Below are 112,012 nucleotides of genomic sequence, written 5' to 3' on the forward strand. Positions count from 1 at the left end.
TCAAGCTGGTCGCGTTCGCCGCCGTGACGCTGCTGCTCACCGGGGTGCTCGGGCACGCGCTCGGGTCGTTCTCGTTCGGCGGCACCAGCTATCGGGCCCGGTTCACCGACGTCACCGGCCTGCTGCCCGGCGACGACGTGCGGATCGCCGGGGTCCGGGTCGGCCAGGTCGACGAGATCCGGGTGGTGCAGGACACCGTCGCCGAGGTCACCCTGCGGCTGACCGAGGAGGTGCCGCTCCGCAGCACCGTGCGGGCGAAGATCCGGTACCGCAACCTGATCGGCCAGCGTTACGTCGCGCTCGCCGAGGGCCCCGGCAGCGGACCGCCGCTGCGCCCGGACGGGCTGATCCCGATCGGCCAGACCACCCCGGCCCTCGACCTGACCACCCTCTTCAACGGGTTCCGGCCACTCTTCACCGCGCTGAGCCCGCAGGACGTCAACAAGCTGGCGTACGAGATCATCCAGGTGCTCCAGGGCGAGGGCGGTACCGTCTCCAGCCTGCTGGCGCACACCGCCTCGCTGACCAACACCCTCGCCGACCGGGACGCGGTGATCGGCCGGGTGGTGACGAACCTCAACTCGGTACTGGCCACCCTGGACTCCCGGGACGCCGAACTCGACCAGACGATCCGCTCATTGCAGCAGTTCGTCTCCGGGCTGGCCGGCGACCGCGAGGCGATCGGCGCCGCCCTGGTCAACCTCGGCAAACTCACCGGCAGCACCGCCGCGCTGCTCGTCGACGCCCGGCCGGCGCTCGCCGCCGACGTGACCGAACTCGGCGAACTCGCCGGCACCCTCAACCGGAACGCGGCGGTCATCGACGGCACCCTCGGCCGGCTGCCCGACCGGTACGAGGCGCTGACCCGGGTCGCCTCGGACGGCTCCTGGCTCAACCTCTTCGTCTGCGACTTCGACGGCCGGCTGGCCCTCGGCGGGCAGGCCGTCAACCCGGCGACGTTCAGCTCCCAGGCCGCCCGCTGCGCCGGATCAGGAGGTGCCCGGTGAAACCGTTCCGGGAACGCAATCCCGTCGCCGTCGGCGTGATCGGGCTGGTGGTGCTGACCGGCCTGCTGCTGACCGCGTTCCGGCTCGACGACATCGCGGCGCTCGGCGACCGGGCGTACGCGGCGGCGTTCCGGGACGCCAGCGGGCTGGCCGAGGGGAACGAGGTCCGGGTCGCCGGGGTACGCGTCGGCGAGGTCACCGAGGTGGACCTGGCCCGAAACGGCACCGGCCCGTACGTCCGGGTGCGGTTCCGGATCGACGACGGCGAGCTGCGGCTCGGCACGGAGACCGGTGCGACCATCCGGATCAAGACGGTGCTCGGCCAGAAATATCTGGCACTCGCCCCGGCCGGGCCTGGTCGGCTGGCCGAGGAGGCGGAGATCCCGCTGCACCGCACCGCGTCGCCGTTCGACGTGATGCAGGCGGTCACCGGGCTGGCCGGCACGCTCGACGAGATCGACACCGGCCAGTTGGCGACCGCGTTCACCACCCTCGCCGAGACCTTCGCCGACACGCCCGGCAGCGTCCGCTCCTCGCTGGACGGGCTCTCCCGGCTCTCCCGCACGGTCGCCAGCCGGGACGCCGAGCTGCGCGAGCTGCTGGAGCGGGCCCGGGGCGTCACCGACGTACTGGCGAACCGGGACGAGGAGTTCCGTCGGCTGGTCGCGGACGGGACGCTGCTGCTCGACGAGGTGCACCGGCGACGCGACGCCATCCACGAGCTGCTGGTCGGCACCCGGGACCTGGCGACCCAGCTCTCCGGGCTGGTCGCCGACAACCGGACCACGCTGGAGCCGACGCTGCGGCAGTTGCGCGGGGTGGTGGTGACGCTGCAACGCAACCGCGACGACCTGGAGCGGACGTTGCAGACGATGGGGCCGTTCCTGGACGCCTTCACCAACGTGCTCGGCAACGGGCGGTGGTTCGACTCGTACCTGCGCGGGCTGCTCCAGCCGTACGTGCCGACGGGAGGTCGCTGATGCGCCGGCTCCTCGCCCCGCCGAACCGGCGCCGGGCACTGCTCGCCGCCGGGGTGACCGTGGTGGTGGCCGCCGCCGCCACGTTCGTGCTGCTGCACCAGGGCACCCCGCAGCGGACCCTGGTCGCGCACTTCACCCGGGCGGTCGGCATCCACCCCGGCTCCGACGTACGGGTGCTCGGGGTGCGGGTCGGCGAGGTCGTCTCGATCGAGCCGGTCGGGCGTACCGTCCGGATGGAGCTGCGCTACGACGCCGAGCACGACATCCCGGCCGACGCGTCGGCGGTGATCGTGCCGCCGAGCCTGGTCAGCGACCGGTACGTCCAGCTCACCCCGGCCTACTCCGGCGGCGCCCGACTGCCCGACGGCGCCGTGCTGCCGGTGGACCGGACGATGGCGCCGATGGAGATCGACGACATCTACCGGTCGCTCGACGAGTTCAACCGGGCGCTCGGCCCGGACGGCGCCAACGCCGACGGCGCGCTGGACGACCTGCTCGGCACCGCCCGGGCCAACCTGGCCGGCAACGGTGACAACCTGCACGACACCCTGGACGGGCTCTCCCAGGCGCTGGACACCCTCGCCGAGGGGCGGCAGGACCTCTTCGGCACGGTGGCGAACCTGCAACGGTTCACCACCGCGCTGGCCCGCAGCGACCAGCAGGTGCGCGCGTTCAACTCCCGGCTCGCCGACGTGGCCGGCCAGCTCGCCGCCGAACGGGACGACCTGGCCGCCGCGCTGCGCAACCTCGCGACCGCGCTCGGCGAGGTGACCCGGTTCGTCCGGGAGAACCGGGCGCTGCTGAAATCCAATGTGGAGGCGCTGGCGGACGTGACGAACGTGCTGGTCCGGCAGCAGAAGGCGCTGATCAAGATCCTGGACGTGGCGCCGCTGACCCTCTCCAACCTGAACCTGGCCTACAACGCCCGCTCCGGCACCCTGGACACCCGGGACAACCTGCTCGGGCCGTACGACCCGGCCGCGTACGTCTGCGCCACCCTGGCCGACGCGCTGCCGGTGCCGAAGGTGCCGAAGCGCTGCTTCGAGCTGGCCGAGACCCTCCAGCTCAAGCGGTTGCCGCTGCCGGAGGAGCTGCGCAAGCTGCTCAACCTGCCGCCGTCCGCCAAGCCCGCACCCGCGACACCGCGACCGCCGGCCGCCGATGCCGGCGGGCCCACACCCGCACCGGGAGCGCCTGGGCCGGAGGTGTCGCTCGACCGCACGCTGGGCGGCATCCTGCGAGGTCTCCGATGAACCGGCCCGACTCCCCCGGCACTCGTCCGACGGCCGGGTTCCGCTTCGCTCGTTCGGCGACCGGGCTCCGCTTCGCTCGTCCGGCGACCGGGTTCCGTGGTGCTCGTGCGGCGGCTGGGTTCCGGGGTGGACGGTCGGCGGGCCGGGCGGTCGCGACGCTGCTGGCGGCGACGCTCGGGGTGACCGGCTGCACCGTCCCGGAGCTGGCCGACCTGCCGCTGCCCGGCGGCGCGCCGAACGGGCCGGCGTACCAGGTCACGGCCGAGTTCGCCGACGTGCTCGACCTGGTGCCGCAGGCCGCCGTCAAGGTCAACGACGTCACCGTGGGCAGCGTGCAGGAGATCTCGCTGCGCGGCTGGACCGCCCTGGTGCGGCTCCGGATCGACCGCACCGTGCGGCTGCCCGGCAACGCCACCGCCGCCGTCCGGCAGACCAGCCTGCTCGGCGAGAAGTACGTCGCCCTGGCCGCCCCGGTCACCGAGCCGGCCGCCGGGCAACTCGGCGACGACGCCGTGATCCCGCTGGTCCGGACCAAACGGTCGGCCGAGGTCGAGGAGGTGCTCGCCGCGCTCGGGCTGCTGCTCAACGGCGGCGGGCTGGCCCAACTCAAGACGATCAACCAGGAACTCGCCGCCGCGTTGCAGGGCCGGGAGCCGGCCGCCCGGGACGCACTGCGCCAGTTGGACACCTTCGTGACCGGGCTCGACCGGCAGAAGGCGGACCTGGTCCGCGCGGTGGACGCGCTGGACCGGCTGACGGATCGGCTGGCCCGGCAACGCGCCGTGATCGGGGACGCGCTCTCCGCCCTCGATCCCGGCCTCACCGTACTCGCCGAGCAGCGGGAGCAGCTCAGCGCGGCGGTCACCGCCCTCGGCGAACTGGGCCGGGTGGGCTCCCGGGTGGTCACCGAGAGCCGGGAGGATCTGGTGGCGAGCGTACGGGCCCTGCAACCGACGCTCGAACAGCTCGTCCGGGCCGGTGACGCGCTGCCGAAGTCGCTCGACTTCATGCTGTCGTACCCGTTCCCGCCGAACGTCACCGGGGCAATCGTCGGCGACTACGTCAACCTGGCGGTCACCGCCGACCTGGACGCCGCGGCGATCCTGGCGAACCTCTTCTCGGCCAAGCCGGTGGCGAAACCGCCGCCGAAGAACGCGACCCGGCCCGGCGGCGGCGCCAAGGGCAACCGGCCCGGTGCGACCGGCGGCGGGCAACGCCCCGGCGGCGGTGACGACGACGAGCGGCCGGGCGGTGGGGTGGGACGGCTGCTGCCCGGGGTACTGCCACCGATCTGCCTGCCGGTCGGCGGACTGCTGCCGATCGACTGGCTGCCCCCGCTGCTGCCCGAGTGCGAGTTGCCGCCCGGCTGTGAACTGCTCCGGCCCGGGTCGCTGCTGCCGCCGGGCGGGCTGCTGCCACCCGGCGGGGTGGTGCCGCCGGGCACCGTCTTCCCGCCCGGCACCAAACTGCCGCTGGGCGCCATCCTCTCCCCCGGCTGCCTGCTGCCCCCGCCGGACGGGGCGACGAACGGGCGGACCGGCGGGCTGCTCGACGTACTCGGCGGGGGGTTGCTGCGATGATCGGACGTACCGCCCGGCTCCAGGTACTGGCGTTCCTGCTGGTCAGCGTGCTCGGGATCAGCTACGTCGCGGTACGTTACGTCGGGCTCGGCGACCGGCTGCTCGGGCACGGCTATCTGCTGCACGCCGACTTCGCCGACGCCGGGGGCATCTTCCCGAACGCGTCGGTCAGCTATCGGGGTGTCCCGGTCGGCCGGGTCGAGGCGGTCGACCTGCACGACGGGGCGGTCCGGGTCACCCTCCGGCTCGACGAGGGAGTACGGGTACCCGACGCGCTGCGCGCGGTGGTCTCGCAGCGTTCCGCCGTCGGTGAGCAGTACGTCGACCTGCGCCCCGAACGCGACGGCGGGCCATACCTGCCGGCGGGCGCGGTGATCCCCCGGGACCGTACCGGCACCCCGCTGGCCCCGGAGACCCTGTTGGCCAACCTGGACTCGCTGGTCCGTTCCATCGACCCGGACGACCTGGCGGTGGTGATCGACGAGCTGGGCGTCGCCTTCGAGGGGAACGAGGCGGCACTGCGCCGGATCCTCGACGCGAGCGGCGCACTGCTGGCCGAGGCGACCCTGCGGTTGCCGGAGACGGTGACGCTGATCCGGGACGGGCGCACGGTGCTGCGTACCCAGCAGGAGTCCGCCGAAGCGCTGCGCCGCTGGGCGGACGGGCTGGCCCGGCTCGCCGAGACGGTCCGGGCAGCCGATCCGGACCTGCGGCGGATCCTCGCCGACGGGCCGCCCGCCGCGACCGAACTCGTCGGCCTGCTCCGCGACCTGGACCCGTCGATCGGCACCCTGCTGGGCAACCTGGTCGCGGTGAACGGGGTGGCCGCCCGGCGGCTGCCCGGCATCGAGCAACTGCTGGTGGTCTATCCGCTGGTGGTCGACGGCGCGTTCACCGTCACCCCCGGCGACGGCACGGTGCACTTCGGACTCGTGGTGAACATCGCCGATCCGCCCGCCTGCGTCTACCACGGGTCGACCCGCTGCACGTCGGCGGAGGCGGCCCGAGGTTCCAGCGTCCGGGGCAACGCGGCGGCGCCCCGCCCCGGCGGCACGGACCCGGCGCCGCCCCGGCCCGGCGGCCCGGCGCTGCCGGAGCCGGTCGAACCGGCCGAGGACGCCCCGCCGGTCTCCCCGGCCACGGTCGCCGGCTACGACCCGGCGACCGGGGTCGCGCTGGGTCCGGCCGGCGGACCGCTCTCCTTCGGCTCGACCGGTGGGCAGTACCAGCTCGCCGGCGACCAGTCCTGGAAGCAACTCCTACTCGCCGGCCTCGCGCCGTGACCGATCCCGAGGAGCCGACCGATGCGCAGCGGTGAGGAACGCAGGTTGAAACTGGTGAAGGGCACGGCAGCGGCCGATCCGAGCACCCCGGACGTACCCCGGCAGCCGACCGGACGGGCTCCGGCCGGCGGGACACGGCGGTCGGGCGACGGGACGCGGCAGCCGGCCCGGGGCGGACGGGCGGCGACCCGGCGTACGGTGACCCGGCGGGTCCCGGCCGCCGCCAAGGACCCGGTGGAGGAGATCCTCGAACGGCTCGACCAGGAGCCGGCGGAGAAGCCGGAGACCGAGCGGAGCAGCGCGACGGACGAGCCGGGTTCGACCGAAACGGCGGCCGGCACCGGTAGGGCGGCTTCGACGGGCGACCCGGGCTCGACCGAGGACGCGGTGAACGGCGGGCGGAAGGGCTCCGGGCGGCGGCTCGGCACCACGGTCGCGCTCGTCGCCGCGCTCTGTGCGGCACTCGCCCTGGCCGGGGTCTTCGGCTATCGCTGGTGGGAGGAGAGGGCGGTCGAGCGGGCCCACGGGCAGGCCCTGGCCGCCGCACGGCAGACCACGGTCAACTTCGTCTCGGTCAGCGCCTCCAGTGTGGACACTGACCTCCAGCGGATCACCGCCGGCGCCACCGGGGAGTTCAAGGAGGAGTTCGTCCGGGGCCAGGCCAAGGTCCGGGAAGCGGTGCTCGAAAACAAGGTCGAGTCCAGGGGTACGGTGCTGCGCGCCGGCCTGCTCTCCGGCGACCGCCGCCACGCGGTGGTACTGGTGGCGATGGACGCGACCGTCAAGAACGTGAACGCCCCGGACGGGCGGCCCGCGCACTACCGGATCCAGGTCGACCTGACCAGGGATGGCGACTCCGACACCTGGCTGGTCTCCCGGCTCCAGTTCGTCGGCTGAGAGGAGTTCTCCGATGCGATCGTCCATCGCCACGCTGGCCCGACGGCTGCGCCCCGGACGCCGTACCGGCGAGGAGCCGGCGGCCGACGGCGCGGAACGGGGCGGCGAGGCTGCCCCGGCGCGGCGCCGCCGTTACGCCGGCAGCCGCCTGCACCTCGCCCTCGCGGTCGCCACCGTGCTCGCGGCCGCAGCCGCCGGCACCGCCTGGTACGCCCACCATCGGGCCGAGGAACGCGACTCGGCGGTACGCCAGGCGCTCGCCACCGCCGGTCCGGCCGCCAAGGCGATCTTCTCCTACGACTACCGCAGCTTCGACGCCAGCGTGGCGAACGGGCGGGCCTTCGTGACCGGCGCCTTCGCCGACGAGTACGCCGAGACGACCTCGGCGCTGAAGTCGACGGCCGTCGCCGAGCAGGCGGTGGTGCTCGCGGAGGTCTCCGCCAGCGGGGTGATCCGGGCGGAGTCGGCCGAGGTGGAGCTGCTGGTCTATCTGAACCAGTACCGGCGCAACGCCAACACCGACGGCGAGAAGGTCGACCAGAACCGGGTCGTCCTCGAACTGCACCGGGTCGGCGGCGAGTGGAAGGTGGCCCGGGCCACCGCCATCTGACCCGTACGGGAATGTCGGTGCCGTGCTGCATCATCCCGAGCGTGTACTTCGTCTACCGCTCCCACTACGAGGGGCCGCTGAGCAAGCACGTCCGCCACCTGCCGGGGGTGGGGGTGCTGGACTGGTTCCGTCGGGGCTGGACCGTCGAGGACCCGGAGGAGTGGGTCGAGGAGCAGCTCGGCGTCGACGTCTACGGGCTGGATTCGATCTTCGAGGAGGCGGTGCGGCGGCAGCTCGACCCGCCGCGCGACTGGCGGGAACTCCACGACCTGCTGCGCGAGCACCTCTACCTCGAAGGTGAGCCGGAGACCCACCTGCGGGTCACCGAGCACTCCGTGCGGGCGTACACCGACGACGACGAGGTCGAGTTGGCGTACTTCCTCCTCGACGACGAGGCGCCGGCCGCCGCGCCGGACCGGCTGGCCTACCTGTTCCAGTCGTGGCCGCTGCCCGCCGAGGTCACCGCGCCGGAGAGCCCCGACACCGCCTTCGTGCCAGCGGTTCCCACCCAGCCGGCGATGCCGCCCGCCGGAGGTGCCGGCGCCACCTACGCGGTGCTGCTGACCTTCTACGACGGCGCGTCGATCGCCACCACCCCGGCACAGGTGTTCCCCGGGGTACGCCTGCCGGGGTTCGCCGCGCGGCTGCGGGCCGGGCTCGTCGCGCCGGGGCGGCCGGACCCGGACTGGCCGCCGGAGTTGAAGGTGCTGGCGCTGCTGCTCGACCCGGCGGACGAGTCGATCGAGCCGGCGCTGCGCCGGGCCGTGGAGTGGCCGGGCTTCCACGGACCGATCTGGGAGCCCTGGCCCGAGCTGCCCGACGGCGCCGACGACACCGATCCGGTCGCCGCGCGCCGGGCGGCACTGCCGCCGATGCCCGCCGACGCGCACCCGGACCGGTCGCTGCTGCTCGTCTCGGCACACCTGGCCCAGCTGGCGATGTACACCGACGAGGTCTTCGGCTACCAGCAGTGGTTCTTCTTCGACGACCTGTGGGCGGGCAGCCACCCCGACCTCGCCCAGTCCCTGCTCCGCTACGCGAGCCACTGGGACCCGCTCGGCTGACCCCCGCCGCCGGGCCATGCACCCGCAGCCAGACAGATCGGGACGGCGGGGGCCGGACCGGACCCGCGCCGGACCGGCACCGGATGGTTGACTGTCCGCGATGACGGAAGATCACGTGCGATGACGCAGTACTCCGCGCCGCTGCTCTGCGAGCCGTACCTGCTCGATCCGGACCGGGACGGTGTCTGGGTCGCCTGGCACACCGAGGAGCCCGGCACCGGCGGGTTCGTGTTGGTCGGCCCGGCGGTGGCCGGGATGTCGCCCCGGCAGGCTTGGGACGCCGCCTCCGGCGACCAGCCGTCCGGCCCCGGGTGGCGGCGGTTCGTGGCACAGACCCACCCGCTCTCCCGTACCCGGGAGGACGCCGGGTCCCGGGTGCCGGGGCGGAGCTATCCGGCGCCGACCCGCCGACCGGTGTACCGGCACCTGGCCCGGGTCACCGGGCTGGCGCCCGGCCGCACGCCGTACCGGGTGGTCGCCCCGTACGGTCCGGACCGGGTCACCGTCACGGCGGTCTACTCGCTGGCTCCGGCGGCGCCGGCCGGGGCGGGGGTACGGCTGCTGCTGAGCAGCGACCACCAGCTCAAGGCGATGACGGCGGCCAACCTGGAGAAGGTGGCCGAGACCGTCGGCGTACGGCTGGACGGGGTGCTGATGGCCGGCGACATGGTCAACGTCGGCGACCGGGCCAGCGACTGGTTCGACGCGGCCACCGGTCCCGCCTTCTTCGCCGGCATGACGGGGCGGGCGGAGACACCGATCGCCGGCCGGACCTACCGGGGTGCCCCGCTGTTGCAGCACACCCCGATCTTCCCGGCGATCGGCAACCACGAGGTGATGGGCCGGTGGTCGGAGACGGCCAGCCTGGACAGCCAGTTCAACGACCCGCAGCCGAGGGACGTGGCCCGCGAGCGATGCCGGGCCGACGGCCCGAACGAGTTGGACGAGTCGAACGAGCTGGACGAGGCGGAACTGTGCCGGCGGTCCTGGGACGTCACGACGTACGAGGAACTCTTCCCGTACCCGCGCAGTGCGGCGGGCGGCCCCCGCTGGTGGTCCCGGACGATCGGCGACGTGCACCTGGTGACGCTCTTCGTCACGTCGATCTGGCGCCCGCACGTACCGGTCGGGCGGGGCAAGTTCCAGGAGGACGTGGCCGACCTGGCCCACCCGGAACGGTGGGGGCACGGCCAGTTCATCTTCGAGCCGGTGCACCGGGACTCCGCGCAGTACCGCTGGCTGGCGCAGGAGCTGACCTCGGCCGAGGCCCGCGCGGCGCGGTACCGGGTGGTGATGTTCCACCATCCCGGTCACGGGCTCGGCGACAACTCGACACCGCCGTTCACCGATCCGGTGCCGACGGTCGAGCGCGACCCGGCCACCGGTGCGGTCAGCGCGGTGCGGTACGCGTACCCGCTGGCCGAGGACCACATCCTGCGCGACCTCGAACCGCTCTTCTGCGCCACCGGCGTGCACCTGGTGCACAACGGTCACGCGCACCTGTGGAACCGGTTCCGGAATCCGGCCGGGGTCAACTGGCTGGAGACCTCGAACGTCGGCAACAGCTACGGCGCGTACGACGTGTCGTCCGGTGCCGCCCGGAACCTGCCGGCGGGGCCGGACCACGTCCGGCAGGGTGATCCGGGCGGGCTGGAGCCGGTCGTCCCGACGGTCGCGCCGTTGACCGGGCCGACCGGTGCCCCGCTGCCCTACGTGGCGAGCGACGACATCACGGTCTTCTCGGTCCTGGACTCGACGGCCGGGGTGGTCCGGTCCTATCGGTTCGACACCCGCGACCCGGACGCCCCGGTGCTGCTCTTCGACGAGTTCCCGCTGACCTGATCCCCCGGCACCCCGACCGGCCGTCAGTCCGGCGGCTCCGGGGTCGCCGCCTGCCCGGACGCGGCGGTCTGCTCCGGTGCCACGCTCCCGTCCGGGGTCACCGTGTCCTCCGAGGTACGCCGTTCCAGGAACGAGTCCGGGGCGGCCGCCGCCTCGGCGACGCGGCGTTCCGACTCCGTCGTCCTCGGATCGGACTCGGCCAGCACCGCCGCCCCCGCCTCGCGCCGGTCCGAGTCGGCCAGTACCGCCGCCGCCTGCGCCTCCGGGTCGTCGCTGCCCACGGAGCGTTCCTCCGGGAGCAGGTGGGCGGCCCGGTTCTCGACCCGGTCACTCGTCTCTTCACTCATGCCGCGATCCATACCCGAACCGTTGCTCCGCTACTCGTCGGAGCCGTCCGGGGCCGCCGGGCGAGGCCCCGGCGCAGCCGGTGGCCGTACCGGACCGGCGGATGTCCTGGTCTGCGGCATGGTGGGCCGAATACGGCATTTCCGGCCGGAGAGCAGCAGCCAGCCGCCACCAGCCCGGGGCGTCGAAAAAGCGGATGTCTGCTCCGGCCGCCGGGCACTAGCGTGACGGCGTGACGGCAGAGACCTCGGCGGAGGACCGGCTCGACGCCGGCTGGCGGGCCGAGAGCGACGCCTGGATCACGGATCGGCTGGCCGAGCGGGGCATCGCCGCCACCGCCCCGGTCCAGTCCGTCCGGGTGCGCGCCTGGTCGATCGTGCGGCGGGTGGAGACCAGCGCCGGTCGGATGTGGTTCAAGGCGAACGTGCCGACCAACGCCTTCGAGGCGGGGGTGGTCGAGGCGCTGGCGGAGTTGGTGCCGGAGCTGGTCGTGGCGCCGCTGGCGGTGGACCGGGGCCGGGGCTGGTTTCTCGGGCCGGACGGCGGGACGATCCTGCGGGAGCTGACCGGGCGGCCCGACCCGGCCCGCTGGGCGGAGCTGCTGCGGACGTACGCCGGTCTTCAGCGCGCGATGGCCCCGCACGCCGACCGGCTGGTCCGGCTCGGCGTGCCGGACCTCCGCCCGGCCCGGATGCCGGCCGCGCTGGCCGGGCTGCTGGCCGATCCGACGGTCCGGCTCGCGGAGCCACACCGGGCCGCGCTGGTCGCGCTCTTGCCCGAGTACGACAGTTGGTGCGCCGACCTTGACGCCGACGGGCTGCCGGCGTCGATCCAGCACGACGACCTGCACGACGGCAACGTCTTCGTCGGCGCCGCCGGAATGCGCTTCTTCGACTGGGGCGACGCCTGCCTGGCGCACCCGTTCGGCAGCCTGCTCGTGGCGCTGAACGTCGCCGCCGACCAGCTCGGCGTGGACCCGGCGGGTCCGGAGCTGTCCCGGCTCCGGGACGCCTACCTGGAACCCTGGACCGATCTCCGGGACCGTGCCGACCTGCGCCACTCGGTCCGGTTGGCGCTGCGGGTCGCGAAGGTCGGCCGGGCGGTCTCCTGGCAGCGGGCACTGCGCGGCGCGACCGCGCCCGACTGGCAGCGGGCACTCGGCGGTCCGGCGCTGATCGCCCCCGAGCACACGACGGCGCCGGCCGCCTGGCTGGAGGCGCTCATCCCGGAACCGGCCCCGGTCAGGGCGCGAGTCGACTGATCCGGGCCGGCCGGCCGGTCAGGGCGCGAGTCGAGTGATCTCGGGCCGGCCCCGGTCAGCCTGCGGATCGACTGATCCGGGTCACGGCGCACCGTTCAGTGGAACAGCCGGGCCGGGACGGCGTCGGCGAGCAGCCGGTAACCGGTCGGGTTGAGGTGCAGGTGGTCGCCGGTGTCGGCGGCCGGCAACAGTCGCCGGGGGTCCGCCGGATCCCGTACGGCCCGATCGAAGTCGATCACGGCGTCGAACCGGCCGCTGCCGCGGATCCACCGGTTGACCGCCTGTCGAGTCGCCTCCCGGAGCCCGGTCGGATCGTCGTAGTCCGGGTTGCCGCCGAACGGGGTCAGCGTGGCGCCGTACACGAGGATCTCCTGTGCGTGCGCCCGGGTGACGATCTGGTCGTACGCGGTGAGCAGGTCGTCGGCGACCGCCCGCTGGGCGGCCTCGGTGGCCTCGGCGGTGCCGATGTCGTTGACCCCCTCGAACACCACGAGCCAGGCGACGCCGCTCTGCGCCAGTACGTCCCGGTCCAGCCGGGCCAGCGCGTTAGGTCCGAGCCCGTCGGCGAGTACCCGGTTGCCGCCGGCCGCCTGGTTCAGCACCGCGACGTCCCGGGTTCGGTCGTGGCCGTGCAGCCGGTCCACGAGTTGGTCCGGCCAGCGGTCGTTGCCGTTGGTGGTGGAACCCCGCCCGTCGGTCAACGAGTCGCCGAGCAGCACCGCGACCCGGGTGCCGGGCCCGGCCGGCACCTCCAGCGCGCTGAGCAGGTACCAGTGGTCGACCGGGGTGGCACCGGGCAGCGTCGACGCCGCGACGTGGTTGCCGCGCAGCAGGTGGGAGGTGGTCCGGGAGCCGGGGTGCGCGGTGATCCGGTCCGATGCCTGTCCCGGCCCGAGATAGAGCGTCACGGTCAGGTTGGCGCGGGCCGGTACGGCGATGTCGACCGGGTCGGAGACAAGTTGCGCACCCACCGGTACGGTCACCGACGCCCGGCCGCTGAAGGTCACCGGCCGCGCGCTGCCGGGCTGGATCGCGCTGACCCCGGCCCGGCCGCCCTCCGGCAGCGCGACCGTGGCGGCGGTGACCGGCAGCGGCGCCCCGCCGAAGGCGTTGGAGAGGCGCAGCCGGATCCGCGACCCGGCCACCGACACCCGGACGGTCTGCCGGAGCGTGCTGTCGGCCAGCATCCGGTCGGGCTCGGTGAAGGGTGGCGGCGGCATGTTCTCCGGCTCGGCGAGCTGCGGCATCGACGCCCAGCTCGTCGCCCAGCGCTGCCCGACCCGGCCGCCGTCGGCGCGACCGGTCGGCTCTGCCGCGACGACCTCACCCGGTTCGCCCGGCCCCGCCCGGTCGGGAACTCCCCCGGGCGCGGGCACCGCCGCGGGTTCGGCCACGGTCGCGGGCTCGGCCACCGCCGCAGGTTCGGCCACGGTCACGGGTTCGGCGATCGCCTCGGGTTCGGTCGCGGTCGCCGGCTCGGCCACCGCCTCGGGTTCGGTCGCCGGCTCGGCCACCGCCTCGGGTTCGGTCGCGGTCGCGGGTTCGGCTACCGCCTCGGGTTCGGTCGCGGGGTCGGCCACCGCCGTAGGTTCGCTCACGGCGGCGGCACCGGACGAGCCGGCGACGAGCAGGGCGGTGCGGATTCCCACCGTCACCAGGCTGAGCAACGGCCACCTCCGGCTTCTGTCGCGGTCTCCCCCGCACGCCGCTGCTGCCGGGCATCGGGAGCGGCGGGGGTTTCGGCTGCGGACAAATATAGGGGCCGCCATCGCCCACCCCCGGGACGCGAGGGTTACCCGGGCGGCTTCTGGTCTGCGGCGCTCACCGGCGCCGGCCAGTTTCGCAGCACGGCGTCGACGGCATCCACCGTCCTGGCCCAGGAGTCGTCGACCGGGCGGGGGTGGTGCCGGAATCCGCCGGCCCGCTCAAGGCTCACGTAACCGTGGAAGGTGCTGTTCAGCATGCGTACCGCATCGGTCTGGTCCGGCTCGGCCAGCCGGTAGCCGCGCAGGATTGCCCGGGTCAGCTCGGCGTGCCGGCGGGCCGCGTCGGCGGCGACCGTGTCCGTCTGCGGGTCGAGTTCGAGCTGCGCCGCCGAGTATCTGCCGGGGTGTTGTTTCGCGTAGTTCCGGTACGTGTCGGCGAAGGCCGCCAGCGCGTCCCGGCCGGCGCGACCGGCGAGTGCGGCGGCGGCCCGGTCGGCGAGTTCCGTCAGGGCCAGTGCGGCCACCCTGACCCGCAGGTCGCGGGCGTTGCGGACATGGGAGTAGAGGCTGGCGTCCTTGACGCCGAAGTGGCGGGCGAGCGCCGAGATGGTCACGTTCTCGAAGCCGACCTCGTCGGCCAGCTCCGCCGCCGCCCGAGTCAGCCGCTCGGCGGTGAGCCCCGCACGCGTCATGTGCCACACCTCACGCCTAGGATCGTCGTATATTTGCCTAGAGGTATTAGGCTGGTCCCTATGGTACCCCTGACCGAGTCCGCCATCCGCGCCTCCTTCGTCAACTGCACCAAGGGCGAGGCGAAGCGTCTCACGGTGCCGAGGGACCTAGACGAGCGCGCCTGGGCCGACCTCGAGTTCTTCGGCTGGCGGGACCCCGCCGCCGACGAGCGGGCCTACCTGGTCGCCGAGTCCGGCGGCGGGCTCGTCGGCGTCGCGCTGCGGGTGGCGCCGCAGACTGGGCGGGTCCGGCGCAGCATGTGCTCGCTCTGCCTGACCACCCACACCGGGAACGGCGTCTCGCTGATGACCGCCCGCAAGGCCGGGCGGGAGGGCCGGCAGGGCAACTCGGTCGGCGCCTACCTCTGCACCGACCTGGCCTGCTCGCTCTATCTGCGCGGGAAGAAGGACGCCGGGCGGCGCCTCGACGAGACGATCACGCTGGCGGAGAAGATCGAACGCACCACGGCCAGCCTCGCCGCCTTCCTCGCCCGGGTCAACGGCTGACCCGACCGAAACCGAGCTGACCCCGGGCGAAACGGCCGGCCGGGCTGACGTCGAACCGACCCACGGCGACGCCGGTCGGCCGAGCCGGCGGGTCAGGAGCGACGGGGCGTCCGCTGCCGCTGGGAGATGCCCTTGAGGTGCCGCCCCAACTCCCGGGCGATCTCCCGGTTGGCGTCCCGTTCGGCCAGCGCCTGGCGCTTGTCGTAGGACCGCTTGCCTCGGGCGACGCCGAGTTCGACCTTGGCCCAGCCGTTCGAGAAATAGAGTGCCAGCGGCACCAGGGTCAGCCCGGGATCGCGGATCCGGTCCAGGATCTTGTTGATCTCCACTCGCCGCAGCAGCAGCTTCCGCATCCGCTTCGGCTGGTGGTTCGTCCAGGTCCCGTAGGCGTACTCCGCGATGTGCAGCCCGTAGAGCCAGAGTTCACCGTCGCGCTCCTGGGCGAACGCGTCGACCAGCGACGCCTGCCCGGCCCGCAGCGACTTGACCTCGGTGCCACGCAGCACGATCCCCGCCTCGTACGTCTTCAGGACGGCATATTCGTGCCGCGCCTTCTTGTTCGAGGCGATGAGCCTGCGCTCGGCTTCCCTGGACGCGACGACCTCCCAGCGTCTCTCCGCAGCGTCTCCCCGCAGAGGGTCTCCGCAGAGTGTCTCCGCAGCGTCTCGACCCGGCTGCCCGGGCCGCCCGGCCGCACCGGGCAGCCAGACTATACGCACCAGGTCAGCACCGGATCGACGGATTTTCCCGGCGTCGCCGAGGGTCGACATCGGGGCCGGATGGAATAATTCCCCGATGCCTGCCGCCGGCCCCAGCCATGTCCTCTTCGACTTCTTCGGCACCCTGGTCGCCTACTCGGCCAGTCGCACCGAGCAGGGCTATCCAGGCTCGCACGCACTGCTCCGGCGGCTCGGCGTCGACCTGGACTACGCCGAATTCCTGACCGCCTGGTCGGGCGCCTTCGCCGAGTTCGACCGGCGCAGCGAGGAGAACGACTCCGAGTTCTCCATGATCGAGGTCGGCACCGTCTTCCTGACCGACCTCCTCGGCCGGTCGCCGGCACCGGAGGACGCCGACGCGTTCGTCCGGGAGTACGTCCGCGAGTGGAACACCGGGGTGCGCTACCTCCCCGGCGTCCCCGAACTGGTACGCGACCTGCACCGCGACCACCGGCTCGCGGTCGTCACCAACACGCACCAGCCGGGACTGGTCCCCGACCATCTCGCGGCGATGGGGCTGGCGCAGTATTTCGACGCCGTCGTCGCCTCGGTGGAGTTGGGCTGGTGCAAGCCGCACCCCCGGATCTACGCCACCGCGCTGGAGATCCTCGGCATCGACGCCGGTTCGGCGGTCTTCGTCGGCGACAGCTACCGGCCCGATTTCGTCGGCCCCGAGCGGGCCGGCATCCGGGCGTACCTGATCGACCCGGAGCGCCGCAGCCCGGTGCCGGAGGCCCGCCGGCTCGACTCGATCCTCGACCTGCCCGCCCGGCTGCGCAGCCGGCAGGCCGACGACGACCGGCTCGCCGGCTCCGCCCACTGACCCGCGCCCGGCGGGCCGGGGTTCAGGACTCCTCCTCCGGTACGCAGACCGTCAGCGCGCCGGGGGCGACCCGGGCCTTCAGTCGGGTGACCCGGTCGCGGGCGCCGCCGTCCAGCTCGTAGGTCATCGGCTCGGCGAACCGGACGTTGATCTTCCGGCCCCGGGTGATCCGGACGAACGGCGAGGAGTCGGAGCGGCCGACCGCCATCTGCCCCAGGGTGCGGACCCAGTCCAGCACCCCGCTGGCGGTCGCCACGCCGACCTCCAGGCAGCCGTCGTCGGGACGGGCGTCGTCGAAGGCCGGGATGCCGCCGGTGATCGTGCCGACGTTGCCGAAGAGTACGCAGCTCGCCTCCCCCTCGAACCAGTCCGCGCCGTCCACCCGGATCCGCATCCGGGTCGTCTCGCTGCGGACGTGCCGCAGCCCGGTCCAGACGTACGCGAGCCGGCCCAGTCGATCCTTCAGGTCGCGGTCGGCGTCCCGGATCATCTCCCCGTCGAAGCCCGCGCCGGCCATCACCGCGAAGTGCTCGCCGCCGAGCCGTCCCAGGTCGAGCCGTCGGCGCGGCCCGGTCAGCCCGATCCGGACCGCCTCGGCCAGATCCTCCGGGATGCCGAGGTTGGTGGCGAGCAGGTTCGCCGTACCGGCGGGCAGGATCGCCAGGGCCGCGTCCGAGCCGGCCATCGCGTCCGAGCAGCGTTGCACCATGCCGTCCCCGCCCCAGACGAAGATCAGCTCGGCGCCCTTGTCGAGCGCCTTGCGTACCTTCTTCGGCGCCTTTCGGCTCTTCGGCACCTCGTACCAGAGCAGGTCCTCGATCCCGGCGCCACGCAGCCGGGAGCGGAGTTCGTCGAGCCCACCGCCGAGGGACTTCTTCCGGTGTGCGACGACCGCGACCCGGGCCACCTGGGCCGGGGTCACGGCCGGTCCGGGCGTCGGGGCGGCGGACTCGGCGGTCATCGTGCTGGTCATGGCCCGGGTCTTACCCAGCGACCCGGGCCACCAAGCGCGTACTCAGAGGGTACGGGCGAGCCGCTCGGCGAGCAGTCGGGTGAACCGGGCCGGGTCGCCGAGTTCGCCGCCCTCGGCGAGCAGCGCCATCCCGTAGAGCAGTTCGGCGGTCTCGGCCACGGTCGGGTCGTCCCTGCGCTGCCCGTACGCCTCGCGGAGTCCGGTCACCAGCGGGTGCGTCGGGTTGAGTTCCAGGATCCGCTTCACCACCGGCATCTCCTGCCCCATCGCCCGGTACATCTTCTCCAGGGTCGGGGTCATGTCCTGGGCGTCGCCGACGATGCAGGCCGGCGAGGTGGTCAGCCGGGACGAGAGCCGCACCTCCTTGACGTTCTCGGCGAGCTGGGTGGTCAGCCAGCCGAGCAGGTCGGCGAAGTCCTTCTCCTGCTGCTCCCGCTCCGCACCGGCGTTCTCCTTCTCCTCGTCGGAGTCGAGGTCGACCTGCCCCTTGGCGATCGACTGGAACTTCTTCCCGTCGAACTCCGGCACCGAGGAGACCCACATCTCGTCGATCGGGTCGGTCAGCAGCAGTACCTCGTAGCCCTTGGCCCGGAACGCCTCCATGTGCGGCGAGTTCTCGATCATGGTGCGGGACTCGCCGGTCGAGTAGTAGATGTCGGTCTGCCCCTCCTTCATCCGCTCGACGTACTGGGCGAGGGTGGTCAACTGCTCCGGGTCGTGGGTGGAGGCGAACGAGGCGATCTCCAGGATCGTCTTCTGGTTGTCGAAGTCGTCGAGCAGGCCCTCCTTGACCGCCCGGCCGAACTCCGACCAGAAGGTCCGGTAGCGCTCGGCGTCGTTCGCCTGCATCTCCTTGACCGTGGAGAGCACCTTCTTGACCAGGCGGCGGCGCATCAACTGGATGTGCCGGTCCTTCTGGAGGATCTCCCGGGAGATGTTCAGCGACAGGTCCTGCGCGTCCACCACACCCTTGACGAAGCGCAGGTACTCCGGCATCAGCTCCTGGCAGTCGTCCATGATGAAGACCCGCTTGACGTAGAGCTGCACGCCGCGCTTGGCGCCCCGCATGAAGAGGTCGAACGGTGCGCGGGACGGGATGAAGAGCAGCGACTCGTACTCGAAGGTCCCCTCGGCCCGCATGTGGATGGTCTCCAGCGGGTCGGTCCAGTCGTGGCTGAGGTGCCGGTAGAACTCCTTGTACTCGTCTTCCTTGACGTCGTCCTTCGACCGCGCCCAGAGCGCCTTCATCGAGTTGAGCGTCTCGGTCTCGGTGGTCGTCTTGCCGTCGTTGTCGGTCCGCTCGACCGACATCCGGATCGGCCAGGCGATGAAGTCCGAGTAGCGCTTGACGATCTCCCGGATCTTCCACTCGGCGGTGTAGTCGAAGAGCTGGTCCTCGGCGTCCTCCGGCCGCAGGTGCAGGGTCACCGAGGTGCCCTGCGGCGCCTCGTCGACGGTCTCGACGACGTAGGTGGCGCCGCCGTCGGATTCCCAGCGGGTCGCGGTGGACTCGCCGGCCCGCCGGGTCAGCAGGGTCACCTTGTCGGCGACCATGAAGCTGGAGTAGAAACCGACGCCGAACTGTCCGATCAGGTCCTGCGAGCCGGCCGCGTCCTTGGACTCCTTGATCTTTTCCAGGAGTTCCGCCGTGCCGGACTTCGCGATGGTGCCGATGAGGATGACGACCTCGTCCCGGGACATCCCGATGCCGTTGTCCCGGACGGTGAGGGTACGCGCCTCCCGGTCGACCTCGATGACGATGTGCAGGTCGGAGGTGTCGACCGCCAGTTCCTTGTCGGCGAATGCCGCCAGCCGCAGTTTGTCCAGCGCGTCCGAGGCGTTGGAGATGAGTTCCCGCAGGAAGATGTCCTTGTTCGAATAGATCGAATGGACCATCAGCTGGAGTAGCTGACGCGCCTCGGCCTGGAACTCGAAAGTCTCGGTCCCCGTGCTCATGTGATCCTCCACGAAATGCCCGCTGCGCCAACGACGGAGCGCCGCCGGTGAGTCTGGATCACACGGTTACGCTCCGGATAGCCGGCGCCATACTAATTGACCCCGGCATCGGGACCGCGCAGACCCGTACTCCCGGCCGCTGGGTGGTCACCGGCGGCCACGGCGGCGGCGTGCGCGGCGAGGCCGGCCGCGACCTGGCCGACGAACCGGCCCAGCGCGCGCCGGTAGAGCCAGCCGGTGCCCGGCACCCTGGCGGCGAAGGTGGAGTGCCAGCGGATCGAGGTGCCGCCGCCCTCCGGGGTGAGGTCGACGTCGGCCCGGTAGTCGCGCAGCGGCAGCCCGGAGAGGAGTTCGTAGCTGAACCGGCGGTCCGGCACCCGTTCGACCACCCGCTCGCGGCTGGTCACCCGGCCGGTCCGAAAGATCCGGATCGCGCCGACGCCCTCCGGCTCGTCCGCACCGGGGCGTTCCAGCTCGAAGGAGTCCAGCGGTGACCAGCCGGGCCAACCGGCGCCGTCGACCAGCAACGCGTAGACCACCGCCGGGCTGGCCGTGGTGTGCACCCGTACGTCGATCTCTTGTCGCGCCACCGTCCGCACCCTCCCCGATCCCTGTACCAACTGGTACGTGTACCGTATGGTACATGCCTGCCGGAGTACGCGAAGAGCTGCTCGCCCGCGTCGTCGACCGGATCGCCGACCAGGGCGTCGGCGCGCTGAGCCTGCGCCGGTTGGCGGCGGACCTCGGCACCAGCCACCGGATGCTGATCTATCACTTCGGCTCCAAGGAGGGACTGCTCGTCGAGGTGGTCCGGGAGATCGAGCGCCGGCAGCGGGCCGCACTGGCCAGTCTGGAGTTCGACCCGGCCACCGCACCGGCGGACGCGATCCGGAGCATGTGGCGACGACTGGCCGACCCGGCGCTCTGGCCGTACGAGCGGCTCTTCTTCGAGCTGTACGGGCAGGCGGTGCAGGGCTATCCGGGCACGACTGCGCTGCTGGAGGGGGTGGTGGACAGTTGGCTGGACCTCAACGTCGAACTCGCCGCCCGGCGGGGCGTACCGGCCGAGCTGGCCCGCACGCACGCCCGGCTCGGGCTGGCAGTGATCCGGGGGCTGCTGCTCGACCTGCTCGCCACCGGCGACCGGGCCGGCACCGACGCCGCGCTGGAAGCCTTCGCCGCCAACTACCAGGCGGGACTGCCGAGCGGGCCGCGAGACGGCGCGGGTGCCCGCCCGACCGGACGGACACCCCCGCCGTAGCTCAGGGCCGCACGAACGTCACGTCGGGATGCCGTGGCGACGGGTCCCGCAGCAGCGGCTGCGGCCGTCCCCGAAGGTGCTGGTCGAAGAAGGCGCCGAGGTACGCCCGCAGCGATCCGACGATCCGGTCCGGGTCGACGGTGCCGATCGAGCCGGCGACCAGATCCGGCGGCAACGGAAACACCTCCGCGAGCTGCGGCAGCAACGCCTGGTGGTCGGTGAAGGTGAAGTGCTCGCCGTCGGCCACGTAGAGGTCCAGCTTCCAGCCGGTGGAGTGCGCCCAGAAGCCCGCCCAGTCCCGGGCGTGCTGGTGCGTGTGCGGCGCCCCGGAACTCTGCCCCGCCCCCATCAGCAGGAACGGCCGGTCCAACCCCTGGTGTACGACGTCGCCGAAGTCCCCGGCCGAGAAGCTGTAGGCGAGACTCCCGTCCATGTCCACCCCGGCGTCCAGCCGGCGGTCCACCAGCATCGTCTCGGCCGCCGTGAAGCCTCCGGCAGAGTGGCCGAACATGCCGACCCGGGACAGGTCGAGCCCGGCGCCGAGACCGGGCGGCAGCCGCCGGCCCCCGGCGTCCGGGTTGCCACCCCGGGCGAGCAGCACGAGCTGGTCGAGGACGAAACGGGTATCCCGGATCCGGGTATCGAGCATCCGGTGGTTGAGTTCGGTGGGGTCGATGTCGGGAAGCCGCTGCGTCTCGACCCGGCCACCGGGAAACTCGACCTCCGGCGTCTCGTAGGTGTGGTCCACCGTCACCACCACGTACCCCCGGCTGGCCAGCTCGGTCACCAGCATGGTGCCGTGCGCCCTGGCTACGCCCCCGCCGGGTGAGAAGAGCACGACGGGGTGGCCGCCGCGCCGGGGGCGTACGGGCACCCCGGCGCGGGCGTGGGTGGCGATACCGGCCCAGTCGACCTGACCGGCGGCCAGCCCGAGCTGCGCGTCGGTACGTTCGGCGAACCGCTGCGCGGCCAGCGGCGGCAGGTACGGCGCCGGACGGCCGGCGTGGGCGGTGAGCGTCGGGTACCAGAGGCTCACCATCAGTTCCCTCGGCCGCCCCTCCACCCACGGGTCGGGGCGGGCGGCGTCGAGCAGGTGCAGTTCGCTGGTGCCGACCGGATACGGCCCGGTCGGCTCGGGCAGGCTCAGCCGCAGCGGTGTGGAGCCGGCGGGTCCGGTCGGACCGGCAGCCGGCGGCCCGGTCCGGGCGAACGCGGCCGGCGCGGCGGCCGGCACCGACACCGCCAGCAGCGCCACGAGCCCACCGAGCAGCCAGCGTCGAGAAGGTATTCGCATGCCCACAGACTGGTTCGCGCCGGCATCCCGGCACATCTGCCGAAGGTGCCCACCGCGACCCGGAGAAATCTCAGGGAAGTCTCGCCCGGAAACCAGGGTCGGTGTCCGGCGGGACACGGCAACGGCCTCGCGGCGAAGCCGCACGGGTGCGAGGGCGTCCGGGGCTCAGCGGGACGCGGGCTGGTTACGCGCGAGCGACACACCTGAGCCACCGCACCGGGTGCCCCTGATCCACCCACCACCGATCAGATCCACTTCTCGGCCACTTCCTGTATCAACTCGGCGGACTGCTGCCGTGGAAGCGCCTCGCTCCGAACGGCCTCCCATGCCCGCTGTAGTACCGCCAGGTCGTCCGCGTTCTCGATCACCTGCCAAGCCAACTGGTTGTCGAGATAGCCGGTTTCGCTCCGGTCCCGCGCCGTGGCGATCGCGAACGGTCCGTTCAGCCCGGGGTACGCGCCGACCGACATCGGGACGACATGCAACCGCACGTGCGGCAGGGTGCACGCGGCTACCAGTGCGTGCAACTGTTCACGCATCACAGCCGGCCCACCGACGGGGCGGTGCAACATCTCCTCGTCCAATACGGCCGTGAGGTCCACCGGGTTCTCCCGGGTCAACACCGCCTGGCGAGCGAGGCGCATCGCAAGCCGGCGCTCCGTCTCCTCCAGGTTGGTCAACCCTGCCTCGGTGAGCACCGCTCGGGCGTACGCCTCGGTTTGCAGCAGGCCGGGCACGACCAGAGCCTGAAATGATCGCAACGACACCGCTCCCTCTTCGACGGTCCACCAGTCGATGAACCACTGGGACGAGCCGAGGCGGGCGGCGAGGCGGCCGAGTGCGCCACCGGTCTGTAGGGCGCCGTCGACGGCGGCCCAGAAACCGGGCGGCGGTTTACGACGCCCACTCTCGATCATCGCGATGGTGGAGGCCGCCCACGGAATATGCCGGGCGAGATCCTCCTGCGTCATTCCGCGCGCGTCTCGGGTCAGGCGAAGTTCGTCGAGGAGATAGCGAATTCGATCATCCATCCTCACACCGCCCTCACAGGTCTGACCGGCGCGCCACACACCGCTCACAATGCGCCGTGACCACCCACAATCCGGCGCGACGCCTTCCGAGGATAGGGCTGGAAAGCCCACTGTGGAAGGGCAAAACTCCCGCTCGCACCGTCACCCGATTCCAATTCAAGGAGGGAACAAACCAATGATTCCGGTAGATCGAACAAAACCGCGCCATCGCCGGGACTGGCGGCGACTCTGGCGGTACTGCCGATGCGGCTGGCGCTGGCGCTGCCCGGACTCGGTCGAACTCGTCCCGATGCCGTACCCGCCGCCGCCGAAGGCGGATCGGGCGATGGTCGTACCCCCGGATCCGCCGCCGCCGACCGGCGTTCGCGCGACGGCCGGACCGCCGGACCCGCCGCCCCCGCTGCCGCGCGCCCGTGCCGGCAACAGCCGGTTTCCGCTCCGGACCTCCGCCGGCATCCATGAGACCGGCCGGGCCGGTTCGCCGACTCCGGCCCAGACCCACCGCGCGGTGCGGTGAATCGACCCGGGCCGGGCGGAACAGCATGACCCGGCCGCTGCTCAGCCGCCGCCGTCCACACGTGCACACCCGTCCGCTCTTCCTCTGCCGGGCCTGCGGGGCGAAATGGCCCTGCCAGCCGGCCCGACTCGTCCTGCTCGCCATGTACCAGGACGACCGGCAGGGACTGCGGCTGTACCTCGCCCGCAAGCTGCTGACCGCACTGGCCGACCAACCGCGCGGCGACGCCGTGACGCTGGCCGTGCATTTCCTCGGCTGGCTGCCCGAGGAGAACTGACGTTTCGCCACCCGACCGGCCGCCCCGGGTCGTCCGCTCCCCCACGGCGGCCCGGGGCAGGCCCGACCTTCGGCTCCTTTTCGGTCCCTCCTGATGTCATGACTTCCGTCGGGCGCCCGGTTCTCCACTCAACCCCGCTCCGGGCGCCCGGCCCGAGCAGAACCTCGACGGAAGGAACAGGGACCATGCGGATCAAGCGGATCGCCGGGCTGGCCCTCGCCGGTGCCGCGGCCGTCGCGGCCGTCGGCTTCGCCGGAGCGGCGTACGCCGACGACCCGGCCGACTCGGAGAAGACGGTACGGATCGTCACCGAGAACAACGGCAACGTCTTCGGCGGCACGGTCGACGTACCGAAGGACTGCCCCGAGAAGAACGGCGGCGCGGCCACGCCCGCCGAAGCCGGCCTGTGAGGTACCGCCGATGAGCCTTACCGAAGCCGGCCCGGAGACACCGCGCGTCCCGCCGGAGGCGGCGCACGTCGCGCCCGAAGCGCCGCACGTCGCGCTCGAACAGGCGATGTTCGAGGTCAAGCGGGTGATCGTCGGGCAGGACAGGCTGGTGGAACGGCTCTTCACCGCGCTGCTGGCCGACGGGCACTGCCTGCTGGAGGGCGTACCCGGGGTGGCGAAGACCCTCGCCGCGCAGACCCTCGCCGTCGCCGTCGGCGGGACCTTCTCCCGGATCCAGTTCACCCCGGACCTGGTCCCGTCGGACATCGTCGGCACCCGGATCTACCGCGCCTCCTCGGAGAGCTTCGACGTCGAACTCGGCCCGGTGATGGCGAACCTGGTCCTCGCCGACGAGATCAACCGGGCACCGGCCAAGGTGCAGTCGGCGCTGCTGGAGGCGATGGCCGAACGGCAGGTCTCCATCGGCGGACGCAGCTATCCGGTACCGGAACCGTTCCTGGTCCTGGCCACCCAGAACCCGATCGAGTCCGAGGGCGTCTACCAGCTACCCGAGGCCCAACGCGACCGGTTCCTGCTGAAGGTACTCGTCGACTACCCCACCGACGCCGAGGAGCTGGGGATCCTCTACCGGATGGGCACCGCCCGGCCGCAGCCGCGTACGGTGCTGGACCCGGCTCGGCTGCGCGCCCTCCAGGACCGGGCTCGGGCGGTCTTCGTGCACCACGCCATCGCCGAGTACGTGGTGCGGCTGGTGGTGGCGACCCGGCATCCGGACCGGTTCGGTGCGGGTGACCTCTCGGCGCGGCTCGGCTACGGGGCAAGTCCCCGGGCCACCCTCGGCCTGGTCGCCGCCGCCCGGGCGCTGGCCCTGCTGCGCGGCCGGGAGTACGTGCTGCCGGCCGACGTGACCGAATTGGCCGTCGACGTACTGGCACACCGGCTGGTGCTCTCCTTCGACGCCGTCGCCGACGGGATTTCGGCCGAGTCGGTGGTGCGCCGGCTGGTGAGCGCGGTACCACCGCCGCAGATAGCCCCGCAGCAGGCGGAACAGGGACAGCAGGCCGAGGGCGCGCGGCGGGCGGAGCGGGCGGCGTGAGTCGCGGGCGACCCGGCGGGCGGGCCGGGCGGCCGTGGTCGCGCCGCCCGCCACACCGGACGGACCGGAGGAACGGGAGACGCACCGGATGAACGAGGGATACGCCACCGTGCACCACCTCGCGCCACACCGTCGGCTGCGCCGGCTGGAGCTGGCGATCACCCGTCGGCTCGACGGGCTGCTGCACGGGCAGCACCTGGGTCTGCTGCCGGGCGCCGGGAGCGAGCTGACCGGCAGCCGGGAGTACCGGCCCGGCGAGGACGAGGTACGCCGGATGGACTGGGCGGTGACCGCACGTACCGGGGTGCCGCACGTCCGGGAGGTGGACGCCGACCGGGAACTGACCACCTGGGTCCTGGTCGACTCCACCCCCAGCATGGACTTCGGCACCGCAGAACTGGAGAAGCGGGAGCTGGCGGTCGCCGCCACCGCCGCGATCGGCTACCTGACGGCCAGCCACGGCAACCGGCTCGGCGGGCACCTGCTCGGCGCGGACGGGATCCGGCGCTTTCCGGCGCGTACCGGTCGGGAGCATCTGCTCGGCCTGCTGCACACCCTGCTGGCCGCGCCGCGCGGCCCCGCCGGGTCCCGGCCACCATCGCTGGCGCAGGCGCTCGCCGGGCTGCACCGCGCGGCGCCGCGCCGGGGTCTGGTGGTGGTCGTCTCCGACTGGCTCGACGGGCTGCCGGACCCCGCCGGCGACCCGCCGGGCCGGGACTCGGCCGAGGAGCGGCCCGAGTGGGAGACGGAGCTGCGCCGGCTCGCCGTCCGGCACCAGGTGCTGGCGGTCGAGGTGACCGACCCACGCGAACTGGACCTGCCGGACGTCGGACTGATCACGTTGGTCGACCCGGAGAGCGGCCGGCGCCGCGAGATCTCCACCGGCAGCCGGCGGCTGCGCGAACGGTACGCCGACGCGGCGCGGCAGCAGCGCGCACTGCTCCGGCGGGCGCTGCGCCGGGCCGGGGCCGCGCACCTGGCGCTGCGTACCGACCGGGACTGGGTGACCGACATCGTCCGGCACGTGTACGCCCAGCGCCGCCTGGCGGCGGCAGCCCGTACCCCCGGCCCGGCCGGCGGTCCGGCGGGCGGCGCGGCGTGACCGGACGGGACGAGGAGGGATCATGACGCTGGAGAGCCCAGGCCGGTTGTGGCTGCTGGCCGGCGTGGCGGCACTGGCCGTGGCGTACCTGGTGATGCAGCGCCGCCGCAGCCGCTACGCCGTCCGCTTCACCAACCTGCGCCTGCTGGACCGGGTGGCGCCGAGCCGACCGGGCTGGCGGCGGCATGTGCCGGCAAGCCTCTTCCTGGGCATGCTGGGGCTGCTGGTGGTCGGCTTCGCCCGCCCCAGCGACGAGGTACGCGTACCGCGCGAGCGGGCCACCGTGGTGATCGCGGTGGACGTGTCGCTCTCCATGCTCGCCGACGACGTACCGCCGGACCGGCTCAGCTCGGCCAAGGCGGCGGCCCGGGAGTTCGTCGACGGGCTGCCCGAGGAGTTCAACGTCGGACTGGTCGCCTTCGCCGGCAACGCCTCGGTCTTCGTCCCCCCGGAGACCGACCGGCAACTGCTGGCGGCCGGCATCGACCGGCTCGCCGAGGGCGGCACCGGTCAGCAGGGTACGGCGATCGGGGACGCGATCGGCACCGCGCTGGAGTCGATCTCCACCCTGGACGGGCAGGCCGCCGAGGATCCACCGCCGGCCCGGATCGTGCTGCTCTCCGACGGCGCGAACACCTCCGGCAGCGACCCGGAGCAGGCGGCGGCCGACGCGTCGGGTGCCGGGGTACCGGTGGACGCCATCGCGTTCGGCACCTCGGACGGCGTGATCGAGCAGGGCAACCGGCCGATGACCGTGCCCGTGGACGGCGAGACGCTGCGGATGGTCGCCGAGCGGACCGGTGGCGGCTACCACGAGGCGGGCAGCGGCGACGAGCTGCGGGCCGTCTACGCCGACATCGGCAGCTCGGTCGGCTACACCCTGGAGCGGCAGGACGTCTCCGCCCGGTTCATCGGCATCGGGCTGATCCTGGCGCTGCTCGCCGCCGCCGCGTCGATGTTCTGGTTCGCCCGGATCCCCTGACCGGGCCACCATTTCCACAGTGGAGGGAGTGACGGGAAGATGGAGCAGACAGAGGTGACGGCGGCACCACCGGGACTGGGCCGCCCCCGGGGACCGGGCTTCGTCTCCCCGGCGCTGGACGCCTGGCCGAGCCCGCTCGCCCCGGTCGGCGTACCCGAAAAGGAGCCGGCGGCCGGCGCGGCCCGGTGGCGGCGGACGTTGCTGGCCGGGCTGGCGGTGGTGGCGCTCTCGGCGGCCTCCGGCGCGCTGGCCGGCGGATACGTGGCGGCGGACGGGCCGGCGGCGGAGCTGGCCGCTCCCCCACCGGCGACCCCGCTGTCACCGCGCCCCGGGGCCGGCGGCGCGGTGCCGGCTCCCGGACCGAGCGGCGGCGCGGTGCCGAACGACCTGGTCGGTGCCGCCGCCACCGCCCTGCCCGGAGTGCTGTCGGTGCGGGCCGGCCGGGCCGGCGGATCCGGCTTCGCCGTCGACGAGCGGCACGTCGTCACCAACAGCCACGTGGTGGCGGGCGCGACGACGGTGAGCGTGGTCGGCCAGGACGGGCGACGGCTCTCCGCCGAGGTGGTCGGCCGGGACCCGGGCAGCGACATCGCGGTGCTCAGGGTCGCCTCGGCCGGGGCGCTGCGGCCGCTGCGGCTCGCCGCCGACGGCGTCCGGGTCGGCGAACCGGTGCTCGCGGTCGGTTCCCCGCTGGGGCTCTCCGGCACCGTCACCGCCGGCATCGTCAGCGCGCTCGACCGCCAGGTGCGGCTCGGCGACAGCGGCGCCCGGCAGGCCGCGATCCAGACCGACGCCTCGATCAACCCCGGCAACTCCGGCGGACCGCTGGTCAACGCCCGGGGCGAGGTGGTCGGCGTCAACACCGCGATCGCCACCCTGGACGGCAGCGGCAACATCGGGATCGGCTTCGCGATCCCGATCGACCGGGCCCAGCGGGCGGCCGAGCGGATCATCAGGAACGGTGGATAGCGTCGGATCATGCGGCTACTGGTGGTGGAGGACGAGGAGGACCTGGCCGACGCGGTACGGCTCGGCCTGGTCCGCGCGGGATACGCGGTGGACGTCGCCACCGACGTCGCGCAGGCGTACGAGCGGTTGGCGGTCAACGCGTACGACCTGATGCTGCTGGACCTGAACCTCCCCGACGGCGACGGTTTCGCGGTCTGCCACGCGATCCGCCGCGGCGAGGTACCGGTCGAGGGCGGCACCGACCTACGGGTACTGATGCTCACCGCCCGGGGCGCGCTGCACGACCGGGTACGCGGGCTGGACGAGGGCGCCGACGACTACCTGGTGAAGCCGTTCGCCCTGGCCGAACTGCTGGCCCGGGTACGCGCGCTGCTGCGTCGGGACTCCGGCGGTGGGTCGGCGGTGTTGCGGGTCGGCCCGTTCCAGCTCGACGTGGCCCGGCAGGAGGCGAGCCGGGACGGCAACCGGCTGCACCTGACCCGCAAGGAGTTCGGGGTGCTGGAATACCTGATGACCCGCCCCGGTCACGTGGTCTCGGCGGAGGAGCTGCTGGAACACGTCTGGGACGCCAACGCGGACCCGTTCACCCAGACCGTCCGGGTCACCGTCGGCACGCTGCGCCGCAAGCTCGGCGGCGAGGCGATCGAAACCGTCGTCGGACGCGGCTACCGACTGCGGGAGGTGGCGTGACGTGGAGTCCGGCGGGACGCGGCCTGACGGGGAGCCGAGGGTGACGGTGGCGGGAGGTGGCGTGGAGCCGAGGGTGACGGTGACGGGAGGTGGCGTGCCGGGTGCGCCGGGGGGTCGGCGGTTGCGGCGCTGGCTGCCGTTCGTGCGGTCGATCCGGTTCCGGCTCACCGTGCTCTACTCCACGCTGCTCTTCGCGCTGGCCGGGGCCGGGCTCGCCGTCACCTATCTGGCGGTGGAGTACAGCACCAACCCGAAGCCGATCACCAACCAGTACGAGGCGGACGTGGTCAAGCACGGCCGTACCGTCGGAACGTTGACGGTGGCCGAGGTGGACGAGATCGAGTCGGAGGTCAACTTCCGTACCCTGGAGACGCTGCGCAACTACTCCCTGATCGCGCTGGCCGGGCTCTTCGTCGCCAGCCTCGGCATCGGCTGGGTGCTCTCCGGGCGAGCGCTGCGACCGGTGGGCGCGATCGCGCGTACCACCCGGGAGATCCAGGCCACCGACCTGTCCCGACGGATCCGGCTGACCGGTGCCCGGGACGAACTGCGCGAACTCGGCGACACCATCGACTCGATGCTGGACCGCCTGGAGGAGGCGTTCCGGACCCAGCGCCAGCTCATCGACGACGCCTCACACGAACTGCGCAGCCCGCTCGCGATCATCCGGGCCAACCTGGACGCCTCGCTGCTCGACGCGCCAGAGGCCACCGACGCGGAGCGGAACCGGGCCGTCGCCGTCATCGACCGGGCCACCACCCGGATGTCCCGGCTGGTCGAGGACCTGCTCGCCACGGCCCGCCGCCGCGCCGACGCGCTCGCCGACACCGACGTGCTGCTCGACGAGGTGGCCCGGGAGGCGGGTGAGGAGTTCGCCGCGGTCGCCGCCGCCCGCCAGGTCACCGTCGCCTACGACCTCCGGCCCGAGCTGTCGCTGATCGGTGACCACGACGCGCTGCGCCGGGCGGTCGGCAACCTGCTCTCCAACGCGGTACGGCTCTCCCCGGCGGCTGGCACGGTCACGGTGGCGGCGGGGCGGATCGGCGGCTGGCTCTGGGTCGGGGTCGCCGACGAGGGACCGGGGATCGCCGTCGCCGACCAGTCCCGGGTCTTCGACCGGTTCTGGCGCGGCCGGGCGGATCCGGCGGCCGGGGCCGAGCGGCGTACCGGGCTGGGGTTGGCGATCGTCCGGCAGATCGCCGAGTCGCACGGCGGGCAGGTGGCGCTCTTCTCCTCGGTCGGCCGGGGCAGCACCTTCGTGCTCTGGCTGCCGGCCGCGGACCGCACCGACGACGTCGAGCCGCCGACGTCCTCCCCGCTGCCCTGACGGTCGACCACTGCCCTGACGGTCGACCACTGCCCTGACGGTCGACCGCAGCCCTGACGGTCGACCGCAGCCCTGACGGTCGACCGCAGCCCTGACGGTCGACCGCAGCCCTGACGGTCGACCGCAGCCCTGACGGTCGACCGCTGCCCTGGTCGTCCGCCGCTGCCCTGACTTCCGACCGCCGCCCGGGCAGCGGGGCGGGGTCCCTCCGGATCGGAAGGACCCCGCCGCGAGCGTGTGGCCGCCGTCGACCGTCCCGTCGCCCGCCCCGCCGCCGACGGGCGCCCAGGACACGGTCAGGAAACGCCGCAGGAACTCGCCGACCAGGTACGGCTCGACTTGTGCGCCACGTGGGTGTGGTCGCTGTGTCCGGGGTAGCCAGGACCGAGGATCTCCCGCCAGCCGTGGTTACGGGCCTGCTGGGCGAGGCGGCACAGGGAGTGCGGGCTGACGCCGAGGTCGACCGCGTCGCCGTAGAGGTGCCGGCTGGTGGCCGAGCCGCCGACCGCGTTGTTGCAGGCGTGGCTGCGGAACGCGCTGGTGACCCGGATCTGCTGGTCGCCGAGGGCGTGCCGCATGGCCTGGAGCTTCCACATGTTCACCAGGGCGTTGAAGCGGGCGGTGGCGGCCGAGACCGCGCCACCGGACCAGTCCGAGTTGCAGTTGTTCAACTCGGCGTAGCTGAAGTTCACCGGGGTGCAGTCGTCGTCCTGGAGGGCGTAGATCCGGTTGAATGTCTGCGGGCCGGCGATGCCGTCGGCGCCGAGCCCGTACGCCTGCTGGAAGCGGACCACCGCGGCTCGGGTCGCCGGACCGAAGGCGCCGTCGATGGTGAGTACCGCGTTGTAGCCGGGGTAGCCGGCGACCCGGATCTGCAACTGTCGTACGTCCTCACCGGACATTCCCTCCGAGAGGGTCCGGCCCCAGGTGTAGCAGCCGTCGGCCTGGGCGGGTCCGGCGGTGGTCACGGTCGCGACGAGGGTGGCCGCAGCCGCCATGGTGAGCGCCGCGAGGATTCTGACGGTACGTCTGAACAAGGGGTCCTCCATACCGAGCGGGGGTTGAATATCGACGAGGATGGCTGTCCGCCGATCACAAGTCAATATCTTGCAGTGACCTTTTGTGATGCGGCGGTTTCCTTCACCCCTCGGAGACGCACCGTTCACCACCCCGCCGCCGACGAACCCTGGCGACGGCGGGACGGTTTCGGCCCCGGCCGCCTGGGCGGGAGCGGGGCGGGTCGGCGGCGGTCGGCATAGGCTGGCGGACATGCCGAAAGCCATCTGGAACGATCTGGTCGTCGCGGAGAGCACCGACACCGTCGTGGTCGAGGGCAACCACTACTTCCCGCGTACGGCCCTGCGGGACGACCTGGTGCGGGAGTCGGACACGCACACCGTCTGCCCCTGGAAGGGCACCGCGTCGTACTACACCCTGGAGCACGAGGGCCGGCGCAGCGTCGACGCCGTCTGGTACTACCCGGAGCCGAAGCCGGACGCCGAGATGGTCCGGGACCGGGTCGCCTTCTGGAAGGACGTCACGGTCGTCGACTGATCTCCGCCGTCCGGGCAGACCACCCGTATGCCGCCAATTGCGGCATTAGCCTGCGAAGCCACCCCACCGGGTCCGATCCTGAAGCCGTGGCGACGTACGAGTACCGGTGTCCCCGGGACGGGGTCTTCCCGGCCCGGTTTCCGATCGGGCAGGCTCCCGCGCGGGTTCGTTGCGCGACCTGCGCGGCGGAGGCCGCCCGGGTCTTCTCGGCGCCGTCGCTGCGTGCCATGCCGCGGCCCCTGGTCGCGGCCCTCGACCGGGCCGGCCGCAGCGCCGAAGCACCGGAGGTGGTGTCCCGGGTCCCCGGCCGACGCGGCGCGGCGGCCTGGCCGGTCCATCCCGGGCACGCCCGTCTGCCACGACCCTGACGGGTGAAAGGGAAGCCGCGATGCCGGAGCTGTTGTTTCCACTGGACTCGACGAAGAAGTTCACCGAGCAGGAGTTGATGGGCCACAACCGGTGGCATCCGGAGATCCCACCGGTCGCCACCATCCGGCCCGGCCAGTCGTTCCGGGTGCACTGCCGGGAGTGGTTCGACGGCGCGATCCACAACGACGACTCGGCCGAGGACGTCCGGGACGCGCCGCTGCAGATCGTGCACGCGCTCAGCGGCCCCTTCTCGGTCAGCGGTGCCGAGCCCGGCGACCTGCTGGTGGTCGACATCCTCGACGTGGGGCCGATTCCGCAGGAGGATTCGGGGCCGCTCGCCGGGCAGGGCTGGGGCTACACCGGCATCTTCCCGAAGCAGAACGGCGGCGGCTTCCTGACCGACTACTTCCCGGACGCTTACAAGGCGGTCTGGGACTTCAGCGGGCAGCAGGCCACCTCCCGGCACGTTCCCGGGGTGACCTTCACCGGGATGATCCACCCGGGTCTGATGGGTACCGCCCCGTCGGCGGCGCTGCTGGCGAAGTGGAACGAGCGGGAGGGGGCGCTGCGGGCCACCGACCCGGACCGGGTACCTCCGCTGTCGCTGCCGCCACTGCCGGACGGGGCGATCCTCGGCTCGCTGACCGGTGGCGACTTCGACCGGGTCGCGGCCGAGGCGGCCCGGACCGCGCCGCCCCGGGAGAACGGCGGCAACCAGGACATCAAGAACATGACCAAGGGGACCAGGGTCTTCTATCCGGTGTACGTCCCCGGCGCCAACCTCTCCGTGGGCGACCTGCACTTCTCCCAGGGCGACGGTGAGATCACCTTCTGCGGTGCGATCGAGATGGGCGGCTTCATCGACCTGCACGTGGACGTGATCAAGGGCGGGATGACCATGTACGGCGTGTCGGAGAACGCGATCTTCCTGCCCGGGATCGTGGCTCCGCAGTACAGCCAGTGGCTGGCCTTCTCCGGCATCTCCGTCAGCACCGACGGTGAGCAGCGCTATCTCGACTCGCAGCTCGCGTTCCAGCGCGCCTGCCTGCACGCGGTCGAATACCTGACCCGCTTCGGCTACAGCCCGGAGCAGGCGTACCTGCTGCTCGGTGCCGCCCCGATCGAGGGCCGCTTCTCCGGGGTGGTGGACATCCCGAACGCCTGCGCGACGGTCTACCTGCCGACCGCGATCTTCGACGTCGACGTACGCCCCTCCGGCGCCGGGCCGACCCGGGTCAACCCGGGCCAGGGCGCCCCGAAGGCGACGTTCTGAGCTTTCGCCGATCGGTCGCGGCGGTGGTCGGCTCGACCAGGCGCAGCCGCCGGCTGGCCGGGCCGACGGTCAACCGCTGCCCCCAGGCCATCGTCAGGTGGTCGCTGTCCAGCCCGTCGGCGAAGACCACCAGCCGCTCCCGTTCCGCGACGATCTCCAGCGTCTCGTCTGCGCCGAGCCGCCCGGCGGTCAGCGACGCGCCGGTGGCCGGGGACGGCCACGCCTCCCGGACGAACCAGCACAGCGCCGGTTCCTCCGGCGCCGGCAGCGGCGGCGCGGCGGCCCGCTCCCGGGCGATCGAGGCGCACCAGCCGGTGGCTCCGGTGCCGGTGCCGACCACCAGGCCCGAGGAGGACTGGCGTTCCCGTCGGCCGTCGGCGGTGGAGAGCAGGTAGCGCGCCGACTGGTGACCGGGGTGCCCCGCGTAGACCTCGTTGAGCCCGACCAGTTCCTGACCGTCGTCGAGGACGGCCCGGACCATGGTCCGCTCGCGCACCGGCGCCCGTCCGGCGACCACCGTCGGCAGCAGCCGGGTGACCGCCTCCGGCCGGAACCGGACGAGTACGCCCGCGTTCTGCCCCGGTTCCGGGTCGACCCCGATCACCGGCTGCCCGTCGAGGTACTTGGCGACGTTGGCGACCAGCCCGTCCTGGCCGACCGCGACCACGATGTCCTCCGGGGCGAACGGAAACCGGGGCAGGTCGTCCCGGTCCGCCCGGCCCCGCCGCCAGTCCGCCGGGATCGCCGCGCCGACGATGGTCAGCGCCGCCTGGAGCGCCTCGTGCCGGGCCACCACCTCGGCCAGGTCACGCCCCCGTTGGTGCAGGTAGTAACCGGCGGCGGCCCGGGTGCCGTGGTGGGCCAGCAGCTCGTCCAGCTCGCTGCGCCGGCTCACCACGACCACCCTCGGGGCCAGGGTGGCGCTCATCCGGCCCACCCCACCAGCATCGCCCGGCGCTGCGCCGGCCCCGCCGTGGCCGGTGCCGGCCCGGTCACCGGGACAGCCGGCCCAGCAGGCCGGTCAGTACGTCCGGGGTGACCGTGAGCTGGCCGATCTCGGGAAGCTGCCCGGCCACCTCGCGCAGCGCCAGCGCGTGCAGTACCTCCGGGGGCAGGTCCCGGTACGCCGCCAGCCTGGCGGTCTCCGCCTCGGCCTCGGCGAGCCCGATCACGCGTACCCCGTCGGCCTTCGCCCCGGCGAGGGTGCGCTCCTTCTCCGCCTCGGCGGTGGCCAGCACCCGGGCCCGCTCGGCCGCCGCCGCGTTCGTCACCTTCTCCCGCTCGGCCTTGCCCTGGGCGACCGCGAGGTCGGCGGCGGCCTCCAGCTCGACCTTGCGCCGGGAGTTGGCGCCGTGCTGCTCCACCAACTGCTGCTCCCGGCGGGCCAGTTCGATTTTGTTCTGCAACTCGTTCTCGGCGATCGCCCGCTCCTGCTCGACCGCCTGGGCCCGGCGGGCGTAGGTGGCCCGGTCGGCCTCCACCTGCACCGTTTCCCGGGTCGGCGTCTGGAGCGCCCGCTCCATCTCCGGCTCGGGGCGCACCGCCACCACCCGGGCACTGACCACCGAGACGCCCACGTCGGTCAGCCGGCCCTCGTCGCGCAGCGCCGCCGAGACCGCCTCGCGGACCCCGGCGATGTCGGTGAGCGCCTCGGCCAGCGGGACCCGGGCCAGCAGGTCCAGCGCCGGCTGCTGGGCCAGCTCGGCCAGCAGGGTGGCGACCTGGTCGAGCGGGCGCCCCCGGGCGACACCCCTGTGCGGGTCGACCGAGAAGTCCAGCCGGCTCGCCGCCAGCGCCGGGTCGGCGATCCGGTACGTCACCGTCGCCTGCACGGTGACGTCGGCGAAGTCACTGGTCCGGGCGTGGAACAGCAGCGGCAGCTCGCGGTCGTCGATCGGCACCTCGCTGAGTACGCCGACCAGCGGCCGGTACCAGAAGGACTGTCCGATCCCCTCGTGCCGGACCCTGCCCCGCACGGTGTGCCGGATCCACGTGGTCGGCGCCCCGCGCAGGTGTCGCAGGAACAGCCGCCTGGTCACGTCGGCCATGACGCGCCCCCTCTCCTATTTTCGTCGCCATGACGATAAAGGAGATCGTATTTCGCGTCAAGGTGCCGATAAACCGCTCGGCCCGACCCCGGTCAGGCGGCGGCGAGTTGCGGATAGAGCGCGGCGAGATCCGCCGAGAGCCCGGCCTTGACCCGTCGGGTCACGTCGTCGGCGAGTACCTCGAAGGCCCCGACCTCGACACCGTCCAGCGCCTGCCGGGCGACGTCCTCCGGGGCGACCTTCGGCACGTCGAGGTGCGCGGCCATGTCGGTGTCGACGTACCCGACGTGCAGCCCGGTCACCCCGACGCCCTTGGCGAGCAGTTCCAGCCGCAGCGAGTTGCTCATCGACCAGAGTGCCGCCTTGGAGGCGCTGTACGAGCCGGAGAGGGCGAGCCAGGAGAGCACCGAGTGGATGGTCAGGAGGTGGCCGCCGCCGGCCGCGACCATGCCCGGCACGAAGGCCCGGGTCACGGCGAGCGGGCCGAAGAAGTTCGCCTCGAACTCGCGGCGGACGTCCTCCACCGGCGAGTCGAGGAAGTTCGCGGCGACCAGGCCGGCCGCGTTGTTCACCAGCAGGGTGACGTCGGGTGCCCGCCGGGCGGCCTCGGCGACCGACTCGGGATCGGTCACCTCCAGGGCCAGCGGCACGACGTCGGGGTTGGTCACGGTACGCGGATCGCGGGCGGTGGCGTAGACCCTGCGGGCGCCCCGGGCCAGCGCCTCGGCGGCGATCGCCCGGCCGAGCCCACGGTTGCCGCCCGTGACGAGGACGACGGCGTCTCTGATCTGCATCGTGGTGCCTTTCGGGAAGGACGGAAAACCGATCGGTTTCCACCACCGTAAACCGATCGGTTTCCATCCGCAAGCAGGGCGGGTACGCTGCGAACATGACCTCGACGACCAACCCGGCGACCCCCCGCGACCGGCTGCTACGGGCGGCGGCCGAGCTCTTCCACCGGGAGGGCATCGCCACCACCGGGGTCGAGCGGCTCTGCCAGGTGGCCGGCGTCTCCAAGCGGACCATGTACCAGCTCTTCGAGACCAAGGACGCCCTGGTCGCGGAGAGCCTCGACGCCTGCGGCCCGGCGGTGGTCGCGGCGCACCTGCCGGACCGGACATCCAATCTCGGCCCCCGCGAGCGGATCCTCGCCGTCTTCGCCCACCTGGACGAGATGTCCGGGTCAGCCGAGTTCCGGGGATGTCCGTTCCTGAACACCGCCGTCGAACTCCGGGACCCCGACCACCCGGCCAGCGTGGTCGCCCGGGGCTACAAGGACCGGCTGACCGGCTTCTTCGCCGAGCAGGCCCGGCTGGCCGGTGCCCGCGATCCGCAGACGCTGGCCAGGCAGCTCACCATCGTCTACGACGGGTCGGCCAGCCGGGCCGTGACCCAGGGTGCCGGGCTGGACGGGCTGGCCGCGCTCACCGCCTCGGCACTGCTCGACGCCCAACTCGGCACCGCCCTGTCCGAGGCCCAGCCCGGCACCGCCCTCTCCGAGGCCCAGCCCGGCACCGCCCTCTCCGAGGCCCAGCCCGGCACCGGCTGACCCGGACCGTTCGCGCAGCGCCGCCGGCAGCTCCTGTCGGCTACTGCCGGCCTGACGGTTGGCTGTCGCCGGCCTGACGGCCCGGCCTCACCTCAGGTGCCGGGCGAAGAACCGGTTCCCGTCGTCCCCCTCGAAGTGCGGGACGCCGGTGTGCCCGCCCATGTTGGCGTGCAGCGTCTTCTCCCCGGAGCCGAAGGCGTCGAACAGGTCCAGGGCCAACTGCCGGTCGTTTCCCTCGTCGTCCCACTGCAACAGGACAAGCAGCGGAATGGTGACCTGCCGGGCCTCTTCGAACATGGCGCGGGGCACGAAACTCCCGGCGAACAGCAGGGCGGCCGAGATGCGCGGCTCGACCGCCGCCAGCCGGACACCGATGGCGATCACCCCTCCCGCGTACCCGACCGGGCCGCCGATCTCGGGCAGCGAGAGGATCGCGTCCAGGGCGGCCCGCCACTCCGGGACCGCCTTCTCCACCAGCGGAAGGACGAGCCGGTCGACGATCTCGTCGTCGACCGGCTCGCCAGCCGCCAGCGCCCGGTGCAGGTCGGCGCGGGCCTCCTCGGCGGCGGCGGACCGGGGCCGGTCACCGCTGCCGGGAAGCTCGATGGTGGCTGCGGCGAAGCCCTCCGCCGCACAGTGCCGGGCCCGGGCCACCAGTCGGGGGTACATCCTGCGCAGTCCGCCGGGGTGGCCGAGCAGGATCAGCGGGACCGGTGCGGACGCGGATCCGGGCGTCCACAGGATGCCGGGGACCTCCCCGAGGGTGAACCCGCGTTCGAGGACGCCGTCGTCGAGGCGCTGTTGAGCAATGAATTCCACGGTCGTGCCTTTCGGGAGTGCTCGTGAACGGCGCTCCCGGACGACCTATCGCCCGACCGTGACCCCGCAGGGGAGCACCCATGTCGAAACGTTCACGGGTACCACCTCCTCGGTCTCTCGCACGGCCTCCGGAAAGCTAGCAGCGTCGCCATGCCCTGCCAAACCGTTTTCTCGAAGGCCCGGCACGAGCGCCGCACGACAGCCGGCAAACCGACCGCCGCCGCACGACAGCCGGCAAAGCCGACCGCCGTCAACGGCTCAGCCGCTGGTACCGCCGGACGGCCAGCGGCGCGAAGACGGCGATCAGCAGCAGCGGAAAGGCGACCGCCAGCAGCAGCGCGTGCTCCGCCGCCCAGGAGTTCCCGCCGGTCCCCGGGTTGCCGAACAGCTCACGGCTGGCCGCCACCGTCGCCGACAGCGGGTTCCACGACGAGATCGCGCCGAGCCAGTCCGGCATCAGTTCCGGCGCCACGAAGACGTTGGAGAGCGCCGTCAGCGGAAAGGCCAGCGGAAAGACGATCACTCCGACGGTGTCCGGGTTCGGCACCATCAGCCCGAGGAAGATGCCGACCCAGGTGAGCGCGAGCCGGAGCAGCAGGATCAGCCCCACCGCCGTGAGCGCGTCGAGCAGGCCGTTGCGCCACTGCCAGCCGACCAGCAGGCCGCAGACCACCAGCATGCTCATCTCCAGCAGCGCGCGGAGCAGGTCCGCACCGGCCCGCCCGGTGACCAGCGCGGTCCGGGCCATCGGCATCGACCGGAACCGGTCCACCACGCCCCGGCTGACGTCCATCGCGATACCGCTGGCGGTGGCGCCCAGCCCGTACAGCATGGTCATCACGAAGACGCCGGGCAGGAGGTACTCCCGATAGCTGCCCTGGCCGGGCATGGACATCCCGCTGCCGAAGACGTAGCCGAAGACCAGCACGAACATGATCGGCAGGCTGAAGTAGATGGCTATCTCTTCCGGCGAGCGGATCACGTGCGCCATGTTCCGGCCGGTCATCACCCAGCCGTCCACCACCGCACGACGCAACCGGGCCGTACGCCCGGCCGTCGGCCGTACCGGAGGCACCTGCGGCGCCCGGTGCTGTGCCTGCAACGTACTCGTCATGCCGTTACCCCGTTTCGCTCGTCGTCGTACCGGCCCGGCCGGTCCGGCCGGCCCACCACCGCCCCGGTCACGCCGGCACCCCCGCCCGGCCCGGCTGCGCCGCCCCGGCCTGGTGCCCGGTCAGGTGCAGGAAGGCCTCGTCGAGGGTCGGCCGGCGCAGCCCGATGTCCTCGACCGCGATCCCGGCGTCCCGCAGCGCCCGCATCACGTCGCCGAGCGCCGCCACCCGGTCCAGGACCGGGGCGCTGAGCTGCCGGATCTCCGCGTCGAGCGTCACCGGCCCGGCGGAGGAACGTTCCACGATCCCGGCGGCGGTGCCGAGTTCCGCCGCGTTCCGGACCACCACCTCGATCCGGTCCGCCCCGATCCGCGCCTTCAGCTCGGCCGAGGTGCCCTCCGCGACCACCCGCCCGGCGTCGACCACCAGGATCCGGTCGGCGAGCTGGTCCGCCTCCTCCAGGTACTGCGTGGTCAGCAGCACGGTGGTGCCGTCGGCGACGAGGCTCCGTACCGCCGACCAGAGCTGGTTACGGCTGCGCGGGTCGAGCCCGGTGGTCGGCTCGTCGAGGAAGAGCACCTGGGGGGTCATGATCAGACTGGCCGCCAGGTCCAGCCGGCGGCGCATCCCGCCGGAGTACTCCGCCGCCGACCGGCTCGCCGCGGGGGTCAGCCCGAACTGCTCCAGCAGCTCGTCGGCGCGGCGCCGGGCCACCCGAGTCGACAACCGGTGCAGCCGACCGAAAAGGATCAGATTCTGCCGGCCGCTGAGTACCTCGTCGACCGCCGCGTACTGCCCGGTCAGCCCGATCACCTCCCGGACCCGATCGGGCTGCCGGACCACGTCGTACCCGGCCACCTGAGCCCGGCCGGAGTCGAAGCGCAGTAACGTGGCGAGGATCCGCACCGCCGTGGTCTTGCCGGCGCCGTTCGGTCCGAGCAGCCCGCACACCGTGCCGGCCGGCACGTTGAGGTCGAACCCGTCGAGGGCCCGGGTCGCGCCGTACCGTTTGTGCAGTCCCTCGGCCACGACCGCTGATGTCTGCGTTGTCATGCCGTAGACCGTCGCCGACCGCGCTGACCGGTCGCGCACCGATCGCTGACGACCCCGCTGACCGGTCACGCACCGACCGCTGACCGCCGCGCTGGCCGGTCACGCACCGGCCCACACCGCCGGGCCGGTGCGGCCGCCTCCGGTCAGGCGGCGTCGAGGGCCGCCAGCGCCGCTTCCCGGCTCAGCGCCGCACCCCGGGCGAGCAGGCGCCGGTACGCCGGGGCGCCGAGCCGGGCCCGGGTGGCGACCGCGACCGGTGCGGCGTCGATCGCCGCGGCGCTGCCGAAACCGGCCTGCAACGCCACGACCGCGCCGAGCAGCACAGCAGCCCGGTCGGCGTCGCCGTCCTGGAGTACCGGTCCGACCACGCCCTCGACCGCGATCGTGAGGGTACTCAGCTCCCACACCCCCGCCGTCGCTCCCAGCACCTGACGGAACCGGGCCCGCGCCCCGACCTCGTCACCGGCCGCCGCCAAGATCTGCCCCAGGGCGACGAGCGCGGCGAGCCGTATCCCCTCCGCCCCGAACCAGCCGGTCGGGCACTCCGCCAACGCCTGCTCGCAGAGCCGGCGTGCCCGGTCCAGGTCACCGTGCCGCCGGGCGATCTCGCCGAGCCCCAGGTGGGCCGCTGCCAGCAGCTCCGGCGCCCCGGCCGGCAGAGCCAGCTCCAGCACCCGCCGGTAGTCGTCCGTCGCGCCGGCCAGGTCGTCGATGCCGAGCCGACCGTCGCCCCGGGTACGCAGCAGTTCCGCCATGTCGAGCATCGAGCCGAGTTCGTCGGCCAGCCGCAGCGCCTCGTCGACCAGTTCGGAGTGGGTGTGGTCGCGGCGCCGGTACGCCAACTCGATCAGGATCGTCAGCACCAGGATCGTGCCCCAGCGCTCCCCGATGGTCCGGAAGTCGGCCAACGCCTGGTCGAGCCTGGTGTACGCCTCCTCGTAGCGGCCTTCGAGCATCAGCACCATCCCCATGCCGAGCGCCGCCAGTGCCCGGCTCCACGGGTCGCTCCCGATGAGCCCGATCCAGCCTTCGGGGGTACTGAGCAGGTTCGCCGCCATCTCCGGCGGTGGACCGTTGGCGACCCCGGAGAGGTAGAGCAGGAACGGCTGCCGGGGTGGACGGCCCAGGCTCCACAGGATCGTGGCGGCCGGTTCTACCCCCTGCGGGCCCGAACCGTACCCGCCGAGCGAGGCGTGCAGCAGGCAGAGGGCGTACTCCTCGGCGAGTTCCTGGGGCGGGTCGCCGCCGAGCTGCTCGACGAGTTGGGCGGCCAGCGCGGCCCCCTCCCCCCGCAGGCCGCGCAGCCACCAGTAGAACGACAGCGCGGCGACCAGCTTCAGCGCGGTAGCGACGTCTCCGGCGGCCATCGCCCGGCGCAGGGCGGCGTGCAGGTCGTCGCGGTCGCCGTCCAGCCGGCGCAGCCAGTCCAACTGGTCCGCGCCGCGCAGCCGCAGGTCGGCGGTGCGGGCCAGTTCGAGGAAGTACGCCGCGTGCGCCCGCCGCAGCTCCTCCGCCTCGCCGGCCTCGGCCAGCCGTTCGGCGCCGAACGCGCGCACCGTCTCCAGCATCCGGAAGCGCCCGCCACCCGCCTCCACCAGGGACTTGTCCACCAGGCTGGAGAGCACGTCGAGCAGCTCCCCGTCACCCCGGCCCGCATCGCCTGCGCCCGCACAGCCTGGACCCGCATCGCCTCGGCCCGCATCGCCTCGGCCAGCATCGCCTGAACTCGCATCGTCTCGGCCCGCGTCGCGCGGCCCGCAGACCCGCTCGACGGCGGCCAGGTCGGCGCCGCCCGCGAAGATCGTCAGCCGGCGCGCCAACCGTTGTTCGGCCTCGTCCAGCAGGTCCCAGCTCCACTGCACCACCGCCCGCAGCGTCTGGTGCCGGGGCTGGGCGATCCGACTGCCCCGGGTCAGCAGCCGGAACCGGTCGTCGAGCCGGGCCGCCACCTCGGTGACCGGCAGTGCCCGCAGCCGGGCCGCCGCCAGCTCGATGGCGAGCGGCAGGCCGTCGAGCGTACGACAGATCCGCAGTACCGAAGGAAGGTTGTCGGGGCCGACGGCGAAGCCCGGTGACACGTCGGCGGCCCGTTCGACGAAGAGCCGGACGGCCGGGTACCCCGGGGCGGCCTCGGCGGCGGTCTCGGCCGGTGGCAGGGGCAGTCCGGAGATCGGACAGAGTGCCTCGCCGGTGAGCCCGAGCGGCTCCCGGCTGGTGGCCAGGACCCGCACCTGCGGGCAGGTGCCGAGCAGCCGGGCGACGAGCCGGGCCACGTCGGCGACCAGGTGCTCGCAGTTGTCCAGCACCAGCAGCAGGCTGCGATCGGCGAGCGCCGTGACCAGCCGGTCGGCCGCGTCCCGGGGGCCGCCCTGGGCGCGCAGCGCGGCGTCCCGCAGGTTCAGCGCGGCGAGTACCGCCGAGGCGATGTCCGCGCCCGCGGTCACCGCCGCGAGTTCGACCAGGAAGACCTCGCCGGGCTGCCGGCCGGCCGCCTCGATCGCCAGCCGGGTCTTGCCGGCGCCACCGGGGCCGTGCAGGGTGACCAGGCGTCCCTCGCCGAGCAGCTTGCCGACCCGGGCCAGCTCCTCCTCCCGACCGACGAAGCTGCTGAGCTGCCCGGGCAGCCCGACGGCCGCCCCGGCCAGCTCCCCGTCGATCGCGGCCAGCTCCCCGTCGACCCTGGCCGGCCCCCGGTCGACCGTCGCCGGCTCCCCGTCGACACTGGCCGGTGGGACGGCCGACCTGCCGTGATCGGCGGCTGGACCGGCGGCCACGCCGGCTGGACTCGCGGGCTCGGCGGCTGGACTCGCGGGCTCGACGGCTGGACCGGCGGGCCCCGGCCGGGCGGGGCCGGGGCGGCGCGTTCCGGCCGGGAGCAGTGCGGGGTCGTCGCGCAGCACGGCCACGTGCAGCGCGGCCAGTTCCGGAGACGGGTCGGTGCCGAGCTCCGCCGCGAGCAGTTGCCGGGCCTCCTCGAAGGTGGCCAGCGCCTCGGCCCGGCGGCCGGCGGCGTGCAGCGCGCGGATGAGCTGGCCGCGCAGTCGCTCCCGCAGCGGGTACGCCGCCACCAGTTCCCGCAGTTCCGCCACCGACGGTCCGGCCCCGGCGAGGTCGAGTTCCGCCGCCACCCGGTCCTCGACGGCGGCGAGCCGCAACTCGTCGAGGCGGATCGCCTGGGCCCGGGCGAAGGGTGCCTCCCGGACGTCGGCCAGCGGCTCGCCGCGCCAGAGCCGGGACGCGGCGCGCAGCAGCTCGACGGCCGCCGGGCGGTCACCCCGGGCCAACGCGCGTTGGCCCTCCGCCGCCAGCCGGGTGAACCGGTGCAGGTCGACGTCCTCCGGCTCGACCGCGATCCGGTAGCCCGCCGGATGGAACTCCACCGGTGGCTCCGGCCCGTCGACGCCGGAGAGCACCTGGCGCAGCCGCGAGACCTGGGACTGCAACGCGTTCCCGGCCCGGCTGGGCGGGGCGTCGCCGTACAGGCCCTGGATCAGCCGGTCCGCCGAGACCACCCGGCCGGCGTCGAGGAGCAGCAGTACCAGCAGGGCACGCAGGCGCGGACCACCGACGGCGAGGCGCCGGCCGTCGCCCGCGTACACCTCGGTCGCGCCCAGGATGCCGAACCGCATGGCGTCGATTGTCGCCCACGCCGCGCGGCGGCCGGCACGCCCTCGGCCCGGGGGCGGCAGCGCCGTGCTCGCGGCCCCTGGAGGGGCCCGGCGGTAACCTGCATGACCCGTACCCGTCCGAGGGTTTTGCGCATTTGAACCCTTTACTGCATTGCTGTAGCTACTTTTGGGGGTGTTCGTCCGCGACTCGACCACGGGAGGCCGGAAGGATGGATGCCGAGGTCAGCCTCCGGGTGGACGGGACCGCTCACCGGGTCACCGTCGACACCCGGACCACCCTGCTCGACGCCCTCCGGGAGCGGCTGGGCAACACCAGCCCGAAGAAGGGCTGCGACCACGGGCAGTGCGGCGCCTGCACGATCCTGCTGGACGGGCGGCGGGTCAACAGTTGCCTCGCCCTCGCGGTGGCACACGACGGGGCCGAGATCGTCACCGCCGCCGGCCTGGCACCCGACGGCGAACTGCACCCGATGCAGCAGTGCTTCATCCAGTACGACGCCTTCCAGTGCGGCTACTGCACGCCCGGGCAGATCGTCTCGGCGGTGGCGATGCTGCGCGAGGCGGAGGCGGGCTGGCCGAGCGCGGTGACCGCGGACCGTCTCCCGGCCGGCGACGGCGGCCCGACGGGTCTGGACGCCGACGAGATCCGGGAACGGATGAGCGGCAACCTCTGCCGCTGCGCCGCGTACGCGAACATGGTGCCGGCGATCCAGGAACTGGCCCGGCGATGAGGCCCTTCCGGTACACCCGGGCCGAGGACGTGACCGGTGCCGTCGCGCTGCTCGCCGAGGCACCCAACGGCGCGTTCCTCGGCGGCGGGACGAACCTGGTCGACCTGATGAAGCTGGAGGTGGCCACGCCGGACCTGCTGGTGGACGTACGCCGGCTGACTTCGGACCAGGTCGAGGAGTTGCCCGACGGCGGCATCCGGATCGGCGCCGCCACCCCGAACAGCGAGCTGGCGGCACATCCCCTGGTCCGGAGCCGCTATCCGGTGCTCTCCCAGGCGCTGCTCTCCGGTGCCTCGGGCCAGCTGCGCAACCTGGCGACGGCCGGCGGGAACCTGCTGCAACGCACCCGGTGCGTGTACTTCCAGGACGTCACCACCCCGTGCAACAAGCGGGAGCCCGGCACCGGCTGCTCGGCGATCGGCGGCTACAACCGGGAACTGGCCATCCTCGGCACCTCGCCGGAGTGCATCGCGACCCACCCGTCGGACTTCGCCGTCGCCCTGGTCGCGCTGGACGCCGTCGTGCACACCCAGGGTCCGGAGGGCGGGCGGCGCATCCCGATGACCGAACTGCACCGGCTGCCGGGCGACGAACCGCACCGGGACACCGTACTGGCGCACGGCGAGCTGATCACCGCGATCGAGGTGCCGCCGCTCGCCTTCGCCACCCGGTCCCGCTATCGCAAGGTACGCGACCGGGCGGCGTACGCCTTCGCGCTGGTCTCGGTGGCGGCGGCGGTCGACGTCGTGGACGGGGTGGTGCGGGATGTCCGGATCGCGCTCGGCGGGGTGGCGCACAAGCCGTGGCGGGCCGGTCGGGCCGAGGAGCTGCTGCGCGGCGGCCCGGCCCGGGAGGACCGGTTCCGGGCGGCCGCCGAGGCGGAACTCGCCGACGCGCAGCCGCTGCCCGGCAACGCCTTCAAGGTGCCGCTGGCCCGCAACACGCTGACCCGTACCCTGCTCGACCTGGTCGACGGGCCCGGCTGAGCCCGACTCCACCGTGTCGCCACCTCGGCGGCCGGTACGGCGGCGCGGGTAAGTTGATCAGGAACGTCGCACCGCGCCGGCCCGCGCCGCCGGGCCGGACCCCGATCGCAGGAGATCAACCACATGAACGCAGAGTCGACCGTGCCGACCCGACCGCTGGCGAACGGTGCCCGGATACCGCAGCTCGGTTTCGGCACCTGGCCGCTGCGCGACGCCGAGGCGGAGCGGGCCGTCGCCGAGGCGATCGCGGCCGGTTACCGGCTGATCGACACCGCCTACAAGTACGGCAACGAGGTGGGCGTCGGCCGTGGCCTGCGCGCCTCGGGGGTGCCCCGGGAGGAACTCTTCGTCACCAGCAAGCTCAACGGTGAGTGGCACGGTCGGGAGAGGGTGCGGGAGGCGTTCCAGGACAGTGTCGGCAAGCTCGGCGTCGACTACCTCGACCTCTATCTGATCCACTGGCCGATGCCCTGGCAGGACCGGTACGTCGACGCCTTCCTGGGCCTGACCGACCTGCTCCGGGACGGCCGGGTACGGGCCATCGGGCTCTCCAACTTCAAGCCGGCGCACATCGACCGGATCCGCGCCGCGACGGACGTGACGCCGGACGTCAACCAGATCCAGTTGGATCCGACGCTGACCCGGGACGCCGCGCGGGCGTACCACCGGGAGCACGGCATCGCCACCCAGTCCTGGGGTCCGATCGGGCACGGCGGCGAACTCCTCACCCACCCGGTGGTGACCGGGATCGCCGACCGCTACGGCCGGACCCCCGCGCAGGTCGTGCTGCGGTGGCACCTCGACCTGGATCTGATCCCGATCCCGAAGACCGCCTCGCCGGACCGGATGAAGAGCAACATCGACGTCTTCGACTTCACCCTCGCCCCGGAGGACGTCGCCGCGCTCTCCGCGCTGGACCGGGGCGAGCAGGCCGCCACCGACTCCGACACCACCGGACACTGACCCGTTCGCCGCTCCGGCCGGGCGTCGTCGCGTTGCGGTCAGGGCAGTTCCATCGTCTCCGCGACGGCGATCTCGGCCAGGGCGGCGGCCAGGTAGTCGCCGACCGCTCCGCCGGTGACGGCGAGCAGGTCGGCGACGAGCAGCGGGGCGTGCCGGGCCACCGCCGCCGGATCGGCCGGCGGTGCCTCGTCCGTCATCTGGTGTACGCCGAGCGCACCGGTCAGCAGCAGCGCCAACACCCCGACGTCCAGCCCCGGCAGCCAGCCGGCGTTGCTCCGGGCACACCGCACGAGTACGGCCTGCACGTCCTCGCCGGCCAGCCCGTCCGGATGCGCCTGCTCCAGCAGCAGCCGGAGCACGGCGCCGAGGACCAGCCCGACCTGTTCGGCGGGGAGCAGGGCCAGGTCGCCGGCCGCCTCGTCGAGGGCGTCCGGGTCCCGCGCCCGGACCGCCTCGACGGCGCGGATGGTCGCCTGCGTGATGGCCCGGGGCACCGGTGGGGTCATCGGCTCATTCAACCGGACGTACCCGGACCGGCCCGGCCCCGGGCACCCCTGGCCCGGGTCGGCGGGGCCGGGCGGGCTCAGTCGCCGGTCAGCAGTTCGTCGAAGGTCGTGGTGAGCCGGAACGGGTCGACGGCCTCGGCCGGTTCGCGGCCGGCGACCTGCTCGGCGAGTTCCCGGGCGGCCCGGTCGATCCGGCGGCGCAGCGTGCCCTGCGCGTTGCCGCCGGCCCAATCCTCCGGCGCGGCGAAGACCGAGGTCGGCACCACCACCGCGCGCAGGTAACTGAACATCGGCCGGAGGGCGTGTTCGAGCGCGAGCGAGTGCCGGGCGGTGCCGCCGGTCGCGCCGATCAGCACCGGCCGGTCGACCAGGGCGTCGTCCTCCAGCACGTCGAAGAACGCCTTGAACAGGCCGCTGTACGAGGCGTTGAAGATCGGCGTGACCACGATCAGCCCGTCCGCACCGGAGACGGTGTCCAGAGCCCGCTTGAGCGCCGTGGACGGAAAGCCGGCGAGCAGGTGGTTGACCACGTCGTGTCCGTGGTCGCGCAGCTCGACGACCTCGGTCCGGACCGGCACACCCCGGCGGTCGAGTTCGGCGCCGGTGGCCGCGCCGAGCTGGTCGGCGAGGAGCCGGGTGGAGGACGGCACCCGCAGCCCAGCCGAGACGACCGCGATGGTCCGGGCCGTCATCGGGTGGCTCCCGCCTCGGCCGCCTCGCCCGCCGCCGCCCGCTCGGCCTTCATCGAGGCGTGCGTGGGCGCCTCGGGTACGTGCGCGGGGCGGAGCGCGGCGAACTCCCGCCGCAGCACCGGTACGACCTCCTCGCCGAGGATGTCCAACTGCTCCAGTACGGTCTTCAGCGGCAGTCCGGCGTGGTCGACCAGGAAGAGCTGCCGCTGGTAGTCGCCGACGTAGTCGCGGAAGGTCAGGGTGCGGTCGATCACCTGCTGCGGGCTGCCGACGGTCAGCGGGGTCTCCCGGGTGAAGTCCTCCAGCGACGGGCCGTGCCCGTAGACCGGGGCGTTGTCGAAGTACGGCCGGAACTCGCGTACCGCGTCCTGCGAGTTGGGCCGCATGAACACCTGGCCGCCGAGGCCGACGATGGCCCGGTCGGCGTCGCCGTGGCCGTAGTACTCGAACCGCTGCCGGTAGAGGCCCACCATCCGCTGGGTGTGCTCCTTGGGCCAGAAGATGTGGTTGGCGAAGAACCCGTCGCCGTAGTACGCGGCCTGCTCGGCGATCTCCGGGCTGCGGATCGAGCCGTGCCAGACGAACGGCGGGATGCCGTCCAACGGCCGCGGGGTCGAGGTGAACGACTGCAACGGGGTGCGGAACTTGCCCGCCCAGTCGACGACGTCCTCCCGCCACAGCCGGCGCAGCAGGTCGTAGTTGTTGATCGCCAGCGGGATGCCGTTGCGGATGTCCTGCCCGAACCACGGGTACACCGGTCCGGTGTTGCCCCGGCCCATCATCAGGTCGACCCGGCCGTCGGCCAGGTGCTGGAGCATCGCGTAGTCCTCGGCGATCTTCACCGGGTCGTTGGTGGTGATCAGGGTGGTCGCGGTGGAGAGCAGCAGCCGGCTGGTCCGGGCCGCGATGAAGCCGAGCATGGTGGTGGGGGACGACGGCACGAACGGCGGGTTGTGGTGCTCACCGGTGGCGAAGACGTCGAGGCCGACCTCCTCCGCCTTCAACGCGATGGTGACCATGGCCTTGATCCGCTCCGCCTCGGACGGCTCCCGTCCGTTCGTCGGGTCGGTGGTCACGTCGCCCACGCTGAAGATCCCGAACTGCATCGCCAGCTCCTCACTCGGTCCCGGGAGCCAACGCCCGGGCTGCCCCGCACAACATACTTGCCGTGTCAACTATTCCGCCGGGCCGGGCGGAGGCGGGGCAGCACCAGATCCGGTACCCGGCGGATCGGGGCGTACACGCAGGGTGATCTCAGCCATCCGGGCAGCTCGAAGATGCGCCGGACCGGGCGGATACGCTATTCATGTCGGGTGGAGGCTGGCAGCGCACGACGAGACGACACGGCACCGACCGGCGGGCCGGGGAACGCCCCGGCGGGCCCGTGGGTCCGCCCCGAGCCGACCCGGCAGCAGCGCCGACGCGACCTCTACCTGGGCCTGTCGATGGCGGCGCTCGGCGTGCTCAGCGTGGTGCTGTCGAACAGCATGGGCAGCTTCCCACTCGGCACCCCGCCCTCCTGGCCGGAGCAGCTCGCCTGGGCCGTCGCCGGCGGCCTGCCGCTGATCTGGCGACGCAGTCATCCCGAGATCAGCACCGGCGTGCTCGCCGCGATCTTCATCGCCGCCCAGGTCCGACACGTTCCGGAGGTATGGGTCGCGTCCACGACGCTCTTCATCGCCCTCTACACCCTCGGCGCCTGGGGGCGGGACCGCCGACTCTCGGCCCGGATCAGGATCGGCGTCATCGTCGCGATGTTCGCCTGGCTGGTGATCGCGGCGGGCTTGAGCATCGCATCGGTGGAGGCGAAATTCCCGGGCGCGGCCGGCCCGATCTCCCCGCTCGTCGCCGTCGCGCTCACCAGCGTGCTGTTCAACCTCGCCTTCTTCCTGCTGGCCTACGTGCTCGGCAACCGCACCTGGACCTCCGCGCTGCGCCAGCACGAGCTGGAGGTGCAGGCCGAGGAGCTGCGCCGGTCCCGGGCCGAGAACGCCGAGCGGGCGGTCAACCAGGAACGGGTACGCATCGCCCGCGAGCTGCACGACGTCGTCGCCCACCACGTCTCGGTGATGGGGGTGCAGGCCAGCGCGAGCCGGCGGGTCATGGACAAGGACCCGGCGAAGGCCAAGACCGCGCTCGCCGCCGTGGAGCAGAGCGCGCGTACCGCCGTCGACGAGTTGCGCCGGATGCTCGGGGTACTGCGCAACGCGGGCGCCGCCGACGAATCGCTCGGCTACGGGCTGGAGCAGGTCGACAGCCTGCTCCAGAGGGCCCGGGACGCCGGGCTCGCCGTCGAGTACAAGATCTACGGCACGCCGGTGCCGGTGCCGGAGTCGGTCTCCCTGGCCGGGTACCGGGTGGTCCAGGAGGCGATGACGAACACCATCAAGCACGCCCGGGCCAGCGCGGTCGACGTACGGGTCCGGTACCTGCGCCGGGAGGTCGAGGTGGAGGTGACCGACGACGGCCGCAGCGGGCTGGCCGCCGCGCCGCCCCGGTCCGGCGGCAGCGCCGGGCTGGGCCTGATCGGCATGCGGGAACGGGTCGCAGCGCACGACGGCAGCCTGGAGGCGGGCACCCGGCCCGACGGCGGTTTCCGGGTACGGGCCCGCTTCCCGATCGCCCAGGCCGGCGCCGCCGACGCCTCCCCCGCCAGGGCGACGGCATGACCGAGCCGAACCAGGAGACCCCGATCCGGGTCCTCCTCGCCGACGACCAGCATCTGGTCCGGGCCGGCCTGCGGATCATCCTGGAGACGGAGGAGGACTTCGAGGTGGTCGGCGAGGCGGCGGACGGCCGCCGGGCGGTCGAACTCGCCCTCGCCCAGCGCCCCGACGTCGTACTGCTGGACGTGGAGATGCCGCACCTGGACGGGTTGGCGGCGACCCGGCAGATCGTGGCGGCCACCGGGGCGGAGGGGCCGGCGGTGCTGATCCTGACCACCTTCGACCGGGACGACTACCTCTTCGCCGCGCTCCAGGCCGGGGCCAGCGGATTCCTGCTGAAGAACGGCTCACCCGAGGACCTGGTCGAGGCGGTCCGGATCCTCGCCCGGGGCGACGCGCTGCTCGCCCCGCAGATCACCCGACGGGTGATCGCCACCTTCGCCAGCCCGGCCGGGGCGGCGGCCCGGACGCCCGGCCAGCCCGGCGTGGGCGACCCCGCCGACCTCGACCGGCGCCGGCTGGCCGAGCTGACCGAACGGGAGCGGGAGGTACTGGTGCAGCTCGCCGGGGGCGCCTCCAACGCCGAGATCGCCGAGCGGCTGCTGCTCGGCGAGGCGACCGTGAAGACGCACGTCTCCCGGGTACTGATGAAACTCGGGCTGCGCGACCGTACCCAGGCGGTGGTCTTCGCGTACGAGCACGGGGTGGTGACCCCGGGCGGTGCCGGCGGCTGACCGGCCCGGCCGCCGGGCGCGTCGCCCGGTCATACCCGCGGCGCCCGGCGGCGGAAGTGGATCATCCCTGCGGTTCCGTCGCACGGCGGACGTCAGCCGGGTCCGGCCGGATTAACCTCGTCTCCGCTGGCGCAGGGTGCGCCGGCGGAAGACCTGGCGAAGGAGGCCGGATGCTGCGCGTGGCGTCCGTCGATCGGTCGTTCGGCGGCCGGAGAGTGCTCGACGACATCTCGTTCGAGGTGGCCCCGGGGCGGATGACCGGCTTCGTCGGCGCCAACGGCGCCGGCAAGACCACCTCGATGCGGATCATCCTCGGCCTGCTCTCCGCCGACTCGGGGACGGTGACCTGGAACGGTGAGCCGGTCAGCCGGGCCGTACGGCAGCGCTTCGGCTACATGCCCGAGGAGCGCGGCCTGTACCCGAAGATGAAGGTCCGGGAGCAGCTCGTCTACCTCGGCCGGCTCTACGGGCTGACCGCGCCGGCCGCCCGGCGCAGCGTCGACGAGCTGCTCGACCGGATCGGTCTGGCCGAGCGGGCCGACGACCCGCTGGAGAAGCTCTCCCTCGGCAACCAGCAGCGGGCCCAGATCGCGGCGGCGCTGGTGCACGACCCGGAGGTGCTGATCCTGGACGAGCCCTTCTCCGGGCTCGACCCGATCGCCGTCGAGGTGATCGCCGGGGTGCTGCGGGAGCGGGCCGCCCGAGGGGTGCCGGTGCTCTTCTCCAGCCACCAGCTCGACGTGGTGGAGCGGCTCTGCGACGACCTGGTGATCATCGCCGCCGGGGCGGTACGCGCCGCCGGCAGCCGCGCCGAACTCCGCTCCCGGTACGCGTCCCCGCGCTACCAACTCGTCTCCGACACCGACGCCGGGTGGATCCGGGACCTGCCCGGAGTCTCCATCGTGGACCTCGACGGCGCACGGGTCGTGATCGAACTCGCCGACCCCGCCGACGACCAGACGGTGCTGCGGGCGGCCCTCGCCCGGGGCCCGGTACGCGCCTTCGGCCCCATCGTCCCCTCGCTCGCCGAGATCTTCCGGGAGGTAACCCAGTGACCGCGATCGCACCGTCCCCGACCCGGTCGCAGTCCGACCCGGCCGCCGCCCGCACCACGCTGTGGGGCGCGACGAAGCTGGTCGCCAGGCGGGAGATCGCGGTCAAGATCCGCGATCGGACGTTCCTGATCAGCACCCTCCTCTTCCTGCTGATCGCGGCGGCCAGCACGGTGCTGCCGGCGCTCTTCGCCAACAGCAGCTCGACGGTGGCGGTGGTCGGCTCCACCGAGGCCGGCACGATGCTGGACCGGGCCGGCATGGAGGTGGTCTCCGCCACCGACGTCGCGGCGGCCGAGCAGATGGTCCGGGACGGCGACGTCGACGCCGCCGTCGTGCCGGGCGACGGGGCCGGCGGCCTCCGGGTGCTGGCGATGGACCGTACCCCGGACTCGGTGGTCCGGGCGCTGAGCAGCGCTCCCCCGGTGCAGTTGCTCGACCCGGACGCGGTCGACCCGGTGCTGGCCTTCCTGGTGCCGATGTCCTTCTCGATGGTCTTCTTCTTCGTCTCCATCAGCTTCGGGGTGCAGATCGCGCAGAGCGTCACCGAGGAGAAGCAGACCCGGATCGTGGAGATCCTGGTCGCGGCGGTACCGGTCCGGGCCCTGCTCGCCGGCAAGGTACTCGGCAACGGCGCGCTCGCGTTCGGCCAGGTGGCGCTGATCGCGCTGGTCGCGGTGGTCTCCATGCAGGCCGTCGGCGGCGACGCCGGGCTGTTGGGTCAGCTCGGCCCGGCGATCGCCTGGTTCATTCCGTTCTTCGTGGTCGGCTTCGTGCTGCTGGCCTCGCTCTGGGCGGTCACCGGCGCGCTGGTCAGCCGGCAGGAGGACATCAGCGGGGCGTCCGGCCCGGCACAGTTGGTGATCATGGTGCCGTTCTTCCTGGTGATCTTCCTCAACAGCAACCCGACGGCGATGGCGGTGCTCTCCTACGTGCCGCTCTCCGCCCCGACGGCGATGCCGCTGCGGCTCTTCTTCGGCGACGCCGCCCCTTGGGAGCCGATCCTGGCGCTGCTGCTCCTGCTCGGCGCCGCCGCGCTCTGCATCGCGCTCGCCGCCCGGCTCTACGAGGGCTCGCTGCTGCGTACCAACGGCAAGACCTCGCTGCGGGCCGCGTGGCAGGAGCGGGAGACCCGGGTCTCCTGAGGAGCCCGGCCGGGGATCAGGATCGTGTCGCGGCGAGGCCGGAACAGCGCCTCGCCGCGCCGATCCGCTCCTCGATCCGCTCCCGGGCGGCGCCGGAGACGATCACCGGCTGACCGGTCCGGGAGACCGTGGCGGGCAGGAACTCGTTGCGCACCACCGTACGGCCCCGGACGGTCAGCCGGAGCACCCCGGAGTCGGTGCTCCTCGAGTCGCCGTACCAGAGGAAGTTGCCGAGCCCGTAGTGCACGTACGTCCGGCCGAGCCAGCCGTCGGCGAGCAGCGTGTGCGCGTGCGTACCGAGCACGATGTCGGCCCCGGCCCGGGCCATCCGGCCGGCGAAGCTCTTCATCTCGCCGCTCGGGCACCGGTTCCCCTCGATCCCCCAGTGCATGAAGACGACCACCAGGTCGGCCCGTTCCCGCGCGGCCCGTACCGCGGCGGTGGCCCGCGCGGTGTCGAACGCCATCGCCACCCCGGGCCGGTTCGCGGTCGGCTTCCACTGCCCGGCCAGCTCGTGCACCTGCGACATGCCGAGTACGGCGATCCGCACCCCGCGTACCGTGGTCAGCCAGGGCGCGTACGCCGCGTCGGCGTCCCGCCCCGCACCGAAGACCGGGAAGTCCGCCTCCGCCGCCGCGTCGAGGGTGTCCGCCAGCCCCACCTGCCCGTAGTCCAGCACGTGGTTGTTGGCGATCGAGGCGGCGTCCACCCCGGCGGCCCGCAGCGCCGGATAGGCGCTCTCCGGCGCCCGGAAGTGGAACCGCTTCGGCTGCGGGGTGCCCCGACCGGTCACCGCCGTCTCCAGATTCAGCACGGTCAGGTCGGCGTCCCGCAGCGTCGACGCGATCCGGCCGAACGCGGTCTCCGGCTCGTCGAGCAGCCGCAGCGTGCGCCCGGTGAAGTGGACGTCACCGGCGAACGCCAGCCGCAGTTCGACCGGCGCCGCCGGAGTCGCCGCCGGGCTGGTCGGCGCCGGAGCCGGCGGGCTCACCGACGCCCCGGGTGGGCTCGGCTCGGCCTCCGGCTCCGCCGAGCATCCGAAGAGCATCGCCGCGGCCGTGACCCCGGCCAGCACCGCCCGGCACGCCCGCACCGCCCCGCCGCTCATCCGGCGAGGGTACGCGGCGGCACGCCGGGAAACCGTCCGCCGGAGGCGTCGCCCCCGGAAAACGTTGCGCGCGGCTGCTTCTGGTTACCGGCGGACGAGCCGGCCGAGCAGGTCGAGTTGGCGGGAGTCCTGCAACGCGGAACCGACCGCCACCACCCGGGCACCGGCCGCGAGGAAGTCGGCGGCGTTGTCGGCGTCCACCCCGCCGGTGGCGACGAACTTGACCGTCGGGAACGGGCCGTGCTGGGCCCGGAGCCAGCCGGTGCCGAGTTCGCTGGCCGGAAACGCCTTGAGCCAGGTGTGCCCGGCACGGAGCGCCTGGCCGATCTCCGACGAGGTGGCGACCCCGGGCAGGTGGGCGAGGCCGAGCCGGAAGCACTCGGCGGCCACCTCCGGGTCGTACCCGGGTGCCACGGTGAAGACCGCGCCGGCCTCGTACACCGTCCGGACCTGTTCCGGGGTGATCACCGTGCCGGCGCCGACCGACCGGTCCCGGTCCCGGCCGGCCGCGATGGCGGCGTGCAGCGAGGGCAGCGCGTCCGGGCTCTGCACCGGTACCTCGACCACGTCGATGCCGGCGTCCCAGGCCCGCTGGCAGAGTTCCACCGTCCGGTCCGGGTCGAACCCGCGCAGGATCGCCATCACCGGCTGGTCGGCGAAGAGGGTGTCGAAGAAGGTCGTGGAAGGGTTCGGCACGGTGGCTCCGTTCATGATCGGTGTTCTCCGGTCCAGCCGAGGTCCCGGGAGATCGCGGCGCAGGTGGCGGTCAGCTCCGGCAGGTGCTCACGGAGCCGCTCCAGCGGGGTCAGGGCGCGCAGCGCGGTGAGCGACACCGCGCCGACGACCCGCCCCCGGGCGTCCCGGACCGGTACGGCGACGCAGTTGACGAAGTCCTCGAACTCGCCGTCGTCCTCGGCCCAGCCGCGCTCGGCGATCCGGGTCAGCTCCGCCCGGAACCGCGCCGGGTCGGTGATCGAGGTGTCGGTGTGCCGGGGGTACGTCAGCCGGGCCAGGAGGCGTTCCCGGGCCGGCTCGTCGAGGTGGGCCAGGATCGCCTTGCCGACCCCGGAGGTGTGCGGGTCGACCGGCTGACCGATTCGGGACCGCATCCGCAGCGCCCCGCGACCGTCCACCTTGGCCACGTAGACGATCTCGTCGTCGACGAGTTGGGCGAGGTGCACGGTGTGGCCGTACCGGTCGCCGAGCCGGACCAAATGCGGGTGGGCGACCGGGTGCAGGTCGAGCTGCTCCACCGCGTGCTGCGCGATGGCCACCATCCGGAAGCCGATCGTGTAGCGGCCGTCGACCGGGCGGGCGAACCCGCCCCGTTCGAGGGTCTGCACCAGCCGCAACGCGGTCGACCGGTGCACCCCGAGGTCGTCGGCGATCTCGCCGAGCGCGCGGGGCCGCTCGGCGAAGAGTTCGATGATGCGCAGGGCCCGCTCGACAGTCTGGGACATTGCTCCGACTCCCCCCGCCTCAGGCCGCCGGGCCGGCGGGCCGGTGCCAGTCGTCCAGGGTGATGCCGAGCGCGGCGCAGATCGTCGCCACCGCCGGCAGTTCGGCGAAGTCGGAGACGGAGCCGAGCGCGGCACCGGCGACCAGGTGCCCGAGCCGCAGCCGGGCGGCGGGGTCGAGGCCGCGCAGCGCGCCGGAGAGCCAACCGGCGGCGAACGCGTCGCCGGCACCGACCGGCTCGACCACCTCGACCGGCCGGGCCGGCTCGACGGTGACCCCGTCGGCGGTGAAGGCGAGCGCCTCCACCGAGCCGTTCTTCACCACCAGGGTGCCGGGCCGGTCGACCAGGGCGCGGACGTCCTCCGGTTCCTTGACGTCCCAGAGCCGCGCCGCCTCGTCCAGCCCGACGAAGACCACGTCGGCGGCCTGGGCCAGCCGGAGCAACTCGGTGGCGGCGGTGCCCCGGTCGGGCCAGAGCTGCGGCCGGTGGTTGACGTCGAAGGAGACCAGCCGCCGTCCCGCCGGCCGGCTGCTCATCAACCGTTCGACCAGCGCCCGGCAGCTCTCCGAGAGGGCCGGGGTCACGCCGCTCAGGTGCAGTACGGTCGCCGGCACCGCGTCGACCCGGGCCGCGTACCCCGGATCCATGCCGGCGGCGGCGGAACCGCTCCGGTAGTAGTAGACCTTCGTACCGTCCGGGCCGGGGTCCTTGAGGTAGACGGCGGTCGGCCGGGTCGGGTCGACCTCGACCAGCGAGGTCTCCACCCCGGCGGCCCGGACCTGCCCGACGACCAGCTCGCCGAGCGGGTCCGCACCGACCCGGCTGGCCCAGCCCGCCCGGTGGCCCAGTGCGGCGAGGAACATCGCGACGTTGGACTCGGCACCGCCGGCCCGGAGCACGAAGGTCGACTCGGCGTCCAGTCGCCCGCCGGGGGTCGGGGTCACCATCGCCATCGTCTCGCCGACGCAGACCGCGTCGAGCGCGGGCGTCCGCGTCGGCGGCGTCGTCGAGTCGGTGTCGACCGTCGGGACCGGGGGCATCGGACTCCCATCTGGTGCACATGTTGCACCAACTGCTCACTATCTGCACCACCTGCCGATGGCTTCACCCTAGATCAGCGATTGCCCCGCCGCGACGGCCCGCACCCGGCGGAGGGCCGGCGAGTGAGCAGGAACACCCCGCCCACACGCCCGCCGGCCTCCCGCCGGTCACCTCCACCGCCGGCCGGCGCGCGGGTTCAGCCGGCCGGGTCCAGGGGACCCAGCCAGCGCAGGTGACCGTCGACCCGGAGCAGCGGTACGACCACGCCGTCCGGACCGTGCATCGCGAGTTCGCCGCGAGGGTCGGCGACCTGCCCGCCGTGCGGCGCCGACGGCGGCTCCTGCCAGACGTGATAGAGCGGACCGCCGTCCCCGATCGAGTCGATCGCCCGGTCGAAGGCCGCCCGCCGAGGCACTGGCACGTGCATCCGGGTCGCCGCGTGGAACACCACCCTCGGCTCACCGGGCGGCAGGCCACGGCCCAGTTCCGGGCAGACCCGCACCGCGTCACCGGCGACGACGGCGGGCGGGTCGGCCGCCACCGCGTCGAGGGCGGCGTCGAGCAGCGTCGCCGCGTCCCGGTTCTCCGGCCAGACCAGCGCCCGCAGCCAGCGCCGCGCCCGCTCGTCGGTGACGTCCACCGGATTCAGGTCCACCCCGGTCCGGCTGGCGATCGGCGGTACGTCGTCCAGGTCCGGCAACGGCCCTCGGCCCAGCCACCGGCTGTCCAGGGTGACGGCGGCGTCGGCGGGCCCGAACACCTGCTCGCCGAGGAGATAGCGGTAGCGGTCCACCTGGAGGTGGATGCCGGCGCTCGACCCCACCTCGACCAGGTGCACCGGCCCGGGGCAGTGTCGCCCGACCACCCAGAGCGCGTACCGCAGCGCGATCGCCCGACGTACGACGTTGGTCTGCACCAGGCGGGTACGGACGAGTTCACCGAGTTCGGCCCGGTACCGGCGGCAGAAGTCGAGCAGTACCGGCCCGGCATCCGCCGGCTCGGCGGCCGACGAGCCGACCAGCGACGGGTAGAAGTCGCGCAGCGGGTGCCGTACCCCGGCCAGCAGCAGGTAGTGTGCCGCCCCGAAGAACAGGTACGACGCCTGCTGCCCCGGCCGCCGCCCGGTCAGCAGTTCGAGGGTCGGTCGGTCCCCCGCGACCACCGGGCAGAGCGCCCGGTAGAGCGGGGAGGTGGTGAAGGTCGCCGGCCCGGCGGCGAAGTGTTCGGAGAGTTCCTCGATCTCCCGCACCGTCGCCATGTCCCTCGTTCCTGTCTCCGACGATCCGGTCCCGGTCGGGAGCTACCCGGCCGGTCCGGTAAACCACTGCGGCGACGTTCGGGCCCGGTCGTACCGGTTCCGTGCCGGGAATGGCGATTCGGTCGGCTCCGGGCGTCGTACCAGTATCCGGTGCGTGGCGGCCGGACGGCTGTGAACTGAAGCACCTCTTGATCGACCGGGAATGTGCCGGAGCGCCAGCGGTTGGAGGCAGGTGTGATCTTCGCTGTTCCTGTTCAGACCCACGACCACCAGCCGGGAAGGGCCTCATGACCGCCACCGCCGCGCACGTCGAGGCGTCCGCGCCGCCCGCCACGCCCGGCGACCTGATGACCGGCCGGGAACGGCTGCGGCTCGTCCTCGTACTCGGGGCGCTGATCGCGATCGGACCGTTGACGATCGACATGTACCTGCCGGCGCTGCCGGCGATCACCACCGACTTCGGTACCGCCGAGGCGGCGGTCCAGTTGACCCTCACCGGCACCCTGGCCGGGCTGGCCCTCGGTCAACTGCTGATCGGCCCGCTGTCGGACGCGGTGGGCCGGCGGGTACCGCTGCTCGCCGGCCTGGTGTTGCACGTGGTCGCCTCGGCGCTCTGCGTCGTCGCCCCGAACATCGGCGCGCTGGGCGTGCTGCGGGTGTTGCAGGGGCTCGGCACCGCCGCCGCCTCGGTGGTGGCGATGGCCGTGGTACGCGACCTGTTCAGCGGAACGGCCTTCGCCAGGATCTTCTCCCGGCTGATGCTGGTGATGGGTGCCGCCCCGGTGCTGGCGCCCACGCTGGGCAGCGCGGTGCTCGGCTGGACGGACTGGCGCGGGGTGTTCGTCGCGCTCGGCGTCTTCGGAATCGTCCTGGTCGTCCTCGCCGCGTTCAAGCTGCCCGAGACGCTTCCGGTGCACCGGCGGCGCAGTGGCGGCGTACGCGGCACCGCCCGGGTCTACCGCTCGCTGCTGCGGGACCGTACGTTCGTCGGGCTCGTCGCGGTCGCCGGGCTGGCGATGGCGGCGCTGTTCGCGTACGTCTCCGGCTCCTCCTTCGTCTTCCAGGAGCAGTACGGGCTCGACGAGCAGCAGTTCGGGATCGTCTTCGGTGCCGGCGCGGTGGGCCTGATCGGGGCCTCCCAGCTCAACGTCCGGCTGCTGCGCCGGTACGCCCCGCAGCGGATCCTGGTCACCGCGCTGGCCGTCGGCACGCTGGCCGGGTTCGCGCTGCTCGGCTTCGCCGCGACCGGGCTCGGTGGGCTGCCCGCCGTACTGGTGTCGCTCTGGGTGGTGCTCGCCGCTTCCGGTCTGGCCATGCCGAACGCTCCGGCGCTGGCGTTGAGCCGGCACGGCGAGGCGGCCGGTACGGCGGCGGCGCTGCTCGGGGCGGTGCAGTTCGGCATCGGCGCGCTGCTGGCGCCGCTGGTCGGCGTGCTCGGCAACGGCAGTGTCGGGATGGGGCTGGTGATCGCCGGCGGCATGGTCGCCGCGCTGGCCGTGCTGCTCCTGGTCGTCCGCCCGACCCAGCTCTCCCCCGTGCCCACTCCGGAGGTCACCCCCGCCACCGCCCACTGACCAGACGCGCAACCCACCAACCCCAACACACCTTGCCCGTTGATCAGGTAGCGTTCGGCCGCCCGGCGCGAGCCGGACGCTACCTGATCACGAACGGCGGCGGGCGCGGGTGGGCCGGTGCCGTGGGGGGTGGGCGGGAGGAACGGGGCGGCGGGGCCAGTGCGTGGGGTGGCGCAGGGCCGCCGGGAGGGCGGTCCGGGCGTCGCCGACCGCCGCGTCGACCTGGGCCTGGGTGAGGAAGATGCTGCCGGTCAGGTCGGCACCGCGCAGGTCGGCGCCGCGCAGGTCCGCCCCGGTGAGGTCGGCCAGGGTCAGGTCGACGCCGCGCAGGTCGGCGCCGATGAGGTACGCCCCGCGCAGGTTGGCGCCGACCAGGTCGGCACGGCGCAGGTCGGCCCCGATCAGCTCGGCCCCCCGCCGGTCGACTCCCGCCCGGCCAGTCCCCGCCCGACCGGCCCTCGCCCTCCGGTCGGTTGCTGGTCGGCCGGTTCGGGATCGGATCTGCTCGCTGGCCCGCAGCAGCAGCTCGTTGACGCTCCGGCGGTGGGCCGGGACGTCCAGGGCGGCGAGCGAGGAGGGATCGCCGTCGGCGAGCCCTTCGGTCACGGCGCGGGCGGCGGCCAGCTCGGCGTGCAGCGGCTCGGCCGGCTCCAACGCCAGGGCCTCGGCCAGATACCAGAGCAGTTCGTGGAGTTGCCGGACGACCGGGAAGACCTCGAACATCCCCGCCGCGACCTCCGGGTCGGTCCGCCAGTCCCGCCCCCGGTAGGTGATCTGGGCGACCTGCTGGCCGGCGCCGAAGCAGTCGAAGACGGTACATCCGGCGAAGCCGCGCTCGCGCAGGTCGCGGTGGATGCCGCAGCGGTGGTCGGACCGGAGGTTGGGGCAGGCCCGGCCGGCGGGCTTGTCGATGGCGAAGTCCGACGAGGCGGCGAAGGCCGGCACCACGCAGCACAGCCCGAAGCAGCGCTCGCAGTCGGCGTGCAGCTCGCGCCGCCGCCCCGCCGGGTCGGAGCCGGTCGGGGGTGCGTCGGGCGGGGAGGCGCCGGACAAGACAGTCGATCTCCAGGAAGCGAGCCGGAGGGCAGGTCCGGCGCCGTCCGCGCCGGGCCCGCCGCATGGTTGAGCTGGCTAAAGGGTACCTACCGGGCGGGTCAGCCGGCCGTCGGCGCGGCCTCGGGCTCGCCCTGCGGCAGCGGCTCGCCGGTCTCCAGCAGTGTCTTGAGGCTGGAGAGCAGTTCCGACCAGCCCTCGCTGACGCTCTCCAGCAGCGCGCTGCCCGGCGCGAAACCCTGGTGTACGACGGTCAGCCGCACCGCACCGCCGCGAGGCTCGATCTCGAAGCTCACCCTGCTGCGCGGCTCCTCGGCCAGCTTGGCCACCTCCGCCGGATCCATCTCGTACGCCCGGGCGAACTCGGGGCTGAAGTCGTGCCAGGCGTACGAGAGCCGACGGTAGGGCTCGGCCTCCAGCACCACCTGCTCCGGGCCGACGATCCGTACGCCGTTGTGCACCCAGACCATCTCCGAGCCGGCCCGCCAGTCGGTCTCGAAGGTGACTCCCCAGTACCGGCTGGTGAAGGCGGGATCGGTCAGCGCCTGCCAGAGACGCTCCGGGGTGGTGTTGATGTAGCTCGTGTAGACGAATTCGCGCTCGCCCATGGGTTCCTGCTCCAATGCGCTCTTGAGGTCGGCGAGTGCGTGCACCCGCGCCCGGTCGTACTGGTTGATCCAGCGGTCCGCGATCGCGTTGATCGGCTCGGCGTTGAGGTAGTGCAACTTCTCCCGGCCGCGCCAGAGCGTGGTGACCAGGTTGGCCGCCTCCAGCACCGCGAGGTGCTTGCTGACGGACTGCCGGGTCATCGCCAGCCCCGCGCACAGCTCCCGCAGGCTCTGCCCGTTGCGGGTGTTCAGGCTGTCCAGCAGCCGTCGGCGACTGCCGTCGGCGAGCGCCCTGAACACCTCGTCCATCCCCGTCATCCCCCGAACATGCAGCCAACTGGTTGCCTAAGACAATAGGCAGCCAGTTGGTTGCATGTCAACTGGTCGGCGGAAGATCCCAGCCGCGACGGGCCGGAGAAGGCACGGCGCGGACACGGCACGGCGCGGCACATCGACCAGAGGTGATGGTTTCCGATTCCGCCGCCGGGGTAGCTATTTCTCCATAACCGACAGTCGACCAGGAGGGACAGATGGCATCCCGGACGCAGTACCACGTCGTTCCCGAGGCCAGCGGCTGGAAGGTGGAGCACGGCTCCACAGTGGTCGGACGCTACGACACCAAGGAGAGCGCGCTCGGCGCCGGCCGTGACGCGGCCAAGGCGAACCAGCCGAGCCAGCTCGTCGTACACAAGCAGGACGGCCAGATCGAGACCGAGCACACCTACCGCGACGACCCCTTCCCGCCCGCCGGCTAAGAGCAGCCGCCGGAGACGACGGCACAGCAGAGTAGCTACGGATCGGCCCACGCCAGCACAGCGGCGCGGGCCGATCCGCGTCTAGGCCGAGGTCGCGTCTAAGCCGAGGTAGCGGAGCAACCGGCTGGCACGCTCAGGTGACCGCCCTGGTCAGGCGACTGCCCTGGTCAGGCGACCGCCTTGCGGGCGCGCGCCGGGTCGTCGGCGTCCAGGGCCAGCCGGGCCAGCCGCAGGCAGTCGGCGTACGACCGCTTGGCGAGCGCCGCCCGCACCGGGGCCAGCGAGCGCCCGGACATCGACAGGCTGGTCATCCCGAGTCCGACCAGCACCGGGGCGAGCAGCGGGTCGGCGGCCGCCTCGCCACAGACGCCGACCGGCTTGCCGGCGGCACGTCCGGCGGCGCCGACCTCGCCGATCAGGCGCAGCAGGGCCGGCTGCCACGGGTCCAGCAGCTCGGCCAGCAGGCCGGACTGCCGGTCGGCGGCGAAGGTGTACTGGCTGAGGTCGTTGGTGCCGACGCTGAGGAAGTCGACGACCTCCAGCAGTTGACCGGCGCGCAGCGCCGCCGCCGGCACCTCGATCATCACTCCGGCCTTCGGTAGCCCGGCCGCGTGCACCGCGTCGGCGAACTCGGCCGCCTCGGCCCGGGTGGCGACCATCGGCGCCATCACCCAGACCTCCGCCCCGGTCTGCTCGGCCGCCCGGGCGATCGCCGCCAACTGAGTACGCAGCAGCTCCGGGCGCTGCCGGGCCAGCCGCAGGCCGCGTACCCCGAGCGCCGGGTTCGGCTCGTCGGCCTGGTGCAGGAACGGCAGCGGCTTGTCGGCGCCCGCGTCGAGGGTGCGGATCACCACCCGGCGCCCGGCCAGCCCGGCGAAGACCTCCCGGTACGCCTCGGCCTGCTCGGCCAGGGACGGTTCCCGGCTCCGGTCCAGGAAGAGCAGTTCGGTGCGGAACAGCCCGACCCCCTCGGCCTCCTCGGCCGCCGCCAGGTCCCGGGCCGAGCCGATGTTGGCCAGCAGGGCGACAGAATGCCCGTCCGAGGTCTGCCCCGGGCCGGAAACCGCCGCCGCCGCCGTGCGGTGCTCCCGGTCCGCAGCGGTGGCGACCGCCACCTCCGCCGGGTCGACGTCGACCCGGACCAGGCCGGTCGCGCCGTCGACCAGCACCGTGGTGCCCTCGACGAGGTCGCGGGCACCGGGGCAGGCGACCACGGCGGGCAGCCCAAGCGCGCGGGCCAGGATCGCGGTGTGGCTGGTCGGGCCGCCGGACTCGGTGAGCAGCGCGACCACCTGCTCCGGGTCCAGGTCGACGGTGTCGGCCGGGGCCAGGTCCCAGGCGGTGAGCACGTACCGGTGCCCCGGCGAGGGGACCCCGGGCATCGGTCGGCCGAGGCAGACCGCCACCGCCCGGTCGCGCAGGTCGTCGAGGTCGGCGACCCGTTCGGCCAGGTATCCGCCGGCCGCCTCGAACGCGGCGCGGTGGGTGGCGAAGGCGGCGTCGATGGCGTGCGGCCCGTCCGACCCGGCCAGCACCTTCTCGCGTACGGCGTCGAGCAGCACCGGGTCCTCGGCCATCATCGCCTGGGCCCGGAGTACGTCGACCAGGGTCTTCTCCCCCGACCGGTCGGCCCGGCGGTGCAGTTCGGCGACCACCTCGCGCAGTGCCGCCACCGCCCGGTCGGCCTCGGCCGCCGGTTCGGTCACCGGGGTCGGTGCGGGCAGCGCCGGCACCCCGGCGACCCGGAGCACCGGCCCACCGGCGACGCCCGGACTGACCCCGATGCCATGCAACGCACCCTGGAGGTCCAGCGGCCCGGCCGGCTCAGGCATCGGCCGGCTCCTCCGCGTCCAGGTCCCGGGCGAGCAGCTCGGCGAGACCGTCCAGGGCCGCCTCGGCGCCCTCGCCGTCGGCCTCCAGCACCACCTCGGTGCCCTGCTTGGCGCCGAGCGAGAGCACCGAGAGCATGCTGTTGGCGGGTACCGCCCGCTTCTCGCCGGTCCGGATGGTCACCGGGACCGGTGCGGCCCCGGCCGCCGCGACGAAGAGCGCCGCCGGGCGGGCGTGCAGGCCGCTGGCGGAGCCGACCGTCACCGTACGCGTAGCCATGATGGCCTCCCTCTCTCAGGGTTCGATCGTGACCTTGATGGCCTCGCCCCGGGCGACCACGCCGAAGGCGTCGATGGCCCGCTCCAGCGGAAGCCGGTGGGTGATCAGGTCGGAGACCGGCACCGAACCGGTGGCGATCAGGCGCAGCGCCTCGGCATTGTGCGCCGGGCTGGAGCCGTTGGCGCCGACGATGGTCAACTCGCGGTAGTGCACCAGGTTGGAGTCGAGCGAGATGATCGGGTTGTCCTTCGGCAGGCCGCCGAAGAAGCTGATCCGGCCCTGCCGGGCGGCCATCTGCACCGCCTGCTCCTGTGCCGCGCCCGAGGCCGCCGCCGTGATGATCACGTCGGCGCCGCGCCCGTCGGTCAGCTTCAGCACCTCGTCGACCGGGTCGACCTCCGAGCCGCAGATCGCCGCGTCCGGGTGCACCAGCGCGGCCGCCATCTCCAGCCGCTCCCGGTTCAGCTCGACCAGGAAGACCCGGGCGGCGCCCCGGGCCCGGGCCAGCCGGACGTGCAGGCAGCCGATCGGTCCCGAGCCGACCACCACCACGTCGTCGCCGGGGCCGACCCCGGCCAGTTCCTGTCCGTTGAGTACGCAGGCCAGCGGCTCGGCCACCGACGCCTCGGCGAAGCCGACCCCGTCCGGGATCCGGTTCAGCCCGTCCACCGCGAGCACCTTCGCCGGGACCACCAGGTACTGCGCGAAGCCGCCCTCGTAGTGGTAGCCCATCGACTCCTGGTTGGGGCAGACGGTCATCCGGCCCCGCCGGCACTCCGGGCAGGTGCCGCACGGGATCGCCGCGATCACCTGTACCCGGTCGCCGGCCGTCCAGCCGGTGACCTCGGAACCGATCTGCACCACCTCACCGGCGATCTCGTGCCCCATCACCCGGGGCGGGTGGATGTGGTGGTGCCCGAACTTCGAGATCTTGACGTCGGTGCCGCAGGTGGAGCAGTTGCGTACCCGGATCTTGACGTCACCCGGCCCCGGGGTGGGCTCGGGGACGTCCTCGATGCGTACGTCACCGGGAGCGTGGAATCGAACGGCCTTCATCGGTTGCTGTCCTCCGGTGCCGGCGTGAGCAGCGCCAGCACGTCTTCGGGGTCGGTGGCCTCGCGCAGCGCGCGGGCCCGGTCGGTGTCGAGCAGGATCTCGGCGAGGCTGGCCAGCAGCTCGACGTGGCCGTCGCCTCGGGCGGCTATCGCCACGCAGACGGTGACCGGCTGGCCGCCCCAGTCGACGCCGTCGGGAAACCGGAGCACCGCGAGCGCGTCCCGGTGCACCAGGTCCTTGCCGGCGAGGGTGCCGTGCGGGATCGCCACCCCCTCGCCGACGTAGGTGGAGACGGAGCGTTCCCGGTCGAGCATGGTCCGCACGTACTCCGGATGGACCGCGTCGATGTCGACCAGGGCCTCGCCGCAGCGCCGGATCGCGTCGTCGCGGTCGGCGGCCACCTCGGTCAGCCGGATCGCCCGCCGGTCGAGGAGGTCTCCGGTCAGCTCAGCCACTGACCTCACCACCGGACTCGATCGCCTTGACCACGGCGGTCACCGCCGGGTCGCCGAGGAAGACCTGGAACGGCACGACGACCTTGTCGGGCGCGGCGGCCCGGGCCCGGGCGGCCAGCCCGTTGTGCGTGATCACCACGTCGGCGTCGCCCGGGATCGAGTTGACCGGGGTGTGCTCCACCGTGACCGAGTACTTCTTGAGCTGCTTGCGGAGCTGGCTGGCGAGCATGACGCTGCTGCCCATCCCGGCGTCGCAGGCGACCACGACCTTGTGGATGTCCTTGCCGTTGATGCTGCCCATGGCGGTACCCCTCTCGTTCGTCCGGTGGTCGGGTCAGCTCTGGGCGGTGGCGGAGCGGGCCACGGCCGGGCTGGTCTCGCGGTCCCGGGCCTCGTCGGCGGGTGGCGGCGTGGCCGGGTCGTCGGTCGCGCCGTCGGTGACCTCGTCGGTCTTCGGCTCGCCGTTGAGCCTGCCGAAGCCGAGCAGCGCCGAGGCGACCACGAAGGAGACCGCGGTGGCGATCAGCACGCCGAGCACCATGCCGAACCAGCCGCCCCGGGGGGTGACCGCCGCGTAGGCGAAGATACTGCCGGGCGAGGGGGTGGCGACCAGTCCGGCGCCGGTGACCATGAAGGTGCCGACCCCGGCGGCGCCACCGGCGATGGTGGCGAGGATCAGCCGCGGCTTCATCAGCACGTACGGGAAGTAGATCTCGTGGATGCCGCCGAGGAAGTGGATGATGCCGGCGGCGGGCACGCTCGGCCGCAGCGAGCGCGGCCCGAAGAGGAAGAAGGCGAGCAGCAGGCCGAGCCCCGGGCCGGGGTTCGACTCGATCATGAACAGGATCGACTTGCCGGTCTCCTGCGCCTGCGCCACCGCCAGCGGCGAGAGTACGCCGTGGTTGATCGCGTTGTTCAGGAAGAGCACCTTGGCCGGCTCCACGAGTACGGAGGCGACCGGCAGCAGGTTCTGCCCGATCAGCCAGTCCACCCCGCTGCCGGCCCAGTCGCTGAGCCGGCCCACCACCGGGGCGGCCCCCCAGACACCGAAGAGCGCCATGCCGCCGCCGATGATGCCGGCGGAGAAGTTGTCGACAAGCATCTCGAAGCCGGGCCGGATCCGGTCCTCGACCAGGCGGTCGAAGAGTTTGATCAGGTAGGCGGCGGCCGGTCCGATGATCATCGCGCCGAGGAACATCGGGATGTCCGCACCGACGATCATGCCGACCGTGGCGACCGCGCCGACCACCGCGCCGCGCTGGCCGTGCACGATCCGGCCGCCGGTGTAGCCGATCAGGATCGGCAGCAGGCTGAAGATCATCGGGTCGACCAGCTTGGCCAGGTCCTCGTTGGGCAGCCAGCCGGTCGGGATGAAGAGCGCCGTGATCAGGCCCCAGGCGATGAACGCCCCGATGTTGGGCATGACCATTCCGGCCAGGTGACCGCCGATCCGCTGGACCCGGGCTTTGAAGCCGCTGCCCTGGACCTCCGGGGTGTACGACACGGCCATGAGGGGGACTCCTTCGCAGAGGTGGCCGGCGTTACCGAACGCGGCCGGGTTCGAATGTCACGCCGTCGGTTCCGGGGGTGGGCCGACGTCCGGGGTGTTCTCGTCGTGTTGCTGGCATGACCGGCTCACCCTTGCGGCAGCAGCGGCCGGACCAGGTCCGGTCGGGGGTGGAGTCGGACGGTGTTCCGGGCCAGGTCGCCGGGGCCGGGCATCCGGCTGCCGGGCAGGCTGACCGCGGCGGCGCCCCAGGCGAGCCCCTCGGCGAGGGCGTCCGCACCGGCTGCGCCGGCGGCCAGGAAGCCGGCCAGCAGCGCGTCGCCGGCCCCGACCGTGCTCTTCGGCCGCGCCACCGGCGACTCGCCGGTGAGCACGCCGTCGGCGTCGACCAGCACCGCGCCGTCGGCGCCGAGGCTGGCCAGCACCGCGCCGGCACCCCAGCCGCGCAGCCGCGCGGCGGCGTCGACCACGTCGCCGAGGGAGTGCAGCGGGGCGCCGACCGCCTCGGCCAGCTCCTCCCGGTTCGGCTTGACCAGCGCCGCGCCGGCCTCGGCGGCGGCCCGCAGCGCCGGCCCGCTGGTGTCGACGGCCAGCCGCACTCCGGCGTCGACCAGCCGGGCGCAGAGGTCGCCGAAGGCGGTCACCGGCAGTCCCGGCGGCACGCTGCCGCAGGCGACCACCCAGTCGGCCGCCCCGGACGCCGCGAGCACCGCGCTGGTGACCTCGGCGAACTCCGGCCCGGTCAGGACCGGGCCGGACTCGTTGATCTTGGTCACCGTGCCGTCCGGCTCGGCGAGGGTGATGTTCGACCGGGTACGGCCGGCGATCGGCACCACCAGCAGCTCGACCCCCTCGCCCTCCAGCAGCCGGACGAGCTGGGCCCCCTCCTCGCCGCCGACCGGCAGTACCGCCCGGGACGGTACGCCGTTGGCCAGCAGTGCCCGGGAGACGTTCACGCCCTTGCCACCCGGGTCGAGGTGTGCGGAGGCGGCCCGGATCACCTCGCCCCGGACCAGCAGGTCGATCTCCATCGCCCGGTCCAGGCTGGGGTTGAGCGTGACGGTGAGGATCATGCCCGTACCACCCGTACGCCGGCCGCCTCGACGTCGTCGGCAAGCTCCTCGTCCACCCCGTTGTCGGTGATCAGCAGGTCGAGGTCGGCCAGGGTGCCGAACCGGGCCAGGTAGTCGTTGCCGATCTTGGTGTGGTCGGCCAGCAGTACGACCCGGCGGGCGGCACCGATCATCGCCCGCTTCACCGCCGCCTCGGCCGGATCGGGGGTGGTCATCCCGCGCTCGACCGAGCAGCCGTTGGTGCCCATGAAGGCGACGTCGACGTAGAGTTCGGCGAGCGGGCGCAGTGCCCAGTCGTCCACTGTGGCCAGTGTCTTGCCGCGCAGCCGGCCGCCGAGGAGCAGCACCGTCAGGTTGGGCTTCAACCCGAGCGCGGAGGCGAGCACCGGCGAGTTGACCACCACGGTCAGCTCGCGGTCCGAGGGCAGGAGCTGGGCCAGCCGGGCGGTGGTGGTGCCGGCGTCGAGGATGACCGCGCCCTCGTCGGGCAGCTCGGCCAGCGCCGCCTTGGCGATCCGCTCCTTCTCGGTGATGAGTACGGCGTCCCGGGCGGCGAGGGCGGGCTCGAAGCCGATCCGCTCGACCGGGATCGCCCCGCCGTGCACCCGACGGAGCACGCCGGCCCGCTCCAGCACGGTCAGGTCCCGCCGGATCGTCTCCGCGGTCACGTTCATGCCCTCGGCCAGCGCCATCACGTCGACCCGACCCGCCTCGCGGGCCAGACGCAGGATCTCCTGCTGACGTTCCTCGGCGTACATCTGTTGGATCTCCCGCCCGATCGTTTTTGCTTCCCTTCTGTTTACGCCCGTTCCTGTGGGTCGTCAACATCCTCTCGTAACAGTTTGGTCATCTGGCCGACGCAGCAAGGCTCGATCCAGGACAATCCGCCCAGCTAGGCTGGATGCTTCCCGGACTGAGCCGACCTAGCGTCGTTGAGTCTGGTCCGGCAGTACCGGAAACAAACCGACAGGGATACCCGTTTGTGTGGTTTCGACCGAGCCGGTGCCCGTACGGCGGGACCGGTCAGCGGGGCCCGGTCCCGCCCCCGTCGTGGCCGTCGGTGTCGCCTTCCGCGGCGGAGCGTTCGAGGTCGCGCTGCACCCGGTTCATCCCGTGCAGCCAGCGCTCCGGATCGGTCGCCCGCCGGGTGTAGTACGTCGCCACCTCCGGATGCGGCAGCACCAGGAACCGGTCGTCGGCCAGCGCCGCCACCACCTCCTCGGCGACCCGCTCCGGGGTGACCGCCCCGGCCGCGAGCAGGGCGGCACCCGGGCCCTCGCCCTGCTCCAGCATCGGCGTGCGCACCCCCTGCGGGCAGAGCGCCTGCACGACGACGCCCCGGTGGGCGTAGCTCGCCCGCAGCCACTCGGCGAACGCCACCGCCGCGTGTTTGGTCACCGAGTAGGGGGCGGCGCCGAGCAGGGTGAGCAGACCCGCGGCCGAGGCGGTGACCAGGAGCCGGCCGCGTCCGGCCGCCAGCCAGTCGGGCAGCAGCTCCCGGGCGGCGTACACCTGGGACATGGTGTTGACCCGCCAGGCCTGCTCCCAGGTCTCGTCGGTGGCGTCCAGCCCGCCGGTGCCGAGCACTCCGGCGTTGGCGCAGTAGAGGTCGATCCGGCCGAGCCGCTCCCGGGCGTACCGGACCAGCGCGGCGACCGCCGCCGGGTCGGCCATGTCGGCGGGGAAGACCTCGCCGCCGGTCCGGGCCGCGACCGCCCGGGCCGCGTCGGCGTCGAGGTCGTTGACCAGCACCCGGGCACCCTCGGCGGCGAACCGGGTGGCCAGCGCCGCGCCGATGCCGGAACCCGCCCCGGTCACCACCACGGCCGCACCGGGCAGGGCGAACCGGACAGCGTCAGCATCCACGATGCGGACAGTAGTCCCGTCCCGCACCGCTCGGCACTCCCCCGGCCGGGACGGTCCGGCCGCACGGGGGTGCCCGCTACCGTTCCGGGATGTCCGTCGACCTCGCCGCCACGCTGGCCCGGCCCACCACCCTCGGCGCCCTGCTCGCCGGCACCCGGCACACCCTGGCCGAACTGCTCGGCCCGGTACCCGTACCCGACCTGGACCTCGTCGCCGACCGGCGTACGTCCAGGGGCAGCGGGTCGATCCCGGGCGGCGCCTCGACCCGGCCGAGTTGGCCGGTACCAGCATCGGAGACCCGATCCCGGCCGAGTCCGCCACCAGCCCCGGCACGGCGCACTACGAGATCGACGTCCCGGCCAGTGGCGACGTGGTGTGGCTGACGGTCATCGACCACCTGCCCGAGGCCGGCGGTGGGGTGGAGGCGGTCTTCAGCCCCTGTCGCGCCTGCGTCGGCGTCGTGCTGGCCACCGCCCTGGCGCTGACCGCCGCCGAGCTGACCGGTGGCGAGTTCGTCGACGAGCAGATCCGGATGCTCCGGCCCGGGCCGACCGACCCGGGCCGGTTCGTCGCCGCGACCCGGCTGGCCCCGCCGCCGGACGACGACTTCGCCCTCGGCTGCGAGCGGTACCTGCGCCAGTTTCCGGCGCTGAACGGCTGGCCCCGGCGCCGCTCGATGCGCTGACCGGCCGGCGGCCGGCGGGCGGTGCACGGCCGGGATCCGCCGGTCGCCGCAGCGCCCGGTTGGGCGTGGTGAAAAGCTGACGGGTATGAGTTCCGACAGCGCACCACCCGCTCCGCCGGTCAGCACCAGCCCGAACGACTCCGACGACGGCTCCGGCACCTTCGCCGACCTCGGGCTGCGGACCGAACTCCTGGACGCGCTCGGCACGCTCGGCTACGAGGAGCCGACCGCCATCCAGCGGGCCGCCATCCCGCCCCTGCTGGCCGGCCAGGACCTGCTCGGCCAGGCCGCCACCGGGACCGGGAAGACCGCCGCGTTCGCGCTGCCGCTGCTGCACCGGCTGCCGGAGGGGCGGCGTTCCGGTGCGCCGGTGGCGCTGATCCTGGTACCGACCCGGGAACTGGCGGTGCAGGTCTCCGAGGCGATCCACCGGTACGGCCGCGAACTCGGCGTACGGGTGCTGCCGATCTACGGGGGCCAGCCGATCGCCCGGCAACTGCGGGCACTGGACGGCGGAGTGGACGTGGTGGTGGCCACCCCGGGACGGGCGCTGGACCACATCGCCCGGGACACTCTCCGACTCGACGGCCTCGCGACCGTCGTGCTGGACGAGGCGGACGAGATGCTCGACATGGGGTTCGCCGAGGACATCGAGGCGATCCTGCAACACGTACCGGAGCAACGGCAGACGGTGCTCTTCTCCGCCACCATGCCGGCCCGGATCGACGGGATGGCCCGGCAGTACCTGCGGGACCCGGCCCGGATCGAGATCGGCCGGCAGCCGGCGCCCACCGGCACCGCCCCGCTGGTCCGGCAGACCGCGTACGTGGTCGCCCGGGCGCACAAGCCGGCCGCGCTCGGCCGGGTACTCGACGTCGAGGCGCCGACCGCGGCGATCGTCTTCTGCCGCAGCCGGGAGGAGGTCGACCGGCTCACCGAGACGATGAACGGTCGCGGCTACCGGGCCGAGGCGCTGCACGGCGGGATGACCCAGGAGCAGCGGGACCGGGTGATGGGCCGGCTCCGGGCGGGTACCGCCGACCTGCTGGTGGCGACCGACGTGGCCGCCCGGGGGCTGGACATCGAGCAGCTCACCCACGTGGTGAACTACGACGTGCCGTCGGCCCCGGAGTCCTACGTGCACCGGATCGGCCGGGTCGGCCGGGCCGGCCGGCAGGGGGTGGCGATCACCCTGGCCGAGCCGCGCGAGCACCGGATGCTCAAGACCATCGAGCGGACCACCGGGCAGCGGATCTCGATCGACAAGATTCCGACCGTGGCCGACCTGCGGACCCGGCGGCTGGAGATGACCCGGGCGGCGCTGCACGAGAGCCTGCTGGAGGACGACCTCGACCCGTTCCGGGTGATCGTGGAGACCCTCACCGACGAGTTCGACGTGATGGAGGTGGCGCTGGCGGCGGTCAAGCTGGCGCACGAGTCGGCCGGAGGCGGCCCGGTCGACGAGGAGGAGGACATCCCGCAGGTGGCGTTCCGGTCCGACCGGGACGGCCGGGCCCGCCGCGACGGTGGCCGGGACGGCGGCCGGGACGACCGGCGCGCCGCCCGGCCCCGCTCCGGCGACATGGCCTGCCTCTTCATCGGGGTCGGCCGGCGGGCCGGGATCCGCCCGCAGGATCTGGTCGGGGCGATCACCGGCGAGACGGCGGTCAGCGGCCGGGAGATCGGCTCGATCGAGATCGCCGACCGGTTCTCGCTGGTCGAGGTGCCGAGGTCGGCGGCGAACGAGGTGATCACCCGGCTCCGGCAGAGCACCATCAAGGGCCGCAAGGCGACGGTACGCCGGGATCGCGAGGTCGGCCGCGACCAGCGCGACGGCTGAGTCGCCGCCCCGCCGCGACCGACGACGTGGCCGGGTCGCCGGCCGTGGCGACCGGCGGCAGGGCCGGGGCGCCGCCCGTGGCGGCCGGCGGCAGGGCCGGGTCGACGCTGTCAGCGGGTCGGCGCCGGTGCCGGAGGGACGGGGTAGCGGACCCGACGGACCCGACGGACCGTCATCGGAGGAGGGGCAGGTGGACGGGGCGGACCCGGATCGCTGGTCGGCGGTCGCCGCGGGCTGGGCCGAACTGTGGGGTGGCTTCGCCGAGCCGGTCTGGCGGGTCGTCGCGGCGGCCGGCGGGATCGGGCCGGGTTCCCGGGTGCTCGACGTCGGCTGTGGCGGCGGCGACCTGCTCGGCTATCTCGACCGGCTCGGCGCGACGACCGCCGGGATCGACCCGGCGCCCGGGATGCTGGCGCTGGCCAGGTCCCGGCTTCCCACCGCCGACCTGCGGATCGGCGACGCCGAGCGGCTACCCTGGCCGGATCGGACGTTCGACCTGGTGACCTCGGTCAACGCCGTGCAGTTCGCCGACGACACCCTGGACGCGCTGGCCGAGTTCGTCCGGGTCACCCGCCCCGGCGGCCTGGTCGCGATCGCGAACTGGGCGGAGGGGCGGCAGAACGACCTGGACACGGTCGAGCGGGCGGTCGCGTACGCCGCCGGCGAGGAGCCGCTGCCCGACGGCGAGTTGCGGGAGCCCGGTGGGCTCGAACGGCTGCTCGCCGACGGTGGGCTCGACCTGGTGGCGGCCGGGCTGGTCCAGGTCCCCTGGTACGTGCCCGACGACGACGCGCTGGTGCGTGGCGTACTGCTGGGCGAGGATCCGGAGACGATCGCCGCCACCGCGCCGACGGTACGGGAGGCGGCCCACCCGTTCCGGCAGCCGGACGGCGGCTACCGCCTCGACAACGCGTTCCGGTACGCCGTCGGCCGTACTCCCGGTCCCCGACCGTGCTCCGTACACCTCGCTCGGGCTGGTTGACCGGACGACCGCGACACCCCGCCGACCAGGCGTACCGGATGTACTATCAATTCACAGTCATCAATTGACTGTCGTCGGACGACCCGATCTCGCGGGGTGAGCGAACCCATGACACTGCCGCTACTCGTACCCGCGTCGGCCCGACCCCGTCGGGCCCTGACCGTGCTGGCCACGCTGGCGCTGCTGCTGGCCGGATCGCCCGCCTCCCCCGCCCGGGCCGCCGACCTCGACCGGGCCGCCGACGTCGACCGAGCCCCGGTGGACAACCCCTACCTCGGCGCGACGGCGTACGTGAACCCGGAGTGGTCCGCCCGGGCCCGCGCCGAACCCGGCGGGGCGGCCGTCGCCGACCAGCCGACCGGGGTCTGGCTGGACCGGATCGCCGCCGTCGCCGGCACGCCGGGACGGATGGGGCTGCGCGCCCACCTGACCTCGGCGCTGGCGCAGGGCGCCGACCTGGTGCAGCTGATCCTCTACAACCTGCCCGGCCGGGATTGCAACCGCCGGGTCGGCTACGGCGAGCTGGCCATCGACGAGCTCGACCGGTACCGGACCGAGTTCGTCGACCCGATCGTCGCGATCCTCGCCGACCCGAGCTACGCGGGGCTGCGGATCGTCACCGTCGTGGAGCCGAACTCGCTGCCGAACCTGGTCACCCACACCTCGCCGCGCCCCGCCGCGACCGCCGGCTGCGACCGTGCCAAGGCCGGCGGCGTGCACCTCGCCGGCATCGGCTACGCGCTCGCGCGGCTGGCCACCGTGCCGAACGTCTACGCCTACCTGGACGCCAGCCACCACGGCCAACTCGGCTGGTCGGACGACGGGGCCGCGACGGCGGCACTGCTACACCAGGCGGCCACCACCGCCGGCAGCACCCCGGCGGCCGTGCACGGCTTCACCGTCAACGTCGCCAACTATTCGGTACTGCGCGAGCCCTACCTCGACGCCGACGACGTGGTGCACGGCCAGCCGGTCCGGGAGACGCCCTGGATCGCCGGCAACGCGTACGTCGACGAGCTGCCGTACGCCCGGCAACTGCGCCAGCACCTGGTCGCCGTCGGCTTCTCCACCCGGATCGGCATGCTGGTCGACACCTCCCGCAACGGCTGGGGCGGACCGGCCCGGCCCACCGGCCCGGGACCGTCGACCAGCGCCGAGGAGTACGTCGAGGCGGGCCGGACCGACCGGCGCGGCTATCTCGGCAACTGGTGCAACCAGGTCGGCGCCGGACTCGGCGAGCGGCCGGTCGCGGCTCCGGAGGCCGGCATCGACGCGTACGCCTGGATCAAGCCGCCCGGCGAGTCCGACGGGGCCAGCGACGTGCTCGGGGCGAACCGGCCGTACGAGCCGATGTGCGACCCGACGTACCGCCCGCACCTCTTCCCGACGGTGACCAGTGGGGCGATGCAGAACGCCCCGCAGGTCGGCGAGTGGTTCCCGCCGCACTTCCGGCAACTGCTGGCCAACGCCTGGCCGCCGCTCTGATTGACCACTCTGGACGGCGCTCTGACTGCGACCGTGCTCCGGCCGGGCAAGCCGGAGCAGCGGCCCGCCCTCAGTAGTAGTTCCGCATCAGCTCCTCCGCCCAGCCCGGCTGGGTCACCGGGGTGCGCGGGGCGAACTCCCGCAGGTACGGCTTGACGTCCAGCACCGGCGTACCGTCGAGGGCGTCCAGGTCGGCCACGTGCAGGTCCCGGCCGTCGACCCGGAGCAGACGGCAGCGCGAGACGGCGAGCCGGTTCGGCCGGTTCGGACCCCGCGAGGCGAAGATGCCGACCACCGGGAAACGGTTGTCGCCGCGCGGATGCCGGGCCGCCGGGCTCACCCGGTCGGCGTCGACCCGGTCGAAGAGGAACACCACCTCGAGGTGGGAGAAGTCGGCCAGCCCGAGGGCCGCGTCGGCGGGCAGGTGTTCGGCGATCCGGATCACGGACCGCACGTCCCGCCACTCGTCCTCGAACGCCTCGGCCCGGCCGCCGATCACCCGGCCGACCGGCTCCACCTGATAGCTCATCTCCACCTCGAAGTAGTAGTAGTTCGGGCTGTCATCGTAGGGACCGCGCCGCCGCCTCCGTCGCACTGGGTAATCCAGACCGGCTCCAGAAATTGGGGTACGCCGGTTGCTACCGTTTACCGGCCCGCCGGGAAAAAGGGGGTGACCAGGCACATTGTCTTCACTCGACCACACCGTCGACCCGCAATTCGCGCGGGTGTCGGTCATCGTCCCGAACTACAACAAGGAAAAGACCCTCCGGGCCTGTCTCGCCGCGGTCTACGCGCAGACCCGCCCGCCGGCCGAGGTGATCGTCGTCGACGACGCGAGTACCGACCGGTCGCGGCAGATCGCGGCCGAGTTCCCCTGCACCGTACTGGCGTTCCCGGCCAACCGGGGCGTCTCGGCGGCGAGGAACGCCGGTGCCGCCCGAGCCGGCGGTGACCTGCTCTTCTTCGTCGACTCGGACATCGCGCTGGCGCCCGACGCGGTGGCCGGGGCGGTGGCGGAACTGCGGGCCCATCCGGGCTGCGGCGTGGTGCAGGGGATCTACGACCTGACGCCGCTCTTCCCGGACGGGCCGGTCGAGTCCTACAAGACGCTCTTCGAACACTTCTGGCGGCGCCGCGACGTCGGGGTCACCGCGATCACCATGTTCGCGCTCACCGCCGTTCCCCGGGCGGTCTTCGAGCTGGTGGGCGGCTTCGACGAACGGCTGCGGGACGCCGAGGACGTCGAGTTCGGCACCCGCCTGCCGGCGTCGTACGAGATCCGCACCAGCGACCGGGTGGTGGGCCGGCACGACGACGTGGACCGGCTGGGGCCGTACCTGTCGGAGCACTTCCGCCGAGCCCGCACGTACGCCGGAGCGGTCGTCGCGGCGCGCTGGGCGCCCGGGTCGGCGAAGTCCGATGTGGATCAGGCTGAGCGGCGGGCGCCGCACCGGATCGACCTCGGCTCGGTCGTCGGACTCTTCGGCAGCGCCCTCGCGGTGGCCGGGCTGCCGCTGGCCGCCTGGTCACCGTGGCTGCTGCCGGTGCCGCTGGCCGGGCTGGTCGCCTTCCTCGGCGCGGACCGGGCGCTGCTCGGGTTCGCACTGCGGCAGCGCGGGCCGGGCTTCCTGCTCTTCGCCACCGGGATGCGGTTCCTGACCCACCTGACCGAGTTCACCGGGCTGGCGCTCGGGCTGGGCCGGGCCCTGCTCCGGCGTCCCCGGCCCGGCCGGGTCGCCCCGCTGGCCCCGGAGTCGACCCGGTGACCCGCCCACCCGGCCCAACCCCCTCGACCCGCCCCACCGGCCAGACCGGCTCGGTCGACCGGGCTGGCCGGGGTCGGCTGGGCGCGGTGGTCGAGGCGGTGCAGCGCGCGATCGGGCGGCGGCCCGGCTGGTGGCGACGGGTCAACCAACTGCTGGTCGTGGTCTTCGTGCTGGCCCTGACGGCCGGGCTGGTGCTGTTCCTGCGGGACCAGGACTGGACACCGGTCCGGGCGCTGGCGCAGCGGCTCGACCCGGTCCAGGTCGGACTGGTACTCGGCGGTGCGCTGCTGGTCAACTCGGTCGGGCTGCTGCTCGGGTACCACTCCTGGCAGGCGCTCTTCGTCGACCTCGGTGCGGCGGTGGACCGGTGGACCGCCGCCCGGTTGTTCTTCGTCGGCTTCCTCGCCAAGTTCGTCCCGGGCCGGTTCGTCGCGCTGCCGGTACTGCTCCGGATGGGTAAGGAGATCAACGTCGGGGCGGTACGGCTCGCGGGGGTCTTCGGACTCAGCTGGGTGGTGGTGGCGCTGACCGGGATGACCGTCGGCCTCGCGGCCGGGCCGGCGGTACTGGACCGGGCGACCGGCTGGATGCTGCTCGCCGTACTGCCGCTGGTGGCGCTCTTCGTCCGCCCGGACCTGCTCAACCGGGGGCTTGCCGGGACGGCGCGACTGTTGCGCCGGCCACCGCCGCAGGTGAGCGCGTCCCGGGCCGGCGTCCGGCGGGCGATCACCACGCAGTCGCTCTCCTGGGTGGTCTCCGGGCACCACCTCTGGCTGCTGGCGGTGACGGCCGGCGCCCCGCCGCTGCGCTCCTACCTGGTCTGTGTGGCCGGTTTCGCCGCCGCCACCGTGGCCGGGTTGCTGGTGATGGTCGTCCCGGACGGGCTGGGCGTCCGGGAGGCGGTGCTGATGGTGGGGCTGTCGACCGTGATGCCGGTGTCGGTGGCCGCCCCGGTGGTGCTGACCAGCCGGCTGGTCTGCGCACTCAGCGAGGTCGCGGTCGGCGCGGGCGGGCTGCTGCTCGCCCAGTACGTCCACCGGCGCCGGCTCGGCCCTCGCGGTGGTGCCGACCCCGCACTGACCGGCTGACCCGGATCCCGTTCCCGCCGGTCGTCCGGCCAGCCAGTCGGAAAGCGTCGTCGTTCCCGGAAACCGCCGGGATCCCGTCCAGGTCGAGAAATGATCGCGTCCACGTCGAGAATGTCGGTGACACCATGTCGAATGCGTTGGTCCGTGCGGTGGCACGGCTGATCCGAGTCCCGGTACGGGTACTCGTCCGAGCCAATCCCAGGATCAACAGGGCGTGGTGGAACGTCCAGTACGCCCTGGGGTTCTGGCGCTATCTCGACGACATGTCCGACGGGGACATGCCGCTGTCACTGATCGAGAGCTGGGCGCCCCGACCGGCGATTCTGGACCTGGGTTGCGGCACCAGTGCCAACCTGCCGCTGACGCCGGGTCGATACCGGCACTACCACGGTGTCGACCTCAGTTCCCGGGCGATCGAGGCGGCCCGGGCCCTGGACCGGCCGGACACCACGTTCGAGGTGGCCGACATCCGCACCTTCGACACGACGCACCGGTACGACGCGATCCTGCTCCGTGAGGTCGTCTACTACCTGACCGAGACCGAGGCCGCCGAACTGCTGCGGCGGCTGCCCGCGATGCTGACGCCCCGGGGCCGGATCGTCGTGCAGATCTACGACGAGGCCCCGGCCGAGGAGTTCGCCCGGATCGTCCGGGCCTGCGGCCTCTCGGTCGCCGAGGAGGTCCCCGCGCGCCTCGGGGACGATCCTGCCGGTGCCTTCTTCGTGCTGACCGGTCAGGAGGGGATGGAGCGGGCCGATGGCACCGGGCGCGGCGGATCCGCCGGGTTGGATTCCGCCGAGCCGGCCATCGAGCCGGGTCACGCCGGGCCGGGTCGCGCCCCCTCGGGCGACTCCCGGTCGGGTGACGCCGAGCCGGTCGCCGGGATCAGACCGGGACCCGCCGCTCCCACCACGGCCGCACGGTGACGGGTTCGCTGCGCAGCAGCCGCCGGTGCAGGTCCTGGAGCCGGTGTCCCGGCTCCACCCCGAGCCGGTCGGCCAGGGTGATCCGGGCGTCCTCGAAGGCGGTCAGCGCCTCGGCCCGCCGCGACGTCTGGCCGAGGACCACCAGCAGCAGTTCCCAGAGCCGCTCCCGCATCGGCTGCTCGGCGAGCATGCAGCGCAGCTCGGAGACGAGGTTCTCCACGTCGCCGAGGAGCAGCCGTACCCCGGTGGCCTCCTCCACCGCGTCCTGCCGCAGCTCGGTGAGACGGATCCGTTCCGCCTCGGCCAGCGGCCCCGTCGCCTCCTGGAGCGCCAGGCCGGACCAGCGGGACAGCGCCTGCTGGAAACAGTCGAGCGCCCGGGACAGCTCGCCCTGGGCCCGGGCCGCCCGGGCCACCCTGACGTCGTGCTCGAACCGGGTGACGTCGACGGCGACCGCCGGGACGTCGAGGGTGTATCCCGGGCGGGTGGACCGGAGTACCCGGGCCAGTGCCGGCGGCCGGCCCGGATGCTCCAGCACCCGGCGCAGCCGGCCGATGTAGGTGTGCACCATGTTCTCCACCGAATCGGGCCGGCGCCCGTTCCAGATCGCGTCGACGATCTGCGGCACCGACATCACCATCCCGCAGCGCAGTGCCAGCACGGCGAGCACCTCCCGCTGCCGGGGAGTGCCCAGGTAGAGGTTGGTACCGCCCCGCTCGGCCCGGATCGGACCGAGCAGCAGGATCTTCAGGTCGTCTTCCGACATCTTCACTTCCCCCTAGAGAGGCATCGCTGCTTCCCCCCGCACGGCCGGGCCACGCTGCCCGACGTCGTCGTACGCGAAACGGCACGTCGTCACTACCGGTCGGCACCGGGTACGACGAACCGCAGTCCCCGGTCGAGCAACCGGGGAAGTACGGTTTCCAGGGCTGCCACGGTCTGCGACCGGTCGCCGCCGCCGTCGTGGCAGAGCAGGACGTGCCCGGGCCGGCACCGGGACAGCCGCCGGACGATCCGGTCCACCCCCGGGCTGCGCCAGTCGCTCGGGTTGACCGTCCAGTCCACCGGCACCAGGCCGAGGTCGGCGGTGGTCCGCAGTACCGTCGACGACCAGTTGCCGCCCGGTGCGCGGAACAGCCGGGGCGTGGTCCCGGCGGCGTCCTCGATCTGTCGCTGCGCCGCCACGATCTCGCTACGCAGCCGCGGCGCGGGCAGCGCGGCGAACGGCTGCGGATGCGTCATCGAGTGGTTGCCGACCAGGTGTCCGGCGTCGCGGATCCGGCGGGCCAGCCCGGGGTGTTCGGCGACCCGGGCACCGATCAGGAAGAAGGTGGCCCGGACCCGGTGCCGGTCGAGCAGGTCCAGGATCCGGGGCGTCCACTCGGGATGCGGCCCGTCGTCGACGGTGAGTGCCACGCTCTGCCCGGCCACCCCGAAGACCGGCCGGTGTCCGTCGCCGAGCATCGGCCGGCGGCACCGGAACTGCTGTGCCCGGAGCGCGAACAACAGGTAGTGCAACGCCTGGGCCGACAGGTACGGCCAGGAGATCCGCCCGGTGCCCGGCTGCCCGGTCATCGCCGGCCCGCCTCGTCCGGGCCGGGGTTCCGCCGGAGGCTCGCCGCGTCCGGGTTCAGCCGCTCCACCCGGGCCGGGACCTCGTCGACGCCGATCTCCGGGAGGCGCCCCCGGCCACCGATCGGCCCGCTCATCGCGGCAATTTCGCGGCGGGCACCCGGGCCGGGCCGAAGTCCCGGTCCACCAGGTGCCGCAGCCCTCCGACGACGGCACCGGCCACGATGGTCACCTGGACGAGCAGGTGCACGGCGTAGAAGAAGGCGGCGAAGCCCGGGCCGCGGCGGCGCAGTACGAAGCGCAGCAGTCCCGGGTCGGCGGCGACGAAGAGCGCCAGCAGGACGAGTGGGACCGCGAGCAGCACCGGGGCGTACAGCCCGAGCGGCAGGGTCAGCGGCACCAGGGCGGCGCTGAGCAGTCCGGCCGGGGTGTTGGCCCGGATCCCGGCCGGTCCGCGCTCGGCCCGGGCGACCGGGACGAGGAGCTGGGAGCGGCCGAACTGCTTGCGCAGCAGCCGACCCAGGTGGCTGTCGTCGTCGTGCCGGCAGACCACGGTGTCGGTCAGCACGATGCCGTAGCGGTCGCCCATCCGGTCGCCGATCTCGACGTCCTCGGAGGCGCGCAGCCGCTCGTCGAATCCGCCGACGTCGGCGAAGACCGCCCGGCGGATCAGGCAGACCGCGAAGAGGGTGGTGCGGACCCGGCCGACGTGGCGCAGCCGCCAGTAGTGGCCGTGCAGCAGCCGGTACGCCTCGACCGGGCCGTCGTCGTGCAGCGGCCGGAGCGCGTAGATGCCGTGTACGCAGGCGACGTCCGGCTCGGCGGTGAGGATCGCCAGCGCGTTGGCCAGGGCGTCGGGCTCGGGGGCGCAGTCGGAGTCGACGAAGAAGAGCAGCTCGCCGACGCTGGCCCGGATGCCCCGGTTGCGGGCGGCCGCCGGCCCCGCGTTGCGGTCGGTGACCAGCAGCCGGCACGGAAACTCGGCGGCGATCTCCCGGGTGTCGTCGGTGCTGGCGTCGTCGACGACGATGACCTCGGTGACCGGGTGCCGTTGCGCGTAGACGGCCGCCAGGCAGGCGCGGAGAGTCTTCGAGCCGTTGTGTACGGGGATGATGACCGACACCGTCGGCGACATGTTCACCCACCTCAGCGGGATTGCGGGACAACCGTCAGGGACATTGACATTACGAGATCTACTCCGTCGCGACCAAGCTATCCAGTCGGTTGTCGACTGGCAAGCGTTGCCTTACGTAGTCAAGGTTGCGTCCAGCACCGATCCAGAGAAGATCCCGTACCAATCGATAGCGTCACGACATGCCCAATCTGGTCAGCCTGTCCGATTGCGATCGACTCACCGTTCGCGAGGTGCACGACCTCTATCGTCGTTACGTCAACGCGAGCCAGGTCAGCCTGATGACCTCGTTCGGGTTCGGCCGGGAATTGGTCGACCACGCCGAAGGCGCACACCTGGTACTCCGCGACGGCCGTCGCGTCCTCGACCTCACCGGAGGCGTGGGCGTACTCAACCACGGTCACAACCATCCGCGCATCCTGGCCGCCCGGCAACGGTTCGCGGCTCAGCGGCGGATGGAGGTGCACAAGACGTACTTCTCGCCGTACCTGGCGGCGCTCGGGCACAACCTGGCCCAGCTCCTCCCCGGTGACCTGCGGATGTCCTTCCTGCCCAACTCGGGTGCGGAGGCGGTCGAGGGGGCGGTGAAGCTGGCGTACAAGTACCACGGCGGCCGGCGCGGCACGATCCTGCGGGCCGACTGCGGGTTCCACGGAAAGCTGCTGGGTTCGGGCGGGCTCACCGGACAACCCTCGTTCAGCTTTCCCACCATTCCCGGCATAGTTCCATTTACGTATGGGAATCTGGACTCCGTCCGGGAGGCGGTCCAGGCACATCCGGACGATGTCTACGCTCTCATCGTCGAGCCGTTCAGCGCCTCCACCGTGACTTGGTGCGACGAAGACTTCCTGCGTGGCATTCGGCAGCTCTGCGACCGGCACGACATCGTGCTCATCTTCGACGAGATCTACACCGGTTGGGGTAAGACCGGCAGTCTCTTCTACTTCATGCGGTATCCGGAGCTGGTCCCGGACGTCCTTACCACATCCAAGTCATTCGGCGGTGGAAAGTCATCGATTTCTGCATTCGTGGCGCGGGAAAGGGTGTTCCGGAAGGCGTACGACAACCTCACCGACGCGCTACTGCAGAGCACCAGCACCACCTACTACGGGATGGGCGAGGAGTGCGTCACCGCGCTGGAGGCGATCAACATCGTGGTGGAGGACGACTACCCGGCCCGGGCCCGCGAGCTGGAGCGGGTACTCGAACCGGCGCTGAAGCGGCTGGCCAAGGAGTTCCCGGACGCGGTGGGCCGGGTGGCCGGGGCGGGCGCGCTCTGGGGCGTACAGATCGACGGCGGCCCGAAGATCCTCGACCTGGTGGCCCGGCTCGCCCCGGCCGGGATGGCCCGGGACCCGCGGTTCAAGGCGAAGCTGGTCACCTGCGCGGTGATCCAGGCGCTCTACCGGGACCACGACATCTTCACCTACTACACCCTCAACGGCCGCAACCCGCTGATCCTCGGCCCGTCCCTGGTCACCGACCCGGCCGACGTGCAGCGCGCCTGCGACGCGCTCGGCGAGGTGCTGGAGCAGGGCCTGGCCAAGCTGGTCACCCGGTTCGTCGCGCAGAAGGTGGGGTCCGCGCTGTGGTGATCACCGTGACCGGGGCGGCCGGCATGCTCGGCTCCCGGCTCGTCGAGCGGCTGACCGCCGACGGGCACCGGGTGTGCGGGGTGGACCTGCGGCCGGATCCCGGCGTCACCGTGGTCGGCGACATCCGGGATCCGGCGGTGATGGCGCGGGCCACCGACGGCGCGACGGCGGTGCTGCACTGCGCGGCGGCGCTGCCCAGCTATCCGGCCGCCGAGATCCGCTCGATCATCGTGGACGGCACCGGGAACGTGCTGCGGGCCGCCCGCAGAGCCGGGGTGGAGCGGGTGCTGCACGTCTCGTCGACCGCCGTCTACGGACTGCCCCGCCAGGTGCCGACCCCGGAGGAGCACCCCCGGGAGCCGGTCGACACGTACAGCGCGGCGAAGGTGGCCGCCGAGGAGATCGCCGAACGGTACCGGGCCGACGGGCTCCCGGTCGCGATCCTGCGGCCGAAGACGTTTCTCGGGCCGGGCCGGATGGGACTCTTCGCGATGCTCTTCGAGTGGGCCGAGGAGGGCCGGAACTTTCCGGTACTCGGCCGCGGCGACGTGCGGATCCAGATGTTCGCCGTCGACGACCTGGTCGACGCGGTGCTGACCGTGCTGGCCGCACCCGACGAGGTGGCCAGCGACACCTACAACCTGGCCGCGGAACGGTTCCGTACTCTGCGCGAGGACTTCCAGGCGGTGCTGGACGCGGCCGGGCACGGCAAGCGGGTCGTCGGGATACCCGCCCGGCCCGCGCTGTTCGCCCTGGAGTTGCTGGAGCGCAGCCGGCTCTCCCCCGTCTACGGGCGGCTGCTGCACAAGCTCCGGTACGACTCCTACGTGAGCATCGACAAGGCCGTCGAGCGACTGGGCTTCGCCCCGAAACTGTCCAACGAGGACGCGATCCTGCGCACCTACGAGTGGTGGCGCGCGGAACGCCACCTGACGCGTCCGTCCCGGGGCGGCCGGACCAGCCGAGACCCGTGGCGGCAGGGCGTGCTCTCCCTCGCGAAGATCTTCTTCTGATCGGAGTCGAAGGTGTCTTTCTCTGAGCGGAACCGAGGGTGACCGCCGTCGAGACGGTCGTCGAGACCGCCGTACCGGCCGCAGCGGGACGCGGCATCCCGGCCCCCCGGCTCGCCCGGCACCTGCTGGCACTGACCCGACCCGGTCACGCGGTCAAGAACCTGCTGGCCGTACCGCTGGCGCTGCTCGACACCCCACTGTGGACCGGCGGGGCGCTGCTGCGTACCGGCTGGGCGGTGTTGGTCTTCACGGTGGCCGCCTCGACGATCTACGTCGTCAACGACATCGTCGACCGCCGGCTGGACCGCACCCACCCGGTCAAGCGCAACCGTCCGGTCGCCGCCGGCCTGGTGCCGGTACCGCTGGCCTGGCTGCTCGCGGTCGGGCTGGCCGGGACGCTGCTCGGCCTGGTCCTGGTCGGCCCCGACCTGCCGTGGTGGCCGCTGGTCGGCTACCTCTGCCTCAGCGTCGCCTACAGCCGGTGGCTCAAGCACCTGCCGATGCTGGACATCTGCGTCGTCGCCGCCGGCTTCGTGCTGCGGGTCCTCCAGGGGTACGCCGCCAGCGGGGCGGCGCCGTCCGGGCTGCTGCTCACCGCCGTCTTCGCCGGCTGCCTGGTGCTGATCCTCGGCAAGCGCCGACACGAGCTGGCCGCCGCCGGCTCGGCGCACCGACCGGCGCTGGCCGGCTACAACGTGCTGCTCGCCGACCACCTGCTCGGGCTGAACACCGCGCTGGCCAGCACCACCTTCCTGCTCTACCTGAACACCGACGCGCCGCTCGGACCGTGGCGCCCGGTCACCCTCGCCGTGGTGGTGCCGCTCGGCCTGCTCGCCGCGTTCCGCTATCTCCAGGCCGTACTGGTCCGGCAGTCCGGCGGCGACCCGATCCGGGCCCTGCTGCGGGACCGGATGATCGTGGCCAGCGCCGTCCTGATCGGCACCACGCTGACCCTGGCGGAACTCGGTGCCCGCTATCCCGACCTGTTGAACTGGATGGATCTATGAACACACCGCTGGTCTCGGTCATCGTGCCGAACTACAACTACGCCACGGCACTCGGGCTCTGCCTCGGGGCACTGCGGGCGCAGAGCTATCCGAACCTGGAACTGATCGTGGTCGACGACTGTAGTACCGACGACTCGGTCGCGGTCGCCGAGTCCTACGGGGCGCGCGTGCTGCGTACCCCGAGCAACTCCGGACCGGCGGCGGCCCGCAACCTGGGCGCGGCGAACGCGCACGGCGAGATCCTCTTCTTCGTCGACTCCGACGTCGCCGCCAAGCCGGACGCGGTCGCCAACGCCGTCGAACTGCTCACCGCCGATCCGGAGATCGGGGCGGTCTGCGGCAACTACGATCCGGTGCCGCTGGTCCGGGACAGCCTGCTGGAGGAATACCGCTGCCTCCAGCAGTCCTACTGGCTGATCGCCGACGAGGGACGGATCATGACCCTCTACACCGCGCTGCTGGCGATCCCGGCCCGGGTCTTCGCCGAGATCGGGCCGTTCAACCCGCGACTGCGGGAGACCGAGAACGCCGACTACGGGATGCGGCTCGCCCAGCGGTACCAAATCTGGCTCTCCCCCAAGGTGCGCGGCGTGCACGACCACGACGCCGACCTGGGCGTCCTGGTCCGCAAGGTCTTCACCCGCACCGCCCTGCACATCCCGATGTACGCCCGCAAGCCGGAGTTCCCCGGCGGGCTGAGCAGCGGACCGCGCGCCTGGGTCAGCGTGGCCGCCCTGCTCACCGTGCTGACGTGCGCGCTGCCCGTGCTGTTCGGCGCGGCGTTCCTGGCGGTGCCGCTCGCCGCGCTCGCCGCCTGCCTCGCCGGCGACCTGCCGATGTACCGGTTCGTCCGCCGGGAACGCGGCCTGCTCTTCCTCGGCTACTTCGTCGCGATGCACTTCCTCCTGAACCTGGTGATCGCGGTCGCCGCGATCTCCGGGGTCGCCGCCTGGCTCGTCTCGGGGCGGTTCCGTGGGCTCTACGACCGGCCGGAGGTGGCCACCCGATGACGGTGAACGGTGCACGGCCGGGCGACGGCCCGCTGGTCTCGGTGATCGTGCCGAACTACAACTACGCCGAGTCGCTGGACCTGTGCCTGCGGTCGATTCTGGACCAGACCTATCCGAACATCGAGATCCTGATGGTCGACGACTGCTCGACGGACCAGTCGGTGGCGGTCGCCGAGGCGCTCGGCGTACGGGTGGTGAGCACCGGGCGCAACGGCGGCTGCGGGCGGGCCCGCAACATCGGCGCCGCACACACCAGCGGCGAGCTGATCTGCTACGTCGACTCCGACCTGGTGCTGGCCCCGGACGCGGTGGCGAACGCGGTACGACTGATCCTCGGCGACCTGCGGATCGGCGCGGTCTGCGGAATCGAGGACCCCGAGCCGCTGCTGCACGACACGGCGGTGGCCCGGTACCGTGGCCTGCAATATCACTACTGGTCGATCAGTTCGGAAGGTGACGTGTCGTTCCTCTTCCCGGCCGTCTGCGTGCTGCGCCGGCCCGTCTTCGAGGAGATCGGCCCGTTCAACCCGGGTCTGCGGCACACCGAGGAGGTCGACTACGGCTACCGGCTGAGCCGACGTTACCGGCTGGTGCTCACCTCGCTGGTCCGGGGCCGGCACGACCACGACCACGAGCTGCGCGGGCTGCTGCGCAAGCTCTTCCACCGGGGACGGCTGCGGATCCCGCTCTACGCCCGGGCCCGCCGGTTCGGGCAGGGCTTCGAGACCGCCGCCCGGGCCTGGGGCAGCCTGGCCGCGTTCGGCGTACTGCCGGCGCTGGCGGTCCCGCTGCTGCTCGGCCCGTGGGGGCTGATCGTCCCCGCCGGGCTGTTGGCCGCCTCGCTCGCCTGCGACGCCGGCATGTACGGCTTCGTCCGCCGCCGGCACGGCGTACCCTTCCTGGTCTTCTTCGCCGGACTGCACTTCCTGGTCAACGTCACCATCACCGCCGGGGTCGCCACCGGCGCGGTGCAGTGGCTCGCCTCCGGTACGTTCCGCCGGCTCTACGACGCCTCGTTCCCGGTCGACCCGAGCCCGCTGCGGGGCCCCGCGTGACGGTCGCCGTCCCCGGCAGTGACGGGCTGCTGCCCGGAGGGCCGGCCACCGGCACTCCGGGCACCGGCACTCCAGGCAGCGACACTCCAGGCACCGGTACTCCGGGCAGCGGCGCTCAAGGCACCGGCGCTCCAGGCAGCGGCACTCCGGGCAGCCTTGACCCAGCGGGTTCCGGCTTTACCTTGCCCCCTGAGGTGGAACCGGCGGCAGGGGCACGGCCGGCGGCGGGGGCGGAGCCGGTCTCCGGCGTGGTCGGGCGGGGGCGGCGCGGCTGGCGGTGGTGGCTCTACAGTGCGCTCGTCGCCGCCGGGGCGCTCTGGCTGGCCTTCACCGTGGCACACCTGGTGCTCAGCGGACGGTGGTGGCTGTGGCTCGCGGTCGACGCGGTGCCGCCGCCGGCCTTCCTCGGCGTACCGCTCCTGCTGGCCGTGGCGGCCGCGCCGTGTCGCCGCTCGCGCCGACCGGTGGCCCTGCTGGCCACCGCCGCGCTGCTGCTCGGCGGGCCGCTGTCCGGGTTCAACCTGCGCGGGCTCGCCGGCGGTGACGGTCCTCCCCCACCGGACGCGATCCGGGTCTTCAGCTGGAACACCGGGTACTGGGACGAGGGTGGCCAGACCGACGGCCTGTACGCACTGCTCCGGGCCGCCGACGCCGACCTCTACCTGCTCCAGGAATACTGGTACGAGCACTCCTCCGGACCGGGTGAGGCGGAACTGGCGCGGCTGCGTACCGAGTTTCCGGGCTTTCACGTCGCGGTCGTCGGCGAGTTGGTGACCCTGTCCCGCCATCCGATCCTGCGTCGGCTGCCGCTGGACGCCCCGGACATGCCACCGCCGCTGTGGGGCACGACGGAGCAGTGGCGGTACAAGGTGCTGCGTACCGATCTTGACCTCGGGGCGGGGCGGGTACTGTCGGTCTACAACCTGCACATGCCGGTGCAGTTGGTGCCGGACCACAGTCCGCTGGGTGGCGAGTTCTACCGGGTGATCCGGCAGCAGCACGCGCAGCGCGAGCCGCAGTGGCGGGCGCTGGCCCGGGACGTGGCCGCCAATCCGCAGCCGACGCTGGTCGTCGGCGACCTCAACACCAGTCCGGCAATGGGCGACCTGGCCAAGCTCCCCGACCGGCTCCGGGATGCCAGCTACGCGTCCTCGGCGCGCTATCCGGCAACCTGGTCTGACGCGCCCGGCTGGCCGCGCCTGTGGCGACTGGACTGGGCCTTCGTCTCGGCGGCGGTCCGGGTGCACTCCTACCACTTCGGCGGGTCGACGAACGGCGTCTCCGACCATCGCCCGCAGCAACTGGTGCTCTCACTGCGATGACCTGCCCACGGCGATCGGATCGCCGACCGGGATCGAACCGCCGACCGGAGTCGGATCGCCGACCGGAGTCGGATCGTTGGCGGGGGCCGGGAGCCGGTGGTCGGTGGTCGGGCGCACCCCGCCGCGCGGCCTCGGTGACCGAGTCGAATCCGTCGTTCGGCGGTCCTGCCGTCCTACCGCGTGTCGGGTTCGGTCGGGTCGGCGGCCGGCGTCTGCCCGTCGTCCCGGCCGGTGGCGTCGACGTACCGGACACCGAGCCGGTCCAGCAGCGGTCGGAGACCGTACATGTCCAGTCCGAGCACGCCGTCCGCGAGTTGCCGGCGCTTCTCCTCCTCCCTGGCCTCGCGCTCGGCCCCGGCCGCGGCGACCTGCCGGGCCCGTTCGCGTGGCACCACCACGACTCCGTCGTCGTCGGCGACGATCACGTCGGCCGGACGCACGTAGGCGCCGCCGAGCACGATCGGCACGTTTACCGAGCCAGGGCTCGCCTTGACGGTGCCCTGCGCGGAGACCGCGCGGGACCAGACCGGAAAGCCGAGTTCGGTCAGCGCGGCCACGTCCCGGCAGCCCGCGTCGATGACCAGACCGAGGACGCCACGGGCCCGCAGCGAGGTGGCCAGCAGTTCGCCGAAGGCGCCGTCCGTGCTGGGCGAGGTGAAGGCGACCACGAGTACGTCACCGGGCCGGGTCTGCTCGACGGCCGCGTGGATCATCAGGTTGTCGCCCGGCTGGGCCGAGACGGTGACTGCCCGACCGGCGATCCGGGCACCCGGGTAGATCGGTCTGAGCAGGTGCCCGAGCAGCCCGGTCCGGCCCTGCGCCTCGTGCACCGTCGACACGCCCTGCCGGGCGAGTTGCGCGACGGCGTCAGGCGGTGGAGCGGCGTCGGTCCGGACGATGACGTGATCCGTCACAGCAGCTCGCCTCCGACAACCGGGAACACCCGCTGGTACGCCTCCGCGTGCGTGATCGACCGGTCGCCGCCGTTGCGGACCGCCTGCACCCCGCGCCGTACGCCGAGATCCGTGTAGTACCCGACCAGGTGCCCCTGGGCTCCCATGATCCGCATGGCCTCGACCTTGCGGTCGAAGACAGCGCTGACGTCCAGCAGCAGGTTCGGCACGAAGCCGCACTGCTCGGGCTGGTGCGGCTCGAACTGCAACACGTTCGGGGCGCCGATCGGTCGGGTGTCCCGGTCGTGCCCGGCCGCCTGGGCCACCATCCGGGCCCGGAGCACGATCTCGTGGGTGGCGCGTGGTCGAGGTTGTAGGGATCCTTGGCCGGATGGGTGAGGATCACCGCCGGGTCGACCCGGCGGATCGTCGCGACGACACTGTCGTAGAGGTCGTCGGTGGCGCGCAGCGGGTAGTCCCCCGCGTCGAGGAACTCGATGTCGGCGCCGAGCACCTTCGCCGCCCGACCCGCCTCGTCTCGTCTGGCCTCCTTGACCCGGTCGAGGGTCATGCCGGGCTGTTTCCACAGTCCCTGCGACTCACCCTTCTCGCCGAAGGTGAGGCAGAGCACGTGCACCTGCTGGCCCCGGGAGGCGCCGAGGGCGATGGCGCCACCGGCGCGCCAGACGAAGTCGGCGGCATGTGCGCTCACCACGAGGATCGGACCGCGCCCGATCGGAGACGCTGTCATCGACAATCCTTCCCGAGCGGTTCCGTGGATACGTCGTAGGTCCGGGGTGGAGCCGCCACGCTTGCCGAGGCAGACCGATCATAGGGGCGGCCACACCGACTACCAATAACATTGTCAACAATCCCGGGCCGGTCGGCCATCGATCCGGCGGGCTACCGGCAGCTCACCGACCGGCACCACTCGGGAGACCGGCGCCGTCGCGGATCGTGGTCCCGTCCGGGGTGGCCCCGTCCGGGGTGGTGGCGGTTCCGTTCGGGGTGGTGGCGGTTCCGTTCGGCGTGGTGGCAGTTCCGTTCGGCGTGGTGGCGGTTCCGTTCGGCGTGGTGGCCGCGAAGGGCACCTCGGCAACCGTTGCCGAGGTTTCGCCGGCCGGGTGCTGCCACAGCCCGCGCCGGTGCAGGATCGGCAGTACACCCTCGCCTACCCAGTACGCCTCCTCCAGGTGCGGATGTCCGGAGAGGATGAACTCGGTGATGCCGAGGGCGTGGTACTCGGCGATCCGGTCGGCCACCTCGGTGTGGCTGCCGACCAGCGCCGTACCCGCACCTCCGCGTACCAGCCCGACTCCGGCCCAGAGGTTCGGCGACACCTCCAGCCGATCCCGGGAACCGCCGTGCAGCGCGAGCATCCGGTGTTGCCCCTCGGACTCGCTGCGCCGCAGTCCGGCCTGGACGGCCGCGACGTCGGAGTCGGCGATGCCGTCGAGCAGCCGCTGCGCCTGTGCCCACGCCGCCTCGGCGGTGTCCCGGGCGATGACGTGCAACCGGATCCCGAACCTGAGTTCCCGGCCGGTCTCGGCCGCCAACCGCCGCATCCAGGCCAGTTTCTCCGCCACCTGTGCGGGCGGCTCGCCCCAGGTCAGGTACACGTCGCTGTGCCGCGCCGCCACCGGGCCGGCCGCCGTCGAGGAGCCACCGAAGTAGATCGGCGGGGCGGGGTCGGGCAGCCGGTTCAACCGAGCCTGTTCGACCCGCAGGTGCTCTCCGGCGTGGCTGACCGTCTCACCGCGCCACAGCGCCCGTACGACGTGCAGGAACTCGTCGGTACGCGCGTACCGGGCGTCCTTGTCGAGGAAGTCTCCATAGCCGCGCTGCTCCTGCGACTCCCCGCCGGTGACCACGTTGAGCAGCAGCCGCCCGCGGGAGAGTCGCTGGAAGGTCGAGGCCATCTGCGCGGCCAGGGTCGGCGAGGTCAGTCCGGGCCGGAACGCCACCAGGAACTTCAGCCGCTCGGTGACCTCGGTCAGCATCGCGGTGGCCAGCCAGGCGTCCTCGCACCAGGCGCCGGTGGGAGTGAGCGCACCGACGAAGCCGAGTTGTTCGGCGGTCCGGGCGATCTGCCCGAGGTACGCCACGGTGGCCGGCCGGGCGCCTCCGGCGGTGCCCGCCGGCAGTCCGTGCCCGCCGCCGACGATGTCCCGGCTGTCGCCGTAGGTCGGCAGGAACCAGTGGAAGGTGAGGGTCATGGTGTCTCTCCGGTGGGCTGCGCCCGGATCGCGGGCGGGACAGGTGGGGCATCGGGCCGACAGCGGCGTCGCGGACGGGCCGCTGCCGCCGTTCCGATCTCTGGCCCCGACACTCTATCCATAAATCCTATCGGTTTAGTAGGCTAAGCCGGCGGCCGGTCGCAGCGCGTGCGCCTCGCCGCATCCGGGGCGCCCCCGGTGCCGGTCCGGGCGCCCCGGCTCGGCACCGACGCCGCCGCCCGCACCACGCCGCCCGCCCCGACGGTTCGTTGTCGACGTTGCCGACGGTTCGTTGCCGACCCGTGCGGTGTCGACGGTTCGTTGCCGCCGGCACCGGATCACACCTCTCCAGGAGCATCCCGATGGTTCACCGCACCCCCAGCCCTCCCCACCGTCGCCAGTCCGCCGACGGTCCGCACCGGCCCGACGGCCGTGGCCGGTCCGAGAGTCCCGACCGGCCCGAGAGTCTCCACCGGCCCGACAGTCTCGACCGGCCCGAGAGTCCCCACCGGCCCGAGAGTCCCCACCGGCCCGACAGTCTCGACCGGCCGAATCGGACCGCTCGCCGACCGGACGGGAGCCGTCGCCGGTCCGAGGACGGCGGCCGTGGCCGGCCCACCCCGAGCCGCTCCGCCCGGCGACCGCGTACCCTCCTCGCCGGCCTGCTCGCCCTGGTGCTGGCGGCCACCGGGGCGGTTGCCGGATGCGGCGACGACAGCGCCGGCGCGGAGACCGGCGAGCTGCTCGTCGGCTACCAGCGGTTCGGCGGCCTCAGCCTGGTCAAGGCCCGCGGCGAGGCTCCGGGGGTGAAATGGTCGCTGTTCGAGAGCGGACCGGCGCTGACCGAGGCGCTCAAGGCGGGCGCGATCGACATCGGCCAGGTCGGCGAGGCACCACCGGTCTTCGCGGCAGCCGGAAAAATCAAGTTCCGGATCATCGGTACGTCGGAACCGGTGCCGCAGGGCGAGGCGGTACTTGTCAAGGAGGCCAAGGGCTACCGCAGCTTCGCCGACCTCAGGGGGAAGACGGTCGCGCTGAACAAGGGGTCGAACGTCAACTGGCTGCTGGTCAAGCTGTTGGAAGCGCACCACATGACGCTGGCCGACATCAACGTCAAGTACCTCAAGCCGGCCGAGGCGCGTCCGGCCTTCGACAACGACCAGGTCGACGCCTGGATCATCTGGGACCCGTACTTCGCGCTGGCCGAGCAGCCCGGAGTGAAGATTCTGGCCGACGCCACCGGGCTGGCCAGCAACCGCGAGTACATCCTCGTCTCGCCGGAGGCCCTGGAACGCAAGCCCGACCAGATCCGGACGTTCCTGGAGACGTACCGCAGCGTCACCGACTGGGGAATCGCCAACCCGGAGCAGCGGACGAAGATCCTGGCACCCGAGCTGAAGATCGACGAGCCGACCACCGCCCGTGCCCTGGCCCGCAGCGCAAAACCGCTCGCCCCGGTGACCCCCGAGATCGGCGCCGAACTCCAGGCGATCGCGGACGGCTTCACCGAACTGGAACTGATCCCGGAACGGGTCGACATCGCGTCCCTTGTGGACGCTCGATTCGACGGAGTGTTCCGGTGACGGACACCCTGGTCGAGAAACCCACTCGTGCACCGGCCGCCCCGGTGGCCGTCCGGCGGCCCGTGCGCCGGCACCGACCGGCGCGACGCTGGCGGCGCGTCGTCACCCCGGTCGGGCTGCTGCTGATCTGGCAGGTGGCGTCCCAGACCGGTCTGCTGCCGCCGGAGAAGCTCTCCGCACCGAGCGCCGTGGCCCAGACCGGCTGGCGGCTCGCCCGGGACGGCACGCTCGGGGTGCACCTGCTCGACTCGCTCACCCGAGCCGGCATCGGGCTGGCCATCGGCGGCACCCTGGCGCTGGTGCTGGGCGCCACGGCCGGGCTGCTCCGGCTCGGCGACGACCTCGTCGACCCGCCGGTGCAGATGGCCCGGATGCTGCCGCACCTCGGGCTGGTGCCGTTGCTGATCATCTGGGTCGGCATCGGCGAGTCGCTGAAGATCACACTGGTGGCGCTCGGCGCGTTCTTCCCGATCTACTTCAACACGTACGCCGGGATCAGGGACATCGACGAACGCCTGGTCGAGGCGGCCCGGAGCTGTGGACTCAACCAACTGGCCCGGATCCGGCACGTCGTACTCCCGGGTGCCCTGCCGTCGCTCTTCCTCGGCCTGCGGCTGGCCCTCGGCGCCGCCTGGCTGAGTCTGGTGGTCGGTGAGCAGGTGAACGCGCAGACCGGGATCGGCTTCCTGATGATGGAGGCCCGCGAGTTCAGCCAGACCGACGTCGTCCTGCTCGGCCTGCTCGTCTACGCGCTGCTCGGCCTCCTCTCCGACCTGGCACTGCGGGTGGCCGAGAGGAGGACCCTGACATGGCGACGCGGACTCCAGGCGGTCTGAGCACCGCCACCCGGGCGGTCGTGACCGCGCACGCGGTGCGCCGTGCCTTCGGCGCGACGGTCGTACTCGACGGCGTGGACCTCGCCGTCGCGCCGGGCGAGATAGTGGCGCTGCTCGGTGGCAGCGGCTCCGGCAAGAGCACCCTGTTGCGGATCCTGGCCGGGCTCGACCCCGAGGCGACCGGTGAGATCACCCGGGCCGGCAGCCAGGCGGTGGTCTTCCAGGAGCACCGGTTGCTGCCGTGGAAACGGGTGGCCGACAACGTCTCGCTCGGCGTCGCGGGTCCCGGGGTACGGGAGCGGGTCGCCGTCGCGCTCGCCGAGGTCGGGCTCGCCGAGCGGGGCCGGGCGTGGCCGGCCGAACTCTCCGGCGGTCAGGCCCAGCGGGTCGCCTTCGCGCGGGCGCTCGTCCGCGAGCCCGCGCTGATGCTGCTGGACGAGCCGTTCGGCGCGCTGGACGCGCTGACCCGGCTGAAGATGCAGACCCTCTTCGGGCGGCTGCACGCCGAGCACGGCTTCGCCGCGCTGCTGGTCACGCACGACGTGGACGAGGCGCTGCTGCTCGCCGACCGCACCCTCGTACTCGACGACGGGCGCATCGTGCAGAACGCACCGGTACCGCTGGATCGACCCCGCGCTCCCGACCAGCCCGGCTTCGGGCCGCTGCGCCGGCACCTCCTCGACCAGCTCGGCGTACGCCCGGCGCGGGACGGCGACGCCGGCACCTGACCGGGCGCGACCAGGGCGCCCGACGGCGACGGGCTGCGTCAGGTCCGGACGGCGACGGGCCGGTGCGGCACGCCCGACAGTGGCGGGCCGGTGCGTCACGCCCCGACAGTGGCGGGCCGGTGCGGCACGCCCCGACGACGGCGAGCCGGTGCGTCAGGCCCGACGGCGGCGGGCCGATGCGTCAGGCTCGGACGGGCAGTGTGGCCGCGTAGCCGGCGGCCAGATCCGGGTCGCCGAGCGCGGACTCCGGTACCGCCAGACCGGGGCGCACCTCGGCGCCGAGTTCGGCGAGCAGGCCGCGCAGGTGCCGCTCCGACTGGGCGGCCTGCTCCGGGTTGGCGCCGACGGTGATCGGCAGCGCGACCACTCCGGCGAGCCCCTGGTGTGGCAGCCGGTCGAGAAAGACCTTCAGCAGGCCGGTGTAACTGCCCTTGTAGGTCGGGCTGGCCACCACCAGGATCCGGGCGGCCCGCACCGTCGCCATCCCATCGGCCACGCCCGGTTCCTCGGGTAGCAACAGGGCCGGCCCGTACACCGCCAGGTCCACGACGACGGGTGGTGCCGCGCCCTCCCGCCGGGCTACCACCTCGGCGACCGAGGTGGCGAGTCCCTGGGTACGCGACCCGGGTCGCGGGTTCCCGGAGACGACGACGATCTCGCTCACGTGTTCCTCCGCCCAGCGCCGGTATCCGGCGCCCTCATCCCGGTCGCCGGGGTCAGCGGCCGTCCACCGTGGTTCTGCCTGACGTCGGACACGGCCGCCGGAGCGAGCCGACGTCCGGTGTGCGTGCGTGCGTCCGTTGGCCCGTCCAGTAAATCCTATCTACTCGATAGGTTGAAGAGGTTTCTAGCCTGTTGACTCTTCGGCAAGACCGGCCACAGGGTTGCCGCCGGAGCGCTGGCGATCATGACCGGCCGATCGGATGACGAGCCCGCGCGGTCGGTTGATCTTGTCGATCAAGATGACCGAAGGTGCTTCGACCAGCACCGACAGTTGCGGATCGCCAGAACACCCTCCCGCGTCCGGCGGATCACATCGGCAGGGCGGCGGTGACGTCGAGCTCCACCAACTGGTCCGGAAAGCCGAGCTGGGCCACCCCGAGCAGGGTACTGGCACTGGTGAACGCCGGAGCGAGCGAGGACGCCTGGAAGCGCCGCCAGACCTCGGCGAGCACGTCCCGGTCCGCGCTGACGACGTAGATCACCGTACGGACCACGTGCTCCGGTCCGGCGCCCACCGATCCGAGCGCGATCATGGTGTTGGCGGCGACCTGGTCCACCTGTGCGCCGAAGTCGCCCGGACCGACCAGCACACCTCCGGGATCCAGCGGACACTGTCCCGCCAGATAGGCGGTACGCCCGGCCGGGACGATCGTGACGTGGTGGTAGCCCGGCGTGACATGCAGTCCGTCAGGGTTGCTGCGGGAGATCGTCATGGTGCCCAGTCTGCGGGGTAGAGCGTCCCGACGGCTCGGGGTATGCCGCTGTGCGTGATCTACCGGCGCCGTGTACAGTTGTCCCCCGTGCGGCACTGCGGATGGCCGACGGGCGAGATCATCGTTCCGGCGGTCACTCAGTGCCGTAATGCAGGTCCGGGTGGCGGAATGGCAGACGCGCTAGCTTGAGGTGCTAGTGCCCGTATAGGGCGTGGGGGTTCAAGTCCCCCCTCGGACACCAGTTCTGGTGGATTTCCACCAGGCATGAACCAGATTCGATTCCGTGCTGGCATCTGCCCTGCATACCTGCGACAACACATGAGCCCGGACGTCGGCCGGTTGCGTGTCGTCGTCGGCGCGTTGCGCCGTTTTCCGCGGTTGGGCCGGTGATGACACCAACCCGCCGCCGCAACCGCGAGCGACTCATCGGCGGGCTCATTCCGACCCCGCTTCCGGACAGACCGCAAGCCGGTCCGGCGCCGATGCCCGCGCCGCCCGCACCACGTCCGCCAAGGGCCACCGCACTGGACGAGGTCTTGATCGGTACGGCGCGTCCGGACCGATCCGATCGGGTGACCGAACGCAGCCTGCTGGGGGCGTTGTCGAGGGTGATGGTGTCGGCGTCACAGGTGATGGTGATCTGGCTTGCCCGCAGATACGCAGCGGCAGCTCGTGCGTCGTCGCGGACTTTCGTTGTAGGGCAGCTTGCCGGCCGGTGTAGCGGGGGTTGGCCAGGATCGCCCCAACGGTAGTAAACATCCCGCCTTGGCCGCTGCGCTGCGGGTTACGTACCGGATGGGCGCCCGACGGGCACGGCACGCCGACGTCGTTCCAGACGGGAGCCCCTCCCCGCATGGGTGTTCACCCCCGGTGGCGGCGTTGATGCTGGTCGACGAGGGTCTGGGTGCCCAGGACGACGGCGAGGGCGAGGCGTTCGGCGTCCCCAGTGCCCGGCTCGGCGGTGTAGACGGTGATGCGGAGATCGTCGAGGGCGACCACGAGCGTGTCGCAGTCCAGGGTGATGCGTCCGACCGCCGGGTGGTCGACGACCTTGCGTCTGGACGGGTCGGACAGCGGCGAGGGCTCGGTGTCCCACAACCCGGCGAAGCGCGGGCTCTCGGCGGCCAGTTCAGCGATCAGCCGCCGCAGCGCGTGGTCACCGGGGTAGCGCGAGGCGGTCAGGCGCAGGTCGGCAACGAGCCGGGCCTCATGGTCGGCCTGCTCGACCGGGGTGTGCACGACTCGCGTGGGCAGGCCGGCAAGGTTGCGCCAGACGGCGTTGCGTTCCAGACCGCCCCAGGTCGAGGTGTCGCCCATCAGCGCGTCGTAGGGCGCGTTGGCCAGCACCAGCGTCCAGCTCGCGTCGTAGACGACCACCGGGGTGTGTGCGAGCCGGTCGAGCAGCCGCCGCACGCTCGGGGTGACCCGCGACGGCACCACGTCCAGGCCGGGCGCGGCGTGCCCGGCCAACCGGTACAGCAGGTCACGTTCGGTGTCGGCCAAGCGCAAGGCCCGGGCCAGGGCCTCCACCACCTGCGCCGAGGGTGCGGTCGCGCGGCCCTGCTCGAGCCGGGTCAGGTAGTCGGTGGAGATGCCGGCGAGCGCGGCCACCTCCTCGCGGCGCAGGCCGCTGGCCCGGCGGCGCCGCCCGACCGGCACGCCGACGTTCTCCGGCGCGACCCGGTCGCGCCAGCGGCGTACCGTACGGCCGAACTCCCACGCTTCCACCCGTCCAGTCTGCGCGGCCCGAAGGAGGTTGTCCTGGCCCTGGCAGTCCTACGAAAACCGCACGACTGCCTGACGCCGCGCCGGGCCCGCAATCTGGGGCCATGACGTCCACCGAACCCGGAACCGTACTGATCACCGGCCCGACGCGTAACCTGGGTCGCCACACGACGCTCGCCCTCGCCGAGCGACGCGCCGACCTGCTGCTGGTCGGCCGCGCCGGGCCGAACCTGACCGCGATCGCAGCCGAGGCCCGCGCCCGCGGCGTGCGGGTCCGCGAGATCGGCTGCGACCTGTCGCGCCTGGCCGACGTCCGCGCCGCCGCGGCCACCGTACGCGACCTGCTCGCCTCCGGCACGGTACGCCCGCTGCGAGCGCTGGTCGCCAACGCCGGTGTCATATCGGCTGACACCCGCCGGGCCTCCGCCGACGGCTACGAGATGACCTTCGCCGTCAACTACCTCGCGCACGCGCAGCTCATCGGGGACCTGCTCGACTCGTTCACCGCCCCGGCCCGGGTCGTGCTGGTCGGGTCGAACACCTACAGCGCCAACGTGTGGCGCCGGATGCTGCACGTGCCGCAGGCCAGCTGGGCCGACCCGGTCGAACTCGCCCGTCCCGCAGGCGGCGACACGAACCCGGGCATGACCGAGGCCGGGATCGCCTACTCCAACGCGAAGCTGGCGATCCTGTACTACGCCCACGAGTTGCAACGCCACGCTGGCGCCGGAATCAACGTCTCGGTGTTCGAGCCCGGCTGGATGCCCGGTACCGCGCTTGGCCGTGGCGCTCCCAAAGCGTTTCAGGCGATCGGCCGCGCCCTGGGCCGCGTTCCGGGTGTGTCGACGCCGCAGGGCTCGGGGCCACTGCTGGCCGCGATAGCCGTGGACGAAAAGTGGGCGCACCTACGCGACGGCGCGTTCGTGGTGAAGACGAAGCCGACCGACGTGCAGCCGGTCGCCCTCGACCGCGACCGGGAGCGGCGCCTGTGGGCGGCCACCGCAGAGCTGCTGGAACGGGCGGACGCGGCGCGATAGCGGGCGCACATGCCTGCTCCTCCTCGACGTCGTCATCGGACCGGCCGTTTCGGGTCGGGTTCCATCGACTGCGTACCGACGACGGTCAGCAACGCCAGCTTGTCGGCGGCGTCGGTGCCGGCGGCCGGGGTGAACCAGAGCAGCCGCTGCCGGCCGTCCTCGCTGAACAGGTTGAGACAGTTGAGGTTGAGCAACCCGACCGTCGGGTGCAGGATCCGTTTGCGCTCATCCCGCCTGACCGCCACGTCGTGCTCGGCCCACAGCGCCGAGAACTCCGGTGATCGCTGGAGCAGCTCGTCGATCAGGTGCGTCGCCTCGGCGTCGCTGGGACTGCGGCGCCCGACCGCTGCGCGCAGGTCAGCGACGAAGGAACGGGACTGTCGCGCGTGGTCCTCCTCCGGATAGACCTGCCTCGACCCGACGTCGATGAACCAGCGGTAGACGAAGCTGGCCGAGCGTCCCCGATGCACCGACAAGTCGCCGAGCAGCGCGACCGCGAGCGGGTTCTGGACCAGAACGGCGTGCAGGTCGGTGATCACCATGGCCGGTGTCGTCCCGATGCGCGTCAGCAGGTCGAGCATGCCCGGGTGCACGTGCGACGCCGTACCGCCCTGCGCGGGAATTGGGCGGTTGGCCAGGTGGTAGAGGTGGACGCGCTCGTCATGGCTGAGCCGCAGCGCGCGGGCGAGCGCGGCGAGCATCTGGTCGGACGGTTGGGAGCCGGCGCCGCGCTCGAGCTCGGTGTAGTACTCCACCGAGGCACCGGCCAGCACCGCGACCTCGTCGCGACGCAGCCCGGGAACCCGTCGCCGCGGTCCCGGCGACAGCCCCACGTCGGCGGGACGTACCCGGTTGCGGCGTGAGCGCAGGAAGGCGCCCAGTTCGGCGTATCTGGTCGTCGGCATGGGCCTAGCGTCCCCCGGCGGCAACGCATCGACCAAGGGGGATGTCATCCCCACCTTCGGCGCCGTCTGTCACCACCTGTGGCAGGGCCACAGGATCGACGGCATGACCCTGGCGCGGCGGTTCCTCGACGCAGACAACAAGGTCATCGTCACGGTCGCCGCCCCGCAGTTCGAGCGGGTCGCCATCACACAGCCCGACGAACCTGCCCGGTCCGATCCGGATGGTCTTCGTCGATGCTTACGGCCGCCGTCTGTGGCCGGGGTTCATCGCCGTCTCGACGCCCCTCGACCTGCGGCGGCTGCCGGGCATGGTGGCCCTGACTCGCGACCAGCACGTCTTGATAACACGACCGCAGACGCCCGGCACGGCTGCTGGTTCGCACGCGGCGGGATGAACCTGGTCGCGACGGGAGCGAAGGAGGGGATGTCATCCCCTCCTTCGGGAGCAACTGTTACCGCCTGCGGTCACACCGCAGCGTTGACGGCATGACCGCAACACAGACCAGTTCAGGCGGCACCCGGCGCCTCGCCGTCGTCACGGGCGGTCTGCAAAGGAACGGCCGTCGTTCCGTCGCCCAGCGCCGTGGTGAACAACAGACCTCGTGATCGGCAACTCCGGCGGCGTCCGCCCGGTCCCGCTACGAAAGGCAGATCATGGAAACCTCCAGTGACGAAAATGCCTCAGCCCTGACAGGCGGGGACGTCGGCCCGGAAAGCGGGGACCTCAGCCGCCGCACGTTTCTGATGTCCGTCACGGCGGCCGCGGCGGGTATGGCGGGGGCGACAGCAGGACCCGTCGCGAGTCCGGCTGTCGCCGGAACACCGCACGCCACGGCCGCCCGGGCGTACACCGTCGCCGCCGGCGCGGCGGCCGAGATCACCTTGTCGGTCAACGGGCAGCGCCACGCGGTCACAGTGGAGCCGAGGGTGACCCTGCTGGACGCGCTGCGCGAACGCCTCCACATGACCGGCACGAAAAAGGGCTGTGACCGGGGCGAGTGCGGCGCGTGCACGGTGCTGTTGGACGGTGCGCGAATCAAATCCTGCCTGACCCTGGCGGTCATGACGCAAGGCGCCGAGGTCACCACCGTGGAAGGACTGGCGCGAGGCGATGACCTGCACCCGGTACAGGAGGCATTCATCCGTCACGACGCGTTCCAGTGCGGTGCGTGCACTCCCGGTCAAATCATGTCCGCCGTGGCCTGTATCGACGAAGGCCACACAGGTTCCGAGGCCGAAATCCGGGAGTGGATGAGCGGAAACCTGTGCCGGTGCGCGGCTTACCAGAACATCGTCGCGGCTGTCGCCGACGCAGCAGAGGAGATCGGGCGGTGAGGGCATTCGGGTACACGGTCGCGGAAGACCCGGCCGACGCGGTACGGATCGCCGCCAGAACACCGAACTCGACGTTCATCGCCGGCGGCACCGACCTGCTCAACCTGATGCGGGACGGAGCGGAGGTTCACGACCACCTGGTGGATGTGAGCCAGCTGGACATCAACCGGATCGCTCTCGACTCCCGGTGGCTGCGCGTTGGCGGCCTGGCCCGGATGCGGGAGGTCGCCGAGCATTCCGGGCTGAGGCGGGCGTTCCCGGTGGTGTCGGAGGCGCTGCTAGCCTCGGCTTCCCCACAGGTACGCAACATGGCCACGATCGGCGGGAACCTGCTGCAACGCACCAGGTGCGGGTACTTCCGTGACCCGGCCTCACCGTGCAACAAGCGTACTCCCGGCAGTGGCTGCCCGGCGATCAACGGGTACAGCCGCGGGCATGCGATTCTCGGTTGCAGTGACCACTGCATCGCTACGCATCCCTCCGATCTGGCGGTGGCGCTGACGGCGCTGGACGCGTGGGTGCGTCTTCTCGGCCCTGACGGAGCCCGGGCCGTCCCCATTTCCGACTTCTACCTCCTGCCCGGGTCGACCCCGGCGAAGGAAACCGCGATGCGCAGCGAAGACCTCATCACCGGGGTGGACGTCCCACGCACGTCCCTGGCCACCCACTCGCGCTACCTGAAGCTGCGCGACCGAGCGACCTTCGAGTTCGCTGTGGTGTCCGTGGCGGCCGCGCTCCAGTTGAGAGGCGGTGTCGTGCAGGACGTGCGACTGGCGTTCGGCGGGATTGGCACCCGTCCGTGGCGGGATCCGCGCGTCGAGGCCGCGCTACGAGGCCGTCCGCTCACGGAGGCGGCGATCGACAACGCGAGCCGGGCCCTCGTCCGGGAGGCCAGGCCGTACGAGGACAACAGGTTCAAGGTCCAACTCGTTCAGCGGGCGCTGGCGAGCGCCCTCAGCGATCTCGGAGGCATGCGATGACCGAGCTGGTCGGTCAGGGCGTGGAACGGGTGGACGGCCGGGTGAAGGTCACCGGCGCGGCCCGTTACGCCGCGGACAACGAGTTGACCGACGCGCTGCACGGGTTCATGGTGATGAGCACGATCGCCCGGGGGGAAATCCTCGAGATCGACAGCCGTGCGGCGCTGGCCCACCCCGGAGTCGTGGCGGTCTACACCCACCGCGACATGCGGAGGTTCACGGTGCCGGCATTCCCGTACACCAAGGGCTTCGTGCCGATCCAGGATACCCGCATCCACCACAACGGGCAGCCGGTCGCTTACGTGGTGGCCGAAACGCTGGAGCAGGCACAGGAGGCCGCCAATCTCGTACGCGTGCGCTACCGCGCCGAGGAGGCCGTCGTACGGCTGGCAGACGCGATGGACGAAGCGTTCCTGCCGCCCGCGTTCCGTGAAAGGGAGAACGAGTACGTCCGCGGTGACGCCGAGGCAGCCCTCGGGCAGGCGCCGGTCCGGATCGAGGGGTCCTACAGCAGCCCTGTGCAGCATCACAATCCGATCGAGCCCCACACCACCACCGCCGTCTGGAAGGACGACGAGCTGACTCTCTACGAGAGCGCACAGGGCGTCGTCTTCACCCGCATGATCGTGTCTCAAGCGTTCGGCATCACCGATCTGACCAAGGTCCGGGTGGTCTCGCCCTACCTCGGCGGAGGCTTCGGCGCCAAGGGGCCCGTCTATCCCCACACCCTGCTCACCGCGGAGGCGGCGAGGCTCGTCGGACGCCCGGTAAAGCTGGTGCTGTCCCGGGCGCAGATGTACACCTCGAACGGCCACCGTTCCGAGTTCAGTCGCCGGCTGCGGGTCGGCGCGACCCGGCAGGGTGTCCTGACCGCGATCGTCGACACCTCGACGCAACAGTTGAGCCGTACCGAGAACGGGGTCTACAACTCCAGTGATTCCACGATCAACCTTTACACCTGCCCGAACGTCCACGTGCGGCAGATGGGCGTCAAGCTGGATCTGCACACGTCCAGCTACATGCGCTCACCCGAGACGACTGCTCACTTCGCTCTTGAGACCGCCTTGGACGAGCTCAGCTACGAGGTCGGCATCGACCCCGTGGAGGTGCGGGTACGCAACCACACCACGATCGACCCGAGCGACCACCTGCTGGAGTGCTACCGGATGGGGGCCGAGGCGTTCGGCTGGGAGCGGCGCGATCCCCGGCCGGGGTCGATGAGGCTTGGCGACGAGTACGTGGGCTGGGGCATGGCTACCGAGTTCCACAGCTTCAACTCGATCGAGTCCTTCGCCTCGCTCACCGTAGGGCTAGACGGGCGGGCGACCCTGCGGACCGCGAGCCAGGAGATCGGCACCGGCACCTACACCGTGCTGACTCAGGTCGCTGCCGATGGGCTCGGCGTACCGCTCGGCCACGTCACGACGCTGCTCGGCGACACCGAGTTTCCCCGTGCGTCGATCTCGGCGGGTTCGTCCACGATGCCCAGCGTGGTCGGTCCGGTGGATCAGGCGGCGAGGACCGCGCGAGACACCGTGGTACGTCTCGCCGTCGCCGACCCCCATTCCGATCTGTATGGCGTGCCGGCCGAGGAGGTGGTCGTGGAGGACGGTCGGCTGTACGCCCGAGGCGACCGCCGTCGCCGTGACACCTTCCGTGGCATCATGCGTCGCCGTGGCAGCGTGCTCGAGGTGCAGGGCGAAAGGCGGAACGTACCCGGACACACGTCTGGAGCAGTGTTCGTGGAGGTCCGGATACGCCCACGGATCGGCGCGTTGCGGGTGAGCCGCGTCGTGGCCGCCTACGACGTAGGGCGGGTGCTCAACCGCCGGACCGCGCGCGGACAGGTGATCGGCGGCGTGACATGGGGCCTGGGCTTCGCGCTGATGGAGCACACGGTGGTGGATCCTCACACGGCCCGGGTCGTCAACCCCAACCTGTCCGCCTATCTGGTCCCGGTCTGCGCCGATGTCCCGTCGGTGGAAGCCCTGTTCGTCGATCGCGCGGACGACAACCACAAACCATCCCTTGGCGCACGCGGCTTTGGTGAGACACCCGGAACAGGGGTGCCCGCGGCGATCGGCAACGCGATCTACCACGCCACCGGCCTCCGCCTCCGGGATGTCCCGTTCACCCGGGACAAATTCTTGTGACCGACCCTCATGTCGACGGAGTGGCTGGCCAGGTCTCCCGGTGGCCTGCTGACCCCGGACGCACGCGCCGTTCCTGTCCATGCCTGCCTGTCACCCGCCTCACCACCCGCCGCCTCACGAACTGGCTCGGATCACTGGGCTTACCTGGAGTCGACCCGTCCGATCGCGTTGGCTCCGGTCGTCAGCGCCTCACGCGCCTGCTGCCAGGCCGGATCCCGGCGATCGAACGCGGTGCGCAGGTAGGCAGAGGTCAGCCGGCTGATTGCGGCGACCCGCTGCGGGTTCTCGTCGGTGGTCAGGCCGGAGTCGTATCCGCAGATTCCACCGAGTTGATGCTCCCCGCCGAACACGGTGAGCAGCGACTTGGGACCCGGGGAGAGGAAGTACGCGTCCATCCGCCAGCGCGGGCCCAGGTCGGTGAAGGTGGTGGAGAGGTCCTTGTCGCCCGCGACGACGAGCGCGGGCGTCCGCATCGTGGAGAAGTCTGGGGCGTTCAGGGCGGGGTAGAGCTCGGCCACCCGGTCGTGCAGCGCGTCGCCGCCGCGGCCGGGCGGGGCGATCATCACACCCGTTCTGATCCGGCGGTCGGCGAGGCTCACCTTCCGGCCGCCCCGAGACGGATCGTCGAACTGCATGCCCAGCAGCAGGGCGGCCGTGTGCCCGCCCAACGAGTGGCCCACCACGGCGACCTTGTCCCGGTCCAGGCGGCCGGCAAGCTGCGGCACGGCCTTCTCGATCACGTCGAGCTGATCCAGGATGCGGGACATGTCCTCGGCCCGCGCCCGCGCGTACAGGGGTGCGTCTGGGTCGTCGGCTTCACGCAGGCCGAGCGCCATCGCGTCCAGGTGAGTGGGCTGGATCACCACGAAGCCGTGCGAGGAGAAGTAATCGACGATCGGACCGTAGCCGAGGTACGAGTTGAGGAAGTTCACCTGGCCGTGGCCGTGGGCGAAGAGGATGACCGGCAGGTTGCGTCCGGTCACCGGGGCGGAGACCCGTACCTCCAGAGGCGCGGCACGGCCGGGCGCCGGCAGCGTTACCGGGCTGACCGAGATGATCCGACCGGGCCGGCCGGGAGGACCGGCGCCGACCCGATCGGTGCCTACCGTCGCCTCGGCCACATCGGCGCCGACCGCAGCTACGCCACCGACCGTGACCAGGCCCATCCCGGCGGACAGCACCGTACGCCGCGACGTCCCGGCCGACCCGCCGACGGAGTCGGCCGGACAACTCGATTCACTCATGATGGTGTTCCTTTCACAGTTCTGGGCCGCAATGTCGCGAGTCGGTCAGGCTCGAACGCCGGTCAACGAGAGGCTGTCGTTCCACAGGTCGTCCGCGCGCACGGTGTCGTAGGACTCGTCCGACGAGCGGATGGCCGTGCGCCCGGCGAAGTACCGACCCGTGGTACCGGCCAGTTCCGGCGCGGTCGCGAGCCAGGCGAGCGCGCTGCCCGACTTCGACGCGGAGTAGATGTGCGGCGTCACCGCCCGGCGAAGTAGCCACGTCAGGTGAGGCAGGACGTGCCGGGAGACGAACCGCACCGGGGCGGGCAGCGAACGTCCCAGACTCGTGCCCAGGACCATGCCGGGGTCGAAGGCGTTGGCGGTGACGCCGTCAGGCAGGCGGCGGGCCAGGGCGTAGGTGAAGTAGATGTTGGCGAGTTTGGAGGTGCTGTAGCGGCGCTGACCGGCGATGAGCGCGTTGTCGCCGGCGGCCGACGGCGCGAGGATGCCGCGGGCCAGGGCCTCCGCGTTGCTCCACGCGGGGGCCGGGCCGACCTTCAGCGCGGCCGGGTCGTGGGTGCCGCTAGAGACCACGACAACGCGTGCGGGCGCCCGCAGCACCGGCAGCAGCTCGTTGACCAGCACGAAGTGGCCCAGGTGGTTGACCCCGAAGGCGGTTTCGAAGCCGTCGGCGGTCAGGGTCAGGCGGGTCCCCATCTGTACGCCGGCGTTGCACACCAGAGCGTGCACCCGAGGGATCCTGCCCGACTCCACGCGGGCGGTCAGCTCGGCGGCGAACGTCCGGACCGAGGCGAGCGCCGACAGATCCATCGCCATCGCCTCGACCGTGTTGCCCGCCGCGGCGCCGGCGCTCAGCGTCTCGACGGCGACCTGGCCCCGGACCGCGTCCCGGACCGGCAGCACCACGTGCCACGGCCCATTCTCCGACCTCAGGATCGCGGTGGCGGCTGCGAAGCCGATGCCGCTGCTTCCGCCGGTGATGACAATCGTCCGGGATCCGTCCATGAACTGATGTGACACGCGAACCAACTCCTCGGTCTGCCAACGCGGCGTGGTTCCAGTCTGCGAAACCGTGGCTGGACGCTGAATACTTGCCAGTCCATATTTGTTTCGCGAGAGTGTCAGGATGCGCAACGACCAGCTGTCCGAGGTGTTCGACCTCGTCGAGATCCGAGGTGTCGTGGCCGGCGGGTTCGCGGCGCGTGGCCCGTGGGTGGCGCGGTCGCCCTGCGTGGACTCGCTGAAGCTCATCGCCATGGTGTCCGGCCACGGCCGGCTGCTCACCGACGGCATCGACGAGCCGATCGAACTCGCGCCGGGCGACGTCGCCATCCTCACCAACCGGTCCTGGCTGCAACAGGAGGGCGGCACCGGCACCGGACCACGCCGGCAGATCGGGCCCGAGGAGAACTTCACCGGCCTCACCGAGGCCGACCGCAGCACCGACGACATCGTCATCGGCACCGCCGTGGACATCAACCCGGCCGGCCGCGAGCTACTGCTGCGGACAATGCCGCCGGTGGGACACGTCCGGGCGTCGGCCGCGACCAGCATGCGCGGACTCCTGGACCAGCTGTTCGACGAGATCGCCGGCAACCGCACCGGCTCCGCGTTCGCAATCCGGCAATACGCCCAGCTCCTCGTACTCTCAGCCCTCCGCGCCTACCTCGACCAGGCCGAGGTACCGCCCGGATGGCTCCGGGTGCTGACCGACGAACGGCTGCGCCCTGCCCTCGAACTCATGCACTCCGAGCCCGGAAAGCCATGGGGCCTGGAGGACCTGGCGCGCGCCGCCGCGATGTCACGCTCCTCGTTCGCCCGGCATTTCCGGACGGTGGCCGGCGTCCCGCCGCTGACCTACCTCAGCCGCTACCGGATGCTCCTGGCCCAGCGGGCTCTGCGCGGCGCCGACGTACGCGTCGGTTCCCTCGCGGTCGACCTGGGCTACGCCTCTGAGGCCGCATTCAGCACCGCATTCAAACGAGAGACCGGAGAATCGCCCCTGCGCTACCGGCACCGCGCACGCAACGAGCGCGCCATCCCCCACGGCGCGGCCGTCTAATGAATCACTCGGCGCACGGGTCACCATGCGCCGCTCGGCGGAGCGATCTCTCGCTCCGACATTGACAGCTAGTTGATGCTCCCGGCGCACCCGAAGCGGTCGTCTCAGGCCGCGGAACGCTCGGCGATCGGCCGGCGGCGCAGGTTCACGTTCGAGACGGCCGGCGGTGTGTAGGCCGCCTGGTTGGGGCCGGCGTCGGTACCGGGCGGGGCAATCTCGTCGATCCGGTCCAGGATCTCGTCGTCCAGGGTGACGTCGGCACCGGCGAGCAGGTCGTCGAGCTGTTCCATGGTTCGTGGGCCGAGGATCGCCGAGGTCACGCCCGGGTGGGCGATCGCGAACGCCATCGCGAGGTGGGCCATCGGCAGGCCGGCCTTCTCGGTGAGCGGAACGAGTTGTTCGACCACCTCGAGCTTCCGCGCGTCGCTGAAGTACTGCGGCGTATGGCCGGCCCGGTGGGTGTCGGTCTGCTTGCCCTTGCGGTGTCGGCCGGTGAGCAGCCCCTGGCCAAGCGGGCTCCACACCAAGGTGCCCATCCCGTAGCGCTGAGCGATCGGCAGGACCTCGCGTTCGATGCTCCGGTTGACGATGGAGTACGGCGGCTGCTCGGCGTGGAAGCGCTCCAGGCCGCGCCGCTCCGCGACCCACTGCGCCTCGACGATCTCCGAGGCCGGAAAGGTCGACGTGCCGATCGCGCGCACCTTGCCGCTGCGGATCAGGTCAGACAGCGCCGACAACGTCTCTTCGATGTCGACCGTCGGGTCAGGGCGGTGGATCTGGTAGAGGTCGAGGTAGTCGGTCTGCAGGCGGCGCAGGGAGTTCTCGACCGCGGTCATGATCCAGCGCCGTGAGTTGCCCCGGTGATTCGGGTCCTCGCCCATCGGGTAGTGCACCTTGCTGGCGAGCACGACGCCGTCGCGGCGGCCCTTGAGCGCCTTGCCGACGATCTCCTCGGACTCGCCCTGGGAGTACACGTCGGCGGTGTCGACGAAGTTGATTCCCGCGTCCAGCGCCCGGTGGATGATCCGGATCGAGTCGTCGTGGTCGGGGTTTCCCAGGGCACCGAACATCATGGTGCCGAGGGCATAGGGGCTGACCTGGATTCCGGTCCGGCCCAGTGAGCGGTATCTCATGGTTCTGTCTCCCGTGAAGGCGTGTGTTGAGTGGCCGGCGCTGGCGAACGGCGCGGCGGGAAAGAACCTGACGCGCAGAGGCCGGGAACCCGACCAGAAGACGCGACCGATGTCTTGAGGCCCGGACTATCCGGACCGCGCTGAGGACGCCGTCCGCAGCTCCTCGTCGTCGAACACGATCTCGACCAGCGGGCTACGCGCGAACCAGTCGTCGAACTCCTGGCGCCGGGCGACCCGCGCGGCGATCTCGGGCCGGTTCTGGAGGTCGAGGATCGCGCTGATCACTCGCCGTCGGGTCGGCTCGCCGACAGGCACCGCGGTCGCGGGCAGGTCGGCGTTGACCCCGTGCTTGAGATGCACCATGAACCGCGGGTTGGCGCGCACGTTCGCGTACCAACTGCGGGGTCCGGGCATGCCGCTGAGGTACCAGCGACCGTCGACGCGGTGAAACCAGATCTCGATGCGGCGCGGGATGCCGGTGCGGGCGCCCAGCGTGGTGATGTCGATGGTGCGCTCAGCCGGGGAGGAGTCCGGTCCGATGGCGAGGGCTCGCGCGACGGCGTCATCCACGGTCACGGTCTCATCGGCCGTTCGTCGTCGAGGGGCACCTCGCCCCGTCGTTTTCGGTCCGGCCCAGGGTGTGGTGATTCATGCTTCTCGCTTCTCCCCTGGAGAGGGCTGAGTGTCTGCCGACCTTCATCCCTTGCCTCCTGTTCTGCCAGCACTGGTCCGGAATCCTGTGTCTGTTCCGGTAGTGATTCCAGCAAAACAAAGCCGCAAACTCCGTGCTAGCAGAATCGTCTCGGATAGTTGCACGATCCTCTTCGCGCCGGCGATTTCACGGCAACGCCGGCGCACCGGCGGCGGGGCCGGCTCCGCCGCGAATGCGTGCCGCGTCGATGCTGGGCGGAACACCGAACAGGCGCCGATACTCGCGGCTGAACTGGGACGGATTGTCGTATCCGACGCGACTGCCCACGCCGGTGATGTCGTGGGGGTTGTTCGCCAGCAGCAATCTCGCCGACTGCAGGCGGATGTGTTTTTGGTACTGGATCGGGCTCATCGCCGTCACCGCGTGGAAGTTCCGGTGGAAGGCGGAGACACTCATCCCCGAGAGGTGGGCCAGTTCCTCGACACGGAACGGCCGGGCGTAGTTCTCCCGGATCCACCGCACCGCCCGTGTGATGTGGCTGAGGCTGCTGTCCACGAGGCCGATCTGACGGACGAGGTCACCCTGTTCCCCGGTCATCAACCGCCAGAGGATCTCGCGCTTGAACAGCGGGACGAGCGCCTTCCGGTCCCGGGGCTGGTCGAGCAGGCGCAGCAGCCGCACGACGGCGTCGAGCAACTCGTCCGGGGCGTCACTGACCGCGATTCCCGGCCGTGCGGTACCGGGGGAACCCGGCAGATCCCCCGGCCCGACCTCCAGCAGCAGTTCCGCGACGGCGGCAGGTTCCAGGGTCATCCCGAAACCGAGTGCGGGGTGACCCGGGCCCGCGTCGACAACGTGCCCCGTCACCGGGAGATCGACCGAGGCGACGAGGTACTGACCGACGCCGTACTCGTACATTCGGTCCGCCAGCGCGAGGCGCTTGCCGCCCTGGGCGATGATCGCCAGAACGGTGCCCGACATCGAAGTCACCGGAGAAGCGCCGGGGTCGATCTTGCAGATCCGGACGCCGTCGATCGCAGTGGTCAGATCGGGACGTACATGCCGTTCCAGCAGGTCGCGCAGCTCGTGCAGGGACATCTCACGAGTGGAACACAGAACTCGCGGCGATCGACCGGCAGGGAGGGGCTCGTGACGCAACGCTACGCTACGGCCCTGCGGCCGATCCGCGACTTTACGATGATTTTCGTTTCTGGGGCCGTCTCGCGTGGGGTTACGGTATCGATCACCCTCGGAGGATCTTCGGTTGGGAGAGGTCCTGGTGCGGGTGCTCGTGTGTCCGTGGCGGCAGCGGTAGCCGGGTCGGCCGTGGACCCGGTGAGAGTCCATGATCCGGCCGCAGACGGCGCAGCAGACGAGACCAGCCAGGAGGTAACGGCGAGGAGCGCCATCAGTGGGGGTAGGCGGCGCCCCCCGGTGCGAGACCGCTTTCAGTGCCGACTATTCGTTGATCTTGTCCAACGGACTGAGATTCGCTTGATCTCACCCTCTCGCTTGCCACCTGGTGCAAGCTACCTGGAGGGAAGCACGGGCGCAGTGGCCGGGAGGTGTCGCGGTAACAAAGTGGACTGGACTCGCGCTGCGGATCCGGCGTAGCATCCTGCTCCAGAGAGATCGTCAAGCGATCGCCGCTGGTGGATGTAGACAGCGGATCGGGGGACCAATGATCTATGCGCTGCCACCGCAACGTTACTCTTCCTGCGCTGCCATAGCGCCGCATCCCTGGGTTCCTACCCTGGTTCCCGAGGAGCGCTACCGAACAATCCGGCAAGACTAGCGCCGATCTTCACGAGCCTATTGGCCTGATGTCGGCCGGTGTGCGTCGACCTTGGACCGACCTTCTGGCCGCAGTGGCCTGGACTTGCCTCCTCACCTCCAGAATGGTCGGACGGCGACGCCAGCAAGACCGCTGGCGGCGTGTCCAAGGCCGGAGCCGCGTCGGTGCCGTCGCTCGTAGGGCGAGGCGGCCGGCCGAGTCGCATCAATAGCACCTCCGGCCGTCTTCTGCGACCAAGCCGCCACCACTGCGCCGGAAACGAGGAACGCCCTCGCGCTGCCGGTTCACCGAGTCGAGCCGCGGCGTCCTGTGCTGGCTCAGCCTGGGAGCGGGCGGAACCAGCGGGTGGGAGAGACGACCGCCTACCTCCCTCCGCACGGCGGATACGTGCTGGCCGATCTCGATCCCCGGTGCGCCACTGCCTAGAGCAGTTTTGCCGACCACTGGAGCAGCAGGTCCGCTGAACGGCCCGCTCCACCCGAGGCACCAGATGAGAGGGGTTTCGCGAACCGTGGTGACAGT

Annotated in this window: 109 protein-coding genes, 1 tRNA gene and 1 pseudogene (2 of these 111 running past the window's edge); 57 read left to right on the forward strand and 54 right to left on the reverse strand. The window is 72.4% G+C overall.

The genetic code is table 11. The features are described 5' to 3' along the window. From C6361_RS05470 to C6361_RS05510, 9 genes are all read left to right on the forward strand, one after another. Positions 1 to 1,007: the 3' portion of an MCE family protein gene (locus tag C6361_RS05470; RefSeq protein ID WP_107266978.1), read on the forward strand. Its footprint begins 28 nt before the window's first position; only the last 1,007 of its 1,035 coding nucleotides appear in the window; the start codon falls outside the window, past its left edge; its stop codon occupies positions 1,005 to 1,007. After that, on the forward strand, positions 1,004 to 1,987 hold the full coding sequence (locus C6361_RS05475; RefSeq protein ID WP_107266979.1) for an MCE family protein: 984 nt from the start codon (positions 1,004 to 1,006) through the stop codon (positions 1,985 to 1,987). Before C6361_RS05470 ends, C6361_RS05475 begins: the two co-directional genes overlap by 4 nt. Beyond that, complete coding sequence (locus tag C6361_RS05480) at positions 1,987 to 3,240, forward strand: MCE family protein (RefSeq protein WP_107266980.1); 1,254 nt, start codon at positions 1,987 to 1,989, stop codon at positions 3,238 to 3,240. The genes C6361_RS05475 and C6361_RS05480 overlap by 1 nt, the downstream gene beginning before the upstream one ends. After that, positions 3,237 to 4,820, forward strand: a complete 1,584-nt coding sequence (locus C6361_RS05485; RefSeq protein ID WP_107266981.1) for an MCE family protein — start codon at positions 3,237 to 3,239, stop codon at positions 4,818 to 4,820. The genes C6361_RS05480 and C6361_RS05485 overlap by 4 nt, the downstream gene beginning before the upstream one ends. Next, positions 4,817 to 6,103, forward strand: coding sequence for an MCE family protein (locus tag C6361_RS05490; protein ID WP_107266982.1), 1,287 nt, complete (start codon positions 4,817 to 4,819; stop codon positions 6,101 to 6,103). The genes C6361_RS05485 and C6361_RS05490 overlap by 4 nt, the downstream gene beginning before the upstream one ends. Positions 6,104 to 6,124: 21 nt before the next feature. Continuing rightward, positions 6,125 to 7,000, forward strand: coding sequence for a hypothetical protein (locus tag C6361_RS05495; RefSeq protein WP_107266983.1), 876 nt, complete (start codon positions 6,125 to 6,127; stop codon positions 6,998 to 7,000). A 13-nt stretch (positions 7,001 to 7,013) separates the two neighbouring features. After that, on the forward strand, positions 7,014 to 7,610 hold the full coding sequence (locus C6361_RS05500) for a hypothetical protein (protein ID WP_107256088.1): 597 nt from the start codon (positions 7,014 to 7,016) through the stop codon (positions 7,608 to 7,610). 41 nt (positions 7,611 to 7,651) lie between these two features. Continuing rightward, positions 7,652 to 8,674 carry a hypothetical protein gene (locus C6361_RS05505; RefSeq protein WP_107266984.1) on the forward strand — a complete coding sequence of 341 codons (1,023 nt, stop codon included), beginning with the start codon at positions 7,652 to 7,654 and terminating at the stop codon, positions 8,672 to 8,674. 120 nt (positions 8,675 to 8,794) lie between these two features. Next, entirely contained in the window at positions 8,795 to 10,516 is a 1,722-nt protein-coding gene (locus C6361_RS05510) for a metallophosphoesterase (protein WP_107266985.1), read from the forward strand. 23 nt (positions 10,517 to 10,539) lie between these two features. Here the strand turns inward: C6361_RS05510 and C6361_RS05515 are convergent, their stop codons facing one another. After that, positions 10,540 to 10,863 carry a hypothetical protein gene (locus C6361_RS05515; protein WP_234359344.1) on the reverse strand — a complete coding sequence of 108 codons (324 nt, stop codon included), beginning with the start codon at positions 10,861 to 10,863 and terminating at the stop codon, positions 10,540 to 10,542. A 230-nt stretch (positions 10,864 to 11,093) separates the two neighbouring features. Between C6361_RS05515 and C6361_RS05520 the strand changes: the two genes are divergently transcribed. Beyond that, entirely contained in the window at positions 11,094 to 12,122 is a 1,029-nt protein-coding gene (locus C6361_RS05520; protein WP_107266986.1) for a phosphotransferase family protein, read from the forward strand. Between the two features lie 95 nt (positions 12,123 to 12,217). Here C6361_RS05520 and C6361_RS05525 read toward each other — a convergent pair whose 3' ends face one another. Next, entirely contained in the window at positions 12,218 to 13,771 is a 1,554-nt protein-coding gene (locus C6361_RS05525) for a GDSL-type esterase/lipase family protein (RefSeq protein WP_234359345.1), read from the reverse strand. 143 nt (positions 13,772 to 13,914) lie between these two features. Continuing rightward, positions 13,915 to 14,520: a TetR/AcrR family transcriptional regulator gene (locus C6361_RS05530; protein ID WP_107266988.1), complete on the reverse strand. Its 606-nt coding sequence runs from the start codon at positions 14,518 to 14,520 to the stop codon at positions 13,915 to 13,917. A gap of 60 nt (positions 14,521 to 14,580) precedes the next feature. Here C6361_RS05530 and C6361_RS05535 point away from each other — a divergent pair, with 60 nt between their 5' ends. Then, complete coding sequence (locus tag C6361_RS05535) at positions 14,581 to 15,066, forward strand: FBP domain-containing protein (RefSeq protein ID WP_107256093.1); 486 nt, start codon at positions 14,581 to 14,583, stop codon at positions 15,064 to 15,066. Between the two features lie 92 nt (positions 15,067 to 15,158). Here C6361_RS05535 and smpB read toward each other — a convergent pair whose 3' ends face one another. After that, positions 15,159 to 15,701, reverse strand: coding sequence for an SsrA-binding protein SmpB (gene smpB / locus C6361_RS05540; protein WP_234359565.1), 543 nt, complete (start codon positions 15,699 to 15,701; stop codon positions 15,159 to 15,161). Between the two features lie 160 nt (positions 15,702 to 15,861). Here smpB and C6361_RS05545 point away from each other — a divergent pair, with 160 nt between their 5' ends. Beyond that, the gene (locus tag C6361_RS05545) at positions 15,862 to 16,608 is read left to right on the forward strand and encodes an HAD family hydrolase (protein WP_159079191.1); all 747 of its coding nucleotides are present in this window, start codon (positions 15,862 to 15,864) and stop codon (positions 16,606 to 16,608) included. A gap of 22 nt (positions 16,609 to 16,630) precedes the next feature. Here C6361_RS05545 and C6361_RS05550 read toward each other — a convergent pair whose 3' ends face one another. The 3 genes from C6361_RS05550 to C6361_RS05560 form a co-directional block, all read right to left on the reverse strand. Continuing rightward, entirely contained in the window at positions 16,631 to 17,581 is a 951-nt protein-coding gene (locus C6361_RS05550; RefSeq protein WP_234359346.1) for a diacylglycerol kinase family protein, read from the reverse strand. 42 nt (positions 17,582 to 17,623) lie between these two features. Then, entirely contained in the window at positions 17,624 to 19,537 is a 1,914-nt protein-coding gene (gene htpG, locus C6361_RS05555) for a molecular chaperone HtpG (RefSeq protein WP_107266990.1), read from the reverse strand. 92 nt (positions 19,538 to 19,629) lie between these two features. Beyond that, complete coding sequence (locus tag C6361_RS05560) at positions 19,630 to 20,127, reverse strand: SRPBCC family protein (protein WP_107270754.1); 498 nt, start codon at positions 20,125 to 20,127, stop codon at positions 19,630 to 19,632. Positions 20,128 to 20,180: 53 nt separating this feature from the next. Here C6361_RS05560 and C6361_RS05565 point away from each other — a divergent pair, with 53 nt between their 5' ends. Further along, positions 20,181 to 20,798: a TetR/AcrR family transcriptional regulator gene (locus C6361_RS05565; RefSeq protein ID WP_107266991.1), complete on the forward strand. Its 618-nt coding sequence runs from the start codon at positions 20,181 to 20,183 to the stop codon at positions 20,796 to 20,798. 1 nt (position 20,799) lies between these two features. Here C6361_RS05565 and C6361_RS05570 read toward each other — a convergent pair whose 3' ends face one another. Next, entirely contained in the window at positions 20,800 to 22,092 is a 1,293-nt protein-coding gene (locus C6361_RS05570) for a lipase (protein WP_107266992.1), read from the reverse strand. 245 nt (positions 22,093 to 22,337) lie between these two features. Further along, positions 22,338 to 23,123 carry a helix-turn-helix transcriptional regulator gene (locus tag C6361_RS05575; protein ID WP_159079192.1) on the reverse strand — a complete coding sequence of 262 codons (786 nt, stop codon included), beginning with the start codon at positions 23,121 to 23,123 and terminating at the stop codon, positions 22,338 to 22,340. Positions 23,124 to 23,665: 542 nt separating this feature from the next. On the opposite strand from C6361_RS05575, the gene C6361_RS05585 reads away from it, so the two are divergent. The 8 genes from C6361_RS05585 (at position 23,666) to C6361_RS05620 (ending at position 30,493) form a co-directional block, all read left to right on the forward strand. Further along, positions 23,666 to 23,917 (forward strand): flavin reductase, encoded by a 252-nt coding sequence (locus tag C6361_RS05585; protein ID WP_107266995.1) that lies wholly within the window; start codon positions 23,666 to 23,668, stop codon positions 23,915 to 23,917. A 185-nt stretch (positions 23,918 to 24,102) separates the two neighbouring features. Continuing rightward, positions 24,103 to 24,327 (forward strand): hypothetical protein, encoded by a 225-nt coding sequence (locus C6361_RS05590; protein WP_107266996.1) that lies wholly within the window; start codon positions 24,103 to 24,105, stop codon positions 24,325 to 24,327. A 10-nt stretch (positions 24,328 to 24,337) separates the two neighbouring features. Then, a complete protein-coding gene (locus C6361_RS05595) occupies positions 24,338 to 25,423 on the forward strand; it encodes a MoxR family ATPase (protein ID WP_107266997.1) in 1,086 nt (361 codons plus the stop codon). Positions 25,424 to 25,511: 88 nt separating this feature from the next. Beyond that, positions 25,512 to 26,525: a DUF58 domain-containing protein gene (locus C6361_RS05600; RefSeq protein ID WP_107270755.1), complete on the forward strand. Its 1,014-nt coding sequence runs from the start codon at positions 25,512 to 25,514 to the stop codon at positions 26,523 to 26,525. A gap of 22 nt (positions 26,526 to 26,547) precedes the next feature. Continuing rightward, positions 26,548 to 27,507 carry a VWA domain-containing protein gene (locus C6361_RS05605; protein WP_107266998.1) on the forward strand — a complete coding sequence of 320 codons (960 nt, stop codon included), beginning with the start codon at positions 26,548 to 26,550 and terminating at the stop codon, positions 27,505 to 27,507. Between the two features lie 39 nt (positions 27,508 to 27,546). Beyond that, complete coding sequence (locus tag C6361_RS05610) at positions 27,547 to 28,476, forward strand: S1C family serine protease (RefSeq protein WP_107266999.1); 930 nt, start codon at positions 27,547 to 27,549, stop codon at positions 28,474 to 28,476. A 9-nt stretch (positions 28,477 to 28,485) separates the two neighbouring features. Next, the gene (locus C6361_RS05615; protein ID WP_107267000.1) at positions 28,486 to 29,166 is read left to right on the forward strand and encodes a response regulator transcription factor; all 681 of its coding nucleotides are present in this window, start codon (positions 28,486 to 28,488) and stop codon (positions 29,164 to 29,166) included. Between the two features lie 40 nt (positions 29,167 to 29,206). Beyond that, positions 29,207 to 30,493 (forward strand): cell wall metabolism sensor histidine kinase WalK, encoded by a 1,287-nt coding sequence (locus tag C6361_RS05620; protein WP_234359347.1) that lies wholly within the window; start codon positions 29,207 to 29,209, stop codon positions 30,491 to 30,493. A gap of 296 nt (positions 30,494 to 30,789) precedes the next feature. On the opposite strand, the gene C6361_RS05625 is transcribed toward C6361_RS05620, so the two are convergent. Beyond that, positions 30,790 to 31,530 (reverse strand): D-Ala-D-Ala carboxypeptidase family metallohydrolase, encoded by a 741-nt coding sequence (locus C6361_RS05625; RefSeq protein WP_107263588.1) that lies wholly within the window; start codon positions 31,528 to 31,530, stop codon positions 30,790 to 30,792. 232 nt (positions 31,531 to 31,762) lie between these two features. On the opposite strand from C6361_RS05625, the gene C6361_RS05630 reads away from it, so the two are divergent. Further along, positions 31,763 to 32,047 (forward strand): DUF427 domain-containing protein, encoded by a 285-nt coding sequence (locus C6361_RS05630; protein ID WP_107267002.1) that lies wholly within the window; start codon positions 31,763 to 31,765, stop codon positions 32,045 to 32,047. Positions 32,048 to 32,435: 388 nt separating this feature from the next. Next, positions 32,436 to 33,689 (forward strand): formamidase, encoded by a 1,254-nt coding sequence (gene fmdA / locus C6361_RS05640; protein WP_107267004.1) that lies wholly within the window; start codon positions 32,436 to 32,438, stop codon positions 33,687 to 33,689. Here the strand turns inward: fmdA and C6361_RS05645 are convergent. The 3 genes from C6361_RS05645 to C6361_RS05655 all read right to left on the reverse strand — a co-directional run bounded on the left by C6361_RS05645 (position 33,652) and on the right by C6361_RS05655 (position 36,531). Beyond that, entirely contained in the window at positions 33,652 to 34,617 is a 966-nt protein-coding gene (locus C6361_RS05645; protein ID WP_107267005.1) for an NAD(+)/NADH kinase, read from the reverse strand. The genes fmdA and C6361_RS05645 overlap by 38 nt on opposite strands. Before the next feature lie 64 nt (positions 34,618 to 34,681). After that, entirely contained in the window at positions 34,682 to 35,737 is a 1,056-nt protein-coding gene (locus C6361_RS05650; protein WP_107256114.1) for an SPFH domain-containing protein, read from the reverse strand. Between the two features lie 92 nt (positions 35,738 to 35,829). Continuing rightward, the gene (locus tag C6361_RS05655) at positions 35,830 to 36,531 is read right to left on the reverse strand and encodes an SDR family oxidoreductase (protein WP_107267006.1); all 702 of its coding nucleotides are present in this window, start codon (positions 36,529 to 36,531) and stop codon (positions 35,830 to 35,832) included. Between the two features lie 95 nt (positions 36,532 to 36,626). Here C6361_RS05655 and C6361_RS05660 point away from each other — a divergent pair, with 95 nt between their 5' ends. Next, positions 36,627 to 37,286 carry a TetR/AcrR family transcriptional regulator gene (locus C6361_RS05660; RefSeq protein ID WP_107267007.1) on the forward strand — a complete coding sequence of 220 codons (660 nt, stop codon included), beginning with the start codon at positions 36,627 to 36,629 and terminating at the stop codon, positions 37,284 to 37,286. An 87-nt stretch (positions 37,287 to 37,373) separates the two neighbouring features. Here the strand turns inward: C6361_RS05660 and C6361_RS05665 are convergent, their stop codons facing one another. From C6361_RS05665 to C6361_RS38050, 4 genes are all read right to left on the reverse strand, one after another. Further along, complete coding sequence (locus C6361_RS05665; RefSeq protein ID WP_107267008.1) at positions 37,374 to 38,105, reverse strand: dienelactone hydrolase family protein; 732 nt, start codon at positions 38,103 to 38,105, stop codon at positions 37,374 to 37,376. 250 nt (positions 38,106 to 38,355) lie between these two features. Beyond that, on the reverse strand, positions 38,356 to 39,111 hold the full coding sequence (locus C6361_RS05670) for an ABC transporter permease (RefSeq protein ID WP_107270756.1): 756 nt from the start codon (positions 39,109 to 39,111) through the stop codon (positions 38,356 to 38,358). Positions 39,112 to 39,286: 175 nt separating this feature from the next. Then, the gene (locus tag C6361_RS05675) at positions 39,287 to 40,270 is read right to left on the reverse strand and encodes an ATP-binding cassette domain-containing protein (protein ID WP_107270757.1); all 984 of its coding nucleotides are present in this window, start codon (positions 40,268 to 40,270) and stop codon (positions 39,287 to 39,289) included. Between the two features lie 143 nt (positions 40,271 to 40,413). Continuing rightward, a complete protein-coding gene (locus C6361_RS38050; protein ID WP_107267009.1) occupies positions 40,414 to 43,899 on the reverse strand; it encodes a BTAD domain-containing putative transcriptional regulator in 3,486 nt (1,161 codons plus the stop codon). 209 nt (positions 43,900 to 44,108) lie between these two features. Between C6361_RS38050 and C6361_RS05685 the strand changes: the two genes are divergently transcribed. From C6361_RS05685 to C6361_RS05695, 3 genes are all read left to right on the forward strand, one after another. Then, entirely contained in the window at positions 44,109 to 44,630 is a 522-nt protein-coding gene (locus tag C6361_RS05685) for a 2Fe-2S iron-sulfur cluster-binding protein (RefSeq protein ID WP_107256119.1), read from the forward strand. Next, entirely contained in the window at positions 44,627 to 45,616 is a 990-nt protein-coding gene (locus C6361_RS05690) for a xanthine dehydrogenase family protein subunit M (protein WP_107267010.1), read from the forward strand. The genes C6361_RS05685 and C6361_RS05690 overlap by 4 nt, the downstream gene beginning before the upstream one ends. A 123-nt stretch (positions 45,617 to 45,739) precedes the next feature. Then, the gene (locus C6361_RS05695) at positions 45,740 to 46,579 is read left to right on the forward strand and encodes an aldo/keto reductase (RefSeq protein ID WP_107256121.1); all 840 of its coding nucleotides are present in this window, start codon (positions 45,740 to 45,742) and stop codon (positions 46,577 to 46,579) included. Positions 46,580 to 46,617: 38 nt separating this feature from the next. On the opposite strand, the gene C6361_RS05700 is transcribed toward C6361_RS05695, so the two are convergent. The 3 genes from C6361_RS05700 to C6361_RS05710 form a co-directional block, all read right to left on the reverse strand. Beyond that, on the reverse strand, positions 46,618 to 47,085 hold the full coding sequence (locus C6361_RS05700) for a hypothetical protein (protein ID WP_107267011.1): 468 nt from the start codon (positions 47,083 to 47,085) through the stop codon (positions 46,618 to 46,620). Between the two features lie 77 nt (positions 47,086 to 47,162). Next, complete coding sequence (locus tag C6361_RS05705) at positions 47,163 to 47,777, reverse strand: FMN reductase (RefSeq protein WP_107267012.1); 615 nt, start codon at positions 47,775 to 47,777, stop codon at positions 47,163 to 47,165. Next, positions 47,774 to 48,883: an LLM class flavin-dependent oxidoreductase gene (locus tag C6361_RS05710; protein WP_107267013.1), complete on the reverse strand. Its 1,110-nt coding sequence runs from the start codon at positions 48,881 to 48,883 to the stop codon at positions 47,774 to 47,776. Before C6361_RS05710 ends, C6361_RS05705 begins: the two co-directional genes overlap by 4 nt. A gap of 339 nt (positions 48,884 to 49,222) precedes the next feature. On the opposite strand from C6361_RS05710, the gene C6361_RS05715 reads away from it, so the two are divergent. The 4 genes from C6361_RS05715 (at position 49,223) to C6361_RS05730 (ending at position 53,374) form a co-directional block, all read left to right on the forward strand. Next, on the forward strand, positions 49,223 to 50,446 hold the full coding sequence (locus C6361_RS05715; RefSeq protein WP_234359566.1) for a sensor histidine kinase: 1,224 nt from the start codon (positions 49,223 to 49,225) through the stop codon (positions 50,444 to 50,446). Next, positions 50,443 to 51,177 carry a response regulator transcription factor gene (locus C6361_RS05720; RefSeq protein ID WP_107267015.1) on the forward strand — a complete coding sequence of 245 codons (735 nt, stop codon included), beginning with the start codon at positions 50,443 to 50,445 and terminating at the stop codon, positions 51,175 to 51,177. Before C6361_RS05715 ends, C6361_RS05720 begins: the two co-directional genes overlap by 4 nt. A gap of 170 nt (positions 51,178 to 51,347) precedes the next feature. Continuing rightward, positions 51,348 to 52,232: an ABC transporter ATP-binding protein gene (locus C6361_RS05725; RefSeq protein ID WP_107256125.1), complete on the forward strand. Its 885-nt coding sequence runs from the start codon at positions 51,348 to 51,350 to the stop codon at positions 52,230 to 52,232. A 59-nt stretch (positions 52,233 to 52,291) separates the two neighbouring features. After that, positions 52,292 to 53,374, forward strand: coding sequence for an ABC transporter permease (locus C6361_RS05730; RefSeq protein WP_369931408.1), 1,083 nt, complete (start codon positions 52,292 to 52,294; stop codon positions 53,372 to 53,374). Positions 53,375 to 53,390: 16 nt separating this feature from the next. Here C6361_RS05730 and C6361_RS05735 read toward each other — a convergent pair whose 3' ends face one another. The 5 genes from C6361_RS05735 to C6361_RS05755 all read right to left on the reverse strand — a co-directional run bounded on the left by C6361_RS05735 (position 53,391) and on the right by C6361_RS05755 (position 58,240). Then, positions 53,391 to 54,482: a CapA family protein gene (locus C6361_RS05735; RefSeq protein ID WP_107267016.1), complete on the reverse strand. Its 1,092-nt coding sequence runs from the start codon at positions 54,480 to 54,482 to the stop codon at positions 53,391 to 53,393. An 84-nt stretch (positions 54,483 to 54,566) separates the two neighbouring features. Beyond that, positions 54,567 to 55,178, reverse strand: a complete 612-nt coding sequence (locus C6361_RS05740; RefSeq protein WP_234359348.1) for a bifunctional 4-hydroxy-2-oxoglutarate aldolase/2-dehydro-3-deoxy-phosphogluconate aldolase — start codon at positions 55,176 to 55,178, stop codon at positions 54,567 to 54,569. Between the two features lie 11 nt (positions 55,179 to 55,189). Next, positions 55,190 to 55,942 carry an IclR family transcriptional regulator gene (locus C6361_RS05745; RefSeq protein WP_107267018.1) on the reverse strand — a complete coding sequence of 251 codons (753 nt, stop codon included), beginning with the start codon at positions 55,940 to 55,942 and terminating at the stop codon, positions 55,190 to 55,192. Positions 55,943 to 55,961: 19 nt separating this feature from the next. Beyond that, positions 55,962 to 56,981, reverse strand: coding sequence for a sugar kinase (locus C6361_RS05750; protein WP_107267019.1), 1,020 nt, complete (start codon positions 56,979 to 56,981; stop codon positions 55,962 to 55,964). Positions 56,982 to 57,178: 197 nt separating this feature from the next. Then, complete coding sequence (locus C6361_RS05755) at positions 57,179 to 58,240, reverse strand: DUF2332 domain-containing protein (RefSeq protein WP_107256130.1); 1,062 nt, start codon at positions 58,238 to 58,240, stop codon at positions 57,179 to 57,181. 347 nt (positions 58,241 to 58,587) lie between these two features. On the opposite strand from C6361_RS05755, the gene C6361_RS05760 reads away from it, so the two are divergent. Continuing rightward, entirely contained in the window at positions 58,588 to 59,814 is a 1,227-nt protein-coding gene (locus C6361_RS05760) for a multidrug effflux MFS transporter (protein ID WP_107263593.1), read from the forward strand. An 87-nt stretch (positions 59,815 to 59,901) separates the two neighbouring features. Here the strand turns inward: C6361_RS05760 and C6361_RS05765 are convergent, their stop codons facing one another. Both C6361_RS05765 and C6361_RS05770 read right to left on the reverse strand, forming a co-directional pair. Continuing rightward, entirely contained in the window at positions 59,902 to 60,801 is a 900-nt protein-coding gene (locus C6361_RS05765; RefSeq protein ID WP_234359567.1) for a pentapeptide repeat-containing protein, read from the reverse strand. Between the two features lie 167 nt (positions 60,802 to 60,968). Next, complete coding sequence (locus C6361_RS05770; RefSeq protein WP_107256132.1) at positions 60,969 to 61,784, reverse strand: SRPBCC domain-containing protein; 816 nt, start codon at positions 61,782 to 61,784, stop codon at positions 60,969 to 60,971. A gap of 221 nt (positions 61,785 to 62,005) precedes the next feature. Between C6361_RS05770 and C6361_RS05775 the strand changes: the two genes are divergently transcribed. Beyond that, a complete protein-coding gene (locus C6361_RS05775; protein WP_107256133.1) occupies positions 62,006 to 62,230 on the forward strand; it encodes a DUF2188 domain-containing protein in 225 nt (74 codons plus the stop codon). Between the two features lie 167 nt (positions 62,231 to 62,397). Here the strand turns inward: C6361_RS05775 and ptsP are convergent, their stop codons facing one another. From ptsP to C6361_RS05815, 9 genes are all read right to left on the reverse strand, one after another. Further along, on the reverse strand, positions 62,398 to 64,062 hold the full coding sequence (gene ptsP / locus C6361_RS05780) for a phosphoenolpyruvate--protein phosphotransferase (RefSeq protein ID WP_107267021.1): 1,665 nt from the start codon (positions 64,060 to 64,062) through the stop codon (positions 62,398 to 62,400). Then, on the reverse strand, positions 64,055 to 64,339 hold the full coding sequence (locus C6361_RS05785) for an HPr family phosphocarrier protein (RefSeq protein ID WP_107256135.1): 285 nt from the start codon (positions 64,337 to 64,339) through the stop codon (positions 64,055 to 64,057). The genes ptsP and C6361_RS05785 overlap by 8 nt, the downstream gene beginning before the upstream one ends. A gap of 15 nt (positions 64,340 to 64,354) precedes the next feature. Further along, on the reverse strand, positions 64,355 to 65,395 hold the full coding sequence (locus C6361_RS05790) for a zinc-dependent dehydrogenase (RefSeq protein WP_107267022.1): 1,041 nt from the start codon (positions 65,393 to 65,395) through the stop codon (positions 64,355 to 64,357). Continuing rightward, positions 65,392 to 65,841, reverse strand: coding sequence for a PTS sugar transporter subunit IIA (locus C6361_RS05795; RefSeq protein WP_107263594.1), 450 nt, complete (start codon positions 65,839 to 65,841; stop codon positions 65,392 to 65,394). Before C6361_RS05795 ends, C6361_RS05790 begins: the two co-directional genes overlap by 4 nt. A gap of 1 nt (position 65,842) precedes the next feature. Beyond that, positions 65,843 to 66,151, reverse strand: a complete 309-nt coding sequence (locus tag C6361_RS37510) for a PTS lactose transporter subunit IIB (protein WP_199853257.1) — start codon at positions 66,149 to 66,151, stop codon at positions 65,843 to 65,845. A gap of 33 nt (positions 66,152 to 66,184) precedes the next feature. After that, a complete protein-coding gene (mtlA, locus tag C6361_RS05800) occupies positions 66,185 to 67,360 on the reverse strand; it encodes a PTS mannitol transporter subunit IICB (RefSeq protein WP_199853258.1) in 1,176 nt (391 codons plus the stop codon). Positions 67,361 to 67,485: 125 nt separating this feature from the next. Beyond that, on the reverse strand, positions 67,486 to 68,430 hold the full coding sequence (gene pfkB, locus C6361_RS05805) for a 1-phosphofructokinase (RefSeq protein WP_107267023.1): 945 nt from the start codon (positions 68,428 to 68,430) through the stop codon (positions 67,486 to 67,488). Next, complete coding sequence (locus tag C6361_RS05810; protein WP_107256138.1) at positions 68,427 to 69,188, reverse strand: DeoR/GlpR family DNA-binding transcription regulator; 762 nt, start codon at positions 69,186 to 69,188, stop codon at positions 68,427 to 68,429. The genes pfkB and C6361_RS05810 overlap by 4 nt, the downstream gene beginning before the upstream one ends. A gap of 265 nt (positions 69,189 to 69,453) precedes the next feature. Beyond that, the gene (locus C6361_RS05815) at positions 69,454 to 70,296 is read right to left on the reverse strand and encodes an SDR family oxidoreductase (RefSeq protein WP_234359350.1); all 843 of its coding nucleotides are present in this window, start codon (positions 70,294 to 70,296) and stop codon (positions 69,454 to 69,456) included. Positions 70,297 to 70,385: 89 nt separating this feature from the next. Between C6361_RS05815 and C6361_RS38055 the strand changes: the two genes are divergently transcribed. The 5 genes from C6361_RS38055 (at position 70,386) to C6361_RS05835 (ending at position 75,288) form a co-directional block, all read left to right on the forward strand. Continuing rightward, positions 70,386 to 70,679, forward strand: a complete 294-nt coding sequence (locus C6361_RS38055; RefSeq protein WP_159079194.1) for a hypothetical protein — start codon at positions 70,386 to 70,388, stop codon at positions 70,677 to 70,679. Beyond that, the gene (locus C6361_RS05820) at positions 70,667 to 70,981 is read left to right on the forward strand and encodes a hypothetical protein (RefSeq protein WP_159079195.1); all 315 of its coding nucleotides are present in this window, start codon (positions 70,667 to 70,669) and stop codon (positions 70,979 to 70,981) included. The genes C6361_RS38055 and C6361_RS05820 overlap by 13 nt, the downstream gene beginning before the upstream one ends. An 85-nt stretch (positions 70,982 to 71,066) precedes the next feature. Further along, positions 71,067 to 72,821: a DEAD/DEAH box helicase gene (locus C6361_RS05825; RefSeq protein WP_107256140.1), complete on the forward strand. Its 1,755-nt coding sequence runs from the start codon at positions 71,067 to 71,069 to the stop codon at positions 72,819 to 72,821. Positions 72,822 to 73,011: 190 nt separating this feature from the next. Further along, positions 73,012 to 73,803: a class I SAM-dependent methyltransferase gene (locus C6361_RS05830; protein WP_107267025.1), complete on the forward strand. Its 792-nt coding sequence runs from the start codon at positions 73,012 to 73,014 to the stop codon at positions 73,801 to 73,803. A gap of 108 nt (positions 73,804 to 73,911) precedes the next feature. Beyond that, positions 73,912 to 75,288, forward strand: coding sequence for a glycoside hydrolase family 6 protein (locus C6361_RS05835; protein ID WP_107267026.1), 1,377 nt, complete (start codon positions 73,912 to 73,914; stop codon positions 75,286 to 75,288). Between the two features lie 70 nt (positions 75,289 to 75,358). Here C6361_RS05835 and C6361_RS05840 read toward each other — a convergent pair whose 3' ends face one another. Further along, entirely contained in the window at positions 75,359 to 75,883 is a 525-nt protein-coding gene (locus C6361_RS05840; protein ID WP_234359351.1) for an SAM-dependent methyltransferase, read from the reverse strand. Between the two features lie 130 nt (positions 75,884 to 76,013). Here C6361_RS05840 and C6361_RS39140 point away from each other — a divergent pair, with 130 nt between their 5' ends. From C6361_RS39140 to C6361_RS05855, 3 genes are all read left to right on the forward strand, one after another. Further along, positions 76,014 to 77,054, forward strand: coding sequence for a glycosyltransferase family 2 protein (locus C6361_RS39140; protein WP_159079196.1), 1,041 nt, complete (start codon positions 76,014 to 76,016; stop codon positions 77,052 to 77,054). Beyond that, positions 77,051 to 78,142, forward strand: coding sequence for a lysylphosphatidylglycerol synthase domain-containing protein (locus C6361_RS39145; RefSeq protein WP_369931349.1), 1,092 nt, complete (start codon positions 77,051 to 77,053; stop codon positions 78,140 to 78,142). The genes C6361_RS39140 and C6361_RS39145 overlap by 4 nt, the downstream gene beginning before the upstream one ends. Before the next feature lie 125 nt (positions 78,143 to 78,267). Then, positions 78,268 to 79,068, forward strand: coding sequence for a trans-aconitate 2-methyltransferase (locus C6361_RS05855; protein ID WP_107267028.1), 801 nt, complete (start codon positions 78,268 to 78,270; stop codon positions 79,066 to 79,068). Here the strand turns inward: C6361_RS05855 and C6361_RS05860 are convergent. From C6361_RS05860 to C6361_RS05870, 4 genes are all read right to left on the reverse strand, one after another. Beyond that, a complete protein-coding gene (locus C6361_RS05860; protein ID WP_159079197.1) occupies positions 79,028 to 79,834 on the reverse strand; it encodes an AfsR/SARP family transcriptional regulator in 807 nt (268 codons plus the stop codon). The genes C6361_RS05855 and C6361_RS05860 overlap by 41 nt on opposite strands. A gap of 92 nt (positions 79,835 to 79,926) precedes the next feature. Then, complete coding sequence (locus tag C6361_RS05865) at positions 79,927 to 80,643, reverse strand: polysaccharide deacetylase family protein (RefSeq protein WP_234359352.1); 717 nt, start codon at positions 80,641 to 80,643, stop codon at positions 79,927 to 79,929. Next, entirely contained in the window at positions 80,640 to 80,777 is a 138-nt protein-coding gene (locus tag C6361_RS36870) for a hypothetical protein (RefSeq protein ID WP_159079198.1), read from the reverse strand. Before C6361_RS36870 ends, C6361_RS05865 begins: the two co-directional genes overlap by 4 nt. Beyond that, positions 80,774 to 81,775, reverse strand: coding sequence for a glycosyltransferase family 2 protein (locus C6361_RS05870; protein WP_107267029.1), 1,002 nt, complete (start codon positions 81,773 to 81,775; stop codon positions 80,774 to 80,776). The genes C6361_RS36870 and C6361_RS05870 overlap by 4 nt, the downstream gene beginning before the upstream one ends. Before the next feature lie 278 nt (positions 81,776 to 82,053). Between C6361_RS05870 and C6361_RS05875 the strand changes: the two genes are divergently transcribed. From C6361_RS05875 to C6361_RS05900, 6 genes are all read left to right on the forward strand, one after another. Continuing rightward, positions 82,054 to 83,367, forward strand: a complete 1,314-nt coding sequence (locus tag C6361_RS05875) for an aspartate aminotransferase family protein (RefSeq protein WP_234359568.1) — start codon at positions 82,054 to 82,056, stop codon at positions 83,365 to 83,367. Then, the gene (locus C6361_RS05880; protein WP_107267031.1) at positions 83,361 to 84,380 is read left to right on the forward strand and encodes an NAD(P)-dependent oxidoreductase; all 1,020 of its coding nucleotides are present in this window, start codon (positions 83,361 to 83,363) and stop codon (positions 84,378 to 84,380) included. The genes C6361_RS05875 and C6361_RS05880 overlap by 7 nt, the downstream gene beginning before the upstream one ends. Positions 84,381 to 84,418: 38 nt before the next feature. Further along, positions 84,419 to 85,387, forward strand: a complete 969-nt coding sequence (locus tag C6361_RS05885; RefSeq protein WP_107267032.1) for a UbiA prenyltransferase family protein — start codon at positions 84,419 to 84,421, stop codon at positions 85,385 to 85,387. Next, positions 85,384 to 86,397 carry a glycosyltransferase family 2 protein gene (locus tag C6361_RS05890; RefSeq protein ID WP_107267033.1) on the forward strand — a complete coding sequence of 338 codons (1,014 nt, stop codon included), beginning with the start codon at positions 85,384 to 85,386 and terminating at the stop codon, positions 86,395 to 86,397. Before C6361_RS05885 ends, C6361_RS05890 begins: the two co-directional genes overlap by 4 nt. Continuing rightward, positions 86,394 to 87,452, forward strand: a complete 1,059-nt coding sequence (locus tag C6361_RS05895) for a glycosyltransferase family 2 protein (RefSeq protein ID WP_107267034.1) — start codon at positions 86,394 to 86,396, stop codon at positions 87,450 to 87,452. Before C6361_RS05890 ends, C6361_RS05895 begins: the two co-directional genes overlap by 4 nt. Positions 87,453 to 87,646: 194 nt before the next feature. Beyond that, positions 87,647 to 88,774: an endonuclease/exonuclease/phosphatase family protein gene (locus tag C6361_RS05900; protein WP_107267035.1), complete on the forward strand. Its 1,128-nt coding sequence runs from the start codon at positions 87,647 to 87,649 to the stop codon at positions 88,772 to 88,774. A gap of 173 nt (positions 88,775 to 88,947) precedes the next feature. Here C6361_RS05900 and C6361_RS05905 read toward each other — a convergent pair whose 3' ends face one another. From C6361_RS05905 to C6361_RS05915, 4 genes and pseudogenes are all read right to left on the reverse strand, one after another. Then, positions 88,948 to 89,688, reverse strand: a complete 741-nt coding sequence (locus C6361_RS05905) for a 4-carboxy-4-hydroxy-2-oxoadipate aldolase/oxaloacetate decarboxylase (protein WP_199853260.1) — start codon at positions 89,686 to 89,688, stop codon at positions 88,948 to 88,950. Continuing rightward, positions 89,685 to 90,011, reverse strand: a complete 327-nt coding sequence (locus C6361_RS38065; RefSeq protein ID WP_234359353.1) for a hypothetical protein — start codon at positions 90,009 to 90,011, stop codon at positions 89,685 to 89,687. The genes C6361_RS05905 and C6361_RS38065 overlap by 4 nt, the downstream gene beginning before the upstream one ends. A 74-nt stretch (positions 90,012 to 90,085) precedes the next feature. Continuing rightward, a pseudogene (locus C6361_RS39150) lies at positions 90,086 to 90,418 on the reverse strand (PIG-L deacetylase family protein); the annotation flags it as partial. A 163-nt stretch (positions 90,419 to 90,581) separates the two neighbouring features. Further along, positions 90,582 to 91,883, reverse strand: coding sequence for an LLM class flavin-dependent oxidoreductase (locus C6361_RS05915; protein WP_107267036.1), 1,302 nt, complete (start codon positions 91,881 to 91,883; stop codon positions 90,582 to 90,584). Positions 91,884 to 92,557: 674 nt separating this feature from the next. Here C6361_RS05915 and C6361_RS05920 point away from each other — a divergent pair. Genes C6361_RS05920 through C6361_RS05930 form a run of 3 tightly spaced genes read left to right on the forward strand, consistent with a single transcriptional unit; the run spans position 92,558 to position 95,030 of the window. Next, a complete protein-coding gene (locus C6361_RS05920; protein ID WP_234359355.1) occupies positions 92,558 to 93,466 on the forward strand; it encodes an aliphatic sulfonate ABC transporter substrate-binding protein in 909 nt (302 codons plus the stop codon). After that, on the forward strand, positions 93,463 to 94,302 hold the full coding sequence (locus C6361_RS05925; RefSeq protein WP_107267037.1) for an ABC transporter permease: 840 nt from the start codon (positions 93,463 to 93,465) through the stop codon (positions 94,300 to 94,302). Before C6361_RS05920 ends, C6361_RS05925 begins: the two co-directional genes overlap by 4 nt. Then, entirely contained in the window at positions 94,275 to 95,030 is a 756-nt protein-coding gene (locus C6361_RS05930) for an ABC transporter ATP-binding protein (RefSeq protein ID WP_107267038.1), read from the forward strand. Before C6361_RS05925 ends, C6361_RS05930 begins: the two co-directional genes overlap by 28 nt. 181 nt (positions 95,031 to 95,211) lie before the next feature. On the opposite strand, the gene C6361_RS05935 is transcribed toward C6361_RS05930, so the two are convergent. After that, positions 95,212 to 95,694, reverse strand: coding sequence for an NADPH-dependent FMN reductase (locus C6361_RS05935; protein ID WP_107267039.1), 483 nt, complete (start codon positions 95,692 to 95,694; stop codon positions 95,212 to 95,214). Between the two features lie 367 nt (positions 95,695 to 96,061). Then, on the reverse strand, positions 96,062 to 96,466 hold the full coding sequence (locus C6361_RS05940) for a RidA family protein (RefSeq protein ID WP_107267040.1): 405 nt from the start codon (positions 96,464 to 96,466) through the stop codon (positions 96,062 to 96,064). 154 nt (positions 96,467 to 96,620) lie between these two features. On the opposite strand from C6361_RS05940, the gene C6361_RS05945 reads away from it, so the two are divergent. After that, positions 96,621 to 96,707, forward strand: a tRNA-Leu gene (locus C6361_RS05945). A 620-nt stretch (positions 96,708 to 97,327) separates the two neighbouring features. On the opposite strand, the gene C6361_RS05950 is transcribed toward C6361_RS05945, so the two are convergent. After that, on the reverse strand, positions 97,328 to 98,194 hold the full coding sequence (locus tag C6361_RS05950) for a helix-turn-helix transcriptional regulator (protein WP_107267041.1): 867 nt from the start codon (positions 98,192 to 98,194) through the stop codon (positions 97,328 to 97,330). A gap of 101 nt (positions 98,195 to 98,295) precedes the next feature. Between C6361_RS05950 and C6361_RS05955 the strand changes: the two genes are divergently transcribed. After that, positions 98,296 to 99,228, forward strand: a complete 933-nt coding sequence (locus C6361_RS05955; protein WP_107267042.1) for an SDR family NAD(P)-dependent oxidoreductase — start codon at positions 98,296 to 98,298, stop codon at positions 99,226 to 99,228. A 32-nt stretch (positions 99,229 to 99,260) separates the two neighbouring features. Here C6361_RS05955 and C6361_RS05960 read toward each other — a convergent pair whose 3' ends face one another. Then, complete coding sequence (locus C6361_RS05960) at positions 99,261 to 100,133, reverse strand: helix-turn-helix domain-containing protein (RefSeq protein WP_107267043.1); 873 nt, start codon at positions 100,131 to 100,133, stop codon at positions 99,261 to 99,263. An 876-nt stretch (positions 100,134 to 101,009) separates the two neighbouring features. On the opposite strand from C6361_RS05960, the gene C6361_RS05965 reads away from it, so the two are divergent. From C6361_RS05965 to C6361_RS05975, 3 genes are read left to right on the forward strand one after another with little or no spacing between them, the layout of a single operon-like run. Further along, complete coding sequence (locus C6361_RS05965) at positions 101,010 to 101,468, forward strand: (2Fe-2S)-binding protein (protein WP_234359569.1); 459 nt, start codon at positions 101,010 to 101,012, stop codon at positions 101,466 to 101,468. Beyond that, a complete protein-coding gene (locus C6361_RS05970) occupies positions 101,465 to 102,448 on the forward strand; it encodes a xanthine dehydrogenase family protein subunit M (protein ID WP_107267044.1) in 984 nt (327 codons plus the stop codon). Before C6361_RS05965 ends, C6361_RS05970 begins: the two co-directional genes overlap by 4 nt. Further along, complete coding sequence (locus C6361_RS05975; protein ID WP_107267045.1) at positions 102,445 to 104,601, forward strand: xanthine dehydrogenase family protein molybdopterin-binding subunit; 2,157 nt, start codon at positions 102,445 to 102,447, stop codon at positions 104,599 to 104,601. Before C6361_RS05970 ends, C6361_RS05975 begins: the two co-directional genes overlap by 4 nt. Positions 104,602 to 104,741: 140 nt before the next feature. On the opposite strand, the gene C6361_RS05980 is transcribed toward C6361_RS05975, so the two are convergent. After that, positions 104,742 to 105,722 (reverse strand): alpha/beta hydrolase family protein, encoded by a 981-nt coding sequence (locus C6361_RS05980; RefSeq protein ID WP_369931409.1) that lies wholly within the window; start codon positions 105,720 to 105,722, stop codon positions 104,742 to 104,744. Between the two features lie 168 nt (positions 105,723 to 105,890). Next, positions 105,891 to 106,868, reverse strand: a complete 978-nt coding sequence (locus C6361_RS05985) for an SDR family NAD(P)-dependent oxidoreductase (protein WP_199853262.1) — start codon at positions 106,866 to 106,868, stop codon at positions 105,891 to 105,893. Positions 106,869 to 106,974: 106 nt separating this feature from the next. Between C6361_RS05985 and C6361_RS05990 the strand changes: the two genes are divergently transcribed. Continuing rightward, entirely contained in the window at positions 106,975 to 107,910 is a 936-nt protein-coding gene (locus C6361_RS05990) for an AraC family transcriptional regulator (protein WP_107267047.1), read from the forward strand. A gap of 104 nt (positions 107,911 to 108,014) precedes the next feature. On the opposite strand, the gene C6361_RS05995 is transcribed toward C6361_RS05990, so the two are convergent. The 3 genes from C6361_RS05995 to C6361_RS06005 all read right to left on the reverse strand — a co-directional run bounded on the left by C6361_RS05995 (position 108,015) and on the right by C6361_RS06005 (position 110,793). Further along, entirely contained in the window at positions 108,015 to 109,043 is a 1,029-nt protein-coding gene (locus C6361_RS05995) for an aldo/keto reductase (RefSeq protein WP_107267048.1), read from the reverse strand. A gap of 126 nt (positions 109,044 to 109,169) precedes the next feature. Then, positions 109,170 to 109,619 carry a nitroreductase/quinone reductase family protein gene (locus C6361_RS06000; RefSeq protein WP_199853263.1) on the reverse strand — a complete coding sequence of 150 codons (450 nt, stop codon included), beginning with the start codon at positions 109,617 to 109,619 and terminating at the stop codon, positions 109,170 to 109,172. A 262-nt stretch (positions 109,620 to 109,881) separates the two neighbouring features. Then, positions 109,882 to 110,793 carry an AraC family transcriptional regulator gene (locus C6361_RS06005; protein WP_107267049.1) on the reverse strand — a complete coding sequence of 304 codons (912 nt, stop codon included), beginning with the start codon at positions 110,791 to 110,793 and terminating at the stop codon, positions 109,882 to 109,884. 1,217 nt (positions 110,794 to 112,010) lie between these two features. On the opposite strand from C6361_RS06005, the gene C6361_RS36875 reads away from it, so the two are divergent. After that, a protein-coding gene (locus tag C6361_RS36875; RefSeq protein WP_159079199.1) for a hypothetical protein crosses the window boundary here: on the forward strand, positions 112,011 to 112,012 show a 2-nt sliver of it. Its footprint extends 391 nt past the window's final position; a 2-nt sliver of its 393-nt coding sequence is all that appears in the window; the start codon is cut by the window's right edge — 2 of its three bases fall inside, at positions 112,011 to 112,012; the stop codon falls past the right edge of the window.

The organism is Plantactinospora sp. BC1, from assembly GCF_003030345.1.
In the GTDB taxonomy this organism is placed as follows: Bacteria; Actinomycetota; Actinomycetes; order Mycobacteriales; family Micromonosporaceae; genus Plantactinospora.

Excerpts from the sequence above, each read along its gene's own strand:
- C6361_RS05480 (WP_107266980.1), top strand. The coding sequence starts at position 1,987 with ATGCGCCGGCTCCTCGCCCCGCCGAACCGGCGCCGGGCACTGCTCGCC.
- C6361_RS05485 (WP_107266981.1), top strand. The coding sequence starts at position 3,237 with ATGAACCGGCCCGACTCCCCCGGCACTCGTCCGACGGCCGGGTTCCGC.
- C6361_RS05490 (WP_107266982.1), top strand. The coding sequence starts at position 4,817 with ATGATCGGACGTACCGCCCGGCTCCAGGTACTGGCGTTCCTGCTGGTC.
- C6361_RS05495 (WP_107266983.1), top strand. The coding sequence starts at position 6,125 with ATGCGCAGCGGTGAGGAACGCAGGTTGAAACTGGTGAAGGGCACGGCA.
- C6361_RS05500 (WP_107256088.1), top strand. The coding sequence starts at position 7,014 with ATGCGATCGTCCATCGCCACGCTGGCCCGACGGCTGCGCCCCGGACGC.
- C6361_RS05510 (WP_107266985.1), top strand. The coding sequence starts at position 8,795 with ATGACGCAGTACTCCGCGCCGCTGCTCTGCGAGCCGTACCTGCTCGAT.
- C6361_RS05515 (WP_234359344.1), bottom strand. The coding sequence starts at position 10,863 with ATGAGTGAAGAGACGAGTGACCGGGTCGAGAACCGGGCCGCCCACCTG.
- C6361_RS05530 (WP_107266988.1), bottom strand. The coding sequence starts at position 14,520 with ATGACGCGTGCGGGGCTCACCGCCGAGCGGCTGACTCGGGCGGCGGCG.
- C6361_RS05535 (WP_107256093.1), top strand. The coding sequence starts at position 14,581 with ATGGTACCCCTGACCGAGTCCGCCATCCGCGCCTCCTTCGTCAACTGC.
- C6361_RS05545 (WP_159079191.1), top strand. The coding sequence starts at position 15,862 with ATGCCTGCCGCCGGCCCCAGCCATGTCCTCTTCGACTTCTTCGGCACC.
- C6361_RS05550 (WP_234359346.1), bottom strand. The coding sequence starts at position 17,581 with ATGACCAGCACGATGACCGCCGAGTCCGCCGCCCCGACGCCCGGACCG.
- htpG (WP_107266990.1), bottom strand. The coding sequence starts at position 19,537 with ATGAGCACGGGGACCGAGACTTTCGAGTTCCAGGCCGAGGCGCGTCAG.
- C6361_RS05565 (WP_107266991.1), top strand. The coding sequence starts at position 20,181 with ATGCCTGCCGGAGTACGCGAAGAGCTGCTCGCCCGCGTCGTCGACCGG.
- C6361_RS05570 (WP_107266992.1), bottom strand. The coding sequence starts at position 22,092 with ATGCGAATACCTTCTCGACGCTGGCTGCTCGGTGGGCTCGTGGCGCTG.
- C6361_RS05575 (WP_159079192.1), bottom strand. The coding sequence starts at position 23,123 with ATGGATGATCGAATTCGCTATCTCCTCGACGAACTTCGCCTGACCCGA.
- C6361_RS05585 (WP_107266995.1), top strand. The coding sequence starts at position 23,666 with ATGACCCGGCCGCTGCTCAGCCGCCGCCGTCCACACGTGCACACCCGT.
- C6361_RS05590 (WP_107266996.1), top strand. The coding sequence starts at position 24,103 with ATGCGGATCAAGCGGATCGCCGGGCTGGCCCTCGCCGGTGCCGCGGCC.
- C6361_RS05595 (WP_107266997.1), top strand. The coding sequence starts at position 24,338 with ATGAGCCTTACCGAAGCCGGCCCGGAGACACCGCGCGTCCCGCCGGAG.
- C6361_RS05600 (WP_107270755.1), top strand. The coding sequence starts at position 25,512 with ATGAACGAGGGATACGCCACCGTGCACCACCTCGCGCCACACCGTCGG.
- C6361_RS05605 (WP_107266998.1), top strand. The coding sequence starts at position 26,548 with ATGACGCTGGAGAGCCCAGGCCGGTTGTGGCTGCTGGCCGGCGTGGCG.
- C6361_RS05610 (WP_107266999.1), top strand. The coding sequence starts at position 27,547 with ATGGAGCAGACAGAGGTGACGGCGGCACCACCGGGACTGGGCCGCCCC.
- C6361_RS05615 (WP_107267000.1), top strand. The coding sequence starts at position 28,486 with ATGCGGCTACTGGTGGTGGAGGACGAGGAGGACCTGGCCGACGCGGTA.
- C6361_RS05630 (WP_107267002.1), top strand. The coding sequence starts at position 31,763 with ATGCCGAAAGCCATCTGGAACGATCTGGTCGTCGCGGAGAGCACCGAC.
- fmdA (WP_107267004.1), top strand. The coding sequence starts at position 32,436 with ATGCCGGAGCTGTTGTTTCCACTGGACTCGACGAAGAAGTTCACCGAG.
- C6361_RS05645 (WP_107267005.1), bottom strand. The coding sequence starts at position 34,617 with ATGAGCGCCACCCTGGCCCCGAGGGTGGTCGTGGTGAGCCGGCGCAGC.
- C6361_RS05650 (WP_107256114.1), bottom strand. The coding sequence starts at position 35,737 with ATGGCCGACGTGACCAGGCGGCTGTTCCTGCGACACCTGCGCGGGGCG.
- C6361_RS05655 (WP_107267006.1), bottom strand. The coding sequence starts at position 36,531 with ATGCAGATCAGAGACGCCGTCGTCCTCGTCACGGGCGGCAACCGTGGG.
- C6361_RS05660 (WP_107267007.1), top strand. The coding sequence starts at position 36,627 with ATGACCTCGACGACCAACCCGGCGACCCCCCGCGACCGGCTGCTACGG.
- C6361_RS05670 (WP_107270756.1), bottom strand. The coding sequence starts at position 39,111 with ATGACCGGCCGGAACATGGCGCACGTGATCCGCTCGCCGGAAGAGATA.
- C6361_RS05675 (WP_107270757.1), bottom strand. The coding sequence starts at position 40,270 with ATGACAACGCAGACATCAGCGGTCGTGGCCGAGGGACTGCACAAACGG.
- C6361_RS38050 (WP_107267009.1), bottom strand. The coding sequence starts at position 43,899 with ATGCGGTTCGGCATCCTGGGCGCGACCGAGGTGTACGCGGGCGACGGC.
- C6361_RS05685 (WP_107256119.1), top strand. The coding sequence starts at position 44,109 with ATGGATGCCGAGGTCAGCCTCCGGGTGGACGGGACCGCTCACCGGGTC.
- C6361_RS05690 (WP_107267010.1), top strand. The coding sequence starts at position 44,627 with ATGAGGCCCTTCCGGTACACCCGGGCCGAGGACGTGACCGGTGCCGTC.
- C6361_RS05695 (WP_107256121.1), top strand. The coding sequence starts at position 45,740 with ATGAACGCAGAGTCGACCGTGCCGACCCGACCGCTGGCGAACGGTGCC.
- C6361_RS05700 (WP_107267011.1), bottom strand. The coding sequence starts at position 47,085 with ATGACCCCACCGGTGCCCCGGGCCATCACGCAGGCGACCATCCGCGCC.
- C6361_RS05705 (WP_107267012.1), bottom strand. The coding sequence starts at position 47,777 with ATGACGGCCCGGACCATCGCGGTCGTCTCGGCTGGGCTGCGGGTGCCG.
- C6361_RS05710 (WP_107267013.1), bottom strand. The coding sequence starts at position 48,883 with ATGCAGTTCGGGATCTTCAGCGTGGGCGACGTGACCACCGACCCGACG.
- C6361_RS05715 (WP_234359566.1), top strand. The coding sequence starts at position 49,223 with ATGGCGGCGCTCGGCGTGCTCAGCGTGGTGCTGTCGAACAGCATGGGC.
- C6361_RS05720 (WP_107267015.1), top strand. The coding sequence starts at position 50,443 with ATGACCGAGCCGAACCAGGAGACCCCGATCCGGGTCCTCCTCGCCGAC.
- C6361_RS05725 (WP_107256125.1), top strand. The coding sequence starts at position 51,348 with ATGCTGCGCGTGGCGTCCGTCGATCGGTCGTTCGGCGGCCGGAGAGTG.
- C6361_RS05735 (WP_107267016.1), bottom strand. The coding sequence starts at position 54,482 with ATGAGCGGCGGGGCGGTGCGGGCGTGCCGGGCGGTGCTGGCCGGGGTC.
- C6361_RS05745 (WP_107267018.1), bottom strand. The coding sequence starts at position 55,942 with ATGTCCCAGACTGTCGAGCGGGCCCTGCGCATCATCGAACTCTTCGCC.
- C6361_RS05750 (WP_107267019.1), bottom strand. The coding sequence starts at position 56,981 with ATGCCCCCGGTCCCGACGGTCGACACCGACTCGACGACGCCGCCGACG.
- C6361_RS05755 (WP_107256130.1), bottom strand. The coding sequence starts at position 58,240 with ATGGCGACGGTGCGGGAGATCGAGGAACTCTCCGAACACTTCGCCGCC.
- C6361_RS05760 (WP_107263593.1), top strand. The coding sequence starts at position 58,588 with ATGACCGGCCGGGAACGGCTGCGGCTCGTCCTCGTACTCGGGGCGCTG.
- C6361_RS05770 (WP_107256132.1), bottom strand. The coding sequence starts at position 61,784 with ATGGACGAGGTGTTCAGGGCGCTCGCCGACGGCAGTCGCCGACGGCTG.
- C6361_RS05775 (WP_107256133.1), top strand. The coding sequence starts at position 62,006 with ATGGCATCCCGGACGCAGTACCACGTCGTTCCCGAGGCCAGCGGCTGG.
- ptsP (WP_107267021.1), bottom strand. The coding sequence starts at position 64,062 with ATGCCTGAGCCGGCCGGGCCGCTGGACCTCCAGGGTGCGTTGCATGGC.
- C6361_RS05785 (WP_107256135.1), bottom strand. The coding sequence starts at position 64,339 with ATGGCTACGCGTACGGTGACGGTCGGCTCCGCCAGCGGCCTGCACGCC.
- C6361_RS05790 (WP_107267022.1), bottom strand. The coding sequence starts at position 65,395 with ATGAAGGCCGTTCGATTCCACGCTCCCGGTGACGTACGCATCGAGGAC.
- C6361_RS37510 (WP_199853257.1), bottom strand. The coding sequence starts at position 66,151 with ATGGGCAGCATCAACGGCAAGGACATCCACAAGGTCGTGGTCGCCTGC.
- mtlA (WP_199853258.1), bottom strand. The coding sequence starts at position 67,360 with ATGGCCGTGTCGTACACCCCGGAGGTCCAGGGCAGCGGCTTCAAAGCC.
- pfkB (WP_107267023.1), bottom strand. The coding sequence starts at position 68,430 with ATGATCCTCACCGTCACGCTCAACCCCAGCCTGGACCGGGCGATGGAG.
- C6361_RS05810 (WP_107256138.1), bottom strand. The coding sequence starts at position 69,188 with ATGTACGCCGAGGAACGTCAGCAGGAGATCCTGCGTCTGGCCCGCGAG.
- C6361_RS38055 (WP_159079194.1), top strand. The coding sequence starts at position 70,386 with ATGTCCGTCGACCTCGCCGCCACGCTGGCCCGGCCCACCACCCTCGGC.
- C6361_RS05825 (WP_107256140.1), top strand. The coding sequence starts at position 71,067 with ATGAGTTCCGACAGCGCACCACCCGCTCCGCCGGTCAGCACCAGCCCG.
- C6361_RS05835 (WP_107267026.1), top strand. The coding sequence starts at position 73,912 with ATGACACTGCCGCTACTCGTACCCGCGTCGGCCCGACCCCGTCGGGCC.
- C6361_RS05855 (WP_107267028.1), top strand. The coding sequence starts at position 78,268 with ATGTCGAATGCGTTGGTCCGTGCGGTGGCACGGCTGATCCGAGTCCCG.
- C6361_RS05860 (WP_159079197.1), bottom strand. The coding sequence starts at position 79,834 with ATGTCGGAAGACGACCTGAAGATCCTGCTGCTCGGTCCGATCCGGGCC.
- C6361_RS05865 (WP_234359352.1), bottom strand. The coding sequence starts at position 80,643 with ATGACCGGGCAGCCGGGCACCGGGCGGATCTCCTGGCCGTACCTGTCG.
- C6361_RS36870 (WP_159079198.1), bottom strand. The coding sequence starts at position 80,777 with ATGAGCGGGCCGATCGGTGGCCGGGGGCGCCTCCCGGAGATCGGCGTC.
- C6361_RS05870 (WP_107267029.1), bottom strand. The coding sequence starts at position 81,775 with ATGTCGCCGACGGTGTCGGTCATCATCCCCGTACACAACGGCTCGAAG.
- C6361_RS05875 (WP_234359568.1), top strand. The coding sequence starts at position 82,054 with ATGACCTCGTTCGGGTTCGGCCGGGAATTGGTCGACCACGCCGAAGGC.
- C6361_RS05890 (WP_107267033.1), top strand. The coding sequence starts at position 85,384 with ATGAACACACCGCTGGTCTCGGTCATCGTGCCGAACTACAACTACGCC.
- C6361_RS05895 (WP_107267034.1), top strand. The coding sequence starts at position 86,394 with ATGACGGTGAACGGTGCACGGCCGGGCGACGGCCCGCTGGTCTCGGTG.
- C6361_RS05915 (WP_107267036.1), bottom strand. The coding sequence starts at position 91,883 with ATGACCCTCACCTTCCACTGGTTCCTGCCGACCTACGGCGACAGCCGG.
- C6361_RS05930 (WP_107267038.1), top strand. The coding sequence starts at position 94,275 with ATGGCGACGCGGACTCCAGGCGGTCTGAGCACCGCCACCCGGGCGGTC.
- C6361_RS05940 (WP_107267040.1), bottom strand. The coding sequence starts at position 96,466 with ATGACGATCTCCCGCAGCAACCCTGACGGACTGCATGTCACGCCGGGC.
- C6361_RS05955 (WP_107267042.1), top strand. The coding sequence starts at position 98,296 with ATGACGTCCACCGAACCCGGAACCGTACTGATCACCGGCCCGACGCGT.
- C6361_RS05960 (WP_107267043.1), bottom strand. The coding sequence starts at position 100,133 with ATGCCGACGACCAGATACGCCGAACTGGGCGCCTTCCTGCGCTCACGC.
- C6361_RS05975 (WP_107267045.1), top strand. The coding sequence starts at position 102,445 with ATGACCGAGCTGGTCGGTCAGGGCGTGGAACGGGTGGACGGCCGGGTG.
- C6361_RS05990 (WP_107267047.1), top strand. The coding sequence starts at position 106,975 with ATGCGCAACGACCAGCTGTCCGAGGTGTTCGACCTCGTCGAGATCCGA.
- C6361_RS05995 (WP_107267048.1), bottom strand. The coding sequence starts at position 109,043 with ATGAGATACCGCTCACTGGGCCGGACCGGAATCCAGGTCAGCCCCTAT.
- C6361_RS06005 (WP_107267049.1), bottom strand. The coding sequence starts at position 110,793 with ATGTCCCTGCACGAGCTGCGCGACCTGCTGGAACGGCATGTACGTCCC.